Source organism: Arthrobacter pascens, assembly GCF_030816475.1.
Lineage (GTDB): Bacteria > Actinomycetota > Actinomycetes > Actinomycetales > Micrococcaceae > Arthrobacter > Arthrobacter pascens_B.
Map to the genome: position 1 here is coordinate 1 of NZ_JAUSXF010000001.1, position 114,325 is coordinate 114,325.

General features: G+C 65.1%; 101 protein-coding genes, 1 tRNA gene, 3 rRNA genes, 1 pseudogene and 2 riboswitches (1 of these 108 cut by a window edge). Of the genes and pseudogenes, 60 read left to right on the forward strand and 46 right to left on the reverse strand.

The window, feature by feature from the left end; translation table 11 throughout:
• A partial coding sequence (locus QFZ40_RS00005) for a hypothetical protein (protein ID WP_306902109.1) occupies positions 1-193 on the reverse strand: 193 nt, incomplete at its 3' end.
• 64 nt (positions 194-257) lie between these two features.
• On the opposite strand from QFZ40_RS00005, the gene QFZ40_RS00010 reads away from it, so the two are divergent.
• The 7 genes and pseudogenes from QFZ40_RS00010 (at position 258) to QFZ40_RS00040 (ending at position 11,876) form a co-directional block, all read left to right on the forward strand.
• Positions 258-1,781 (forward strand): 16S ribosomal RNA (locus tag QFZ40_RS00010).
• Positions 1,782-2,345: 564 nt separating this feature from the next.
• Positions 2,346-5,483 (forward strand): 23S ribosomal RNA (locus QFZ40_RS00015).
• A gap of 235 nt (positions 5,484-5,718) precedes the next feature.
• A 5S ribosomal RNA gene (gene rrf, locus QFZ40_RS00020) occupies positions 5,719-5,835 on the forward strand.
• Together the 16S, 23S and 5S rRNA genes form the textbook arrangement of a ribosomal RNA operon.
• Positions 5,836-6,270: 435 nt before the next feature.
• Entirely contained in the window at positions 6,271-6,558 is a 288-nt protein-coding gene (locus tag QFZ40_RS00025; RefSeq protein ID WP_306902110.1) for an HU family DNA-binding protein, read from the forward strand.
• Between the two features lie 99 nt (positions 6,559-6,657).
• Positions 6,658-8,812, forward strand: a pseudogene (locus QFZ40_RS00030) (cytochrome c oxidase assembly protein).
• The gene (locus QFZ40_RS00035; RefSeq protein WP_306902111.1) at positions 8,809-10,791 is read left to right on the forward strand and encodes an NHL domain-containing thioredoxin family protein; all 1,983 of its coding nucleotides are present in this window, start codon (positions 8,809-8,811) and stop codon (positions 10,789-10,791) included. The pseudogene QFZ40_RS00030 and the gene QFZ40_RS00035 overlap by 4 nt, the downstream one beginning before the upstream one ends.
• A 269-nt stretch (positions 10,792-11,060) precedes the next feature.
• The gene (locus QFZ40_RS00040) at positions 11,061-11,876 is read left to right on the forward strand and encodes an endonuclease domain-containing protein (protein WP_306902112.1); all 816 of its coding nucleotides are present in this window, start codon (positions 11,061-11,063) and stop codon (positions 11,874-11,876) included.
• A 126-nt stretch (positions 11,877-12,002) separates the two neighbouring features.
• Here the strand turns inward: QFZ40_RS00040 and QFZ40_RS00045 are convergent, their stop codons facing one another.
• The 4 genes from QFZ40_RS00045 to QFZ40_RS00060 form a co-directional block, all read right to left on the reverse strand.
• Complete coding sequence (locus QFZ40_RS00045) at positions 12,003-12,995, reverse strand: hypothetical protein (RefSeq protein WP_306902113.1); 993 nt, start codon at positions 12,993-12,995, stop codon at positions 12,003-12,005.
• 164 nt (positions 12,996-13,159) lie between these two features.
• Positions 13,160-14,905, reverse strand: coding sequence for a helicase HerA-like domain-containing protein (locus QFZ40_RS00050; RefSeq protein WP_306902114.1), 1,746 nt, complete (start codon positions 14,903-14,905; stop codon positions 13,160-13,162).
• 9 nt (positions 14,906-14,914) lie between these two features.
• Positions 14,915-15,448, reverse strand: a complete 534-nt coding sequence (locus QFZ40_RS00055) for a GNAT family N-acetyltransferase (protein ID WP_306902115.1) — start codon at positions 15,446-15,448, stop codon at positions 14,915-14,917.
• A 3-nt stretch (positions 15,449-15,451) separates the two neighbouring features.
• The gene (locus QFZ40_RS00060) at positions 15,452-17,392 is read right to left on the reverse strand and encodes an FAD/NAD(P)-binding protein (RefSeq protein ID WP_306902116.1); all 1,941 of its coding nucleotides are present in this window, start codon (positions 17,390-17,392) and stop codon (positions 15,452-15,454) included.
• Positions 17,393-17,685: 293 nt separating this feature from the next.
• On the opposite strand from QFZ40_RS00060, the gene QFZ40_RS00065 reads away from it, so the two are divergent.
• From QFZ40_RS00065 to QFZ40_RS00100, 8 genes are read left to right on the forward strand one after another with little or no spacing between them, the layout of a single operon-like run.
• Positions 17,686-18,741 carry an amino acid ABC transporter permease gene (locus tag QFZ40_RS00065; RefSeq protein WP_373427366.1) on the forward strand — a complete coding sequence of 352 codons (1,056 nt, stop codon included), beginning with the start codon at positions 17,686-17,688 and terminating at the stop codon, positions 18,739-18,741.
• A complete protein-coding gene (locus tag QFZ40_RS00070) occupies positions 18,741-19,544 on the forward strand; it encodes an amino acid ABC transporter ATP-binding protein (protein WP_306902117.1) in 804 nt (267 codons plus the stop codon). Before QFZ40_RS00065 ends, QFZ40_RS00070 begins: the two co-directional genes overlap by 1 nt.
• Before the next feature lie 11 nt (positions 19,545-19,555).
• The gene (locus QFZ40_RS00075; protein WP_306902118.1) at positions 19,556-20,602 is read left to right on the forward strand and encodes a transporter substrate-binding domain-containing protein; all 1,047 of its coding nucleotides are present in this window, start codon (positions 19,556-19,558) and stop codon (positions 20,600-20,602) included.
• Positions 20,599-21,723 carry an LLM class flavin-dependent oxidoreductase gene (locus QFZ40_RS00080; RefSeq protein ID WP_306902119.1) on the forward strand — a complete coding sequence of 375 codons (1,125 nt, stop codon included), beginning with the start codon at positions 20,599-20,601 and terminating at the stop codon, positions 21,721-21,723. The genes QFZ40_RS00075 and QFZ40_RS00080 overlap by 4 nt, the downstream gene beginning before the upstream one ends.
• A complete protein-coding gene (locus QFZ40_RS00085; protein WP_306902121.1) occupies positions 21,707-22,540 on the forward strand; it encodes a DUF1684 domain-containing protein in 834 nt (277 codons plus the stop codon). Before QFZ40_RS00080 ends, QFZ40_RS00085 begins: the two co-directional genes overlap by 17 nt.
• Positions 22,537-23,676: an LLM class flavin-dependent oxidoreductase gene (locus QFZ40_RS00090; RefSeq protein WP_306902122.1), complete on the forward strand. Its 1,140-nt coding sequence runs from the start codon at positions 22,537-22,539 to the stop codon at positions 23,674-23,676. Before QFZ40_RS00085 ends, QFZ40_RS00090 begins: the two co-directional genes overlap by 4 nt.
• A gap of 9 nt (positions 23,677-23,685) precedes the next feature.
• Entirely contained in the window at positions 23,686-25,047 is a 1,362-nt protein-coding gene (locus tag QFZ40_RS00095; protein WP_306902123.1) for an NtaA/DmoA family FMN-dependent monooxygenase, read from the forward strand.
• Positions 25,047-25,196, forward strand: coding sequence for a hypothetical protein (locus tag QFZ40_RS00100; RefSeq protein WP_306902124.1), 150 nt, complete (start codon positions 25,047-25,049; stop codon positions 25,194-25,196). Before QFZ40_RS00095 ends, QFZ40_RS00100 begins: the two co-directional genes overlap by 1 nt.
• 166 nt (positions 25,197-25,362) lie before the next feature.
• Here the strand turns inward: QFZ40_RS00100 and QFZ40_RS00105 are convergent, their stop codons facing one another.
• Positions 25,363-26,343, reverse strand: a complete 981-nt coding sequence (locus QFZ40_RS00105; protein ID WP_306902125.1) for an ABC transporter substrate-binding protein — start codon at positions 26,341-26,343, stop codon at positions 25,363-25,365.
• Positions 26,344-26,537: 194 nt separating this feature from the next.
• The gene (locus QFZ40_RS00110; protein ID WP_306906772.1) at positions 26,538-27,410 is read right to left on the reverse strand and encodes an aldo/keto reductase; all 873 of its coding nucleotides are present in this window, start codon (positions 27,408-27,410) and stop codon (positions 26,538-26,540) included.
• Between the two features lie 157 nt (positions 27,411-27,567).
• On the opposite strand from QFZ40_RS00110, the gene QFZ40_RS00115 reads away from it, so the two are divergent.
• The gene (locus QFZ40_RS00115; RefSeq protein WP_306902126.1) at positions 27,568-28,557 is read left to right on the forward strand and encodes an LLM class flavin-dependent oxidoreductase; all 990 of its coding nucleotides are present in this window, start codon (positions 27,568-27,570) and stop codon (positions 28,555-28,557) included.
• Positions 28,558-28,940: 383 nt separating this feature from the next.
• The gene (locus QFZ40_RS00120) at positions 28,941-31,586 is read left to right on the forward strand and encodes a trehalase-like domain-containing protein (RefSeq protein WP_306902127.1); all 2,646 of its coding nucleotides are present in this window, start codon (positions 28,941-28,943) and stop codon (positions 31,584-31,586) included.
• Here QFZ40_RS00120 and QFZ40_RS00125 read toward each other — a convergent pair.
• The 6 genes from QFZ40_RS00125 to QFZ40_RS00150 form a co-directional block, all read right to left on the reverse strand.
• Positions 31,567-32,556, reverse strand: a complete 990-nt coding sequence (locus QFZ40_RS00125; RefSeq protein WP_306902128.1) for an NAD-dependent epimerase/dehydratase family protein — start codon at positions 32,554-32,556, stop codon at positions 31,567-31,569. The genes QFZ40_RS00120 and QFZ40_RS00125 overlap by 20 nt on opposite strands.
• A 10-nt stretch (positions 32,557-32,566) precedes the next feature.
• Positions 32,567-33,358, reverse strand: coding sequence for a carbohydrate ABC transporter permease (locus QFZ40_RS00130; RefSeq protein WP_306906773.1), 792 nt, complete (start codon positions 33,356-33,358; stop codon positions 32,567-32,569).
• Between the two features lie 110 nt (positions 33,359-33,468).
• Positions 33,469-34,461, reverse strand: a complete 993-nt coding sequence (locus tag QFZ40_RS00135) for a carbohydrate ABC transporter permease (protein ID WP_306902129.1) — start codon at positions 34,459-34,461, stop codon at positions 33,469-33,471.
• The gene (gene ngcE, locus QFZ40_RS00140) at positions 34,458-35,867 is read right to left on the reverse strand and encodes an N-acetylglucosamine/diacetylchitobiose ABC transporter substrate-binding protein (protein ID WP_306902130.1); all 1,410 of its coding nucleotides are present in this window, start codon (positions 35,865-35,867) and stop codon (positions 34,458-34,460) included. The genes QFZ40_RS00135 and ngcE overlap by 4 nt, the downstream gene beginning before the upstream one ends.
• A gap of 76 nt (positions 35,868-35,943) precedes the next feature.
• On the reverse strand, positions 35,944-36,717 hold the full coding sequence (locus QFZ40_RS00145; RefSeq protein WP_306902131.1) for an SIS domain-containing protein: 774 nt from the start codon (positions 36,715-36,717) through the stop codon (positions 35,944-35,946).
• An 8-nt stretch (positions 36,718-36,725) separates the two neighbouring features.
• A complete protein-coding gene (locus QFZ40_RS00150) occupies positions 36,726-37,691 on the reverse strand; it encodes a MurR/RpiR family transcriptional regulator (protein ID WP_306902132.1) in 966 nt (321 codons plus the stop codon).
• A 79-nt stretch (positions 37,692-37,770) separates the two neighbouring features.
• Between QFZ40_RS00150 and QFZ40_RS00155 the strand changes: the two genes are divergently transcribed.
• From QFZ40_RS00155 to QFZ40_RS00195, 9 genes are all read left to right on the forward strand, one after another.
• Positions 37,771-38,814 (forward strand): N-acetylglucosamine kinase, encoded by a 1,044-nt coding sequence (locus QFZ40_RS00155; RefSeq protein WP_306902133.1) that lies wholly within the window; start codon positions 37,771-37,773, stop codon positions 38,812-38,814.
• A 16-nt stretch (positions 38,815-38,830) separates the two neighbouring features.
• Positions 38,831-39,607 (forward strand): glucosamine-6-phosphate deaminase, encoded by a 777-nt coding sequence (nagB, locus tag QFZ40_RS00160; RefSeq protein WP_306902134.1) that lies wholly within the window; start codon positions 38,831-38,833, stop codon positions 39,605-39,607.
• A complete protein-coding gene (locus tag QFZ40_RS00165) occupies positions 39,604-40,854 on the forward strand; it encodes an N-acetylglucosamine-6-phosphate deacetylase (protein WP_306902136.1) in 1,251 nt (416 codons plus the stop codon). The genes nagB and QFZ40_RS00165 overlap by 4 nt, the downstream gene beginning before the upstream one ends.
• A gap of 74 nt (positions 40,855-40,928) precedes the next feature.
• Positions 40,929-42,839 carry a DUF5107 domain-containing protein gene (locus tag QFZ40_RS00170; protein ID WP_306902138.1) on the forward strand — a complete coding sequence of 637 codons (1,911 nt, stop codon included), beginning with the start codon at positions 40,929-40,931 and terminating at the stop codon, positions 42,837-42,839.
• A gap of 26 nt (positions 42,840-42,865) precedes the next feature.
• The gene (locus QFZ40_RS00175) at positions 42,866-43,165 is read left to right on the forward strand and encodes a SemiSWEET family sugar transporter (RefSeq protein WP_306902139.1); all 300 of its coding nucleotides are present in this window, start codon (positions 42,866-42,868) and stop codon (positions 43,163-43,165) included.
• Positions 43,162-44,097 (forward strand): SIS domain-containing protein, encoded by a 936-nt coding sequence (locus tag QFZ40_RS00180; RefSeq protein ID WP_373427367.1) that lies wholly within the window; start codon positions 43,162-43,164, stop codon positions 44,095-44,097. The genes QFZ40_RS00175 and QFZ40_RS00180 overlap by 4 nt, the downstream gene beginning before the upstream one ends.
• Positions 44,098-44,118: 21 nt before the next feature.
• Positions 44,119-45,063, forward strand: a complete 945-nt coding sequence (locus tag QFZ40_RS00185; protein ID WP_306902140.1) for an ROK family protein — start codon at positions 44,119-44,121, stop codon at positions 45,061-45,063.
• Positions 45,060-46,019 (forward strand): 1-phosphofructokinase family hexose kinase, encoded by a 960-nt coding sequence (locus QFZ40_RS00190; RefSeq protein ID WP_306902142.1) that lies wholly within the window; start codon positions 45,060-45,062, stop codon positions 46,017-46,019. The genes QFZ40_RS00185 and QFZ40_RS00190 overlap by 4 nt, the downstream gene beginning before the upstream one ends.
• Positions 46,019-46,867, forward strand: coding sequence for a class II fructose-bisphosphate aldolase (locus tag QFZ40_RS00195; RefSeq protein ID WP_306902144.1), 849 nt, complete (start codon positions 46,019-46,021; stop codon positions 46,865-46,867). Before QFZ40_RS00190 ends, QFZ40_RS00195 begins: the two co-directional genes overlap by 1 nt.
• A gap of 51 nt (positions 46,868-46,918) precedes the next feature.
• Here the strand turns inward: QFZ40_RS00195 and QFZ40_RS00200 are convergent, their stop codons facing one another.
• Positions 46,919-47,956, reverse strand: coding sequence for a LacI family DNA-binding transcriptional regulator (locus QFZ40_RS00200; RefSeq protein ID WP_306902146.1), 1,038 nt, complete (start codon positions 47,954-47,956; stop codon positions 46,919-46,921).
• Between the two features lie 174 nt (positions 47,957-48,130).
• On the opposite strand from QFZ40_RS00200, the gene QFZ40_RS00205 reads away from it, so the two are divergent.
• From QFZ40_RS00205 to rhaS, 4 genes are read left to right on the forward strand one after another with little or no spacing between them, the layout of a single operon-like run.
• A complete protein-coding gene (locus QFZ40_RS00205; RefSeq protein WP_306902148.1) occupies positions 48,131-49,696 on the forward strand; it encodes a sugar ABC transporter ATP-binding protein in 1,566 nt (521 codons plus the stop codon).
• Positions 49,693-50,715, forward strand: coding sequence for an ABC transporter permease (locus QFZ40_RS00210; RefSeq protein WP_306902150.1), 1,023 nt, complete (start codon positions 49,693-49,695; stop codon positions 50,713-50,715). Before QFZ40_RS00205 ends, QFZ40_RS00210 begins: the two co-directional genes overlap by 4 nt.
• Complete coding sequence (locus QFZ40_RS00215; protein ID WP_306902152.1) at positions 50,705-51,718, forward strand: ABC transporter permease; 1,014 nt, start codon at positions 50,705-50,707, stop codon at positions 51,716-51,718. The genes QFZ40_RS00210 and QFZ40_RS00215 overlap by 11 nt, the downstream gene beginning before the upstream one ends.
• Before the next feature lie 52 nt (positions 51,719-51,770).
• Entirely contained in the window at positions 51,771-52,865 is a 1,095-nt protein-coding gene (rhaS, locus tag QFZ40_RS00220; protein ID WP_306902153.1) for a rhamnose ABC transporter substrate-binding protein, read from the forward strand.
• 110 nt (positions 52,866-52,975) lie between these two features.
• On the opposite strand, the gene QFZ40_RS00225 is transcribed toward rhaS, so the two are convergent.
• The 3 genes from QFZ40_RS00225 to QFZ40_RS00235 all read right to left on the reverse strand — a co-directional run bounded on the left by QFZ40_RS00225 (position 52,976) and on the right by QFZ40_RS00235 (position 55,456).
• Entirely contained in the window at positions 52,976-53,902 is a 927-nt protein-coding gene (locus tag QFZ40_RS00225; RefSeq protein WP_306902154.1) for an AEC family transporter, read from the reverse strand.
• A 52-nt stretch (positions 53,903-53,954) separates the two neighbouring features.
• On the reverse strand, positions 53,955-54,380 hold the full coding sequence (gene panD / locus QFZ40_RS00230) for an aspartate 1-decarboxylase (RefSeq protein WP_306902156.1): 426 nt from the start codon (positions 54,378-54,380) through the stop codon (positions 53,955-53,957).
• A gap of 158 nt (positions 54,381-54,538) precedes the next feature.
• Positions 54,539-55,456 carry a LysR family transcriptional regulator gene (locus QFZ40_RS00235; protein ID WP_306902158.1) on the reverse strand — a complete coding sequence of 306 codons (918 nt, stop codon included), beginning with the start codon at positions 55,454-55,456 and terminating at the stop codon, positions 54,539-54,541.
• Positions 55,457-55,612: 156 nt separating this feature from the next.
• Here QFZ40_RS00235 and QFZ40_RS00240 point away from each other — a divergent pair, with 156 nt between their 5' ends.
• Together QFZ40_RS00240 and QFZ40_RS00245 are read left to right on the forward strand one after the other, a co-directional pair.
• Entirely contained in the window at positions 55,613-57,076 is a 1,464-nt protein-coding gene (locus tag QFZ40_RS00240) for an amino acid permease (protein WP_306902159.1), read from the forward strand.
• Positions 57,077-57,547: 471 nt separating this feature from the next.
• The gene (locus QFZ40_RS00245) at positions 57,548-61,054 is read left to right on the forward strand and encodes a bifunctional proline dehydrogenase/L-glutamate gamma-semialdehyde dehydrogenase (protein WP_306902161.1); all 3,507 of its coding nucleotides are present in this window, start codon (positions 57,548-57,550) and stop codon (positions 61,052-61,054) included.
• 180 nt (positions 61,055-61,234) lie between these two features.
• Here QFZ40_RS00245 and QFZ40_RS00250 read toward each other — a convergent pair whose 3' ends face one another.
• A complete protein-coding gene (locus QFZ40_RS00250; RefSeq protein ID WP_306902162.1) occupies positions 61,235-61,549 on the reverse strand; it encodes a hypothetical protein in 315 nt (104 codons plus the stop codon).
• 169 nt (positions 61,550-61,718) lie between these two features.
• Positions 61,719-62,573: a LysR substrate-binding domain-containing protein gene (locus QFZ40_RS00255; protein ID WP_306902163.1), complete on the reverse strand. Its 855-nt coding sequence runs from the start codon at positions 62,571-62,573 to the stop codon at positions 61,719-61,721.
• Between the two features lie 176 nt (positions 62,574-62,749).
• Between QFZ40_RS00255 and QFZ40_RS00260 the strand changes: the two genes are divergently transcribed.
• Complete coding sequence (locus QFZ40_RS00260; protein ID WP_306902164.1) at positions 62,750-64,117, forward strand: MFS transporter; 1,368 nt, start codon at positions 62,750-62,752, stop codon at positions 64,115-64,117.
• 27 nt (positions 64,118-64,144) lie between these two features.
• Here QFZ40_RS00260 and QFZ40_RS00265 read toward each other — a convergent pair whose 3' ends face one another.
• The 4 genes from QFZ40_RS00265 to QFZ40_RS00280 form a co-directional block, all read right to left on the reverse strand.
• Positions 64,145-65,305: a N(5)-(carboxyethyl)ornithine synthase gene (locus QFZ40_RS00265; protein ID WP_306902165.1), complete on the reverse strand. Its 1,161-nt coding sequence runs from the start codon at positions 65,303-65,305 to the stop codon at positions 64,145-64,147.
• Positions 65,302-65,442 (reverse strand): hypothetical protein, encoded by a 141-nt coding sequence (locus QFZ40_RS00270; RefSeq protein WP_165478350.1) that lies wholly within the window; start codon positions 65,440-65,442, stop codon positions 65,302-65,304. Before QFZ40_RS00270 ends, QFZ40_RS00265 begins: the two co-directional genes overlap by 4 nt.
• 227 nt (positions 65,443-65,669) lie before the next feature.
• A tRNA-Gly gene (locus tag QFZ40_RS00275) sits at positions 65,670-65,743 on the reverse strand.
• Between the two features lie 32 nt (positions 65,744-65,775).
• Positions 65,776-65,940 carry a hypothetical protein gene (locus QFZ40_RS00280; RefSeq protein ID WP_306902167.1) on the reverse strand — a complete coding sequence of 55 codons (165 nt, stop codon included), beginning with the start codon at positions 65,938-65,940 and terminating at the stop codon, positions 65,776-65,778.
• 137 nt (positions 65,941-66,077) lie between these two features.
• Between QFZ40_RS00280 and QFZ40_RS00285 the strand changes: the two genes are divergently transcribed.
• Positions 66,078-66,521, forward strand: a complete 444-nt coding sequence (locus tag QFZ40_RS00285; protein WP_306902168.1) for an SRPBCC family protein — start codon at positions 66,078-66,080, stop codon at positions 66,519-66,521.
• A 26-nt stretch (positions 66,522-66,547) separates the two neighbouring features.
• Here the strand turns inward: QFZ40_RS00285 and QFZ40_RS00290 are convergent, their stop codons facing one another.
• Positions 66,548-68,299 (reverse strand): CAP domain-containing protein, encoded by a 1,752-nt coding sequence (locus QFZ40_RS00290; RefSeq protein WP_306902169.1) that lies wholly within the window; start codon positions 68,297-68,299, stop codon positions 66,548-66,550.
• A 119-nt stretch (positions 68,300-68,418) separates the two neighbouring features.
• Here QFZ40_RS00290 and dcd point away from each other — a divergent pair, with 119 nt between their 5' ends.
• Positions 68,419-68,994: a dCTP deaminase gene (gene dcd / locus QFZ40_RS00295; RefSeq protein ID WP_306902170.1), complete on the forward strand. Its 576-nt coding sequence runs from the start codon at positions 68,419-68,421 to the stop codon at positions 68,992-68,994.
• Positions 68,995-69,079: 85 nt separating this feature from the next.
• Here dcd and QFZ40_RS00300 read toward each other — a convergent pair whose 3' ends face one another.
• Genes QFZ40_RS00300 through QFZ40_RS00310 form a run of 3 tightly spaced genes read right to left on the reverse strand, consistent with a single transcriptional unit; the run spans position 69,080 to position 72,208 of the window.
• Positions 69,080-70,261 (reverse strand): cation:proton antiporter, encoded by a 1,182-nt coding sequence (locus QFZ40_RS00300; RefSeq protein ID WP_306902171.1) that lies wholly within the window; start codon positions 70,259-70,261, stop codon positions 69,080-69,082.
• Between the two features lie 5 nt (positions 70,262-70,266).
• The gene (locus QFZ40_RS00305; RefSeq protein ID WP_306902172.1) at positions 70,267-70,749 is read right to left on the reverse strand and encodes a cation:proton antiporter regulatory subunit; all 483 of its coding nucleotides are present in this window, start codon (positions 70,747-70,749) and stop codon (positions 70,267-70,269) included.
• 55 nt (positions 70,750-70,804) lie between these two features.
• Entirely contained in the window at positions 70,805-72,208 is a 1,404-nt protein-coding gene (locus QFZ40_RS00310) for an MFS transporter (protein ID WP_306902173.1), read from the reverse strand.
• 192 nt (positions 72,209-72,400) lie between these two features.
• Between QFZ40_RS00310 and QFZ40_RS00315 the strand changes: the two genes are divergently transcribed.
• Genes QFZ40_RS00315 through mnhG form a run of 6 tightly spaced genes read left to right on the forward strand, consistent with a single transcriptional unit; the run spans position 72,401 to position 78,820 of the window.
• Positions 72,401-75,409 (forward strand): Na+/H+ antiporter subunit A, encoded by a 3,009-nt coding sequence (locus QFZ40_RS00315; protein WP_306902175.1) that lies wholly within the window; start codon positions 72,401-72,403, stop codon positions 75,407-75,409.
• A complete protein-coding gene (locus QFZ40_RS00320) occupies positions 75,406-76,011 on the forward strand; it encodes a Na(+)/H(+) antiporter subunit C (protein WP_306902176.1) in 606 nt (201 codons plus the stop codon). The genes QFZ40_RS00315 and QFZ40_RS00320 overlap by 4 nt, the downstream gene beginning before the upstream one ends.
• Entirely contained in the window at positions 76,008-77,612 is a 1,605-nt protein-coding gene (locus tag QFZ40_RS00325; RefSeq protein ID WP_306902177.1) for a Na+/H+ antiporter subunit D, read from the forward strand. The genes QFZ40_RS00320 and QFZ40_RS00325 overlap by 4 nt, the downstream gene beginning before the upstream one ends.
• Positions 77,609-78,151, forward strand: coding sequence for a Na+/H+ antiporter subunit E (locus QFZ40_RS00330; RefSeq protein ID WP_306902179.1), 543 nt, complete (start codon positions 77,609-77,611; stop codon positions 78,149-78,151). Before QFZ40_RS00325 ends, QFZ40_RS00330 begins: the two co-directional genes overlap by 4 nt.
• Positions 78,148-78,426 (forward strand): monovalent cation/H+ antiporter complex subunit F, encoded by a 279-nt coding sequence (locus tag QFZ40_RS00335; RefSeq protein ID WP_306902180.1) that lies wholly within the window; start codon positions 78,148-78,150, stop codon positions 78,424-78,426. Before QFZ40_RS00330 ends, QFZ40_RS00335 begins: the two co-directional genes overlap by 4 nt.
• Positions 78,416-78,820 carry a monovalent cation/H(+) antiporter subunit G gene (mnhG, locus tag QFZ40_RS00340; protein ID WP_306902181.1) on the forward strand — a complete coding sequence of 135 codons (405 nt, stop codon included), beginning with the start codon at positions 78,416-78,418 and terminating at the stop codon, positions 78,818-78,820. Before QFZ40_RS00335 ends, mnhG begins: the two co-directional genes overlap by 11 nt.
• Positions 78,821-78,852: 32 nt before the next feature.
• Here mnhG and QFZ40_RS00345 read toward each other — a convergent pair whose 3' ends face one another.
• A complete protein-coding gene (locus tag QFZ40_RS00345) occupies positions 78,853-79,113 on the reverse strand; it encodes a DUF4235 domain-containing protein (protein ID WP_306902182.1) in 261 nt (86 codons plus the stop codon).
• A 240-nt stretch (positions 79,114-79,353) separates the two neighbouring features.
• Between QFZ40_RS00345 and QFZ40_RS00350 the strand changes: the two genes are divergently transcribed.
• Positions 79,354-81,987: an ATP-binding protein gene (locus tag QFZ40_RS00350; protein ID WP_306902183.1), complete on the forward strand. Its 2,634-nt coding sequence runs from the start codon at positions 79,354-79,356 to the stop codon at positions 81,985-81,987.
• 104 nt (positions 81,988-82,091) lie between these two features.
• Positions 82,092-82,529, forward strand: coding sequence for an ester cyclase (locus tag QFZ40_RS00355; RefSeq protein WP_306902185.1), 438 nt, complete (start codon positions 82,092-82,094; stop codon positions 82,527-82,529).
• Positions 82,530-82,553: 24 nt separating this feature from the next.
• Here QFZ40_RS00355 and QFZ40_RS00360 read toward each other — a convergent pair whose 3' ends face one another.
• Positions 82,554-83,096 carry a heme-degrading domain-containing protein gene (locus QFZ40_RS00360; protein ID WP_306902187.1) on the reverse strand — a complete coding sequence of 181 codons (543 nt, stop codon included), beginning with the start codon at positions 83,094-83,096 and terminating at the stop codon, positions 82,554-82,556.
• 57 nt (positions 83,097-83,153) lie between these two features.
• Positions 83,154-83,295, forward strand: a riboswitch (TPP riboswitch).
• Positions 83,296-83,362: 67 nt separating this feature from the next.
• Here QFZ40_RS00360 and QFZ40_RS00365 point away from each other — a divergent pair.
• From QFZ40_RS00365 to QFZ40_RS00375, 3 genes are read left to right on the forward strand one after another with little or no spacing between them, the layout of a single operon-like run.
• Positions 83,363-84,013 (forward strand): ECF transporter S component, encoded by a 651-nt coding sequence (locus QFZ40_RS00365; protein WP_306902188.1) that lies wholly within the window; start codon positions 83,363-83,365, stop codon positions 84,011-84,013.
• Positions 84,013-85,644 carry an ABC transporter ATP-binding protein gene (locus tag QFZ40_RS00370; RefSeq protein WP_306902189.1) on the forward strand — a complete coding sequence of 544 codons (1,632 nt, stop codon included), beginning with the start codon at positions 84,013-84,015 and terminating at the stop codon, positions 85,642-85,644. The genes QFZ40_RS00365 and QFZ40_RS00370 overlap by 1 nt, the downstream gene beginning before the upstream one ends.
• Positions 85,641-86,435 carry an energy-coupling factor transporter transmembrane component T family protein gene (locus QFZ40_RS00375; protein ID WP_306902190.1) on the forward strand — a complete coding sequence of 265 codons (795 nt, stop codon included), beginning with the start codon at positions 85,641-85,643 and terminating at the stop codon, positions 86,433-86,435. Before QFZ40_RS00370 ends, QFZ40_RS00375 begins: the two co-directional genes overlap by 4 nt.
• Before the next feature lie 37 nt (positions 86,436-86,472).
• Here QFZ40_RS00375 and QFZ40_RS00380 read toward each other — a convergent pair whose 3' ends face one another.
• On the reverse strand, positions 86,473-87,309 hold the full coding sequence (locus QFZ40_RS00380) for a hypothetical protein (protein ID WP_373427368.1): 837 nt from the start codon (positions 87,307-87,309) through the stop codon (positions 86,473-86,475).
• Between the two features lie 180 nt (positions 87,310-87,489).
• On the opposite strand from QFZ40_RS00380, the gene QFZ40_RS00385 reads away from it, so the two are divergent.
• Both QFZ40_RS00385 and QFZ40_RS00390 read left to right on the forward strand, forming a co-directional pair.
• Positions 87,490-89,013, forward strand: a complete 1,524-nt coding sequence (locus QFZ40_RS00385; RefSeq protein ID WP_306902192.1) for a UDP-N-acetylglucosamine 1-carboxyvinyltransferase — start codon at positions 87,490-87,492, stop codon at positions 89,011-89,013.
• 67 nt (positions 89,014-89,080) lie between these two features.
• Complete coding sequence (locus tag QFZ40_RS00390; RefSeq protein WP_306902193.1) at positions 89,081-90,319, forward strand: glutamate--cysteine ligase 2; 1,239 nt, start codon at positions 89,081-89,083, stop codon at positions 90,317-90,319.
• 68 nt (positions 90,320-90,387) lie between these two features.
• Here QFZ40_RS00390 and QFZ40_RS00395 read toward each other — a convergent pair whose 3' ends face one another.
• Together QFZ40_RS00395 and QFZ40_RS00400 are read right to left on the reverse strand one after the other, a co-directional pair.
• Positions 90,388-90,966, reverse strand: coding sequence for a hypothetical protein (locus QFZ40_RS00395; protein WP_306902194.1), 579 nt, complete (start codon positions 90,964-90,966; stop codon positions 90,388-90,390).
• Between the two features lie 101 nt (positions 90,967-91,067).
• A complete protein-coding gene (locus QFZ40_RS00400; RefSeq protein WP_306902195.1) occupies positions 91,068-91,691 on the reverse strand; it encodes a LysE/ArgO family amino acid transporter in 624 nt (207 codons plus the stop codon).
• Between the two features lie 69 nt (positions 91,692-91,760).
• Here QFZ40_RS00400 and QFZ40_RS00405 point away from each other — a divergent pair, with 69 nt between their 5' ends.
• Positions 91,761-92,663, forward strand: coding sequence for a LysR family transcriptional regulator ArgP (locus tag QFZ40_RS00405; RefSeq protein ID WP_306902196.1), 903 nt, complete (start codon positions 91,761-91,763; stop codon positions 92,661-92,663).
• Between the two features lie 3 nt (positions 92,664-92,666).
• Positions 92,667-92,765, forward strand: coding sequence for a hypothetical protein (locus tag QFZ40_RS21590; protein ID WP_373427457.1), 99 nt, complete (start codon positions 92,667-92,669; stop codon positions 92,763-92,765).
• Between the two features lie 28 nt (positions 92,766-92,793).
• On the opposite strand, the gene QFZ40_RS00410 is transcribed toward QFZ40_RS21590, so the two are convergent.
• From QFZ40_RS00410 to QFZ40_RS00435, 6 genes are all read right to left on the reverse strand, one after another.
• Positions 92,794-94,002: an O-succinylhomoserine sulfhydrylase gene (locus tag QFZ40_RS00410; protein WP_306902198.1), complete on the reverse strand. Its 1,209-nt coding sequence runs from the start codon at positions 94,000-94,002 to the stop codon at positions 92,794-92,796.
• A complete protein-coding gene (locus QFZ40_RS00415; protein WP_306902199.1) occupies positions 94,003-94,413 on the reverse strand; it encodes a rhodanese-like domain-containing protein in 411 nt (136 codons plus the stop codon).
• Positions 94,410-94,667, reverse strand: a complete 258-nt coding sequence (locus QFZ40_RS00420; protein ID WP_306902201.1) for a DUF1737 domain-containing protein — start codon at positions 94,665-94,667, stop codon at positions 94,410-94,412. Before QFZ40_RS00420 ends, QFZ40_RS00415 begins: the two co-directional genes overlap by 4 nt.
• Before the next feature lie 13 nt (positions 94,668-94,680).
• A riboswitch (SAM riboswitch) is annotated at positions 94,681-94,795 on the reverse strand.
• Positions 94,796-94,885: 90 nt separating this feature from the next.
• Positions 94,886-96,082, reverse strand: coding sequence for an acetyl-CoA C-acyltransferase (locus QFZ40_RS00425; RefSeq protein ID WP_306902202.1), 1,197 nt, complete (start codon positions 96,080-96,082; stop codon positions 94,886-94,888).
• Positions 96,079-96,735 carry a GNAT family N-acetyltransferase gene (locus tag QFZ40_RS00430; RefSeq protein ID WP_306902203.1) on the reverse strand — a complete coding sequence of 219 codons (657 nt, stop codon included), beginning with the start codon at positions 96,733-96,735 and terminating at the stop codon, positions 96,079-96,081. The genes QFZ40_RS00425 and QFZ40_RS00430 overlap by 4 nt, the downstream gene beginning before the upstream one ends.
• A 105-nt stretch (positions 96,736-96,840) precedes the next feature.
• Positions 96,841-97,095 (reverse strand): hypothetical protein, encoded by a 255-nt coding sequence (locus QFZ40_RS00435; RefSeq protein ID WP_306902205.1) that lies wholly within the window; start codon positions 97,093-97,095, stop codon positions 96,841-96,843.
• A gap of 289 nt (positions 97,096-97,384) precedes the next feature.
• Between QFZ40_RS00435 and QFZ40_RS00440 the strand changes: the two genes are divergently transcribed.
• Entirely contained in the window at positions 97,385-98,110 is a 726-nt protein-coding gene (locus QFZ40_RS00440; RefSeq protein WP_306902207.1) for a TetR/AcrR family transcriptional regulator C-terminal domain-containing protein, read from the forward strand.
• Between the two features lie 147 nt (positions 98,111-98,257).
• Positions 98,258-98,665 (forward strand): (R)-mandelonitrile lyase, encoded by a 408-nt coding sequence (locus QFZ40_RS00445; protein ID WP_306902208.1) that lies wholly within the window; start codon positions 98,258-98,260, stop codon positions 98,663-98,665.
• Here the strand turns inward: QFZ40_RS00445 and QFZ40_RS00450 are convergent, their stop codons facing one another.
• Positions 98,666-99,607, reverse strand: coding sequence for an aminodeoxychorismate lyase (locus tag QFZ40_RS00450; RefSeq protein WP_306902210.1), 942 nt, complete (start codon positions 99,605-99,607; stop codon positions 98,666-98,668).
• A 98-nt stretch (positions 99,608-99,705) separates the two neighbouring features.
• Between QFZ40_RS00450 and cls the strand changes: the two genes are divergently transcribed.
• Positions 99,706-101,178: a cardiolipin synthase gene (gene cls / locus QFZ40_RS00455; RefSeq protein ID WP_306906776.1), complete on the forward strand. Its 1,473-nt coding sequence runs from the start codon at positions 99,706-99,708 to the stop codon at positions 101,176-101,178.
• 3 nt (positions 101,179-101,181) lie between these two features.
• On the opposite strand, the gene QFZ40_RS00460 is transcribed toward cls, so the two are convergent.
• The 5 genes from QFZ40_RS00460 to QFZ40_RS00480 all read right to left on the reverse strand — a co-directional run bounded on the left by QFZ40_RS00460 (position 101,182) and on the right by QFZ40_RS00480 (position 106,597).
• Positions 101,182-103,329: a chorismate-binding protein gene (locus QFZ40_RS00460; RefSeq protein ID WP_306902211.1), complete on the reverse strand. Its 2,148-nt coding sequence runs from the start codon at positions 103,327-103,329 to the stop codon at positions 101,182-101,184.
• A 3-nt stretch (positions 103,330-103,332) separates the two neighbouring features.
• Complete coding sequence (locus tag QFZ40_RS00465) at positions 103,333-103,896, reverse strand: low molecular weight protein-tyrosine-phosphatase (RefSeq protein ID WP_306902212.1); 564 nt, start codon at positions 103,894-103,896, stop codon at positions 103,333-103,335.
• 114 nt (positions 103,897-104,010) lie between these two features.
• Positions 104,011-104,634: a LysE family transporter gene (locus QFZ40_RS00470; protein ID WP_306902214.1), complete on the reverse strand. Its 624-nt coding sequence runs from the start codon at positions 104,632-104,634 to the stop codon at positions 104,011-104,013.
• Positions 104,635-104,722: 88 nt separating this feature from the next.
• Entirely contained in the window at positions 104,723-105,541 is an 819-nt protein-coding gene (locus tag QFZ40_RS00475; protein ID WP_306902216.1) for a methyltransferase domain-containing protein, read from the reverse strand.
• Positions 105,542-105,643: 102 nt separating this feature from the next.
• A complete protein-coding gene (locus QFZ40_RS00480; RefSeq protein WP_306902218.1) occupies positions 105,644-106,597 on the reverse strand; it encodes an NAD-dependent epimerase/dehydratase family protein in 954 nt (317 codons plus the stop codon).
• Between the two features lie 131 nt (positions 106,598-106,728).
• Here QFZ40_RS00480 and QFZ40_RS00485 point away from each other — a divergent pair, with 131 nt between their 5' ends.
• From QFZ40_RS00485 to QFZ40_RS00515, 7 genes are all read left to right on the forward strand, one after another.
• On the forward strand, positions 106,729-107,463 hold the full coding sequence (locus QFZ40_RS00485) for a TetR/AcrR family transcriptional regulator (protein WP_306902219.1): 735 nt from the start codon (positions 106,729-106,731) through the stop codon (positions 107,461-107,463).
• Between the two features lie 246 nt (positions 107,464-107,709).
• Positions 107,710-107,952 (forward strand): hypothetical protein, encoded by a 243-nt coding sequence (locus QFZ40_RS00490; RefSeq protein ID WP_306902220.1) that lies wholly within the window; start codon positions 107,710-107,712, stop codon positions 107,950-107,952.
• Between the two features lie 222 nt (positions 107,953-108,174).
• On the forward strand, positions 108,175-110,049 hold the full coding sequence (dnaK, locus tag QFZ40_RS00495) for a molecular chaperone DnaK (RefSeq protein WP_306902221.1): 1,875 nt from the start codon (positions 108,175-108,177) through the stop codon (positions 110,047-110,049).
• A 2-nt stretch (positions 110,050-110,051) separates the two neighbouring features.
• Positions 110,052-110,795, forward strand: a complete 744-nt coding sequence (locus QFZ40_RS00500) for a nucleotide exchange factor GrpE (RefSeq protein ID WP_306902222.1) — start codon at positions 110,052-110,054, stop codon at positions 110,793-110,795.
• Positions 110,796-111,110: 315 nt separating this feature from the next.
• Positions 111,111-112,082 carry a DnaJ C-terminal domain-containing protein gene (locus QFZ40_RS00505; RefSeq protein ID WP_306902224.1) on the forward strand — a complete coding sequence of 324 codons (972 nt, stop codon included), beginning with the start codon at positions 111,111-111,113 and terminating at the stop codon, positions 112,080-112,082.
• 15 nt (positions 112,083-112,097) lie between these two features.
• Positions 112,098-112,523, forward strand: a complete 426-nt coding sequence (locus QFZ40_RS00510; protein ID WP_306902225.1) for a heat shock protein transcriptional repressor HspR — start codon at positions 112,098-112,100, stop codon at positions 112,521-112,523.
• A 272-nt stretch (positions 112,524-112,795) separates the two neighbouring features.
• Positions 112,796-113,194 carry a hypothetical protein gene (locus QFZ40_RS00515; protein WP_306902226.1) on the forward strand — a complete coding sequence of 133 codons (399 nt, stop codon included), beginning with the start codon at positions 112,796-112,798 and terminating at the stop codon, positions 113,192-113,194.
• 40 nt (positions 113,195-113,234) lie between these two features.
• Here QFZ40_RS00515 and QFZ40_RS00520 read toward each other — a convergent pair whose 3' ends face one another.
• Positions 113,235-114,053 (reverse strand): HpcH/HpaI aldolase/citrate lyase family protein, encoded by an 819-nt coding sequence (locus tag QFZ40_RS00520; protein ID WP_306902227.1) that lies wholly within the window; start codon positions 114,051-114,053, stop codon positions 113,235-113,237.
• Positions 114,038-114,325, reverse strand: the end of a protein-coding gene (hpaH, locus tag QFZ40_RS00525; RefSeq protein WP_306902228.1) for a 2-oxo-hept-4-ene-1,7-dioate hydratase. The gene runs 498 nt beyond the window's last position; the window shows 288 of its 786 coding nt (coding positions 499-786); the start codon falls outside the window, past its right edge — the gene reads right to left on this strand; it ends in the stop codon at positions 114,038-114,040. Before hpaH ends, QFZ40_RS00520 begins: the two co-directional genes overlap by 16 nt.

The window sequence follows — 114,325 nt, forward strand, 5'->3', positions numbered from 1 at the left end:
GAGATCGGGTAAGTTTGAAAAGTTGCTCCGGAGCGATCCATGGCTGGTTTTTGGTTGTGGTGGTGTCGGGTGTGTCTGTTGTTTGAGAACTCAATAGTGTGCCAAGTTTGTTGATACCAATTGTTTTTTGATTGGTTGTTTTGGCCGGGTCCGCCACCTCGTGGTTGGGTCTGGTTTTTACAGCTGGTTTCAAATTTTTGCAGTGTGGTTGCCGCGTTTTCCCGTGGTTTCCATGTTGTTTTCGTTTTTGTTTTACTTCAACGGAGAGTTTGATCCTGGCTCAGGATGAACGCTGGCGGCGTGCTTAACACATGCAAGTCGAACGATGAACCTCACTTGTGGGGGGATTAGTGGCGAACGGGTGAGTAACACGTGAGTAACCTGCCCTTAACTCTGGGATAAGCCTGGGAAACTGGGTCTAATACCGGATATGACTCCTCATCGCATGGTGGGGGGTGGAAAGCTTTTTGTGGTTTTGGATGGACTCGCGGCCTATCAGCTTGTTGGTGAGGTAATGGCTTACCAAGGCGACGACGGGTAGCCGGCCTGAGAGGGTGACCGGCCACACTGGGACTGAGACACGGCCCAGACTCCTACGGGAGGCAGCAGTGGGGAATATTGCACAATGGGCGCAAGCCTGATGCAGCGACGCCGCGTGAGGGATGACGGCCTTCGGGTTGTAAACCTCTTTCAGTAGGGAAGAAGCGAAAGTGACGGTACCTGCAGAAGAAGCGCCGGCTAACTACGTGCCAGCAGCCGCGGTAATACGTAGGGCGCAAGCGTTATCCGGAATTATTGGGCGTAAAGAGCTCGTAGGCGGTTTGTCGCGTCTGCCGTGAAAGTCCGGGGCTCAACTCCGGATCTGCGGTGGGTACGGGCAGACTAGAGTGATGTAGGGGAGACTGGAATTCCTGGTGTAGCGGTGAAATGCGCAGATATCAGGAGGAACACCGATGGCGAAGGCAGGTCTCTGGGCATTAACTGACGCTGAGGAGCGAAAGCATGGGGAGCGAACAGGATTAGATACCCTGGTAGTCCATGCCGTAAACGTTGGGCACTAGGTGTGGGGGACATTCCACGTTTTCCGCGCCGTAGCTAACGCATTAAGTGCCCCGCCTGGGGAGTACGGCCGCAAGGCTAAAACTCAAAGGAATTGACGGGGGCCCGCACAAGCGGCGGAGCATGCGGATTAATTCGATGCAACGCGAAGAACCTTACCAAGGCTTGACATGGACCAGACCGCTGCAGAGATGTGGTTTCCCCTTTGGGGCTGGTTCACAGGTGGTGCATGGTTGTCGTCAGCTCGTGTCGTGAGATGTTGGGTTAAGTCCCGCAACGAGCGCAACCCTCGTTCTATGTTGCCAGCGCGTTATGGCGGGGACTCATAGGAGACTGCCGGGGTCAACTCGGAGGAAGGTGGGGACGACGTCAAATCATCATGCCCCTTATGTCTTGGGCTTCACGCATGCTACAATGGCCGGTACAAAGGGTTGCGATACTGTGAGGTGGAGCTAATCCCAAAAAGCCGGTCTCAGTTCGGATTGGGGTCTGCAACTCGACCCCATGAAGTCGGAGTCGCTAGTAATCGCAGATCAGCAACGCTGCGGTGAATACGTTCCCGGGCCTTGTACACACCGCCCGTCAAGTCACGAAAGTTGGTAACACCCGAAGCCGGTGGCCTAACCCCTTGTGGGAGGGAGCTGTCGAAGGTGGGACTGGCGATTGGGACTAAGTCGTAACAAGGTAGCCGTACCGGAAGGTGCGGCTGGATCACCTCCTTTCTAAGGAGCACCTACGGATTGTTCATGCCATGTATGTGGTGTGGGGGTTTGTCAGGAGTATATGCCCGTTGCGCAGACGCAAGTTCTGCGGCGGGTGCTCAAGGGTGGAATATCAACGAATAGCGGCTGCCTGGTTTATGCCTTGTCTAGTACGGATGTTTTGTTCTTCCTTTGGGGAGTGCGGGTGTCCTGGAACGTCGGGGTGTGGTTTGGGTGGTTTAGTGTTTGGCACACTGTTGGGTCCTGAGGCAACAGGGCCGGTGGGATGCGTCATGGCTTACGGGTTGTGGTGTGTTTTTCCGGGTTTGTTTGTTTCTGGTTTCCTGGCTGCACTGATCGCACGGTTTGCTTGTCCTTTGGGGCGGGTGGTGTGTGGGGTGTGTGGTTTGGGGTTGTTGTTTGAGAACTACATAGTGGACGCGAGCATCTTTTATAAGAAGCAATTTCCAAGAATATGAACCTGGATCTGTCCGGGGTGCTGTTGCTGTGGCTCTTTTGGGTTGTGGTGGTGGTTCCCGGGTGGTTTTCGTGGTTCTCTCGTGAATTAGTTTTTTGATCTTTTGTGGTCAAGTTTTTAAGAGCACACGGTGGATGCCTTGGCATTAGGAGCCGAAGAAGGACGTAGGAATCTGCGATAAGCCTGGGGGAGTCGATAACCGGACTGTGATCCCAGGGTGTCCGAATGGGGAAACCCCGCCAGACGCGCGAGTGATCTGGTGACCCGCATCTGAACACATAGGGTGCGTGGAGGGAACGCGGGGAAGTGAAACATCTCAGTACCCGCAGGAAGAGAAAACAATAGTGATTCCGTTAGTAGTGGCGAGCGAACGCGGATCAGGCTAAACCGTTCCATGTGTGATAGCCGGCGGGCGTTGCATGGTCGGGGTTGTGGGACTTTCCATACTGGTTCTGCCGGACCGGTGGGGTGTGATGTGCAGGCATAGGTGAACGGTCTTGAAAGGCCGGCCAGAGAGGGTGTGAGCCCCGTAACCGAAATGTTGTGTACCGCCTGTGAGAGTATCCCAAGTAGCACGGGGCCCGAGAAATCCCGTGTGAATCTGTCAGGACCACCTGATAAGCCTAAATACTCCCTAATGACCGATAGCGGACCAGTACCGTGAGGGAAAGGTGAAAAGTACCCCGGGAGGGGAGTGAAACAGTACCTGAAACCGTGTGCTTACAATCCGTCGGAGCAGCCGTGAGTAATCACAAGTAGCTGTGACGGCGTGCCTTTTGAAGAATGAGCCTGCGAGTTAGTGTTACGTCGCGAGGTTAACCCGTGTGGGGAAGCCGTAGCGAAAGCGAGTCTGAATAGGGCGTTGCAGTGGCGTGATCTAGACCCGAAGCGAAGTGATCTACCCATGGCCAGGTTGAAGCGACGGTAAGACGTCGTGGAGGACCGAACCCACTTCAGTTGAAAATGGAGGGGATGAGCTGTGGGTAGGGGTGAAAGGCCAATCAAACTTCGTGATAGCTGGTTCTCCCCGAAATGCATTTAGGTGCAGCGTTGCGTGTTTCTTACCGGAGGTAGAGCTACTGGATGGCTAATGGGCCCTACAAGGTTACTGACGTCAGCCAAACTCCGAATGCCGGTAAGTGAGAGCGCAGCAGTGAGACTGTGGGGGATAAGCTTCATAGTCGAGAGGGAAACAGCCCAGACCACCAACTAAGGCCCCTAAGCGTGTGCTAAGTGGGAAAGGATGTGGAGTTGCGAAGACAACCAGGAGGTTGGCTTAGAAGCAGCCATCCTTAAAAGAGTGCGTAATAGCTCACTGGTCAAGTGATTCCGCGCCGACAATGTAGCGGGGCTCAAGTACACCGCCGAAGTTGTGGCATTCAGATTTTTGCTAAGCCCTTGTGGTTCAGGCGTCTGGATGGGTAGGGGAGCGTCGTGTGGGCGGTGAAGTCGCGGTGTAAACCAGCGGTGGAGCCTACACGAGTGAGAATGCAGGCATGAGTAGCGAAAGACGGGTGAGAAACCCGTCCGCCGAATGATCAAGGGTTCCAGGGTCAAGCTAATCTGCCCTGGGTAAGTCGGGACCTAAGGCGAGGCCGACAGGCGTAGTCGATGGACAACGGGTTGATATTCCCGTACCGGCGAAAAACCGTCCATGCTGAACAGGGGATACTAACTGCCCGAGACCTGCCCGATCACCCTTGTGGTGTGAGGGTTTTGGTGGAGCGCGGGACCTGATCCTGGGAGGTAAGCGTATTAACAGGTGTGACGCAGGAAGGTAGCCAAGCCGGGCGATGGTTGTCCCGGTCTAAGGATGTAGGGCGAACGGTAGGCAAATCCGCTGTTCATGATGCCTGAGATCTGATGGGACCCCCTCACGGGGGGATTTGGTGATCCTATGCTGCCGAGAAAAGCATCGACGCGAGGTTTTAGCCGCCCGTACCCCAAACCGACACAGGTGATCAGGTAGAGAATACTAAGGCGATCGAGAGAATTATGGTTAAGGAACTCGGCAAAATGCCCCCGTAACTTCGGGAGAAGGGGGGCCCCAACCTTGATGGACACACGCTGTCCGGAGGGGATCGGGGCCGCAGAGACCAGGGGGAAGCGACTGTTTACTAAAAACACAGGTCCGTGCGAAGTCGCAAGACGATGTATACGGACTGACTCCTGCCCGGTGCTGGAAGGTTAAGAGGACCGGTTAGCCGCAAGGCGAAGCTGAGAATTTAAGCCCCAGTAAACGGCGGTGGTAACTATAACCATCCTAAGGTAGCGAAATTCCTTGTCGGGTAAGTTCCGACCTGCACGAATGGAGTAACGACTTCCCCGCTGTCTCAACCATAAACTCGGCGAAATTGCAGTACGAGTAAAGATGCTCGTTACGCGCAGCAGGACGGAAAGACCCCGAGACCTTTACTATAGTTTGGTATTGGTGTTCGGAGTGGCTTGTGTAGGATAGGTGGGAGACGTTGAAGCCCGGACGCCAGTTCGGGTGGAGTCATCGTTGAAATACCACTCTGGTCACTTTGGACATCTAACTTCGGCCCGTAATCCGGGTCAGGGACAGTGCCTGATGGGTAGTTTAACTGGGGCGGTTGCCTCCTAAAAAGTAACGGAGGCGCCCAAAGGTTCCCTCAGCCTGGTTGGCAATCAGGTGTCGAGTGTAAGTGCACAAGGGAGCTTGACTGTGAGAGAGACATCTCGAGCAGGGACGAAAGTCGGGACTAGTGATCCGGCGGTACATTGTGGAATGGCCGTCGCTCAACGGATAAAAGGTACCTCGGGGATAACAGGCTGATCTTGCCCAAGAGTCCATATCGACGGCATGGTTTGGCACCTCGATGTCGGCTCGTCGCATCCTGGGGCTGGAGTAGGTCCCAAGGGTTGGGCTGTTCGCCCATTAAAGCGGTACGCGAGCTGGGTTTAGAACGTCGTGAGACAGTTCGGTCCCTATCCGCTGCGCGCGCAGGAAATTTGAGAAGGGCTGTCCTTAGTACGAGAGGACCGGGACGGACGAACCTCTGGTGTGTCAGTTGTACTGCCAAGTGCACCGCTGATTAGCTACGTTCGGATGGGATAACCGCTGAAAGCATCTAAGCGGGAAGCTCGCTTCAAGATGAGATTTCCATACACCTCGTGTGTGAGAGGCCCCCAGCCAGACCACTGGGTTGATAGGCCGGATGTGGAAGCGAGGACTAACGACTCGTGAAGCTGACCGGTACTAATAGGCCGATAACTTACACCACACACCACCCCGCAAACGAACTTCAAAAGCGTTTGCACCACGGGGCTGGTAAAAAGAAACAAGACTGCTTGCGTCCACTATGTGGTTCCCAAACAACAAACCAAACCGGTTAGTTGCAGGGAACAAAACCACAACTACATAACAACACCACAACTGCCCCTTAACACGGGCACGAATGTTGTAACCACAAGATTTCCCCACCCCGCGGCACAGCCAACGGGTCCGGGTACAAGGGTTACGGCGGTCATAGCGTGGGGGAAACGCCCGGTCCCATTCCGAACCCGGAAGCTAAGACCCACAGCGCCGATGGTACTGCACCCGGGAGGGTGTGGGAGAGTAGGTCACCGCCGGACAACCATTAGGTCGAGAGCCCCCCAACACACACGTGTTGGGGGGCTCTCCCACATTAACCACCACACACAACCCCCTCCCACCACCCGCAGCCCTTTTGCGCGACCCTCACTCATTACCTGCAGAAACCCGCGACCCCGGCACCCCGCCCAGGCACCGCCGTCGAACCCTACCAGCACAAACTGAGAGAGCACCCCCCCGGATTCCTGCAAGATGTGAGGAAGCGTCGCACCAAAGGCTGCGAGAGGTGAGGAAGCGTACGCTGTGGGCGCAATTCTCCGTAAAATCTCTGGAAAACGGGTGATTTAAGTCAAAAAAACGCGGAAACACGCGGAATTTGCGGACCTCAAGAGCCCAAGCTGGTAAGTTTTCGAACAGTGGCTTGTACGCATGCCGCGTTCAGGCTCCAACAATCATGACCGTCCAGGAGGACATAAATGGCTAAGAACCGTAGTGAACTTGTTTCAGAGGTAGCGGGCAAGGCTGGCACCAGCCAGGCAGCCGTCAACTCCGTCCTTGATGCGCTGTTCGAAGTTTTCGAAACGTCCGTCGCCTCGGGCGAGAAGATCACCATCCCGGGCTGGCTCGCCGTCGAGCGCACTGACCGTGCAGCACGCACCGGCCGCAACCCGCAGACCGGCGAGACCATCCAGATCGCGGCAGGCCACAGCGTCAAGCTGACCGCCGGCTCCAAGCTGAAGGCCGCTGTCGCCAACAAGAAGTAATCTTCTTCAACAGCATGAGTGGAGCGGCAACCTGACGGTTGCCGCTCCACTGCTTTAAGCCGATTCGCCGCCCGGCCGCAGGTAGCGGACAATGGATAGGTGCCTTCCGCAGCAAAATCCCGTCCCACAGCACCCCAGCCGGCCCCCGAACAGGGAGCGTCTGGCCGGGCAGCCGGCGTTCTGGGGATTTCACGACCGTGGCAGATTGCCGGGGCCGCGGCCCTGTTCGTGGGGCTCGCGGCGGCCCTGCTGTTTTCCGGGGCGGCCGCTGCCCATGAGGTCTCAGACCCGGGTGCGCTGGTCCGCTGGGGCCTCCCCATCAGCAAGGCCATCCATAACGTTTCCCTGGCGACGGTGATCGGCGGCCTGATCTTCGCCGTCGGCATCCTGCCCAGAACCGCAGGCCCGCGCTCCCGGGTCAACAACAGTGAGGCTCCCGAACACGCGGCCTTCTCCCGTGCACTTGCCGTTGCGGCGGCGGCCGGCGCAGCCTGGACCCTGTCCGCCATCGCAGTGCTGGTGTTCACTTATTCGAACGTCGCAGGCCAGGGCATATCCGGGGACGCCGAGTACACCCGGGCCCTGGTATACTTCATGACGGACATCGATGCCGGACGTGCCTGGCTCGCAGTAATCATCATCGCGGCTGTAGTCACCACCGCGCTCTTCGGCGTGAGGTCACTGGGCGGCCTTGCGCTCACGCTGGTCCTGGCACTCGTGGGGCTTGTGCCCACCGCGCTGATCGGCCATTCGTCCAGTTCCTCGGACCACGAAGGTGCCATCAACTCCCTAGGCTTGCATTTGTTGGGCGTCAGCGCCTGGGTGGGCGGAATCATCCTGCTGGCCCTGTTGTCCAATATTCTGACCGGCCCCAAACCCGGGGGCGGAGCGGACATCACCGAACCCACGCTGCGGCGCTTTTCCTCCCTCGCCGGCTTCGCCTTTGTCCTGGTCTTTGCGTCAGGCGTCATCAACGCGAGCATCCGCGTCACCAGCTGGAGCGACCTCTTCGGCTCCGCCTACGGCCAGCTGATCCTGGCCAAATCCGCGGCTGCCCTGGTACTAGGCGGGATCGGACTGATGCACCGGCAGTGGGTCATCCCGCAGCTGGGCGCAAAGGGGTCCGCGCTGTCGTCACGGCGTGTCCTCTGGCAGCTGGTCCTGGTTGAACTCCTGGTCATGGGGGCTACCTCCGGCATTGCGGTCGCGCTGAGCCAGTCGGCACCGCCGCAGCCCACATCTTTCGCGCCGGACGCATCTCCGGCCTTCATCCTTTCCGGCTACGAACTGCCGCCGGAGCTGACGCCCGTACGCTGGCTCACCGAATGGCGGCTCGACTGGCTCTGGATCGCCGTGGCGCTCTTCGGGCTGGTCTCCTACTTCCTGGGCGTCGCAAAGGTGCTGCGCCGGGGCGACAAATGGCAGTGGTTCCGGTCCGTTAACTGGGTCATTGGCCTGCTGGTGCTGACCTACATTACGTCGGGGCCGCCGTCGGTGTATGGCAGGGTTCTGTTCTCCGCGCACATGGTGGACCATATGGCGCTGACCATGGTGGCCCCGATTTTCCTGGTACTCGGCGCTCCCGTGACGCTTGCCCTGCGGGCATTGCCGGCACGCGGCGACGGCTCGCGGGGGGTGCGTGAATGGATACTCGTCTTGGTGCACAGCAAGTTTTCTCAGCTGGTCACCCACCCTATTTTCGCGGCCGGTAACTTCGCCGGCTCAATCGTGCTGTTCTACTACTCGGACGCGTTCAGTTACGCCATGCGAGACCATGTAGGCCACGAACTGATGAACCTGCATTTCGCCCTGACCGGCTACATCTTTGTGCTGAGCATGATTGGCACGGATCCGTTGCCCCGCCGGGCCCCGTACCCCATGCGCCTCCTCCTCCTCCTGGCCACCATGGGTTTCCACGCGTTCTTCGGTGTGTCCATCATGGCGCGGCACCGGGCTCTTGGCTGCGGACTACTTTGGAAACCTCGGACGGGCCTGGGGGCCGTCTGCCCTGCTGGACCAGCAGACCGGCGGCGCGGTGGCCTGGGGCATCGGTGAGGTTCCCACCCTGCTGGTGGCCATCGGCGTCGCGGTCATGTGGTCCAGGTCCGATGAACGGGAGACCCGGCGCACGGACCGCGCCGCGGACAGGAATAACGACGCCGATCTGACTGCTTACAACGATATGTTTGCCAAATTGGCTGAACGCGACGCCAAGCTGGCCGACCGCAAATCAAAGCTGGAAGGACGCTCATGAGCGAAACCGTACGCACCCACCTCCGGGTCCGCGCTTCCGAACTGGTGGGCCGCAACTGGCTGAACACCGGCGGCAAGGCGCTGGACCTGGAAGCCCTGCGCGGCAAGATCGTGCTGCTGGACTTCTGGACCTTCTGCTGCATCAACTGCCTGCATGTCCTTGATGAGCTGCGGCCGCTGGAGGAGCAGTATTCCGACGTCCTGGTAACGGTGGGTGTGCACTCGCCCAAGTTCGAGCATGAAGCTGACCCGGTGGCGCTGGCCGCTGCCGTGGAACGCTACGAGATCCACCATCCGGTCCTGGACGACCCCGAGCTGGATACCTGGAAGGCCTACACCGCCCGTGCCTGGCCAACCCTGGTGGTCATCGACCCCGAGGGCTACATCGTGGCGCATCTCTCGGGTGAGGGGCACGCAGACGGCCTGGCTGTACTCATTCCGGAACTGGTCGCCGAGCACGAGGCCAAAGGGACCCTGCACAGGGGTTCCGGCCCGTACGTTGCGCCGGAAGCCACGTCGGGAACGCTGCGGTTCCCCGGCAAGGCGCTGTACCTTCCGGACGGGCGCGGTTCGGCCGGCGCCGCCGATGCGGGCCGCCACGGCTCGTGGCTGGTGACTGACACAGGCCATCACCGCCTGGTGGAGCTGGCCACGGACTTCCGGACCGTACTGGCGACCTACGGGTCCGGCACAAAGGGATACGCGGACGGCCCCGCCGCCGGTGATGCGGCTACCGCCCGGTTCAACGAACCGCAAGGCCTGGTCCTCCTGCCGCAGGATGTGGCAGAAAGGGCGGGTTACGACGTCGTGATTGCAGACTCGGTCAACCACCGCCTCCGCGGACTGTCACTGGCCGACGGGTCGGCCACGACAGTGGCCGGCAACGGTGTCCAGCGGCTGCTGGAAACCGGGCCCGCCCGGGTGGATGAGGACGCCGCCGGCTTCACCGGCCGCCTCAGTGAGCATCCGCTTGAGGTGTCCCTCAGTTCGCCGTGGGACGTTGTCTGGTCGACCAAGCTCAACGCCGTCGTGATCGCGATGGCCGGCGTGCACCAGATCTTCAGCTTCGACCCCCTGACCGGCGCCGTGGCCATCGCGGCCGGCAACGGCCTGGAAGGCCTGCTGGACGGTCCGGCCCACGAAGCCTGGTTCGCCCAGCCGTCGGGTGTGGCCGAGGACGCCGACGGGAACATCTGGGTGGCAGACTCGGAAACGTCCGCGCTCCGCAAACTGGTGATCGATGACGACGGTGCTGTCACCGTGGAATCCGCGGTGGGCAAGGGCCTGTTCGATTTCGGCTTCCGCGACGGCGAGGGCTCCGAGGCCCGGCTTCAGCACCCGCTGGGCGTTACGGTCCTGCCCGACGGCTCAGTGGCGATCGCGGACACCTATAACGGTGCAGTGCGGCGCTACGACCCGGCTGCAGGAACAGTCTCCACGCTGGCCAGGGGCCTGTCCGAACCATCGGACGTGATTGTGGACCACACTGAGGCGGCCGGTTCGGAACCGCTGCTGGTGGTGGTCGAGGCGAACCAGCACCAGCTGGTGTACGTACCCATCCCCAAGGAAGCGCAGCAGGTGGACGAAGGCGCAGTCCAGACGCACCGGCCCAAGAGCCCCGTTGCCCCCGGGCTGCTGGAACTGGCTGTTCGCTTCACCGCGCCCACGGGGCAGAAGCTGGACGACCGATGGGGCGACCCCACGCAGCTGAAGATCTCCTCCACACCGCCCGAGCTGCTGGTGGCTGGCGGCGGGACGTCGGTGGGGCTGCTCCGGACGGTGGAACTGGCCTCTGACATCCCTGAAGGCATCCTCCACATCGCGGCCCGCGCCGCTGCCTGCGACGGGCCGGACACCGAGGACGGCGAGATTCCTGACCACGCCGCCTGCCACCTTTATCAGCAGGACTGGGGCATCCCGGTCCTCCTGACGCACGACGGCGACACAGAACTGGTCCTGGACCTGCGCGGAATGGACTGACCGCCGCAGACCTGGGTCCCTTCTTCGGGATGGCTCGCTGACCCTGGCTGGATTACTGACCCAGTGTCACGGGAGGCAGCCTTTTCCGGTCCCGAACCGGCGGGTCCCGCGGATTTCCGCGGTTGTTGGCCCGGGTTGCCGGCAAAAGACGGCTGTGCGTGACGCGATGGGGCCCCGGCCGCCCCAGATGCGGAGCCGGAGCCCTGGCTTGTCCACATACGCTGGCCGAAGGGTGACGGCGCATCCAGCTGTGGCGGCACGATGGCGACATGGATGTGTTGAGGGCGCTGGAGCTGTGTGGCGGGGCAGCGCGCCGTCCCGCCCTGGCGCGGCTTGGAATCGACGACGCTGCCCTCCGCCGGGCGGTGCGCGGCGGGATGCTGCAGCCGGCCCGTGGCCTCTATGCGCTTCCGACGGCGTCTGCCGGCCTCATAGGGCTGCTACTGAACCGCCAACTGCTGACCTGCGCCAGCGCCGCTCCCCATTACGGGCTTTGGTCGCTGAAGTCCCCCGACCTGCCGCATGTGTATCACCGCCGTGAGGAGGCAGTCCGGGACGCCGTCCATCACGCCGGCTTACTCCTTCCGCCGCATCACAACCGGCCTGTTGCCGCCCTGGTTGACGTACTCATTCACGCCCTGCGTTGCCTGCCGTTTGCGGAATCCCTGGTGATGGTGGAATGTGCCGTTTCCCGAGGGGAGATGACCCTGGATTTCCTCCGGGCGCGGCTGCCGGGCAGCCGGAACGGCAAAGCCCGCGAAGTGTTGCGCTGGGTGGACCGGGGGGCCGAATCGCTGCTTGAAACGCTGGCACGGACATACTTTCGGCAGGCAGGAATCAAGGTGGAAACCCAGGCGTATCTGGACCGCGTGGGCTACGTCGACCTACTCCTCGAGGGCTGGCTGGTGGTGGAGCTGGACGGCCGGCACCATGCAGACTGGACGCAGGTCAGGAAGGACCACCGGCGGAACAACGAATCCGCTGTCCAGGGGTATACGGCGCTCCGCTATTACTACCAGGACGTAGTGTACAACCCGGCGGACATGGTGGCGCAGGTCCTGGCGGTCCTGGCCCGGCCGCGGTAGCTGCAACCTGTCACCTAGAGCACGCTTTTGGGCATAATGCCGGAGCCAACCCCTGCAAACTCAGGGATGGCACGTCTACTGGAGTCAAGACCATGCCAGGCGTGACGCGGGCTGGACGCTGAAAGCCTAATAGGTCAGGAGCGGGGTGACCTTGATCGTGTCCCCGGCCACGTCCAGGCGTGTGGTGAAGCTGAATTCCACCTCTGCGTTCAGCGGAAACCAGGCGCCTGTGAAGGAGTCCTGCTGGAGCGCCTCCACCTTAGCCTTGCCGTCCAGTGGCGAGACCGCCCAGCGGCCGTCGAACGGTTCGATGGAAACCTGGGGGTACGCCGTGACGGTCCACTTGATGGTTCCGTCCTTCACCGCATTGTTGCTGGCGAAGTAGAACGGGCAGTCCGGCTGGAGCTTCTGCTGCTTCACCGCTTCGGCCGCGCAGCCGTCCAGGAAGTCCTTGACCTTCGCAGCGACGTCATCCTTCAGGTCCTGCGTTGCCTGCGTCAGCAGGTTCAGCGGAGCCACCGGGGCGTCGCGGGACGTAATGGTGGCACGGGTAGCGGGGGCCGCAAAATACTGGCCGTTAAGCGACGCTTCATACTCGCCCGGATAAAACACTGAAAAGGAGTTCCGGCCGTTGGGCATGTTCACGGCTGCCCCGTTGACAGTGGCCTCGCTGGAGTTCACCACAGTGATGTCCAGCGTGGGCAGCCGCGACGGGACGAAGGCCCAAGTGTTGAAGAAGAGCCACTCCGTGCCGGTCTTTTCCAGCAGGAACTCGGTCCGCAGCCTGCTGCCGTCAATGGTGTATTCCATCGGCACCATTACCTGGTTGCCAGAGCGCTCCTCGGCGTCACCGAGCTTCACATTCGCAATGCGCGAAGCCGCCGTTTTCAGTGCCGTACCGTCGAGCATGGCGGCATTTCCGGGCGGAACCGCGGCCCGCAGGATGCCCAGTGCCTTGCCCCCGTCGCCTTCGTGGAGCGCGTCCAGGTATTCGCGGATCGGCTGCTGAGGACTGGCGACTGTGTTGTTCACCAGGTTCACCGCGACGATGGCTGCAGCCACTGCGAGCATGAGGCCCAGCAGCCATCCGGCCGCAATCCTCACCAACGCTTGACTCATCTGCACGTCCCTTACGTTACCTGCAAGGGCACCGAATACTGATTTTACGGCCGGTGACCGGACCACCAGCAGGCGGATTTGGGAAGCCCCGACGCCGGCAGGTCAGGTTTCGCCGGGTGGCTGGTTTTGCCTAGCTGCGGCTTTTGACCAGCGGCGGCTATTGCCTAGCGGCGGCGCCGGGACGAGGTGCCGAAGACGCCGCGGAGCAGTTCCCGGCCGAGCTGCGTGCCCATGGAGCGGGCCATGCTTTTCAACCCGCCGCCCAATGCTCCGCCCAGCGCCCCCGCCAGATCGTCCATCATGCCGCCCGTCGGGGCAGGCTGCTTGGGGGTCCGTCGCCTGCCCTCTGTGCCAGTCGAAGCAGGGCCAGTCGAGGCATGGCTTGGTGCATCGGCGTCGAACATATCAGTGCCAGGCTCATAGGTGGGTGCCGGCCGGCTGCTGGGCCTGCCGAGGATCTCCTCCTCGATCCGGCGGGCCTCGGCATCGACGTCGTCCTGCCTGGCGCTGCCGGGGACCGGCGGTTCACCCGGTGCCGCCGGGCCCGTGGGGGCTGCCACGCTCCCCTTGAGCTGCTCATAGGCGGAGACATTGTCCACGGCCGTTCCATACTTGGGCAGCAGCGCGGATCCGGCCACGGTGCTTTTGACGAGATCGTCGGCGCTGGGTCCCATGAGGGATTCGGGCGCCCGAAGCCGGGTCAGGGCCACAGGAGTAGGGGCGCCGTTCTCGTTCATGACGGTGATGACTGCCTCGCCGATTCCGGCCGAGGTCAGGGTCTCCTCAAGGTCGTAGTCGCTGACCGGGAAGGTGGAGACGGTGGCTTTGAGGGCCTTGGCGTCCTGCGGAGTGAAGGCGCGGAGGGCGTGCTGGACCCGATTGGCGAGCTGGCCCAGGACGTCCGCCGGCACGTCCTTGGGCGTTTGGGTGACGAAGAAGATCCCCACGCCCTTGGAACGGATGAGCCGGACCGTGGTGGTGATGGCGTCGAGGAAGGCCTTGGAGGCGCCGTGGAACAGCAGGTGCGCCTCGTCGAGGAAGAAGACCAGTTTGGGCTTGTCCAGGTCGCCGGCTTCGGGCAGGTCCTCGAAAAGGTCTGCCAGCAGCCACATGAGGAACGTCGAAAAAAGCAGAGGCCTGGTCTGGAGGGTCGGAAGTTCCAGGCAGGTGATCACGCCGCGGCCATCGGGCGCGGTCCGGAGCAGCTCGGCAGTATCAAACTCCGGCTCGCCGAAGAACCGTTCCAGGCCCTGGGCCTCCAGGTTCACGAGTTCGCGCAGGATGACCCCGGCGGTTGCCTTGGACAATCCGCCCAGTTCCTCCAGCTCGTCCTTGCCCTCCTCCGAGGTGAGGAATTGAATGACGGCGCGGAGGTCCTTCAGGTCCACGAGCTCCAGGTTCTTCTTGTCCGCGAAATGGAAGACCAGCTGCAGGCTTGATTCCTGGGTGTCGTTGAGTTCCATGACCCGGGACAGCAGGATCGGGCCGAACGACGTGATGGTGGCACGGACGGGAATGCCGTTCCCGTCACCGCCGAGCGCAAGGAATTCCACGGGGAACGTTTTGGCCGCCCAGGCCTGGCCGATGCCCTCCGTGCGCGCGAGGAGTTTGGGGCCGCCCGGCGCCGCCGTGGCCAGTCCCGAGAGATCGCCCTTGATGTCAGCAAGGAACACCGGAACCCCTGCCGCCGACAGCTGCTCGGCCATCATGTGCAGCGTCACGGTCTTGCCTGTGCCGGTGGCTCCGGCCACCAGGCCGTGCCTGTTCATCATGGCCAGCGGCAGCCGGACCTGGGCTTCCTTGTGCAGTTCGCCGTCGATGATGGCGGCGCCGAGCCCGATGGCGGCACCCTCAATGGCGTACCCCTGCTGGATGGTGGCAAGCTTCTCTGCTGTGGTTTTGGAGGCCATGCCGCTAGCTTAGCGGGGGGCTTGGAGATCCTTCGTGAATGCCAGGGACCCGATGGTCTCCGGATCCTGGTGCAGATCGAATTGCGGCTCGTATCCGGTGCTGAGGTACAGGTGCCTGGCTTCAGGCTGGCGGGGTCCGGTGGTGAGATAAACCCGCTGGTACCCGCGTCGTGCGGCCAGCGCTTCCAGCTCTGCCAGCAGCAGCCGTGCGAGTCCGCGGCGGCGGTGCGCGGAATGTGTCCAGATCCGCTTGAACTCGGCGGTCCCGGCGTCGTACTGCCGGAAGGCACCGCCAGCAACGGATTCACCGTTCTCCTGGATCATCAGCAGCGCGCCGCCCGGCTCTGCGAATTCCTCCGCGGGGTACCGGTTGAGCTCCTCGGCAGCGGCGCCCCGGCCAAGCCGGTCGCCGTAGCGGGAGTCGTATTCCACCGCGAGCTCGTCCAAAAGGGGGCGCACCCGCGGATCGTGCATGGGAAGGTTCAGGACGGCCAGCGCCGCGGGATCGAGGGGCCGGCGTTTGAGATCGGGTTCTGCGGTCACTGTTCAGTTCTTTCCGACGGCGGCTGGTTCTGGCGACATTGTGGCGGGCGGTTTGGTGGCGAGTCCACGGGCAACGGTGAGGATGGCCCGGGCCAAGGCATCGTTTTCGCGGAATGGCGCTGCATTGGTGCCAGGCCGGGCAAACGCGCCGGCACCCCAGCCGGACGTGCCGGGACCGATACCGAAGAGGGTGGCCTGCGGCGTTCCGCCAGCATCCACCAGCTGGTGCCGGGAGGAGACCAGCAGCTTACCCGTGGAGTGGATGCCGTCCGCAGTGAGCAACTGCTGCTCCGTCCCCAGCCCGTTGCGGTGCAGGGACGCGAGCACCGGATTCAGCGACCGCGTTACCGACGTTGACGGAAGCCGGGCCTCAATGAATGCGCTCGCGGTGATTGTGGCGCCGGATTGGGGAGAACCGGCCCGGAACATGCCGGTGGCCTCATCGGCGGTGACCTCCAGGCCGGGACCCAGGAACTGCAGAAGCCCGGCTCGGTGCAGGGCCAGCATCTGGCGCAGGCGGTGGGGCGGCGGGCCGGAGTCCACGAAACTGAAGAACCCGTGCCACCAGCCGTGGACGGTTTGCTGGGACCCGGCATTGAGCCGTTCCGCCGGGACCACACGTCCCAGTTCCATGTACACGTGCAGCAGGGCCAGGAACAGTGCGAGTGTCTCGGGATGGTCCCGGCTATCACGCAGCGCAAGGTCCTCCTCGATGTACCCGGTGACAGCGGACTGCACTTCCTCGAGTCCCGCGAAGCGGCGCCCGTCAAGGGGCCGGTCCAGCCGCTCGAGATCCAAATGCAGGCTGGCATCCGGGACGGCTGCGGCCACGAGGTCCGCCCTCGCGGTGCTGTACCAGTCCAGGCCGGAGTAGCGGGAGGCGAACTCCTCCCAGCCCATGCCGGACCGCTCCGGACTGCCGGTCAGCAGTTCCCGGTAATAGCCGTACCCGGCTTCCTTAGCGATCAGCGGCCAGAGGCGGCTGCGGAAATCCAGCTCGTCATGGCGCTGCAGCAGGGCCTCCACGGCGCTGGCGGTAAAGAACTTCAAGGGGGCGGGTGCCTGGCCGCGGAGCGCCGACGAAATCTTCGAGTGGTACGGCACGCCGCGCCGGGACCCGGCCCAAAGCCTCGGTTCGCGGCCGCTTGGAAGGTAGCGGAGCCCGCCGTCGGAAGTTTCCTCGAACCGGCCGCCGCGCCCCTCCATCAGGAGGACCAGCAGGTCGACGAACGCCAGGCCCATGCCGGCCACGATCACATCCTGCCCGGGGGCAATGGCTGAGTAGTCGACGTCGGTGGTGTAGCTGGGTGCCGCGTGGAACCCGCCGTGGCGGGCAGCGAAGCGGGACCAGCCGGCGGAAGCGGCATCCGGTCTGGAATCGGTGTGGCCCAAGGCGGTGACCACGATGTCCGCACGCAGGATGTGGCCGTTGGCCAGCCTTACCTCATGCGGGCCATGTGGGAGCGTGGTGATGTCCACCGCCGTGGTCCGGTGGACCGTGACACTCCTGCCGAGCGACTTGGCAGTGCGGCGGAAAAACCATTCGAGGTACTGGCTCTGCAGTTGCCGGGTAGGGAACGTGGTACCCGTGAGGGACCCCAGCTGGTCCCACAGCTGCCGGGGAAAGTCCGGAACGCCGGTAATGGATCCGTCCACCACACCGGCGGCCCACTCGGCGAGCCCCGGCCCGGGGACTGCTGGACCATCGCAGGCGACGGAGGCGTCCGTGAACATGGTGATGTCGGCCGCCGTCGAGTTCAGCAGGAGGCCGGGGTGCTGGTCGTACCGCCAGATACGGCCGGAACCGGGGACATACGGCTCCACGACATGGATCTCCAGGGGCCCAGCGAAGACGTCCGGCCGGTTGGCGGCGATCCGTTCCAGGACGCCGGCCGCACGTGGTCCGCCGCCGATGAAGACAACGGCCGGAATGTTGGCTGGCAATGGGAGCTCCTGACAGCGGTGCGGGTGCGGACAACGGCGTGGTGCCAGGGGTGGTGCCGCCTGAGTGCCCATGCTAAGCAGCGGTGGCGACGGCGGTCGAGCAGCCGGTCACGCCCGTTAACTCCGCGTCACAGCACGTCAGGGGACGCAAAAAATCGACGCATGACGCTGTGCTAAGCCGCGTGAACATATGCAACCTGGCGCCTTGCTGGCCTCTTCCGCGCAGTCCTAGATTTGCAGCCAGCAACCGGGACAATCAGCTCCGGCCCAACCAGAGAGAAGCGAGGTGGCGCATGAGTTCAGCAGCAACGAAGGTGGCGAAGTCAACAAAGTCAACAAAGTCAGTACAGTCGGCTGCAGGTCCGGCGCAGGCCGCAGCTCCTGGTGGCGCAGGCGGGGTGCCCCCGGAAGAAGGGCAAGCCCGCATGGCGACGGACTATTCCGCCTACCGCGTAGTGGCAGCCAAGCATCCCTGGCGCTGGGTGGGGACCGCCGCCGTCGCGCTCGGCGTCCTCGCCGTGGCCTGGTCCCTGGCCACCAACCCGCGCTGGGAATGGGGCGTGGTGGCGCAATGGTTTACCGCCCAGTCGGTGGTCAACGGATTGCTGGAAACGCTGAAGCTGACGGCCATTTCGGGCCTGCTCGGGTTCGTCCTGGGCTTCATCCTGGCGCTGATGCGGCTCTCCGCCTCGCCGCTGCTGGTCTCGGTGTCCTGGACGTTCTCCTGGATCTTCCGGTCCACGCCGCTGCTGGTCCAGATGCTCCTTTGGTACAACCTGGGCTATCTCTATGAAAAGATCAGCCTGGGCATCCCCTTCACCGACGTGCGGTTCTTCGAGGTCCAAACCACCACACTGATCAGCCAGTTCGCGGCAGCAGTGCTGGGCCTGACCCTGAACCAGGCAGCGTACTCCGCCGAAATCATCCGTGGCGGAATCCTCTCCGTGGACCAGGGCCAACTGGAGGCGGCGGCAGCCCTGGGGATCCCGGCGTGGCGCCGGTCCACCCGAATCGTCCTGCCACAGGCCATGCGGGCCATCCTGCCCACCGCCTTCAACGAGATCATCGGCCTGGTCAAGGGCACATCGATCGTCTACGTCCTGGCCTACTCGGAGCTGTTCTACACCGTCCAGGTCATCTACAACCGCACGCAGCAGGTCCTTCCGCTGCTCCTCGTGGCAACCCTCTGGTACGTGGTCATCACCTCGGTCCTCAGCGTCTTCCAGTACTACATCGAACGGCACTACTCCAAGGGCGCGGTGCGGAACCTGCCGCTGACACCCCTGCAGAAGGCCCGCAGATTTTTCGCCACCCACGCCGTGGCCACTAACCGGACCAGGAGCTTCTGATGACCGTTTTAGCTGCTACCGCCACCCGCGGCCTGGTGGAGATCACCGGCGTCCGTAAGTCTTTCGGGGCCACCGAGGTCCTCAAAGGCGTAAGCCTCACCGTTGAACCGGGCGGCGTCGCCGTGATCGTCGGCCCCTCCGGTTCCGGCAAGTCCACCCTGCTGCGCACCATCAACCACCTGGAGAAGGTCGACGGCGGCTACATCTCGATCGACGCCAAGCTTGTGGGCTACGAAGTCCGCGGCGAGCGGCTGCACGAGCTGCGCGAGAAGGCCATCCTGAAGCAGCGGACCGAAATCGGCATGGTGTTCCAGAACTTCAACCTTTTCCCGCACCTCACGGCCCTGGAGAATGTTGCCGAAGCCCCCGTCGTTGCGCAGGGCCGCTCCAAGGAAGAGGCCAAGCGGCGTGGGCTGGAACTGCTGGACAGGGTGGGGCTCAAAGACCGTGCCGACGCCTACCCACGCCAGCTGTCCGGCGGCCAGCAGCAGCGCGTTGCCATCGCCCGGGCGCTCGCACTGGATCCGAAAATCCTGCTGTTCGACGAGCCAACCTCGGCGCTGGACCCGGAGCTGGTCAATGAAGTGCTGGACGTCATCCGGGAACTCGCCACGTCCGGCACCACCCTGATCATCGTCACCCACGAGATGGGCTTCGCACGCGATGTGGCGGACACAGTGGTGTTCATGGACCAGGGCCAGATCGTGGAGCAGGGCACGCCGCAGGAAATATTCACCAACCCCCGGGAACCGCGCACCAGGAGCTTTTTCTCCAAGGTGCTCGAACCGGCTTTCAACATCTAAAGGATTTCCCCATGGCACCTTTCACAGGCCTTTCCCGCCGCTCCGGCCGCCTTGGCTCACTGGCGGCGCTGCCCGCCGTCCTACTTATTGGAACTGCTGCGCTGGGCGGCTGCGCGGACCCCGGCGCAACAGCCGCGGGCTCCGTCCCGGGAGGGGCCCAGACGACAGCGGCACGCAACGGCGTGGTCTACAACACCGCGCCGGACCAGCAGCGCATCCGGGCGGACAAGAATGCCGCGCTCGCGGCCAAGGTTCCCGAACTCATCGGCAAGGATGGCAAGCTGACCGTCGCCACTACCGCCGGGTCCATCCCGCTGTCCTTCCATGCTTCGGACGACAAAACGCCGATCGGATCGGAGCTGGACATCGCCCAATTGGTGGCTGACAAGCTGGGCCTGGAGCTGGATGTCCAGGTGACCTCCTGGGAGAACTGGCCGCTGAAGACCCAGTCGGGCGATTTTGAGGCGGTTTTCTCGAACGTGGGCGTGAACAAGGATCGCGTGAAGCTGTTCGACTTTGCCAGCTATCGGGCAGCCTTCATGGGCTTCGAGGCGAAAAGGTCCGCCAGCTATGACATCAAGGGCGCGGATGACATCTCCGGCCTTAAGGTGTCGGTGGGCTCGGGAACCAACCAGGAAAAGATCCTCTTGGCCTGGAACAAGGAGCTTGAAGCCAAGGGGAAGGCGCCCGCCACCCTGCAGTACTACTCGTCCGACGCCGACACCATCCTGGCACTGTCCTCCGGGCGGACGGACCTGAATATCGCCCCGTACCCCTCCACGGTGTACCGGGAAAACACCCGGGAAGACCTGAAGGTGGTGGGCAAGGTCAACGCCGGCTGGCCGTCGGAAACCCTGGTGGCCGCCACCACCCTGCGGGGCAACGGGCTGGCCCCTGTTATCACCGAAGCCCTCAACTCCGCGATCGGCGACGGCTCCTACGCCAAGGTGCTGGAGCGCTGGGGCCTGTCCGAGGAGGCGCTGCCCGAGTCTAAGACCATCACCGAGGAGAGCTTCACCGCCCAGGCTGCCCCCGCCCAGACGGCGAAGACCTCATGAAGTTCCAGGTCCTGGACATCATCCCGCACCTGAAAAACCCGGTGACGGGGGAGATGGTGTCCACGGCGGACCGGCTCAACCAGGTGGTGGAGACCGCGCGCCGGGCCGAAGAACTGGGTTTCGACAGCTTCTCGGTGGGGGAGCGGCACGCCGGAGAGTTCATCTCCTCTTCCCCCACCACGGTGCTGGCAGCCATCGCCGCGGTCACGAACCGGATCCGGCTGCAAAGCGGCGTCACCGTGCTGTCAGTGCTGGATCCGGTACGCGTGGCGGAGGATTACGCCACCATCGACCAGCTCAGCCATGGCCGTCTGGAACTGGTGATCGGCAAGGGCAACGAGGTGCTGCAGTACCCACTGTTCGGTCTTGACCTGGTCGACCAGTGGGACCTACTGGCCGAGAAGTATGAGCTGCTGCGACGTTTGTGGCAGGAGGAAGGCGTCACATGGTCAGGCAGGTTCCGCCCGGAGCTCACCGAACCGACCACCACCACGCCCCGCCCCTTCAACGGTCCGCCGCGGATTTGGCACGGCTCGGCTACCACACTGACGTCGGCGGCCCTTGCCGGCAAGTGGGGTGATCCGCTTTTCACGGCGAACGCCATCCAGCCGCGGGAGAACTACCAGGTGCTGATCGAGCATTACCGGGCCGAGTACGAGCGACACGGCCACGATCAGCGGCATCGGTACCTGGGATCGGGCAGCGGCGCCGGGGGAGTATTCATCGCGGACACCACGCAGGAGGCGATCCGGCAGTTCGGCCCGGTATACGAGGCTCTGACCGCCAACCGGAATGTACCCGGCAACAACACGCCCTTCCGGGACATCGAGCATGCCGTGGCGGAAGGTCCCGCGCTGGTGGGCAGCCCGGAGCAGGTGATCGACAAGATCCTGGGCTACCACCAGCTGTACTGCCACGACCTGCAGTCCATCTCGCTGCCCACCACCCTGCCGTTCGAACAGCAGCTGGACATCCTGGAGCGGTTCGCCCTTGAGGTCATCCCAGCTGTCCGGGCCGCTGCGCCCACCACGCTGTGGGAGGCCGGCGACCCGTACGGCAACCGTCCAGAATCTGCCCGCCCGTCCACCACCAGCAGGAGCGAGAATGTCCTTGTCCACTGAAACCGCCCTCGAGTCCTTCGACGCCGACTGGCAGGAATGGCACGCCGCCCACGAACGGCAGCGCGCCCACCCTCACGGTTTCCTGGCCGTGACCCATCTGCACTGGCTGGGCAGCGAAGCCACCCGGCTGGAAGGTGCCCCGGGCATCTGGAGTGTGGAGGCCGACGTCGTCCGCGTCGTTCTGGAGCCGGGCGAAAGTCTGCAGCAGGACGGCGAGGAGCTGAACACGGAAGCCGGCACCACTGTCACTTTCGGCCCCATCGAGGAGCGCGGCGGCATCAACCTGGTGTCCGGCGACACCGTCATTGAGCTGGCCAAGCGCGGCGGCGAGTTCATTGTGCGGCCGCGGAACCCCGAGAACGCGTTGCTGCGCGAGTACCAGGGGACACCCGCCTACTCGCCGGATGCGGCGTACGCAGTCCGCGGAACGTACGTGCCGTTCGAGGCGCCGCGGCCCACCACGGTGGGCGCCGCCGTCGAAAGCATCCAGCACGTCTACGAGGCGCCGGGCGAGATCCGCTTCAAGCTGGCCGGCCAGGAGCTGGCGCTCACCGCGTTCAACGGCCACGCCCCCGGGTCCCTGCTGGTGCTGTTCACGGACCAGACCTCAGGCACAACCACCTATGCAGCCAACCGCTCGCTGTCCGTGGTGCCGGCCGCCGACGGCTCCGTGGAACTGGACTTCAACCGGGCCGTTAACCTGCCGTGCGCCTACACGGACCTGGCCACCTGCCCCCTGCCGCCGGCCGAAAACCGGCTGCCCGTGGCCATCGAGGCCGGAGAAAAGATCCCCTACGAACGTCAGGACCAGAAATGAGCGACAGCGAAACAGTGCGCCCCGGGTTCCTGGCCATTGAACTCGATGGCGCCGGCTGGGACGGCGCCGGTTTCAAAGGCACCGGTTTCAAAGGCGCCAGCCCTGAAGGCACCGGCTTCGCCAGCCTGGCCGAAGCCGTGCTCTCCGCCGAATCCGCGGGCTTCCACGTGGCCACCTTCACCGATACACCCGCTCCTGGCCGGGTCAATGCGCTGCAGCGCGCGGCCTACGCGGGTCCCATCACCCGCACCATCGCGGTGGTGCCCGAAGTGGACACGGTCTATACCGAGCCGTTCCACGTTGCCACCCAGCTCGCGAGCCTGGACTACGTCTCGGGCGGCCGTGCCGGGTGGATCGCTACGGCAGCGGAGTCACGCGAGGCCGCTGCCGCCGTCGGCCGCAGCTTTGTGGGCGGCGCCGCACTGGGGCAGGAAGCGGCGGCCTCCATCGAGGTGTCCCGGCGCCTGTGGGACTCCTGGGAGGACGACGCGGTAATCCGGGATGTTGCCACCGGCCGGTACATCGATGTGGACAAGCTCCACTATGTCGATTTTGATACGGCGGCGGACTTCGAAACGCCGGCTGACTTTGCCGGCCCGGCCTATTCGGTCAAAGGCCCCTCCATCATTCCGAGGCCGCTGCAGGGCCAGCTGCCGGTGCTCGTAGCGGCGTCGCTGCTGGGGGACGGCCTCGTTGATGCCAATGCTGTGGACGCCGTGCTGGTCTCGGCTCCCACGCCCGAGCTGCTCGCCGCAGAGGTCCGCGACGTCCGTGGCCGCTTGGGAGGGTCCGCGGCAGTGATCGCAGAGCTCGACGTCGTCCTTGACGCCCGCGGGCAGGCTGCGGCAGAGCGACTGGCTGGCACGGACAGTGGCCGCGCCACGTACGCCGGCTCGGCGGCCGGGCTCGTCGACCTGCTGGCGCCGCTGCTCGCCGAGGCCGACGGCGTCCGGCTCCGCCCGGCGTCACTCGCTGTGGACCTGGACGAACTGGCACGGCTGGTCCTGCCTGAACTGCGGCGGCGCGGCGCTCTCCGGGCGCCCGTCCAGGACGGCACCTTCCGGGACCTGCTGGGCATGGAACGCCCGGCCAACCGCTACGCAGGAACACCAACGGCCGCCGGCGCCGGAAGCTAAGGGGACACCATGACGCAGCACAGCAGTGCCACATCCGACGATTTCACGCCTACAGGAAAGCTGCAGTTCGGCATCTTCTTCCAGGGCGTGAATTCAGGCACCATCTGGAAGGCGGCGGAATCCGGCTCGCAGACCGACTTCGAATCATTCCGCCGGATCGCGCAAACCGCCGAGCGTGGGCTGTTCGCCGCGTTCTTCCTGGGCGAGGGACTGCGCCTGCGCGAACACCTGGGCAGGCCCCACGCGCTGGACGTGGTGGGCAGGCCGGATGCCCAGACCATGCTCGCTGCACTGGCGTCGGTGACCAAAAACATCGGGCTGGTGGCTACCCAGAACACCACGTACAACGATCCGGCAGACCTGGCGCACCGGCTCTCCTCGCTGGACCTGATCTCCGGTGGCCGGGCCGCATGGAACATCGTGACGACGGACAACGCCTGGACCGGCGCAAACTTCCGCCGCGGCGGCTATCTGGACCACGCCGACCGGTACAGGCACGCGGAAGCGTTCGTGGAGACGGCAAAGCGGATCTGGGACTCCTGGGAGACCCCGGACGGTCCCGCCCGCCGCGTGCTCCACGAGGGCCAGCACTACACGGTGCACGTCACACCGCGGCTGCCGCGCAGCGCGCAGTACCGGCCCGTGCTGTTCCAGGCCGGCGACTCCCCGGAAGGCCGCAACTTTGCCGCCCGGCAGGCGGACGTGATCTTCTCCGCCCACCCCAAGTTCGCCGACGCCGTCGAGTTCCGCAAGGATCTGGTGGCACGTTCCCTGGCCGCCGGCCGGGGGGCGAACGCCGTGCAGATCATGCCCGCCAGCGAATTCATCCTGGCTCCCACCGCAGAAGAGGCCGCGGAGAAGAAGGAATGGGTGCGCAGCCTGCAGATCGGTCCGCAACAGGCGGTGGCCTACCTGGAACAGTTCTGGGGCCGTGAGCTGTCCGAATACGACCCCGACGGCCCGCTCCCGGATATTGATCCGGTAGTGGAGGAAACCTCGGAAACCCGGGGCAGCGGCTTCCACGGTGCCAAGGCGCGCCAGCTCGCCGACCAGTGGCGCGCGGAAGCCAAGGACAAGGGCCTGTCCATCCGGCAATTCGTCACCTCCCGCACCGCTCGGGTGGACGCCACCTTCACGGGTTCATACTCTGCGGTGGCAGACCAACTGGCGGAGTACACCCGGGTGGGTGCGGTGGACGGCTTCAACATCTCGCCGTGGCTCATTCCCACCGGCCTGGACGACATCGTGAACCACCTCGTGCCTGAGCTGCAGGAACGCGGCGTTTACCCCACGGAGTATCGCGGCACTACCCTGCGGGAAAACCTGGGACTTCAGACGCCGGTTCCTTCCTCGGAGACGGTGCGGGCCTGATGGTGCTGCACCTCCCGCACTTCACGCGTCCCAAGGACCAGGGCCGTCCGGCCGGAAAGGCCGACGGCGGCGGGGTGAGTGACGCCGTCGTCGAGCCTGATGACTGGCGTGTCAGGTTGCAGCTGACTGTGTGGGAGCAGCGCCTTTAGGCAGAGCCACCCTCATTGGGAGGTGCCAAACGTCGTCGTGAACATTGTGCTGGAACTGCTTGCGGCAGTTGTGGCGGTGGCCCGGTCCGGTGCCTACAGCTTCTGACCCCGCGAAGAATCCCCGCCGGGCTGATGCCCGGCGGGGATTCATTCGTCGGCAGGACCTCTACTTCTTGGGCAGGCCTGCCGGGTTCAGTTCGGACTTCTGGATCGCCTCGGAAGACAGGCCCCAACGGTCCAGGATCTTGGCGTAGGTCCCGTTCTCGATCAGATCGTTCAGCGCGGCCTGGGCGGCGACGGCCAGGCCGTTGTCCTTCTTTGTGGTGAAGGCGATTTGCGCGGTCAGCGGCCAGCCGCCGTTGAGGGTGCCCACCTGCTTGCTCTTGCCGTCCAGCGCGGCCTTGTAGGCAGCCCCGGCATTGGGGCCGAACGTCAAATCCGCGCGGCCGGACTGCAGGGCCAGCGACGAGGCGGAATCGTCGTCGTAATACTGAAACTCAACTGGCTTCAGGCCGTTCTTCTTGTTCTCCTCGTCCCAGCGCACCAGGATGGCTTCCTGGTTGGTGCCTGAGCCAACAATGATGCGCTTGCCCGCGACATCCTTGGCCTCCTTGATCTCGCCGATACCGGAGTCGCTCTTCGCGTAGAAGCCGAGCAGGTCGTTCCGGTACGTGGCGAAGTCGAACTTCTCCTTCCGGGCTTCGGTGACAGTGACGTTGGACAGCACGGCTTCGTACTTCGAGGACTCAATGCCCAGCGGCCAGTCAGCCCAGGCCACGGGAAGGACCTCGACCTCCAGGCCCAGCGTCTCGCCCACCGCGTAAGCGATGTCCACCTCGCTGCCAATCAGGGTCTTGTTGTCCGTGGCAAAGGTGCTGAGCGGGGCCGTGCCGCCGGTGCTCACGACAGTCAGTTTGCCGTCGGCTTTGATGGCTTCGGGAACCAATGCGGCTGCTTCTGCGTCGGCGGTGACCTTGAAGCGGTCCTGCTCGGGTGACAGGTTGAACTGCTTGCCGGCCGCCGTGGTGGCGGATCCCGACGACGGTGCTGTCGCCGCCGTCGCGCCCGGATCCGCGCAGGCGGCAAGTCCCAGCAGCGCTGCTGCCAGTGCCGCGACTGCGGCCGGTTTCCTGGTGATGGTGGCCATGAATTCCCCCTGGGAAGTAGGTAGTTGCTGCAACGGAAGGGATGCGTTGCAGCAACTATCCGGCAGCGTCGCGAAGGGAATCAAAGGCCGCCGCAACCCGGAGATACGGGGCGTAACTGCGGTTAACCGGGCGACCGCGGCGGTCACATTGCCCGGCGTCGAGCAAGGTCTGGTGGGCTCCTGTCTCTGGTTCTTTACTTGCCGGCCGCTTCAAGCTCAGCGAAGGTGTCGTCATCGAGCGTGATGTTGGCGGCCGCCATATTCTCCTCCAGGTGCTGCACGGAGCCGGTGCCGGGAATAGGCATCATGACGGGGGAGCGGCGCAGCAGCCAGGCGAGGGCCACCTGCGAAGTGGTGGCGCCCAGCCGCTTGGCGGCCTCATCCAACGGACCGCCGGGCTGTGCGAGTTCGCCCGCGGAGATCGGAGCCCAGGGGATGAAGCCGATGCCGTTCTCCTCCGAATACCGCAGCACGTCCTCGGAGCTCCGGTCGGTGAGGTTGTAGCGGTTCTGGACCGTCGATACCGTGAAGTGCTTTCCGGCTGCTTCCAGTTCGGCCACGCTCACCTGCGAAAGCCCAAGCGCCCGAACCTTGCCCTCGTCCTGGAGTTCGCGCAGCACGCCGAACTGCTCTTCGCCTCCCACCTTGGGGTCGATCCGGTGCAGCTGCAGCAGGTCCAGGGTGTCCACCTTCAGCTTGCGGAGGCTCAGTTCCGTCTGCTGGCGCAGGTATTCCGGGCGGCCAACGGGAATCCACTGGTTGGGCCCGGTCCGGGTGAAGCCCACCTTGGTGGCGATCTTCAGCCCCTTTTTGTAGGGGTGCAGCGCCTCGGCGATGATTTCCTCGCTGATGTTTGGGCCATAGGAGTCGGCGGTGTCGATGAAGTCCACGCCGAGTTCGACGGCGCGGCGCACCACGGCCACGGCGGCCCCGCGGTCGGCGGGCTCACCCCAGACGCCGTTGCCTACGATGCGCATGGCACCGAAGCCGAGCCGGTGCACGGTTCCCACGTCTTTGAGGTCGATCGTTGCGGACAGTTCCAGCTGGTTCGTTGAATCGTGGCTCATAGGGGCGGCAACCTCATCAGTGTGCTGAGTATTCCTGACCACTGAGTAATCCTGACGACTGCGAAATAAGCCTGGACCCGCGGTCGTTATCCCTGACGTGCCTGCCGTGATCCGGCGGGCAAAAACCTACGCAACGCTCTGAAAGGCCGGCACTGACGTGACACTTCCCCTCTCCATTCTTGATCTGGCGACCATCGGCAAAGGCCAGACGGCGGCGGAGAGCTTCGCGGGAAGCGTGGCCATGGCACAGCGCGCGGAGGAACTCGGTTATCGGCGGATCTGGTACGCCGAACACCACAACATGTCCTCCATCGCGTCGTCTGCCACCAGCGTGCTGATCGCCCACGTGGCAGCCCATACCAGGAGCATCAGACTCGGCGCCGGCGGCGTGATGCTGCCCAACCATTCGCCGCTGACCATCGCCGAGCAGTTCGGCACCCTGGAGACCCTGCATCCGGGACGGATCGACCTTGGCCTGGGACGCGCTCCGGGCAGCGACCAGAACACCATGCGGGCCCTCCGCCGGGATCCGATGTCCGCGGACAGCTTCCCGCAGGACGTGCTGGAACTGCAGGGCTACCTCACCGGCCCCACCCGGGTCCAGGGCGTGGAGGCGACTCCCGGCAAGGGCACCAACGTGCCGCTCTACATCCTCGGGTCCTCCCTGTTCGGTGCGCACCTCGCCGCGCAGCTGGGCCTGCCCTACGCCTTCGCCTCGCACTTCGCACCGGGCGCCCTGCAGGAGGCCGTGGCGGTCTACCGCCGCGAATTCAGGCCCTCCGCCCAGCTGGATTCCCCGCACGTGATCGCCGGGGTAAACGTGATCGCAGCAGATTCCGCCTCCGAAGCCCAGGAAACCTTCCTCGCCACCAAGCGCGCCCGCGTCTCCCTGTTCTTCGGCGGGGGCCGGGAGTTCACCGACGATGAGGCGGACATGATCCTGGATTCCCCGCAGGGGCAGCACGTGTCCCAGATGATGACCTATTCCGCCGTCGGCACTCCTGAGGCGGTCATGGAGTACCTGGACGAGTTCGCTAAACACTCCGATGCCGACGAGCTCATCGTTGCGCACCAGAGCACCGGAACGGCGGCAAGGCTGCGGTCCGTGGAGTTGCTCGCGCAGGCTGCCGGGCTCGCCAGGGTTTAGGAACGGGCTCCAGGAACCAGGGTCTATCCCCGATCCAGGAACCCGCCCCGCTGAGCCTGCTTCGCGTCACTCCCGGCACGCTTTTGGAAGGCCCGACGGCGGTCTGCCGCGGATTGGCGCGGCCGGCACCTGTGGGATGGCTCAAAAGCGTGCTCCGCGTGACGAGCCACCCCGCCGGTGCCAACGCCCACCCCTGTTGCCCGCCGTCGGACTTTACACCGCTGCAATCACCGGGACATTCAGGTGAAACTGCCTGACCGGAAAATGAACAGTGCCCCCTCCGGAGTGCCGCCATGGAATCCGGGGCGGGGCACCACCCGGTAGCCCGCCTGGAAATCCGGCGGCTGCCTTCCCGGGCCGGTTCTGCCATAAGGGGTGCTGGGATGCCAACTCCATTGAACCAGAGCGTTGCGGATACCGCGCTGCTCACCAAGTCACTGCCGCTGGGCCTGCTCCGGGCGTTCGTCCAGTCGGACGCTGCCGACGACGGGCTCACCCCCGCGCTCCTCGCGGAACTGAAGGTCCTGGCGCGCGTCCCCGGGCTCCTGGTGGCCTGCAACTACGGTGGAACCCTGTGCGACGCCGAAGGAATTTCCACCGAAACCCTGCCGTTGGGCAGCGCAGCGATTGCCCTTCGCGCCCTGGCCGCCCTGCCCAACACCCATGCCGCTGTCATTTCCGGGCGGTCGCTGCGAGACCTTGCCGCGGTGTCACGCCTGCCGGCGGAAGTACACCTGATTGGATCGCACGGCTCGGAGCCGGACATGGGTTTTGCCCACGTGCAGTCCCTGGCCACCGAGGCGGCGCTGCAGAAGGCCGGGACGGCGCTGTCCGAGGCAGTGGGCTTCCAGAAGGGCATCTGGATTGAGCGAAAGCCCGTGGCCGTCTCCGTGCACACCCGGCCGGCGACCCCGGATGTGGTAGCGACCGTCACCGAGACGGCGCGGGAGATCGCCCGGGCCCATGGACTGTTCTTCATTGTGGACGGTTCCGTGCTGGACCTGTCCGTGCTGGAACCGTCCAAGGCCGAGGCGCTGGAGAGCCTCAGGTCCCGGCTCGGGGCCAGTGCGGCAATGTACGCAGGGGATGCCTACAGCGACGAGCTGGCCATCGGTACGCTGCGGGGTCCCGACATGGGCCTGAAGGTCGGCCCGGGGGAGACGGCAGCCGCGCACCGGCTCCGCGATCCGGAATCCTTCGCGCGCGTACTTGCCATCCTGTTCGAGCTGCGGCGTGCGTGGCTCTTCGGCGAGGACGCGGTGGGCCTGGAGCGGCACTCGATGATCGGCAACGGGTCCTCCACCGCCCTCGTCACACCGGACGCCAAGATCTGCTGGATGAGCCATCCGCTGCCCGATTCGGGCTCGCTGTTCGCCCACATTTTGGGAGGGGACGCGGCCGGGCATTTCTCGGTTGAACCGGTCAAGGCCTCCCAGGTCCTGGGCCAGCGCTACGTGGACAGCACCATGATCGTGGAAACCCGGTGGGCGGACGTGACTGTTACGGACTACCTTGAGCCGGCGCCGGACGGCATCACCAGCCTGGTCCGTGTGCTCTCCGGCAGCGGCGCGGCCAGGATCGTGTTCGCGCCCAGACCGGACTACGCCAACGCCCCCTTCAGCATGGAGGCCCGCGGGGACGAGCTGCATGTTGTGGGCACGTCCGATCCCGTCATCCTGCTGGCCCCCGGCGTCCGGTTTGCCATCGCCTCCGACGGCCGGCACGCCACGGCCACCGCCGTCGTGAACCTCCAGGACGGACCCGTGGTGCTGAACATGCGCTGCGGCGACACCGAACCCCAGGCAGCCGACCCCGGAGGGGAAACCGAACGGCGCGCAGCAGTGGCCCACCATTCGCGCCGGTGGATGCAGGACCTGGAGCTGCCCGGGGTCAAACCGTCCCTGGTGCGCCGGTCCGCGCTGGTGCTCCGCGCCCTGGTCCATGAACCAACCGGCGCCGTGCTCGCCGCCCCGACCACGTCCCTGCCCGAAGGGATCGGCGGGACGCGTAACTGGGACTACCGCTACTGCTGGCTGCGCGACGGATCCATGACGGTGAATGCCCTGGTGGATCTGGGCTCCACGCACGAGGCGGCAGGGTTCCTTGGCTGGCTGAGCCGGATCCTGGAGCACGCCCCCGGCCCGGAATGGCTGCACCCGCTGTACTCCGTCACCGGGGCGGCACTGTCCACCGAGGCCGTCATCGACAGCCTGCCGGGCTACGCCGGATCCCGTCCCGTCCGGATCGGAAACGCGGCGGACCACCAGGTCCAGCTGGACGTCTTCGGCCCCATCGCCGAGCTGATCCATTCGCTGAGCGAGCGTGAAGGCCGGCTCGCCGACGGCCACTGGGAGCTCATGGTCCAGATGGCTTCCGCGGTGCTGGCCCGCTGGCACGAGGCGGACCACGGCATCTGGGAGGCCCGGCGGGCGCCGCGCCACCATGTGTACACCAAGGTGATGTGCTGGGTGACGCTGGACCGGGCGCTGCGGACAGCAGCCAGGCATGGCCGGACGCCGGAACCTTCCTGGGAACCCACCGCCACCACAATCCGGGACGAGGTGCTGCGTGAGGGGTGGGACGAATCGGCGCGGTCCTACACAGTGGCGTATGACAGCCCGGACCTTGATGCCGCCGTCCTGCATATCGGCCTCTCCGGCCTGCTCGACGTCACGGACCAGCGCTTCCTGGACACCGTGACCGCCGTTGAACGGGAGCTCCGGGTGGGGCCCACAGTTTTCCGGTACAGGTACGACGACGGCCTGCCGGGCCTGGAGGGCGGCTTCCACATCTGCACCACCTGGCTCATCGAGGCGTACGTTGCGGTGGGCAGGATCGAGGAGGCCTGGGATCTTTTCGACCAGCTGGTGAACCTCTTCGGGCCAACCGGCCTGCTCCCGGAGGAATACGATCCGGGGACCGAAACGCACCTGGGCAACCATCCCCAGGCCTACTCGCACCTGGGTTTCATCCGCTGCGCCCGCATCCTGGACCGGCACCAGTCCCAGGTCAGGCCGCCGAGGTCCTGAGCTCCCGCCCGCCCGTGTCGAGCCGGCCGTCCGAGATGAGCCACCGCAGACCCTCCGCGATCGCTTCAAGAGAGGTGTGGCGCGGGGAATATCCCAGCTCCCGTTGTGCCTTCCCGATGCTCATCGAAGGGCTTCGGCTGATGTGGTCATAGGACGCTTCGGCGTTGCCGGGGGAGGTGCCGGACCGGAACTCCTCGAACGGCAGGAACCGGAGCTGCGCCTCCTGGCCGAACCAGGCCGCGGCCGCCGTCGCGATTCCCCGCAGCGTCAGGGCCCTGTCGGAGACCACGTGATAGCCGTTGCCCGCAGCCACCCGTGGGCGCTCGAGGGCCAGTTGGAAAGCCTGCGCAACGTCGTCGGCGTGCACGTGGTGCACTGTTTCCAGGCCGAAGTTGGGTATCTCTACGGGCTGGCCCATAGCCAGCCGGTGCCAGACGTCCAGGTCGAAGTTCCCGGCAGCGTTGACCATGGCCCAGCCCGGTCCCGTAATGTGCCCCGGATGCAGCACCGAGGATTGAAGGCCGCCTGGCGTCCGCGACTCGGCCAGCAGCAGTTCCTCGATCCGTGCCTTCCGGATCCCGTAGTCACCGAATGGATTCCGCGCATCCTCCTCGCGGGTGGGAACCTCCGTCCCGGCGCCGTGCACCCAGATGGTGCCGCAGCTGAGCAGCAGGTCCACCCGGCCCCGGAGCGCGGTGATCAGCTGTTCGGCCGAGTCCGGCGTGAAGCAGAGCATGTCAATGACCACGTCGGGCCGCAGGTCGGCGATTCTGCCGGCGAAGGTTCCCGCGGCGTCGCCTTCGTCCCGGTCGACCGCGACGCGGTGGACTTCTTTCCAGGCTGGGTGCTGCCTGTAGGGCTGCCTGAGTCCGCGGCTGACGGCTATGACTTCATGCCCCGCTTCGGTCAGCCGCGGCACGAGGTACCCGCCGACGTGCCCGGTCGCTCCGATCATGACTATGCGGGACATCCGGTTCCTTCTATTTCGAGGTGCCCTGGGAAACGGATCCCTGGAGTTGGCGTTGGAAAATCACGTAGATGACGAGCACCGGCACGACTGTGATGACGACCGCGGCGAACAGGGCGCCGAAGTCGACCGCATACCCTGCCTGCGAGGCGAAGGCCGCGAGCCCCTGGGACAGGACGTAGTTCCTGGTGTCCGTGTTCAGCGCCACGGGGATGAGGAACTGGTTCCAAAGTCCGAGGAAATTGAAAATGAGCACTGAGGCCAGCCCGGGTTTTGCCATGGGCAGCATCACCTGGAAGAAGGTCCGCCATTCCCCGGCACCGTCCAGCGCTGCGGCTTCGGCGATTTCATTCGGAAGTGCCTTGAAGAAGGAGAAGAGGAAGAAGACCGTGAACGGCAGCGCGAATGCCACGTAGGTAATGATGAGTCCGGGCAGGGTGTTGAGCAGCCCGACGTTCTTCAGGATGAAGAACAGGGGGACGATGGCAAGGAAGATCGGGAACGTCAGCCCGGCCAGCATGAGGTAGTAGATGGCCCTGCTGCCGGGGAAGGCGAAACGGGCCAGCACGTACGCGCACATCGCCCCAAGCATCATGACAATGATCAGGGCACAGCCGACGACGACGACCGAGTTGAGGAAGTAGTTTCCGATGCCTGCGGTGGTCCAGGCCTTGACGTAGTTGTCGAAGTTCCAGTGCTCCGGCAGCGCAAACGGCGACGCGAAGATTTCCGTCGTCGTCTTGAACGAGGTCATGATGGTCCAGAGCAGGGGCAGGATGACGATGAGCGACCAGATGGTCAGCATCGTGTGCGAGATCGCTCCGACCACCCGGTCATTGGCGGTCGCCTCCGGCCTACGCTGGACAACCGTTGCCTGCGCTGTTGCCCGCTGTCCCGCGGTTCTGATCGAGGTCATCACTGGGTGTCCTTGCTTCCGCCGGTGAGTTTATTGACGAGGAAGACCAGCGCGGCAAACGCCAGGGTGATGACGGCCAGGACAACTCCCATGGCACACGCAAGGCCGAACTGGCCCTTGTTGAATGCGGTGGAGAAAAGCTGCTGGGACATGACCAGTGTTGAGTTGTTGGGACCGCCGCCCGGGTTCAGCGCCACCATGTAGACGAAGGCGTCCAGCGCCAGGATCCCCATGTAGATATAAGCCGTCTGGATGTTGTCCCGGATCAGGGGGATCGTGATGCTGGTGGCAGTGCGGAATCTACCGGCGCCGTCGATCCGGGCCGCTTCGAACAGTTCTGCCGGGATGCCCTTGATCGCGGCGACAAAGAGCACCATGTAGAAGCCGACGAAGCCCCAGACGATGACAAACATCGAGGCTGCCATGGCTGTGCCTTCGTTGCCCAACCAGGCGAACGAGTCGAATTGTCCGAGCCCGGCAGTGGTCAGGATGCCGTTGAGCAGCCCGTTGCTGGGATCGTAGATCTGGCCCCACATGATGCCGATGATGATCGCGGGGATCACGTAGGGGAAGAAGGACACCACCCGGTAGAAACTGGAGTTCCGCAGACCCTTGACCTGTCCGCGGCTGCTGCCGCCCACCGTGACGAGCGACGCGAGGATGAGGCTCAGGACAATCGTCAGGGCCGGCAATGCCAGGGCGAGGAGGATGTTGTTCCCCATTGCCTTCATGAAGATGTCGTCCGTGAACAGCCTTCGGTAATTGTCCAGTCCGGTGAAGTTCATGTTCCGGGTGAATCCGGACCAGTCGGTCATGGAGTAGTAGAAGGCCTGCACGAACGGGGACACCACGAAGATCAGGTAGACGGCCAGCGGGAGTCCCAGGAAGACCGCGATGAAACTGACCCTGTCAAAGCTTAATTTCGATCGGCGCCGGGCCCCTTCGGCAGGCGCTGTGTCTGCCGAAGGGACACCGGTTCCCAAAAGGCTCATTTCACTTCGACCTTACTGACCGAGCTGTCGTTGCGGACCTTGTCCGTGATCTTCTGCATTTCCGAGGTCAGGGTAGCGACGTCGGACTTGCCGTCCAGGAACGTGTTCCAGACCACGAGCAGGTCCTTGTTCATGCCGTAGACGTCCACGAAGCCCCAGGTGAAGATATCGTCCCCGGCGGCATCGAGCATCTTGGTCTGCGACACCAGGGCCGTCGACCCGAAGCCGTCCGCCGGAATGGTGCCCTTGACGATCGTCGAGGCCAGCTGCTTCTGGGCGAAATTGGTGGCAGCGTCCTTGGACAGCATGACGCGCAGCATTTCCTTGCCGCCGGCAACGTTCTTCGCCTGGGAGGGAACAATGAACGCCTCGGCAGCGGCGCTGTGCAGGGCGGTGTAAGGGAACTTTGATCCGCTGCTAACCGTCGGGACCGGCGCTCCGGTGAGTTTGAAGTCAGGCAGCGTCTGGTCCTTCATTTCATTTTCGATCCAGGAACCGGAGGGGTAGAGAATGGCGGCCTCGTCGTGGATCCATTGGGCCTGCGCCGCGGTGAACGCGGTGCCCGATCCGCCTGGCTTCACGTAACCGGCCTTGACGATCTTTTCCATGGCCGTGAGGACGCTTTGCACCGCCGGATGCGACCAGCAGTTCTCCTTGAGGTTGTCCAGGGCGAGGCGGACGTCGTCGCCCCCTTCCTTGATCGCGGAGGCGATGGCCAGTTCAAGGTAGTAGGTCGCCGCTTCTTTGCCCCAGCAGAAGAGGTACTTGCCCTGGCCTTTTGCCTTCTCCCCGAGGGCGAGCATTTCATCCCACGTCTTCGGCACTGTCCAGCCGTTCTTTTCGAAGAGGGACGCCGAGTACCACATGGCGAAGACGGTCAGGACGTAGTTGATTGCGCCGAGCTTGTCCCCGAAGGTCCCCGGAGCGAGGACGCCGGGGTAGAGGGTGTCCTTGATGACCTTGCCCTCGAGGTTCTTCGCGTTCACGACTGAGTTGAGGTCTTCGAGCTGCGAAAGGATGGTGTTGATACCGATCAGGTTGGCGCCGGAGTTGTCGATAAGGTCCGGCGGGTTGCCGCCGACGAATCGCGGTTGCAGTTCCTGGGCGATATTCGTTGACGCGGCGACCTTGGCCGTTGTTCCCGGGTGGGTCTTTTGGACCAGTTCCCCGGCGTAGGTGGCGTAGTCAATGCCATAGCCGCCCTTGAAGATCACGGCGTCAATTGTGGAATTATCGGCCATGCCAAAGGGGTTCGTGTCCGACACCGCTCCACTTGGTCCGGATGTTGTGCCGCCACCTCCCCCGGCGCAGGAGGCCAATGAGCCTCCCATGGGTACCAGGACCGCGGCGGCGAGGACGCCGCCGAGGAAGCGCCGGCGTTCCAAGGGCTTATTTTGGTTGTTCATGTTGATCTGCTGCCTTTCTTGTTACCGTTGCCCGCACCGCGGTATACGGATGGATTCTCTTGTTGTCGGTTCCGGCTCAGGCGTCGCGCCGGATCCGGTCCTTATAGAGGTCTTCGAGGGCTTGGTTGTGGTCATCGCCGCCGGGGATGTTGGCTGAGATGTAGACAGGAGGCTTCCTGCCTTCTTCGGCAATCCGGTTCGCGGTGCCGATAGTGAGCAGCTGGGCAATGAAAGCGGCGGTGATGGATGAGACCGCGCCGACGTTTATGCCGTCCGGCATTTCAAGCACGGCGTCACCAAACGGTGCAGTGTTGTCGATGACGACGTCGGCGACGTCGCACAGGCGCTTGCCGCTGGGATGTTTCGGTTCGACCTTCAGTGTGTGCGCCATGCTGGTGACGGCGATCACCTTGTGTCCTTTCGCCTTTGCCAGGAGGGCGAGGCCCACGATGGAGCCGTTTACCCCCGAATTTGAGGCAATAACGAACACGTCCTCGGGCCCGACCGGGGAAAGGGCGAACAGTTCGTTGACCACTGACGGGTCGCGCTCGAGCGAAGATCCGGTGAGGACCCCGACGTCGTACGTCCCGCGCAGGACCACATCACGCAGGGCGATCCTGTTGGTGGGGATCAGGCCGCCCGCACGGCCGGCGATCTCCATGGCGAAGGCTTCGGAATGCCCGGTGCCGAAGGCCTGGATGACACCTCCCTTGTCGAGGGCTGAGGTGAGAAGCTCGATGGCATCATCAAGGCTTCCTGACGCTGCCTGGCCGGAAAGCTCCTCCAGGCGTGAGGTGACTTCCCGGGTGTAGGCCTGGACCAGGTCGGAAGTGCGGACTGAAACAGACAAGGGGGCTCCTAGCTTTGGTCGTGGGGGCCGGACAATGCCGGTTCCGGCGTTCGGTTCCTGGCCGGTCCCCGATGCGGCCGGCGATGTGCGGCCACGGCTTGCGCGGACGCGGCGAGATTGGCTGTGGACCGTTGGAAATCGTGCTGGGCGACCAGCAGGTACAGCAGGTCCAGGACCAGCAACTGGACGTGTTTGGCCGACAGATCGTCAGGCTGCAGGAAATGTTCGTGGACGGATGTGATGATCCGGAGGTCAGCGGCCTCTGCAAGCGGGGATGACGGGTTGTTGCTCAAAGCCACGGTCAGGGCCCCCGAAAGCCGGGCCTGGCGGAGCATCTGGATGGTTTCCTCGGTGCGTCCGGTGTTGGATATGCCGATCGCGACGCAATTCTCGTCCTGGATGGCCGCACTCGTCAGGCCGACGTGCACTTCTGACCAGTGATGGCTGTTGATGCCGATCCGGTACAGGCGTGCGTGCATTTCCTCGGCCAGCATGGCGCTTCCGCCGACTCCGTAGATATCCACATGGCTGCTGGTCGCGATCTTTTCGGCAATCCGTTTCAGTAACTCCAGATCCATCATGGCCGCGGTCTCCTGCAGCGAGCGCGTGTGGGCGTTCATGAGCGTGCTGAGGACTTCGGCCGGCGAGTCATCGGGGCCAAAAGCGCGCCCGATATCGATCTTCCATGAATCACGGGCCGAGACCCGCCCGACCTCGGTGGCGATACTGACCCGGAACGGGGCGTAGCCCTGGTAGCCGATCTGGCGGCAAAAGCGGGTGATCGTGGCCGGCGAGGTCCCAGTCTGCTTCGCCAGGTCCCCGATCGAGGCGTCGAGCGGTGCGTGCGGGTGCTCCAGCAGGAACTCGGCAATCTTCACCATGGCGCCTGACATTTCCGGCAGGCGGGTGCGGATGCGGTTCACGACGCCCACAGCCCGGCCCGCGGACGATGGTGCTGGAGGGGTGGGCGTCACGATAATCCTTTTCTTGTTCGCCGACGTTTTACAAAAAGTATTCTCATCCTCTAACCTGTGTGTCAAGTCACAATTAAGCATGGGTGAGCGGGTAAGGGTGCAGAGGATTCTGGCGATAGACGCGGGCGGCACGTCTACCCGGGCAGCAGTCGTGGATGCGTCCGGACTGTGCCTCGGGTATGGAATCGCGGGCGGCGGAAACCCTGTGTCCGACGGGTACGACCAGGCCGTTACCGCCGTCGCCGACGCCGCGGAAAAGGCTGTCGCCGAGTCGCGCGCGGCGCGCCACACGATTTCCCCAACCCTGGTCGCGATGGCCGGCGCCGGTCCCCGCATGCAGCAGACTCCCATTGCCGAGAGGCTCGTGGCGCTAGGTCTTGACGGGGACGTGGACATCGAGGCGGACCTTCTGGCCATGTTCCATTCGGGCACGCACCAGTCGTCCGGATCCGTCCTCGTGGCGGGTACAGGCTCGGTCGCGGCGCGAATCACAGCGGGCCGCCTCGACCTGGTATCCGACGGAGCCGGCTGGCTCCTGGGTGACACCGGCTCCGGCTACTGGATTGGCCACCGGGTGGCACGTGCCGTTGTCGCGTCCCTCGATGGCCGCGGGCCCGGGACCGCCCTCACCGCTTTGCTGCTCAGTGAACTGCACCTGGAGGAGACGCCGGAGCGGATGCACGGGCGTCCCCGCGCCATGCTTGACCTGATAGACGCTCTCTACAAGCTCCGACCGGTCGGGCTCTCGCGCTTCGCGCCGCTCGCTTTCAAGGCGTGCGGGCAGGACCCGGTGGCCTCGCAGATCGTGACGGACGCAGCCTCAGCCCTGGCCGGCACCCTCAACGCCGTGCGCGACCACCGGCTGCAAGGGCCCGTGGTGATCGGCGGAAGTGTTGCACGCGCAGCGCTGGCAGCCCCTCCGGCCGTTGCCGCCCCGCTCCGCGCAGCCTTGGGAAGTGAGGAGGTCATCCAGGTGGAAGACGGCCTCATCGGCGCGGCAGTGCTTGGCCTGAGGCGGGCCGGAATACAAGTGGACCAGGAGGTATTCCGGCGGCTGCAACAGACCGTAGGCCCTCTCCGGGAAGCGGCTGGCCCTGGAACGAAGACACAGCCGACAACATGAAAGAGGAACGGTCCCGTTGGAAATAGTGATTGTCAAAGACCGTGCCATGGTCGGCCGGCACGCAGCCGGCCTCATCGAACAAACGGTGAAGAGCAGACCGGCCGCGGTTCTGGGCCTTGCTACCGGGTCATCACCCCTACCGGTCTATGAGGCGCTCGAAGGCAAGAACCTGGACTGGACGGACGTGTCCGGTTTCGCGCTCGATGAATATGTGGACATCCCTGCCCGGCACCCCCAGAGCTACGCGTCCGTCATCCGACGCGAAGTCGTGGACCGTCTTGGACTCGACGGACGCCGGGTCCATGTTCCGGACGGGCGCGCCAGCGATCTCGATGCGGCGGCGCGGCAGTTCGACGGGGCGATCCGGGAAACAGGGGGAGTGGACCTGCAGCTTCTTGGAATCGGAACCAACGGCCATGTGGGATTCAATGAGCCCGGCTCCTCGTTCGCCTCCCGCACCAGGGTTGCGGCCCTGACGGCAAACACGCGTGAGGCCAACTCCCGCTTCTTTGACTCCGTGCACCAAGTGCCCACACACTGCATCACCCAGGGGCTGGGCACCATCCTGGAAGCTCGACGGCTGGTCCTCGTAGCCGACGGGACGCACAAGGCCGAAGCCGTGGCACGGGCCGTGGAAGGACCTGTCACCAGCATGTGCCCGGCGTCCGCGATCCAGCTGCACCCCTGGGCGACCGTGGTGATCGACGAGGCAGCGGCAGCCAAGCTGACAATGCAGGACTACTACCGCCAGCCGGCCAGTCCTGTCCGGACCGAAACCGGTGCTCTGCGATGACGGCGCCCCGGACACTGATCGCTGGCCGGATCCTGACCGGCAGCATGGGGCTGGACCAGGGCCTGCTGGTGATCGACGGAGGCCGCATCACCTACGCCGGCCCGGAAAACGAATACGCCCGGCAGATGCCGGCTGACATCCACCGCCTGGCTCCGGACACCATGGTGCTGCCCGGGCTGGTCGACCTGCACTGCCACGGCGGCTTCGGAACGGACTTCCCTTCCGCCGGGCAGGAAGCGGCGAGGAACGCCATCGGCTGCCTCCACCGCAGCGGCACCACCACCCTGCTCGCAAGCCTCGTCACGGCGTCCAGGGAGGACCTGCTGCGCGCCGTCTCATCGTTCAGCGCACTGGCGGCCGAGGGCTTGATCGCCGGCATCCATCTCGAGGGTCCGTTCCTCTCCCGGGACAGGTGCGGAGCCCAGAACCCGGAATGGATCCGCGACCCGGATCTTGACCTGGCGGATGAGCTCATTTCGGCCGCGCGCGGCACGGTAAGGACCATGACCTACGCACCCGAGCTGCCCCGCGCCGCCGAGCTGGTCGATCTGCTGATATCGCGCGGAGTGGTCCCGTCCATTGGACATACCGACGCCGACGCCGTCACCACGCGCCATTTCCTGCTCCGCGCCCACCGGCAGATGTCCAACGCCGACGCCGGCGCCGACAGCAGCGCCGGCACCGGCGCCGGAGGGGTGAGGACCGGGACTGTCACCCACCTCTTTAACGGGATGCCTCCCATCCATCACCGCTCGCCGGGACCCGTGCCCGCCTGCCTCCAGGCGGCAGCGGCCGGAAAAGCCGTCATCGAACTCATCGCCGATGATACCCACCTCGATCCCGGGATCGTCTCCGCGGTCTTCGACCTCGTCGGCGCCGGGAACATTGCCCTGGTCACGGATTCGATGGCCGCCGCGGGCCTGGCGGACGGCACCTACGCACTCGGGCCGTCAACAGTCCAGGTCCACGACGGTGTGGCCCGGCTGAGCACTAATGGCGCCATTGCCGGTGGCACTGCCACCATGCTCGACGTCCTGCAACGAACTGTCGCAGCTGGCGTGGCGGCGCAGGACGCCGTGCGCGCTGCATCCGCCACGCCAGCCCGCATCCTCGGGCTCTCCGGCGAAGTAGGTGAGCTGCGGCCAGGACTCCGTGCAGACCTGATCACAGTCACCACCGGTTTCCAGCTCCAGGCCGTCATGCGGTCCGGAGCGTGGCTCGAGCCGCTTCATCCCCGGACACCCTGATACCGGACCTTCTGGATCCACGCGCAAGCTGCTTCGAAGAAAGCGAGCACAGGATGAATGAAAACTCCCGGACCATGACAACCGTGAGCATCGGGCAACGGACCATCATGATGTCCGATCAAGGACCGCTGAATCCACTCCCGATGCTCGGTGCTCCGCCGGAGAGCCCCTACAAGATCACCGGTGAGCTCCCCCGGGAGATTCTCGAAGGCTCCGCCTACGGATATCCCCGCAACCTTTACCCCTACCAGTTGCAGGACGGTTACGGCCGGACCAGGTCAGCACGCAGCCTCCAGACTGTAGTGCTCGAGAACGGGAGGCTCCGGGCAGTGTTCCTCCCCGGGCTCGGCGGCAGGCTGTGGGAATTAACTGATAAAGGTACCGGCAAGAACCTGCTCTACACCCCGACCAGCATCCAGTTCGCCAACCTGGCTTTACGTAACGCGTGGTTTGCCGGCGGAATCGAATGGAATATCGGCACCCGCGGACATTCGCCCACCACCTGCAGTCCGCTGCACGCAAGCATCCTCACCAACGCCCAAGGCCAGGATGTGCTGCGGATGTGGGAGTTCGAAAGGCTTCGCGAGGTCGTTTTCCAGATCGACGCGTGGCTGCCGCCCGACTCGCCAGTACTGTATGTAGCCATCCGGGTGAGAAACCCGAACGATACGGAAGTGCCAATGTACTGGTGGACGAACGCTGCAGTTCCGGAAAATCCCGCCAGCCGCGTGATAGCACCCGCCGGTTCGGCCTTCGCCACCAGTTACACCGGCGACGTGTCCCGGGTGGACCCCACGAACGACGGCGGCGCTGACTGCACGTGGCCGGTGAACAACGCCCGTGCCCGCGACTTCTTCTTTGACATCTCCACGGAAAAGCAGCCATGGATCCTGCAGGCGGACGGTGACGGCGACGGCCTGGCGATGCTGTCCAGCCAAGCCCTGCGGGGACGCAAGCTCTTTGTCTGGGGCCAGGGGCGGGGCGGGCGGCGCTGGCAGGAATGGCTTAGCCCGGAGGGGGGAGCGTACGCCGAAATTCAGGCGGGACTGGCCCAGACCCAGTTCCAGCATCTCGTCATGCCCGGAGGGGCCGAATGGACCTGGGTGGAAGCCTACGGAAACGCCCGGGTTGACCCGCGCATCGCGCATGCCGCCGACTGGTCCGCAGCTGTGGACCATTGCGGCCGCCGGGTGCAGGCATTGCAGGATGGCGGCTCCGTGGAGGCCGCACACCAAGCGGCATCCGGCTGGGCCGACCACGAACCCCAGCGAAGGGTCGGGACGGGAAGCGGCTGGGGCGCCGTCGAATCCATCCGGCGGCGCCGGGGCCGGATCCCCTGGCCGGAACAATCAGGAACGCCGTTCGAAACGGAGACGATTTCCGAGGACGAGCGTCCGTGGCTTGACCTTCTGGAAGGAAAGGGGTTCGGCGGAGCGGACACTTTCGTGAACGGGACAGACTGGGAAGTGCTGCTGGAGCAGTGCCCGCACGATGCTCCGGCCCTGCTGCACCGTGCCTTCATCAAGCATGCGCGCGGCGAGCTTGATGACGCCCGCGTCCTTTATCTCGCATCGCTTGAACTGGCGGAAACTGCCCAGGCACACCGTGGCGTCGCGCTGGCAGACCTCAGCCAGGGACGGACTGGCGAGGGCCTGGCGCAGTACGCCACCGCCTGTTCCCTGGAACCGGAGAGCAGCGCGCTGCTGGCCGAAGGACTCACCGCTTTCCTGGGGGCAGACGACGCACAGGGCGCCCTTGGCCTGCTCAGGCAGACCGGCCACCCGGCCACCCGGCAAGGGCGCATCGGCTTCCTTGAAGCAGCCGCCCTGGCGGGGGTCGGCAAGACTGAAGAGGCTGCTGCCCTGCTGAAGGCCGGACTGGAGGTGGCAGACCTGCGCGAGGGAGAGAACCCGATCCTGGATTTATGGCAGCAGGTCTGTCCCAATGAAGAGGTCCCTGCCCGCTACCAGTTCAGCATGGCCTGACGGTTCACGGTAATGGCCGGATTCCCATGATCACCCTTCTTGGCCTGCTCGCCGGGCTGCTGACTACAGGCTGCTGGTTTCCCCAGCTCCTGCGTTCCTGGCGCACGCGCTCAACCGGTGACATCTCCTGGACGTACCTCGCTGCCCTGACCGCCGGCGTCGGCCTCTGGCTCCTGTACGGATGCCTGACTGCTGACCTGGCCATCATCTGCTCCAATGCGGTCACGCTGGGAGCCCTAATCACCCTCGCAGTCTTCAAGGCCGTGTTCGACCGCGACGCCGGCCGGCTGGTCCCGCAAAAAACAGAAGGAGCGGATCCCACATGACACAGTCATCCCCCAACCAGCAGCCCGTCCCCGGCGGGTACATGTCCGGTGCACACATGGAGTCCGAATTATCCTCCCAGCCGGACGTCTGGCAGCGTGCTGTCCGGCAGGCTGAAGCGGAAGCAGGGCCGCTGCTGCCGGCCACCGGGCAAAAGGTCGCCGTGATCGGATGCGGCACCTCCTGGTTCATGGCACAGTCCTACGCCGTGCTCCGCGAGGGCTCTGGCCAGGGCATCACCGATGCCTTCGCGGCGTCGGAAGCATTCGTGGACCGCGGCTACGACGCCGTCGTGGCGATCACCCGGTCCGGCACCACCACCGAAGTGCTTCAGGCACTGGACAAACTGAGGGGGAAGGTCCGCACCACAGCCATTATCGGGGATACGACGGCGGCGGCGTCAGGCTTTGCTGACAAGGTGGTTGAGCTGCCCTACGCCGATGAACAGTCCGTCGTGCAGACCCGGTTCGCGACCACTGCGCTCGCCTACCTGCGGGCTTCCCTGGGCCTATGGAACAGCGGCGCGCTCGAGGACGCCAGGGCAGCCATCGTCGAGGACGTTCCCCAAGCACTTATCGATGCCGAACAATTCAGCTTCCTGGGCCGGGGGTGGACTATCGGACTGGCCCACGAGGCCGCGTTGAAAATGCGTGAAGCCTCGCAGTCCTGGACCGAGTCATACCCTGCCATGGAGTACAGGCACGGCCCCATTTCGATCGCAGCCCCGAACAGGGTGACATGGCTTTTCGGAGAAGAGCCTCCCGGCCTGGGCGACGACGTGTCCCGAACGGGCGCGCTTTACGTCCACCGCGGCACCGACCCCCTGGCCGAGCTCGTGCGTGCCCAGAAAGTTGCCCTGGAGCGAGCCCGCGCCCGCGGACTGGATCCCGACCGGCCGCGGAACCTCAGCCGCTCCGTCATCCTGGATTCCTGAGCAATGCCGATGGACACGGCGGTGACGGACACGGCTTCACCGGGCCCTGGCCCTGTGCTCGCCTTTGACGTTGGCGGAACCGATATCAAGTCCGGGATCGTTCTTGCCGGCGGCAGGATCGTGGGCCTGAGAAGGAGCCCCACCCCGCGCGACGCCTCGGATCCAGGCGGGGCGGTGCTCGCGGTGCTCGCCCGCCTGGCGGCCGGCTACCGGGCCTCCTACCCGCAGCTGCCCTTCGACGCCGTCGGCTTCGTGGTCCCGGGGCTGGTCGACGAGGATGCAGGGATCGGAATCCTCTCCTCCAACCTCGGCTGGCGGGACTATCCTTTTGCCGCCCGGGCGCGGGCGCTGCTGAATGCGCCGGTTGCCTTCGGCCATGACGTCGGCGCGGCAGGTGAGGCGGAATTCCGCAGCGGAGCCGCCCGGGACAGCGAGGACGCCATCGTCATGGTCAACGGCACGGGGATCGCCGCGGCCATATTCTGTGACGGCCGGCGCATCAAGGGCGGAGGGTACGCCGGCGAGCTCGGCCACGCGCGCGTCCCCGATCCGGACGATCCCCGGCGAACAGTGTTGCTCGAATCCGTGGGCTCCGCCGGCTCGATCGCCGCCCGCTACAGCAGCGCCGCCGGGCGCGCAGTTACCGGCTCCCGCGAAGTGCTGGACCTGGCCAGCTCCGGCGACAAGGCGGCCCAGCGCGTTTGGGCCCAGGCGATCGACGCGCTGGCGTTCAGCATCGCCCAGTGCGTCTGTATCCTCGGTACCGAAACCGTGGTCATCGGCGGCGGAATTTCCGGGGCCGGCGAATCGCTCCTGGCTCCGCTGCGCCAGGCAGTTGACGACCGGTTGACCTTGCCAATGCGTCCCCGAATCGTCCCGACGCTCCTGGGAGAAAACGCCGGGCTGCTCGGTGCCGCCTTGAAGGCCCGTCAACTGCTGGACCAGGACCCGGGCGGCCTGCCATGAACCACGCCCCTGCTCCGCGGACAGGCCGGATCATCACAGTGACCCCCAACCCTGCACTCGATGTCACTTACCACGTGGACGGCATCCGGTGGGGTGAAACGCATCGGGTTCCGGCGGGTACGGAACGGGCTGGCGGGAAGGGCCTCAACGTTGCCCGGGTTGCCCACCAGCAAGGCTATCCGGTGCTAGCCATCGCACCCGTCGGCTGCCCCAACGGGCATCAGTTCGCAAGGGAACTGGCCTCTTCCGGAGTACCCCACCGGCTGGTCCCCGTCTCTGCCGGGACCAGGCGCACCATCACTATCGTGGACACCCGAAGCGGCCAAACGAGTATTTTCAACGAATTCGGAGCTGCCCTGGCTGACACCGAATGGGACGCGCTCGAAGCCGGAATAGAACGGGAAATTCCCGGCGCCGGAGTGCTGGTGGCCTCCGGGAGCCTGCCTGCCGAAGCTGACCCGGAGTTCTTTGCGGCGCTTGTCCGGCTGGCTCACTCCCGGGGGATTCCTGCCGTGATAGACACCTCCGGTCCCGGCATCCGGGAGGCCGCGGGGGCAGGGGCGGACCTTTTGAAGCCGAACAGGGAGGAACTCCGGGATGCGACAGGCATCGAGGACCCGGTTGCTGCTTCGCGGGAGCTCCTGCGCCTCGGCGCGCAGCGGATCCTGGTGAGTGCCGGCGAGGACGGGATGCTCGCCTTCGATGCCGGAGCGCCCGCCGTTTTCTGGTCCGCCCGCCTCCCACGCCCGCTGCAGGGCAACCCGACAGGGGCAGGAGATGCCGCGGTCGCCGCGGCCGCGGCCAGGTTCGCCTCCGGAGAATGGAGCATCCGCTCGATGCTTCCGAGTGCCACGGCGTGGTCTGCCGCTGCGGTGCTGATGCCGCTGGCCGGCCAGGTCTCGCCTCGCTACCGGGAGCTCGAACAAGAAGTCATCATCACGGAAAGGGCAGTCTGATGCCGCTGATCCCCACGCGCAAACTGATGGAGGCCGCGGCCGGGCGAGGCGCCGGTCTCGGCGCTTTCAATGTCGTCCACCTTGAGACGGCGGAGGCCCTGGTCGCCGGTGCAGAACAGGCCGGACTTCCCGTCATCCTGCAAATCTCGGAAAACTGTGCCAAGTATCATGGCGGCCTGGAACCCATCGCACTCGGCACCATGGCCATCGCCCGGCAGGCCCGGGTCCCCGTCGCCCTGCACTTTGACCATGCGGAAGATGAGGAACTCGCCCTTGCCGCCGTCGACCTCGGGTTCGGATCCGTGATGTACGACGGCGCCCGGCACGACTACTCCCGCAATGTTGCGGCGACCGCCCGGGTGGGCCGGTATGCCCATGCCCGCGGCGTCTACGTGGAGGCTGAACTCGGCAGCGTCGGCGGCAAGGGGGGCGCCCACACGCCCGGCGTCCGCACGGACCCGGAGGAGGCGGCGACCTTCGTGAAGGAAACCGGCGTCGATGCCCTGGCCGTCGCCGTCGGCTCCACCCATGCCATGACGGAACGGAACGCCTCCCTTGACCTTGGGCTCATTGCCCGGTTGCACCACGCGCTGGACGTCCCGCTCGTCCTGCACGGATCCTCGGGAGTGCCCGATGATCTCCTCGTCGCCGCGATCGCCGCGGGAATGACGAAAATCAACGTGTCTACCCACCTCAGCGGATTCTTCACCCGCGCGGTCCGGGCTTACCTGCAGGACCACCCGGCCGACGTCGACTCCCGCAGATACGTCTCCGCCGGCCGGGAAGCGCTGGTCCCCGAGGCGGCGCGACTCCTGGCGCTTTTCCAGTCGGTTGGGCGCAAAGAATAGAAGCAGCTCGCAGCGAGACCGACCACCACACCTTGCCCTGGGGCGGGGCCGTTATTGCATCAGTTTCCATGTTTTGGCCGTCATCCCATGGCTGCTCTCCCGAACTACGAGCTGTGGAGTAAACACGATCTGTTGGTGCTCATGATGCTCGGGGTTCTCAATTTCTTCGAAGAGCAACTCCGCCGCCCGCTCGCCGATGAGGCGCCGTGGTTGCTGGACGGATGACAGCGGAATGCTCGATTGAGAGGCGAAATCAATATCGTCAAAGCCGATGATGGCCACGTCTTCCGGTACCCGGATTCCATTGGCCGTGAAGGACTGCAGAAGGCCGAGTGCGAGCTGGTCGTTTGCCGCGAAGACGGCATCCGGTCGCCGCGACTCCCGAAGATCACCAATCAGACCCCCCAGCTGGCGTCCCCGGTCAAACTTCAGATTCGGAGTTTCAAATTCCTGCAGCTGGATCCCGGCGTCCTGGGCCGCTTCAAGAGCCCCGGCGTAGCGGTCTGAGACCTGCTTGAGGCTGAACGGGCCGCCCACGAATGCCGGCCGCTCGGCCCCGCCTGCAATGAGGTGTTCCATGGCTGCCCGACCACCGGCAAGGTCGTCAACGGAGACTGAGCAAAATTTCTCAGAGTCTGCCAGCCTGTCCACGAGAACGGACGGTATGCCCCGGGAATGCAGGGCTTCCAGCCGCGGGAGAACATTCCCCAAGGGCGTGATGAGGATGCCCTGGACGCGCTGTTCCTCGAACAAATCCAGATAAGTCTGCTCACGCCGCTCATCCTCGCTGCTGTTCGCCAGAATGAATGAGTGCTTATGCGTCTCGGCAACGTCCTCAGCGCCAAATGCAACATCAGTGAAGAACGGATTCCGCACATCCAGGACGAGCATGCCCAGGCTGCGACTGGACCCCGAGCGAAGCGACCTTGCCGACTCGTTCCGGACGAAACCCAGCTGGCTGATTGCGGCCTGTACTCGTTCTCTATTTTCGGACGTGACCTGCTCGGGCCTGTTCAGTACGTTGGACACAGTGCCCACCGAGACCCTCGCCAGCGCCGCGACGTCTTTGATGCTGGGCCCCACCGACATTACAACCCCCTGAATCGAATCATCACCAATTTCATCATGTTACCTCCTTCACACAAGGGCCTATTCGGAGCCCCGACCACCGAGATTCTGCTGATCTTGACATGCTGCAGAAGCATGCCCTAACGTGTGAGGAGATTCACAGATGAATCGATTCATTCCAAAGGAGCAACCGCTATGGACGACACCTTCGACGTCGGCCTCCGGAGCAGCCCGAAGGCTGCCGACCCCAGGGTTCCCGTGCTTGAGCTGCAGGATATCCATAAGTCTTTCGGTGCGGTTAAGGCGTTACAAGGAGCGAACCTGAGCCTCCACCGGGGCCAGGTCACCGCTCTTGTAGGTGAGAACGGTGCCGGCAAGTCGACGATGGTCAAAACCCTCGCCGGCCTGCACCAGCCGGACCGCGGCCACGTCCTGCTGGATGGCGAAATGGTGTCCTTCCGCGACCCGCTTCATTCCCGCGAGGCCGGAATCGCAGTCATCTACCAGGAACCCACCATGTTTCCCGACCTCACGGTGGCCGAGAACATCTTTATGGGCCGTCAGCCACTCCGGTCCCTGCGGCGCATTGACCGGAAGAGCATGCGCCGGCAGGCCCTTGAACTCTTCCGTCAGCTCGGCGTGAGAATCGACCCGGACCGCGCTGCCCAGGGCCTGTCCATCGCCGATCAGCAGGTCGTCGAGATCGCGAAGGCCATCAGCCTCAACGCCAGGGTGCTGATCATGGATGAGCCGACAGCCGCCCTCAGCGGAGTGGAAGTTGAACGGCTTTTTGCAGTTACACGCACTCTGCAGGACCGAGGGGCCGCCGTTCTGTTCATTTCCCACCGTTTCGAGGAGGTCTTCGCACTGGCGGACTGGATCACGGTCATGCGTGACGGAGCCCATGTGGAAACATCGCGCGCAACTGACGTGACAGTCGACAACGTCATTCGGCAGATGGTTGGACGCGATGTGGCGTCACTTTTCCCCAAGCAGGAAGCCGCAATCGGCGAGGTGGCCCTGGAGGTCAAGGGCCTCAGCCGGAAAGGCGTGTTCTCGGATATTTCCTTCAACGTCAGGTCTGGTGAAATCGTCGGGCTGAGCGGCCTCGTCGGGGCCGGACGTTCCGAGGTTGCCCGGGCCATCTTCGGCATCGACAGGTACGATTCGGGCGAGATCCTTGTACGCAATAAGCCGCTGAAGCCGCTGTCCCCACGGGAATCCATGGCAGCTGGCCTGGGGTTCGTGCCGGAAGACCGGCGGAAGCAAGGCCTGGTCATGGAACTGAACGTCAGCCGTAACCTGACGCTCACCCTGCGCAAGAAGCTCAGCCGCTTCGGCCTCCTGACCAACAAGGCCGAGGCAGAGTCGACCACGGAGTGGGCCAGGAAACTCCAGATCAAGGCAGGAGCCCCCACGTCCCCCATCTCCACATTGTCCGGCGGCAACCAGCAGAAGGTTGTCCTGGGTAAATGGCTGGCAACGGGGCCAAAGGTCCTCATCATCGACGAGCCAACCAGGGGCATCGACGTCGGCACCAAGTCCGAAGTGCACAGACTCATCTCCGAACTCGCCGGAAAAGGATTAGCAGTCCTGATGATCTCCTCCGAACTGCCCGAAATCCTGGGCATGTCCGACCGGGTGCTGGTTATGCACGAAGGCCAGGTCACTGCCGAGCTAAGCCGCCGTGAAGCCACGGAGGAAACGGTGATGACGGCAGCCACGGGAGCCGATTCATCCACAAAGGAGACACCAGCGTGACAACATTAGCCCTCCAACGCCAGCCCTCGTTGGCATGGCTGGGAACGCTGACCCGCTCTCGGGAGTTCAGCGTCTTCCTCGCCCTGGCAATCCTCGTGGCCGCAACGGTGGCCGTCAACCCACGGTTCATCGGTGCGCAAAGTACCAAGGACCTGCTCCTTAACTCCTCGATCCTGGTTATCCTGGGCGTCGGCCAGGCCATCGTCATCGTGACCAAGAACGTCGATCTTTCGGTCGGTTCGGTTCTGGGCTTGACTGCCTTCGCGACAGGCAAGATCTTCATCGCGATGCCGGACCTGCCGGTCATCGCCATGCTGGCCATCGGCGTCGGCATCGGTACCCTGCTGGGGGCCGTGAATGGTGCACTCATCGCGGTGGCCAAAGTACCCTCCCTGGTCGTCACGCTGGGAACCCTGTACATCTTCCGTGGAGTGGACTTCGCCTGGGCGCAGGGCCAGCAGATCAGTCCTTCCAACCTGCCGGAGACTTTCCTGGCCCTCGGCAGCGGAGCGCTAATGGGTCTTCCCTATCTGGCCCTTATCGCCCTGGCCGTTGTCATCGCCTTCGGCCTCTACCTTCGGAACTTCCGCTCAGGGCGCGAGTTCTACGCCGTCGGATCTGATGTGCTGGCCGCACGCCTGTACGGAATCGGGGTAGGCCGGAAGATCTTCACGGCCTTCGCGATCTCCGGCGCCCTGGCCGGACTGGCCGGAGTCATCTACGCAGCCAAGTACGGCAACCTCGATGCCACAGCCGGCCAGGGCCTGGAACTGAACGTCGTAGCAGCCGCCGTCGTCGGAGGCGTAGCCATCGCTGGCGGCGTCGGCACCGTCTACGGAGCCGCCATCGGCGCCATCCTCCTGACGACCATCACCTCGGCCCTGCCAGTGTTGGGAGTCTCACCGTTCTGGCAGCGGGCCATGATCGGCGCGCTGATCCTGGCGTCAATTGCCCTCGACCGATACCTAGCTCTGCGCACCGAGCGCCGCCTGAGAGGACACGACAAACATGCTGGTTGATACAGCCCGGCCGACGGTCGAACGCGAAGCAGTGCCTCGCTTTGGCTTCCTCCGGAACTGGGACACAGCGATCATCGTCGCTGTAGTCATCAGCATTCTGGTGGCATCGACGGCGGTGACAGGTTTCGCTTCGCCCCGGAACGCGGGATTCCTCCTCATAGACATGATCCCCATCCTCCTGCTCGCCCTACCGATGACCCTGATCATCCTCACCGGAGAAATCGATCTTTCGGTGGCAAGCATTGCCGGGTTCATCAGCTGTACGTTCGGAGCGCTGTGGAATGCCGGCCTGCCGCTTGAGGCCATCATTCCCGTCTGCATCCTCCTGGGAGCCATTTCAGGGGCAGTCAACGGAATCCTGGTCTCAGTCGTCGGGCTGCCATCGCTCGCCGTGACCATCGGAACCCTCGCCCTCTACCGTGGACTAGCCTTTGTTGTCCTCGGTGATCAGGCGGTAACAAGCTTTCCCCGCGCCATCACCACTGCCCTGCAGGCGAAGATCGGTTCCACGGGGATCCCTGTCTGGATCATCCCCGTGGTCATCCTCGCGATTGTCTTCGGGATAGTCCTGCACTTCACCGGATTCGGCCGGTCCCTCTTCGCCATTGGATACAGCGAAGAAGCGGCCCGCTTTGCCGGCATCACAGTCGCCCGGACAAAATTCTGGCTATTCATCGTCTCAGGAGCAGTGGCCGCATTGGTCGGCATCTGGTGGACACTGCGCTACGGCAGCGCGCGGGGGGACAACGCAACCGGGCTGGAGCTTTCCGTCATAGCGGCAGTCCTGCTCGGCGGAGTATCCATCTTCGGGGGCAAGGGCAACCTGCCCGGTGTCATCGCCGGGGTGGTGCTCCTGGCCATCCTTCGGAATGCTCTCCAGCTCGCCAGCGTCCCGGAAGACACGTTGTCCATGCTGACCGGCGGCCTCCTGATCGCTGCCGTCGTAGCACCCAATGCCATCACCTGGAGCCGTTCGCTCTCCCGAAAACCGCCATCCCCGTAAGTCCCTCCGTTTCATCCACAGCAACAACGAAGTTCAGTTGAAAGGCAACATCATGAAATTCAGCCCCAAGTCGGGAGCCCGCAGGGCCGCTCCGGTCTTCATCGCACTCCTTACGGGAGCCTCATTGGCGCTCACAGCCTGCGGCGGGACGACTGTCAACTCAGGATCCGGCGGCGGTGGCGGGAGCAGCGCGTCTGCTTCGGCGAACCCGGACGCCCCGCTGAAAGAAGGTCTCAAGGTTGCCTTCCTTCCCAAGCAGCTGAACAACTCGTACTTCACGGTCACTGACCGTGGCGGCAAGAACGCCGTCGGAGAGTACAAGGGAACGTTCTCTGAGGTCGGCCCGTCCGAGGCAAGTGCCTCAAGCCAGGTCAGCTACATCAACACCCTCACCCAGCAGGCAGTGGACGTTATTGCGACCTCGGCCAACGATCCGAAGGCCATCTGCTCAGCCCTGGACGAAGCGCGCAAGGGAGGTGCGAAGGTCGTCACGTTTGACTCTGACACTGACCCGGAATGCCGCGATCTCTACATCAACCAGGCGACGGCGGAGGGGATTGCCTCAACCCAGGTCAAGCTCATCGCCGAAGCGATCGGAGCCGAAGGCGGCGATATCGCTGTCCTGTCTGCCACGGCGAACGCCACCAACCAGAATGCATGGATCGAGCTGATGAAGAAAGAACTTCAGAAGCCCGAATACTCCAAGCTGAAGCTGGTCGCCACTGTGTACGGCGATGACAATGCCCAGAAATCCCAGCAGGAAGTCCAGGCGCTGCTGCAGCAGCACCCGACGCTGAAGGGCATCATCTCGCCCACAACAGTGGGTGTCGCCGCTGCCGCGCAGTACCTGTCCGGCTCCGAATACAAGGGCAAGGTCCAGCTGACCGGACTCGGCTTCCCGAGCCAGCTCAAGGAGTTCGTCAAGAACGGCACCATGAAGGGGTTTGCCCTGTGGGACGTCGAAAAGCTTGGCTACCTTGCCGCCTATGCCGGTGCAGCTCTCGCCTCCGGCCAGATCACCGGTGCTGAAGGCGAAAAGTTCAAGGCCGGCACATTAGGTGAATTCAAAGTGGGAGCCGGTGGCACAGTATTGCTTGGAGACCCCACCGTCTTTACCGCCCAGAATGTTGATAAGTTCAACTTCTAGTTGATCCGCCGGTCCGGTGCTGATGCTGAGTCATCACCGGACCGGCTCATGAACAGCTTCAACGCCAACCGGGAGTTTCCTCAAGGTGGTGCCCCATAGCGGGCCGCCGGTCACGTCAGCAGCAGGGCAACACCGATCATGGCCGGCACGGCAACGACGGTGGTGATCAGCACGGTGTCCTTGGCCACCGTCAGGCCGGTCTGGTAGCGGCTGGCGGCAACAAACACATTCTGCGCCGTGGGAAGCCCTGACGTGACCACCACCGCGAACAGTGCATGGCCGTCCAGGCCCAGCGCAAAACGTGCAAAGGTGTAGGCGGCTGCGGGCTGGATCACCAGCTTGAAACCGCTGGCCAACAGGGCATCCAGGCGCCGGCCCGCTGCCGCCTGCAGCGGCCTGGTCCCGTTCAGGCTCATCCCGAAAGCGATCAGCATCGCCGGAATTGCCGCCCCGCCAATGAGATGGATGGGCTCCATGACCAGCGCAGGCACGGTCCAGCCGGTTCCCGCCACCACCAGGCCCAGCGCACTGCCCACAATCATGGGATTCCTCAGGATCATCAGCACAAAACGGAGCGGGGTGGTCCGGTGCGAGCTGGTGCTGGAGTCCAGGATCATGAGGAACATCGGCGTAAAGAAGGCCAGCTGGAAAATCAGCAGCGGCGCCACATAGCTGGCGTCGCCCAGGACATAGACCGCGATGGGGATGCCCAGGTTGGCCGAGTTGGCCAGGGAGGCCGCCATGGAGGACATCAGCGCATCCGGCAGGGCCCGCTTCAGCCAGAATTTCGCAATGGAAAAGAAGACGATCGCGCTGCTGATCGCCGCCACCGCCGTCACCAGCAGCGGCTCGGCAAAGATCTCCTGGAGCCGGGCCTTGCTGAGGGTCTCGAACAGGAGCGCCGGGCTGGCAACAAAGAATGTGAGGGAGCTGAGGACCTGCCGGGCGTTCTCACCCAGGACTTTGCTCCTGCCCACAAACCAGCCCACCAGGATGATGCACCACACCACAAAAAAGCCGGCGAGCACGCCTAACAAGGACCTGCTCCTCTAGTGCAGCGGCAGCGGGGGCCCGGACTCACGCTCCGGACTACAGGGAGGCGTTATTCAGCGCGAAAGGGGGGCGCATCAGTCCAGGGGTGAGGCCTTCGGCGGGATCGCTGCCCAGCTGGACGATCCGGTTGTTCTGGTCCACATGGACCACCCGCGGCTGGTAGGCCCGGGCCTCCTCGGTGGTCATCTGGGCATAGGTGATGAGGATAACGACGTCGTTCTCATGGACCAGGTGGGCCGCCGGCCCGTTAATGCCGATGACACCGGATCCGCGCTCGCCTGCGATGGTGTAGGTTTCCAGGCGCGCGCCGTTGGTCACGTCCACGATGGCCACGAGCTCGCCGGGAAGGATGTCGGCAGCGTCCAGCAGGTCCAGGTCAACGGTGACCGAACCTACATAGTGCAGGTCAGCGTGGGTGACGGTGGCCCGGTGGATCTTGGACTTGAATATTGTGCGATTCATAACGACCCCAGTCTAGCGGCGGGGTCCGGATCGCGCAGTGACGCAGGAAACACTGACGCAGGAACATTGACGACCTGCCCTTCGGGACTCCCGGCCCCTCCGGCCCGCCTTCCGGACCCTCCTGGCCGTGCCTGCCTGAACAGGCGGACGCTCGGTTCCTACCCGCCGTCCTCCGCGTTTGCCACCGATTCGGCCGTGATAGCCAGAGTCTCCCGGGCCGCCAGGATGGCTGGCCGTTGTGCGCTGGAGCGGCGTACCGACGTGAAAATCGTGCGGTGCGGATCGCCCGGCAACTGCAGCAGCTGGGCGGAGGTGCCGCGCCCGGTCCAGACCAGGTCAGGCATCAGCGCGACGGCGTTCCCGGACTCGATCAGCCGGATCTGGGCCTGCAGGTCGGCAGTTTCAAAGCGCACGTCCGGTTCGAAGCCAGCGCTGCGGCACGCCTGCTCTGCCCAGTGCCGGGAAGCGGCGCCGCGCGGCTCCATGACCCAGGCCAGTTCAGCAGTGTCCTCCAGCGATGTGATGGGCTGCTGGCCGGCCGCCTCCGGGGGAACAGCCAGCCTGATGGCATCGGTGGTCAGCCTGATGCGGTCAAGCTCGGGGTACCGCGGTGCGGCGTGGCCGGGATACTGCTCAGCAATCACCAGGTCGAAGTCCCGGGCCCAGGTTTCATGCAGCGCCGTTTCCGGCTCCCGCTGGGTCATCTCGATCCGCACCTCGGGATAGACCGTCGCCATCCGAGAGAGCGTGTCAGGCATGAGGGCCAGGGCCGCTGACTGGAAAACGGCAATCCGGACCGTGCCAGTGACGGTGGTCAGCGACGCCGCGAGATCAGCCTCCGCCTGCTCCATCGTCTCCAGGAGCTGGGCCGTGTGCGCCACCAGGACTTCCGCCTGGGGAGTCAGCTGAACCCTTCGCCCGGTCTTCCGGAGCAGTTCCACGCCTACCTCTTTTTCCAGCAACGCCAGCTGCTGGGACACCGACGACGGGCTGTACTGGAGTGCCTCAGCCACTTCCGCAAGCGTGCCCCGGATCTTCAATTCACGGAGCAGCCTCAGCCGGCGGACATCGAGCATGGGCTCATTCCTTGTTGATTCTAATGAATAATGGTTAGAAGTAGTCACTTTATCTAACGCAATCGGCCTTGCATACTGTTGGGGACAAGTTACCCACGTCACAGGCCGTTCCCGGGCGCGCCCGAGATGGCGCCGCACCCCAAGCAGGAGTTGCTGATGAGCACAAAAGATCTGTCCCAGTCGATCATGAGGCGCAAGCCCGTCGACGACATCGAGGAAGAAAGCAAACACAGCGGGCTGTTCAAGTCCCTGGGCCTGTGGCAGCTCACCGCCATCGGCGTGGGCGGCATCATCGGCGTCGGGATCTTTTCCCTCGCCGGACTGGTGGCCGCTGGCAGCGGAGACCATCCGGGGGTGGGTCCTGCGGTGCTGATCTCGTTCCTCATCGCCGGACTGGCCTCGGCGGCGGCAGCCCTGTCCTACGCAGAGTTCGCCGGCATGATCCCCCGCGCCGGCTCCGCATACACCTACGGCTATGTCGCCCTTGGCGAGGTGATCGGGTGGTTCATCGGCTGGGACCTGCTGCTCGAGTACATCGCCATTGTGGCTGTTGTTGCGATCGGTATCTCGGGCTACTTTGACGCCTTCCTGTCCGGAATCGGCATCCACATGCCAGCCTGGATGACCTCCACTGTCGATGAGGGCAAGGGGGGCGTCATCAACCTTCCCGCCATCCTGGTGTGCCTCCTGGTCACGTGGATCCTCTCCCGCGGCACCAAGGCGTTCGGCCGGTTCGAACTGGTGGCGGTGGCCATCAAGGTGGTCCTGATCCTCTTCATCATCGGCCTCGGCATCTTCTACATCGACACAAACAACTACAACCCGTTCATGCCCAGCGGCTTCGGACCGGTAGTGGCCGGCTCCGCCACCGTATTCTTCGCCGTCTTCGGCTATGACGCCATGAGCACCGCCGCAGAGGAAGCCAAGGACGGCAAGAAGCACATGCCGAAGGCCATCGTGCTCTCCCTCATCGTGGCGATGCTCCTCTACGTGGCCGCCACCCTGGTCCTGACCGGAATGCAGAACTACAAGGACATCGACCCCAAGGCCGGCTTCGCCTCCGCGTTCAGCAGCGTGGGCCTGCCAGTGATCGCCACGATCATTTCGGTCTTCGCAGTGCTGTCCATCCTCACCGTGATGCTGACCTTCCTGCTCGGAGTCACCCGGGTCTGGTTCTCCATGAGCCGCGACGGGCTCCTGCCCGGCTGGTTCGCCAAGACGGACCGGCACGGCACGCCGCAGCGCGTTACCTGGATTGCCGGCATCACGTCAGCTTTCCTGGCTGGAGTGTTCCCCATCAAGGAAGTGGCTGACCTGACCAACATCGGCATCCTCGCGGCGTTCGTCGTCGTCTGCCTTTCCGTGATCATCTTCCGCTACAAGAGGCCCGACACCCCCCGTACCTTCCGGCTTCCGCTGATGCCCCTGGTGCCGGCCTTCGGCATCCTGTCCTCGGGCTTCCTGATGACACAGCTTCCGTTTGCCACCTGGATGCGTTTCGTAGCCTGGCTCGTCATCGGCCTGGCCATCTATTTCTTCTACGGCCGTAAGCACTCGCTCATGAATCCCAATAGCCCGCGCCATGAAAAAGCTGTAGTGATGCAGAGCCCCGTCAGCTGACCCCCCAACCCTCCCGCAGATCCTGCAGGTCTTTTTGAGACGCTCCCGCAGATCCCGCATCAATCCAGCGAACCCTTCCGCGCATCATGTGCGGGAGGGTTCGCTTTTTGGGTGCGAAACGTGAGGAAGCGTCAGGGGAAAGGTGCGAAACGTGAGGAAGCGTCAGGGGAAAGGTGCGAAACGTGAGGAAGCGTCGGGGGGAAAGGTGCGAAACGTGAGGAAGCGTCGGGGGGAAAGGTGCGAAACGTGAGGGAGGGTTTGGGAGAAAGGTGCGAAACGTGAGGAAGCGTCGGGGGGAGAGGTGCGAAACGTGAGAGAGCGTTGGGGGAATTTATGAACGTTCGGACGGGAAAATAATACGTTGGGTTTTCTAACCTGTACTACTTAGAAAACATCGCTTTATCTTATGTGATGCCGGGCTCATACTGGTGAATAAGACCAGTACGCACAAGGGAAGAACGAGTACAAGCCATGACCAAAACTGCAATGGAGACCGGTGTTAACACGGGACCGGCTACCTCCACCGAACACTCAGATGTTCCCCAGGCGCAGGCCCTTGCGCAGGACACCATCAAGCTGGTGCGCCACTGGCTGACCGAGGCTTCGAAGGTGCCGGTCGATGCTTCGGCGGAACAGCTGGCGGGCGTCCTCAAGGACCCGAACGGCCTCGACTTCACCGTGGGGTTCGTGGACGGCGTCGTCCGCCCCGAAGACCTTCACGTCGCGGCCCGCAACCTTGCGGCCCTGGCCCCTAAAGTTCCGGCATTCCTCCCGTGGTACATGCGCAGCGCCGTCCGCGCCGGCGGCACCATGGCCCCCGTCCTTCCGCAGGTGGTCATCCCCGTCGCCCGCCGCATCCTCCGCGAAATGGTGGGCCACCTGATCGTGGACGCTACCGATGCCAAGCTCGGCCCGGCCATCGCGAAGATCCGCAAGGACGGCATCAAGCTCAACGTGAACCTCCTCGGCGAGGCAGTGCTGGGTGAGCATGAGGCAAACCGACGGCTCGAAGGCACCCACACCCTGCTCGGCCGCCCCGACGTGGACTACGTCTCCATCAAGGTGTCCTCCACCGTGGCCCCGCACTCTGCCTGGGGATTCGATGAAGCCGTGGAGCACGTCGTCGAAAAGCTCACCCCGCTCTTCGCCAAGGCCGCCTCCTTCCCCAAGGCCAAGTTCATCAACCTGGACATGGAGGAGTACAAGGACCTGGACATGACCATTGCGGTCTTCACCAGGATCCTGGACAAGCCCGAATTCAAGAACCTCGAGGCTGGCATCGTGCTGCAGGCCTACCTCCCGGATGCGCTCTCGGCCATGATCCGCCTCCAGGACTGGGCAGCAGCCCGACGTGCCGAAGGCGGCGCAGCCATCAAGGTGCGCGTGGTCAAGGGCGCCAACCTGCCCATGGAGCACGTGGAGGCTTCCCTTCACGGCTGGCCGCTGGCCACCTGGGACACCAAGCAGGATTCTGACACCAACTACAAGCGGGTCATCAACTACGCCCTGCACCCGGAACGCATCCGCAACATCAGGATCGGCGTGGCCGGCCACAACCTCTTCGACATCGCCTTCGCCTGGTTGCTGGCCAAACAGCGCGGCATCGCGGATACCGCACCTCAGAGTATCGAGTTCGAAATGCTCCTGGGGATGGCACAGGGCCAGGCCGAAGCCGTGAAGAAGGACGTCGGCTCGCTGCTGCTGTACACGCCGGTAGTGCACCCGGCCGAGTTCGACGTCGCCATTGCCTACCTGATCCGCCGCCTGGAAGAGGGCGCCAGCCAGGAAAACTTCATGTCCGCCGTCTTCGAGCTCAGCGAGAACGAAGCCCTTTTCGAGCGTGAGAAGCAGCGCTTCCTGGCCTCACTGGAACAGCTCGACGACGCCGTCCCCCCGGCGAACCGCCGGCAGAACCGTGCGCTTCCGGCAGCCCCGATGCCGCACGACCACTTTGAGAACACTCCGGATACCGATCCGTCCGTGCCCGCCAACCGGGACTGGGGCCGGGCCATGCTGGACCGCGTCCCGGCCTCCACCCTGGGTAACGCCTCCGTTGAGGCCGCCACCATCACCGACGCTGACACCCTCGACAGGGTGATCGGCACCGCCGTCGAAAAAGGCAAGGCCTGGGGCGCCATGTCCGGCGACGAACGCGCCGAGATCCTGCACCGTGCCGGCGAGGTGCTGGAAGCCCGCCGCGCCGACCTCCTTGAAGTGATGGCCAGTGAAACCGGCAAGACCATCGACCAGGGAGACCCCGAGGTCAGCGAGGCAGTGGACTTTGCGCATTACTACGCCGAGTCCGCCCGGAAGCTGGAAAAGGTCGACGGCGCCACGTTCGTCCCGGCGAGCCTCACCGTGGTCACCCCGCCGTGGAACTTCCCGGTCGCCATCCCCGCCGGGTCCACCCTCGCGGCACTCGCCGCCGGCTCCGCCGTCGTGATCAAACCTGCCAAGCAGGCCGCCCGCAGCGGCGCCGTCATGATCGAAGCCCTGTGGGAAGCCGGCGTGCCCCGCGACGTGCTGACCATGGTGCAGCTGGGCGAACGCGAACTCGGCCGGCAGCTGATCTCCCACCCGGCCGTGGACCGCGTGATCCTCACCGGCGGCTACGAGACCGCCGAACTGTTCCGCTCCTTCCGCAAAGACCTGCCGCTCCTGGCCGAGACAAGCGGCAAGAACGCCATCATCGTCACGCCCAGCGCCGACCTCGACCTGGCAGCGAAAGACGTGGCCTACTCCGCGTTCGGCCACGCCGGCCAGAAGTGCTCTGCCGCCTCGCTAGTGATCCTGGTCGGCTCGGTAGCCACATCCAGGCGGTTCCACAACCAGCTGATCGACGCCGTGACCTCGCTGAAGGTGGGCTACCCCGAGGATCCCACCAGCCAGATGGGCCCGATCATCGAGCCGGCCAACGGCAAGCTGCTGAACGCCCTCACCACCCTCGGCGAAGGCGAGAGCTGGGCGGTTGAGCCCAGGAAACTGGACGAAACCGGACGCCTCTGGAGCCCGGGCGTGCGCCACGGCGTCAGGCGCGGATCCTACTTCCACCTCACCGAGTTCTTCGGGCCGGTCCTTGGCGTCATGACCGCAAAGACCCTGGAGGAGGCCATCGCCATCCAGAACCAGATCGAGTACGGCCTCACGGCAGGACTTCACTCGCTGAGCCCGGACGAGCTCGGCGTCTGGCTGGACTCGATCCAGGCCGGCAACCTGTACGTCAACCGCGGCATTACCGGTGCCATCGTTCAGCGCCAGCCCTTCGGCGGCTGGAAGAAGTCGGCCGTCGGCGCCGGAACCAAGGCAGGAGGGCCCAACTACCTGGTCGGCCTGGGTGACTGGGTCAGCAGCACCAGCTCGGCCGGAACCCGGGTCACCAACCCCGGTGTCCGCCGGATCGTGAACGCGGCTGCCGACGCCCTGGAACCCGCCGAGCTGGAGCAGCTGCAGCGTTCGCTTGCCTCGGACGCCCAGGCCTGGTCTGACGAGTTCGGCACAGCCAAGGATGTCTCGGGACTCAGCGCGGAACGCAATGTCTTCCGCTACCGTCCGCTGCCTGTGACGGTCCGGCTCTCCGAAGGCGCCCCGCTGGCCTCCCTGGCGCGGACTGTGGCCGCAGGTATGGTGGCGGGCTCCGCCCTCACCGTCTCCACCGCCGTCGAACTTCCCGCCCAGCTGCGGGCCGTGTTCACCGGCCTGGATATCGACGTCACGGTGGAGTCCGACGCCGGGTGGCTGGCTTCGGCTGCACGGCTCGCCGCCAGCGGCAAGCTGTCCGGAGCCCGGATCCGGCTCATCGGAGGGGACGCCCGGGCGCTGGCGGAAGCAACGGACGGGCGTCCGGATCTGGCGGTCTACGCCCACCCGGTCACCGAGGCCGGGCGGGTGGAGCTGCTGCCGTTCCTTCACGAGCAGGCCATCAGCATCACAGCGCACCGCTTCGGCACGCCGAACCACCTCTCCGACGCACTCATCTAAGTCGCCCGCCTAAGTCGGGCCCGCCTACGACCCCCGGGCCTAAGCCAACGGGGGATAAAGAGCGGGGATACAGGAAGGCCTGGCGGCCACCCCAAGGGTGGCCGCCAGGCCTCTGTTGTGTTCTTGGTTTGTGGTTCAGTTGGCCGTGCTGGCTGCGCGGCGGTTAGAGACCTTCGGAAGTCAGCCCAGGTACCAGCCCGGGGGCGCCCAGGACATCGGAACGCTGTGGGCGGAAAAATCTTCGCAGCGGGTGCAGGTGTACGCGACCTCGCCAAGAGTCTTCACGCCTCCGTCACGCCGGAAGACTGGCGGGACATAGGACTCAAGGTAGATGAATTCGTCAGTGCCGCACTTTTCGCAGGTGGGCTTCCCGACGTACTCGGACTCGACGGTCGCGATGCCGGATCCGAGGCTGGAATGGCGGGTCAGCGGGCGCGCCGTATTCAGGGGGCGTGCATGTGCTGAGTGGATTTGGGTGTTCCTGGCTGTCGTCATTGGCTGCCTATCCCGAACACGCCGGCCCATGGGCTTGCAGGGCGCGCTCGTATGGTTGAACTGGCCCTCTGCTTGACCCATGGGAAATCAGCATAGTTTATGCGAGCTTCTTCTTCAATGGCTTTGCCGGCCCTCCGCTGCTGGCCCGGGCCGCGGCTTCCGGCGGCCGTCAATCTGACCGCTTCAGCGTCCTGCCCACAATTGCCTGGGTCAGGGCGTCGATCACCTCAGAGTTCGCCAGCGGATTGCGGATCAGGGTGAAATCGACGTCCCCTACCGGCGGAAGGTCGAACCGTCGGGTGATGATCCTGAGGTCCTCCGGCACCAGCGACGACGGCATCACGGCCACGCCGATCCCGGCCCGGACCGCCGCGAGGGCCCCGCTGATCTGCCGGGTAGTGCACGTGATCCGCCAGGTCCGGCCGTGTGACTCCAAGGCGTCAATGGCCAGCTTCCGGCTGAGACTGGGCGAAGGGTAGGCGATCAGCGGCACCGGATGGCCGGGTTCCAGCGACGTCTGCTCCTGGCCCACCCACGAGAAGGAATCGTGCTGCACCACTGTGCCGTCCTTGGCTCCGGCCACCCACTTCACAAACACCAGGTCCAGCTGGCCGGCATTGAGCTTCCTGTACAGCTGATCGCTCTGGCCGACCGTGAGCTCAAGGTTGATCTGGGGGTAAATCTGCCGGAACTCGCGCAGGATCCGGGGCAGGCCTGTGATGGCGAGGTCATCGGCCGTGCCGAAGCGCAGCCGGCCGCGCATGGCCGAACCGGAGAAATAGCGCGAGGCGGCATCGTGTGCGGAGAGGATAGTACGGGCGAACCCGGCCATGGCATCGCCGTTGTCCGTCAGCCGGACGTCCCGGGTGTCCCGGCTTATCAGGACACGCTTGGCCGCTGCCTCCAGTTTGCGGATGTGCTGGCTGATGGTTGGCTGCGCCAGCCCCAGCCGCTCGGCCGCTTTGGTGAAGCTCAGCGTTTCGGCTACCGCTAAGAAGGACCGGAGCTGGGTAGGTTCAAACACGGGGGACTCCATCTGCTGCCGGGCTTGTTGGTTCAGCTACGGCTGGTAGGCAGGCCGTGGCGGGCATCATTACGGATTGCAATGCTAGTTATAGGCACAATAGGCCTACATAATCGTGCGGCACCAGCTTAGCGTTAAGGGCATCCCGACCCGCCCGATAACTTGAGGACACCCCTGTGGCACCCCCACCGCCGTCGTCGGCCACCGTCAGCCAGCCCGTCATCGACTCCGCCTCCTCCCAGACCCAGCCCCTCGCCGTCGTGAGTGAACGTCTTCCCTGGAAGCACACGTTCATCTCCCTGAGGGTTCCCAACTTCCGCATCTTCGCCATCGGGCACTTTGTCGCCGTGATCGCCGTCTGGATGCAGCGCATCGCCCAGGACTGGATGGTCCTGGAGCTGTCCGGCTCGGTCACCGCCGTGGGCATCACCGTAGCGCTGCAGTTCATGCCGTCCCTCTTCCTGGGGCCATGGGCCGGAATGATGGCGGACAGGTTCGCCAAGCGGAAGATCCTGATCCTGTGCCAGTCCGTGGCCGGGGTCCTCGCGGCAGCACTCGCCACCCTGTCGCTGAGCGGCGTGGTTGAGGTCTGGCACGTGTACGCCATCGCCTTGGTGCTGGGCCTCGTCACGGTGCTGGACCAGCCAGCCAGGCAGGTGTTCGTTAACGAGCTCGTGGGACCGAAATACCTGCGCAACGCGATCAGCGTCAACTCCACCACGTTCCAGCTGGGCGGCCTGATCGGCCCGGCGCTGGCGGGGCTGCTCCTGACCGCCGTCGGAGCCGGCTGGGCCTTCGCCGCGAACGCCGTCGCCTGCTGCTCCACTGTCACCATGCTGCTCATCCTGCGCAGGGACCAGTTGTTCGTCAGCGCCCCGGCGCCCAAGCGGAAGGGCATGCTGCGGGAGGGGCTGCGGTACGCGCTGAGCAAACCCACGATTTACTGGCCATGGCTGATGGCAGGGTTCATCGCCGTGTTTTCCATGAGCCTCCCGGTCCTGCTGGCAGCCTATGCGGACCACGTGTTCGACGTCGGCGCCGGCGGGTACGGCCTGCTCAATGCCCTGGTTGCCCTCGGAGCCCTCACCGGCGCGGTCGCCTCCACGCGCCGGCGGCAGCTGCGGCTCCGGTCAGTGGTTTTTTGCGCCGGGATGTACGGGATCATGCTGTGCCTGGCGGCCCTGGCGCCGTCCATGGTGTGGTTCGGCGCTGTGATGGTCCTGTCCGGATTCTGGTGCCTGATGTTCCTTACGGGCTCCAACCAGCTGGTCCAGATCAGCTCCAACCTGGGGATACGCGGCCGGGTCATGAGCCTGTACATCATGGTGCTGATCGGCGGGCAGGCCATCGGCGGTCCCATGCTCGGCTGGATCGCCGAACACGCGGACCCGCACGTGGCACTGCTGGTGTCCGGCGGGGTGCCGGCGCTCGCTGCGCTGACGGTCGCCGTCGTACTTGCCCGGAAGTCCTCGTTGCTGCTCAAGGTGGACCTCAAGGACCGCCGGCATCCGGTGCGGATCGTCAGCCGGACTGCGGCAGCCTAGGGACCGCTCCTGAGCCGGTCCGAGAGCCTAGGCCGGCAGCGCGGCGTGCGGGTACGTGGCTTCGCGCTTCTGGAACTCCAGCACGTCCTTATTGAGGACCACGCCGTCGCGGATCTCAATGGCCCGCGAGATAGTCTCGTTCCCATCCCATGCCTCCGGACCGGAGACCACCACGTCCAGGAAGGGCAGCAGCGCCTGGCTGATCTCCCAGCTGGAGGAGTTCCAGAGATAGGACGGGCTGTGGTCCACCGCGTAGTGGCTGATGTGGTCGCCCACAGTAAACATGGGCTCGGCGAACGTGGTGGCGCGGGCCCAGCTGAAGCCCATGCCCTCGTCGCAGGAAACGTCAACGATCAGGCTGCCGGGGCTGAAGGCAGCGAGGTCTTCGGTCCGCAGGTACGTCAGCGGGTTATTGGGGTCCTGCAAGGTGCAGTTGACCACAATGTCGCTTTCGGCCAGGAACGGCGCCAGCGGAACCCGGCCCCGCTCGGTGATGACCTGGCTCAGGAAGGGGGCTTCGTCGTCGTGGTCAAACTGGACGATGTTGACCGAGTGAATCGGGGCGCCGACGGCGGCGACTCCCCGGTTGGTCAGCACCTGGACATCGTGGACGCCATGGGCATTGAGTGCGGTGACCGCGCCGCGGGCAGTGGCCCCGAACCCGATGACCACAGCGCTGAGGCGGCGACCGTAGTCGCCCGTGGAGCCGGTCAGCGCGAGGGCGTGAAGGACCGAGCAGTAGCCGGCCAGCTCGTTGTTCTTGTGGAAGACATGCAGCCCGAAGCCGCCGTCGCTGGCCCAGTGGTTCATGGCCTCGAAGGCAATCAGCGTGAGTTTCTTGTCGATGGCCAGCTGCGTGATGGCTCGATCCTGCACGCAGTGCGGCCAGCCCCAAAGGACCTGGCCGTCCCGCAGCTCAGCAAGGTCGGCCGTCTGCGGCTTGGGCAGAAGTACGACGTCGGCCTCCGCCACGAGGGTTTCCCTGCTCGCCAACCTGCCCACCAGCGTGGAGAGGTGGTCATCCGAGACGCCGAAGCGCTCACCGTAGCCGTGCTCCAGAATGATCCGCTGGCGCAGTTCCGGGGGAATGCGCTCAAAATGCAGGGGATGGATGGGGACGCGGCGTTCGTCCTGCTTCCGCGTGGACGCGAGGACGCCAAGGGTCAGCTGGTTCTGTTGGCCACTCACTTCTTTTTGGCGGCCTTGCTGGACGTGATGTCCAGGGAGCTCGCCGGGGCGGCAGCGGCCCTCTTGTCTGCACGCTTTTCCTTGATGGACTTGCCGGCTTTTTTGGATGCTGCTTGACGGGGGGACTTGTCAGCCATGATTGCTCCTGTAGCGGAACCGAATAGGTTCCTGACTTCCGACGATACACGGCGGCACCTAACCCGCCCTGGGCCGCGGCCGGTCCGTGGCAGCCGGTCGGCGGCAACGGGCGGGGGCGGAGTGGAGCGGGCGGCCAGGCAGGGACGGAATGCCGAGGAGCGTTTGAGGAACGACCGGGGACTGGCTGGGCTGGCGCGGCGGAGGGGACTTTTGCTGTCCGGCGGAGTGGAGCGGCTGACGGGAATCGAACCCGCGTCATCTGCTTGGGAAGCAGACGCACTACCATTGTGCTACAGCCGCGTGGCCCCCATTTGCCCGGGGCAGGATTTAGCTTAGCGCACATGCGCCCCTGCGCAGGCAACGACGCCCGGAGTGCGCACCGTGTCCACCGGCAGCCAACCACTGGACACCGGCCGCGCCACCACGGCAACTGCCGCGTCGCCTTCGGCAACAGATAATCCCGGCGACGCCGCAATCCCGCCAGGGGCCCGCGTCATCCAGTAACTCTTCAATAACGTCCCTGCCCGTGGCTAGGTCCGGGCGAGGAGCACTGGCTACTCTGAACCGGATAGCTGCGGTGTCAGGGGGAGGGGCGGGCTACAACGGCAGGCCCGACGTCAAGCAAAGGATTCCCATGGCATTCGCAGAGCACGAGGTCCTGATCCGCCGTGACGCCATGGCGGTGTACAGCTTCCTCATCGACGGCATGAACCTGCCGCAGTGGCGCGAAGGAATCCGCAGCATCCGCCTGGCCACCGGGGCGGCCGGCAGCAAGGGTGCCGTCTACCGGCAGACCCTGGCGGGCCGCTCGGGCAGGCCCATCCCGGCTGACTTCGAAATCACCCAGGCCCGGCCCGGCGCCGAGATCCAGTTCCAGGTCATCGCCGGTCCTGCAAAGCCTTCCGGCGGGTACTACCTCAGCACTGAGGAGTCGGGGACGCGGGTGCGCTTCGCCCTTGACTACCAGCCCAAGGGCCTGCTGGGGCTGATGAACGCCATGATCCAGCGGACCATGAAGGCCGAGGTGGCGCAGCTGGAGAGGCTCAGGGACATCCTGGAGCTCCAGCCGGCCTCGTAGGCTGCCGGGCCGGCTCGCCCGGCGCGCTACTGGGCCAGCCGCTGCCCGGACCAGCTCCCGGTGATATTCGACGGCGCCGCAAGGCTTCCGGCGGTCAGGTCCCAGTACTGCACCACGTCGTTGGCCCGTCGAAGGGCCACCCCGGTCGAGTTCAGGCCTGTGACATCCTTCAGTGGCCTGATGCCGGTGACATCCTGCCAGCCCGTGGCTACGGTGGGCCGGGCTTCGGCCCGCAGCGCAGTGGTGCCCCAGCCCCGATACAGCTGCACGGTGCCGTCGGCCTTCAGCGCCAGGACGTCCTGGAAGCCGTCGGCGTCGTAGTCAACCATCGCCAGCCTGCTGGCCGTAATTCCGGAAGCTATGGCGGTCCGCCGGGACATGTCGCCCAGCCCGGTGTTCGGATACAGGAAGAGGTTCCCCGACGAATCCAGCGCCAACACCTGGGGCAACCTGTTGTTGGCGCACCAGCCACCGACGGCCAGGGTCAGTGACGCCCAACCGGACTGGCCAAGCGTTACCGGTGCCTGGAAACCTCCGCCGGCAATGCCTGGATAGAGCGTCAACCGGCCGTCGGCCCACTGGGTCAGCAGGTCATAGGTTCCGTCGCGCTCCCAGTCGGTGATGAATACTTCCTTGGCCGTGCCAAACCCCGAGCCGATGACCTTGGCCGCGCCGTAGGTCCTGTTGCCTGTGGCGGGGCGGTTGATGAGCTGGCCTGAGGCGTTGATGGTCAGGAGGTCCGCGGCACTGTTGATGGCCGCATTGGCAAGGTCCAAAGTGGGCGGCATGTGCTTGACCGCGGGATCACAGAGGGTTGGCGGAGGCGGGGGCAGGGCGCCACCGCCGGCGGGGCTCCCACCGGGTGAGTTGACGGTCCCTGCCGGGAGGGTGGTGTAGCCGAAGAAGTCCACCACGCCCCAGATGCTGTAGAGGCTGTTGGTGTAGGAGATCCCGATGCCCATGACGTTGAAGCGAGGATCGAGCAGCATCGCGTTGTGCCCGGGAGAACCCTTCCACCATTCGACCAGCTGCGCCGCGTCGCGGTCCGTCCGGATGGCGATGACTTCACCCGCGCCATTGTTGGGGTTCAGGGCGCGCGGATCCGTCCAGAAACTAGCCCGGTGTTCGATCACTTCCCGGGAGGCAATGTTGTCGGACCACTCCTGGGCCAGGCTGGCCACCGTGGGGTGGTACTTGACCGGTGCCAGGCCCTTGGATGCACGGTATTCGTTGATTTTGGTGAATACCGTGAGGATCGCGGCCGAGTTGTTGTCCGGCACCAGGGCTTCCGTACCAGGAGCTAGGGTGGCGGGGGCTATTGTGGCGGGGGATTCCGTTGCAGGGTTCGTCGGGGCGGAACCGGCCGGGTTGTTCTTGGCCAGCTCGGAGTCGGGCGCCCACAGCGGCGGCACGGAAGGCGGCTCCGGTGCGGCAACTTCAGCTGGGTCCGGTGCGGGCGCTGCCGTAGCCGGCGCTGCTGCCGCTGGGGTTGCGGTGGGTTGCCCCGGGGAGGGTGAGGCGGGCGTGATTCCCGGCTCCACGGCCGGGCCAAGCGGTGATCCGGCGCCGCTGTCGGCACCTGCTGTGCTGCCGCCGTCGCCCGTTGTGGATGCCGGGCCCAAGGCCACGCTGCGGGGACCTGTCAGGTTTGCGGCCGGGCTGAGATCCTGGCCGGCAGGAAAGCCGGCTGTCGGGACCGCATGAAGGCCGGCGGCGGGGGAGGCGAGGGCAAGGACGCAAAGCACGACAACGACGGCGGGCGGCGCAAATTTTCTCACAGCAATCCCCAGCTCCCCAGCTAGTTGGGCCGACCGGGAGACCATCCGGCGGCTGTCATTCTGAGGCAACAGTAGCCCCGCTGAGCGGCGGCAACAATGCATGCGGTATTTTGGGAGGCGTGCTGATCTCTGATCGCGATATTCGCGCCGAAATAGATTCCCTACGGATCGTCCTCGAACCATACGATTCCGTGATGGTCCAGCCGTCGTCGGTGGATGTGCGGATCGACCGGTTCTTCCGGCTTTTTGACAACCACAAATACGCGCACATCGACCCCGCGGAGGAGCAGCCTGAACTGACGCGCCTGGTGGAGGTCGAGGCCGGCGAGCCTTTTATCCTGCACCCTGGCGAGTTTGTGCTCGGCTCCACCTATGAGACCGTCACGCTGCCGGATGACATCGCGGCACGCCTTGAAGGCAAGTCGTCGCTGGGCCGGCTCGGGCTGCTCACGCACTCCACGGCGGGTTTCATCGACCCCGGTTTCTCCGGCCACGTGACGCTGGAGCTCTCCAACATGGCCACCCTGCCCATCAAGTTGTGGCCGGGAATGAAAATCGGCCAGCTGTGCTTCTTCCGGCTGACTTCCGCCGCGGAACACCCTTATGGCTCGGGCCAATACGGCAACCGCTACCAGGGCCAGCGCGGACCGACAGCCAGCCGCAGCCACCTGAACTTCCACCGCACCGAGGTTTAGTCAGGTCCTCCTCGGCGCCGGGTGGGAATCCGGCACCGGACACAAAAAAGCTTGAGGCCGCGCCCCTCGACGACGCGGGCGGGACTTACGCCTGTGCGGGCACAGGGGCCGTCCGCGTGACCGACTGGAGCAGCGGCTCCACGTAGCGGGCAGCCACCGGTCCCAGGAAAGCCATGACCAGAACGTAGGCGGTGGCGAGGGCCGCCAACTCGGCGGGGACGACGCCCGACGCCACGGCCAGGCCGGCAATGACGATGGAAAACTCGCCGCGGGCAATGAGCGAAGCGCCGGCACGGAAACGGCCCCGGCGGGCGATTCCCGCACGCTTGGCGGCCCAGATGCCGGTAACCATTTTGGTGGCGGCCGTAATGACGGCCAGGACCAGAGCCCAGCCGAGGACCGGCGGGATGGTGGACGGATCGGTGTTGAGACCAAACGCCACAAAGAAGATGGCCGCAAAAAGGTCCCTCAGCGGCTCCAGGATCCTGGTGGCGTTATGGGCCGTGGCCCCGGAAATGGCGATGCCGAGCATGAAGGCCCCCACCGCGGCTGAGACCTGCATGGCCGAGGCTACCCCGGCGACCAGCAAGGCGGCTCCCAGCAGGTTGAGGAGGAAGACCTCCGAATTTTCGCTGTGCACGGCCTGGGATACCCGGTGGCCGTGCCGGAGCGCCACCATCAGGACCAGGGTGACCACCGCCAAGGAAATCCCCACCGTGGTCAGCCCGCCCAGGAAACCAACCCCGGCGAGCGTTGCAGTGAGGATGGGCAGGTAAAGTGCCATGGCCAGGTCTTCAAACACCAGGATGGACAGCACCACCGGAGTCTCGCGGTTGCCGATCCGGCCCAGATCCGTGATGACTTTGGCAGCGATGCCCGAGGAGGAAATGTAGGTGACGCCGCCCATCACCATGGCGCCGACTACACCCCAGCCCAGCAGGACAGCGAGGCCCGCCCCGGGGAGGAAGTTCAGGACCAGGTCAAGAACGCCCGCCTGCCACGATCGCCGCAGGCCGGTGACAAGTTCCGCCGCCGTATATTCCAAGCCGAGCATAAGCAGGAGCAGTATCACGCCGATTTCACCGGAGAGATGTGCGAACTCCTGCATACCTTCAAGCTTGACCATTCCGCCCGCGCCGAAGGCGAGGCCGCCTACGAGGTACAGGGGAATGGGGGACATCCCGATCCGTCCGGCAAGCCTGGCCAGGAGGCCGAGGCAGAACACAACGGCCCCCAGTTCAATGAGGGTCAGGGCCAGCCGGTCCATGCCGGTCAGCCGTTGCGCAGGATATCGGCGGCTGCGTCGAGCCCTTCTTGTGTTCCAACGGCGACGAGCAAGTCACCCGTGTGAAGGACGGCGTCGGGTCCCGGCGACGGGAGCACCTCGCCTTCACGCATGATCGCTACGATCGAGACACCGCAACGGGTGCGGATGCAGGCCTTACCCATCGGCTGGTTCTGGAACGGAGACTCCGGTGCGATGGAAAACTGCCGCGTCACGATGCCCGGGATCTCCTTGTGGGCTTCCGTCAGCGTCATCGCCAGGTGCTGCCCGCCCAGGAGGTTGCCCAGGGTGGCCGCCTCATCCCCGGTGAGGGGAATGGAGGCCTGGCATGTATCAGGGTCGTCCCACGTAGAGACGAAAAGTTCGGTCTGGCCTTCACGCAGCTCCACTACGCCGATGCGGCGGCCCGAAGCCGTCATGAAATCCTTCCGGCGGCCCAGGCCGGGGAGGTCCGTCTCGTCCACGTTCATACATCCAGCGTAGTCCGCCAAGGCCTTGACCGGGGGCTTTAGCGCCCGGTTCGCACTAAACGGCGGGGACCACCGCGATGGCGGTCTTATCCGGCGACTTCACCGGCAGCAGGACCAGGAGCCCGGCAAGGAGCACCACCATGATGCCCAGGATTCCCCACCGCTGGGCCTCGCCCGGGGCAACCAGGGGAGTGGCCAGGGCGATGCAGAGGGTGAACAGTGCCGGAGCCAGGAAGCTCACGGCACGTCCCGTGGTGGCGTACAGGCCAAAGAGCTCGCCGGACTCGCCGTGCGGCGCGAGCCGTGCCAGGTAAGCCCGCGACGACGACTGGGCCGGGCCCACGAAGAGGCACAGGAACAGGCCGAATACCCAGAATGTGGTGCTGCCCGGCCAAGCCGTCCCGAAGAAGACATAGTCGCCATTCCCGAGTACCAGGATCACGGTGCCTGCAACGAGCAGACCGCTCAGCGAACCGATGATCACGGCCTTGGGGCCGACGCGGTCATCCAGGAACCCGCCGATCATGGCGCCGACGGCTGCCACTACATTGCCGAAGATCGCGAAGAAAATGACCTGGGACAGCTGAAACCCAAAAGTCCCGGCGGCGATGATCCCGCCGAAGGTGAACACGGCCGCGAGACCGTCGCGGAAGACGGCGCTGGCCAGCAGGAAGTAGATAGTGTGCGGACTGGTGGCGTAAATGGCCTTAATCCTGCGCATCAGCAGGCCGTAGGAGGCAAGGAAACCCAGCTGTCCGGCCTGCCTGGGCCGCGGAAGCTCGGGAACCGCGAACAGGACGGGCAGGGCGAAGATGAAGAACCAGAGGGCTGAGAAGACAGCAACCAGCCGGATGTTGAGGCTGTCCTGCGTTGAGGCACCGAACCAGTGGAAGCTGGGCTGGACGAAGAGCTGCAGCACGATGAGCAGCGCCACGATGCCGCCCAGGTAGCCCATGCCCCAGCCGAACCCGCTGACCTTGCCGATGTTCTTCGGGGTGGAGACCTGGGCAAGCATGGCGTTGTAGTTGACGCCGGCAAACTCGAAGAACACATTGGCCAGGGCAATCAGCGAGACGCCGAGCAGCAGGAACTCCGGCCGCGGGAACACAAAGAAACACAGGGCGGTCAGAACCGCGACGGCGGCCGTGTTGACTCCCAGCCACAGTTTCCGGCGTCCCCCGTTGTCCGAACGCTGTCCTGTGACCGGGGCCAGCAGGGCAATCGCGACTCCTGCGACGGCGAGGGCGCCTCCCAGCACGGCTGATGCCTGGTCCTCCCCGCCGAAGGCCTTTGAGGTCAGGTACACCGTGAACACGAAAGTGGTCATGACCGCGTTGAAGGCTGCCGATCCCCAGTCCCAGGCGGCCCAGGCGAGCACGCGGCCTTTGCTGGTGGCCCGGTTCCCGGCCTCGAGTTCAGATGACGGCTGCATTGCCTCAGGAGCGCTCGCAGTGTTCATAGGCTGAATCGTATCCGCCCTTGGCGAACATCAGATGAAAGGGCTGCCGGACACCCGGGAATCTTGACCGCCGGCAGGTCCCGTCCGGCGGAAGTGTCGGAGGTGCCTTGGTAAACTGTGGCACTGAATCCAACCCATGACCGCCTGCTCTCACTCTTGACAATCGAATCCCTGACGTTGCGGAGATAACCAGTGATCACAGTCCTTGCCGTGCACTTCACGGTGGCTGCTGTGGCGCCTCTCCTGTTCAGGATTTGGGGGCGGAATGCGTTCTACGCGCTGGCGGCGGTGCCTGGGGTGTCTTTCCTGTGGCTGCTGCTCCAGTACGGCGCCGTGTACTCTGACGCCGGCGCCATCACTGACGTGATCCCGTGGATCTCCACGCTCAGGATTGAATTCGCCTTCCGGCTGGACGCCCTGGCCTGGATAATGTCCCTGCTGGTCCTGGGCGTGGGCTGCCTGGTGCTGGTCTACTGCGCGAGGTATTTCAAGAAAGAGGACCCGGACCTGGGCGGCTTCGGAGCCCAGCTGCTGGCTTTCGCCGGCGCCATGTTCGGCCTGGTGGTCGCCGACGACCTCCTCCTGATGTTCATTTTCTGGGAGCTCACCACCGTCTTGTCCTACCTGCTGATCGGCTTCGCCCGGACCAGGCTGGCAGCACGGCGCTCGGCTCTGCAGGCGCTGATGGTCACCACCGCCGGCGGCCTGGCCATGCTGGTGGGGCTCCTCATGCTCGGCTTCAGCGCAGGCACCTACCGGATTTCCGCAATCCTGGAGCAGGGCCCCGCTCTGGTGTCAGGACCTTCCGCCGCCATGGTGGGCGCCGCCGTCGTGCTCATCCTGGTGGGTGCCATCAGCAAGTCCGCGCTGATCCCTTTCCATTTCTGGCTCCCGGGAGCCATGGCCGCCCCGACGCCGGTCAGCGCCTACCTTCACGCCGCGGCGATGGTGAAGGCGGGCATCTACCTTGTGGCCAGGCTTGCGCCGGGGTTCGCGGAGACTTCCTCCTGGCCGCCCATCGTGCTCGGGCTGGGCCTGGCCACCATGCTGGTGGGCGGATACCGGGCACTGCGCCAGACCGACATCAAGCTCATCCTTGCCTACGGGACCGTCAGCCAACTGGGCTTCCTCATCATGGTGGTGGGGCTCGGGACCCCGGACGCCGCACTCGCCGCGCTCGCCATGCTCCTGGCCCACGGTCTGTTCAAGGCCACCCTGTTCCTGGTGGTCGGCATCATCGACCACCAGTCGGGCACGCGTGATGTGCGCAAGCTCTCCGGCGTGTTCAGCTCCTCCCGCGCCCTGGGCATCGTGGCCGGAATCGGGGCCGCTTCCATGGCGGGCGTCCCGCTGATGGCCGGGTTTGTGGCCAAGGAATCGGTGCTGGAGGCCTTCGTCCACCACGCGTCCGACGGCGGGCCGTGGAGCGTTGCGCTGCTGGTGGGGATCGTGCTGGGCTCGGTCCTGACCTTCGCCTACAGCGCCCGTTTCATGTGGGGCGCCTTTGCCGTGAAGCCGGGCGTGGACAGGACCCCGTTCAAAGCCATCAGGCCCTCCTTCCTCGCGGCCCCGGCCGTTCTCAGCCTCCTGAGCATCGCCTACGGCGTCTGGCCGGCTCCCGTCGACGTCTGGATCCAGCCGTACGCCGCCCTGTTCGCCGAAACCACCCCCGACGCCGGGACGGCCGCCGCGCAGGCCGGTCACCTGGCGCTGTGGCACGGCTTCACCCCTGCCTTGACCCTGACGGCTGCCACCTTCGGGCTGGGCCTGGCAATGCACTACGGGCGCAACCTTGTGGCACGGGCCCAGGACCGGGTGCCGGGCTGGATTGACGGTGACCGCGCCTACCAGTACACCATCGGAGCCCTGGACGACACTGCGGTCTGGGTTACCGGCCGCACCCAGCGCGGTTCGCTCTACTATTACCTGGCGGTCATCCTCACCGTCGCGTTCGTGCTCCCCCTGGCAGCCCTGATCGCCGCCAACAAGCCCCTGCCTGCGGGCCTGTACTTCATCGACCCCAACTCGCCGCTCCAACTGGTGGCAGGTGCCGGGATTGTCATCGGCGCCCTCGCGGCGGTGAAGGCCAACAAGCGCTTCCTCGCGGTGCTCATGGTCTCCGTGACGGGCTACGGGGTGGCCCTGATGTTCGCGCTCCAGGGCGCACCGGACCTGGCCCTCACCCAGATGCTGGTGGAAACCATCATCCTGGTTGCCTTTGTCCTGGCCATGCGCAGCCTGCCGGCCGAGCTCCGCGACCGCACCGGCGGCAAGTACCGTGTGGTGCGCGTCATCATCGGACTGGCCTTCGGTACCACCATGGTCTTCGCGGCCATCCAGGCCATGGGTTCGCGCGTGGCGGCGCCCGTGTCCCTGGATTTTCCGCACCTTGCCTACGAGGGCGGCGGCGGGCTCAATATCGTCAACGTGACCCTCGTGGACATCCGGGCCTGGGATACCTTCGGCGAGATCTCCGTCCTGGCCCTGGCCGCTACGGGAGTCGCCAGCCTGATCTTCATCCGCGGCCGCGGAGACCGTATCCGGGCATCCTCCACCATTGCGGAGGGAACAGTAGGCCGGCACACCGGCGTGGACCCGGGCTCACGGGACGCTGCCGCGCTGGCCATCAGCCGCAAGTTTGCCTCGTCCACCCGCGACGCCTGGATTGTGGCGGGACGTACCCTGGCACCTGAACGGCGCTCGATCATTTTTGAAGTCGTGACGCGGCTGATCTTCCACTCCCTGATCGTTTTCTCCCTCTACCTCCTGCTGGCAGGCCACAACTTTCCCGGCGGCGGGTTCGCCGGCGGCCTGACCGCCGGGCTGGCCCTCGCTACCAGGTACCTGGCCGGCGGCCGCTTCGAGTTGCGGGAGGCCACGCCCATCAGCGCAGGGACACTGCTGGGGATCGGACTCGCGACGGCGGCGGCATCGGGCGTGGTGCCCCTCCTGCTGGGCGGGCAGGTGTTCCAGTCCGCCATCATCGAGCTGTGGCTGCCGGTATTCGGCAACATCAAATTCGTCACCTCAACCATCTTCGACATCGGGGTGTACATCGTGGTTGTGGGCCTGGTGCTGGACGTGCTCCGGAGCCTGGGTGCTGAGATCGACGAACACTTCGAAGAACAGGCAACCGCTCCTCCCGAGGAGCAGGAGCCGCAGGGCGTTCCAGCCGAGACCACCGCAAAGGGCAAAGCATGAGCGTCAACCTGACCCTCCTCACGGTCATGGGTGCCCTGTACGCCTGCGGCATCTACCTGATCCTTGAACGCAGCCTGACCCGGGTGCTCCTGGGCCTGATGCTCCTGGCCAACGCCACAAACCTGCTGATCCTGGCCACGGGCGGGTATGCCGGGCTGGCGCCCTTCTACGCCAACGACACCCCTGCGCAGGACTACAACGATCCCCTTCCCCAGGCGCTGATCCTGACGTCGATCGTTATCTCCTTCGCGGTGACTGCTTTCATGCTCGGCATCATCTATCGCACCTGGGTCCTTGCCCGGCAGGACGAGATCCAGGACGACATGGAAGACCGCCGCGTCGCCGAAACCCCCAGCTTCGACGCGGAGGACGACGCCGAGATTCCCGTGGAGACATCCGAGTTTCCGCTGACCATGATCGGTACCGACGGTGGTGCGGTATCTGATCGGTCCCCATCTGATCACGCTGCAGCGGGCAAGCAGGAAGCCGGCGAACCAACCATCACCGCCGGCGCCAGGAGGATCCCTGCCGCGGAGGCAGCAGCGGAAGAGCAGCCCGGATCGCAGAACGTCGCTCTTGGCCCGGAAGGAGGTCCGCGGTGAGCATTGCAAGCCTCGCCCCCCTCGCCGTCGTACTTCCCATCCTGGGCGCCGCGCTGACCTTCCTGCTGATCCGGCACTCGCGGGCCCAGCGGGCAGTCAGTATCGCGTTGCTCTCCCTCACCCTTCTGCTCGAGTGCCTGCTGCTGTCTTCCGTCTGGGAAGGCGGGACCGCCGCGGTGAACATCGCCGGCTGGCTGCCGCCCTGGGGCATCGTGTTGGTAGTGGATCAGTTCTCCTCCCTCATGCTGGTGGTGTCATCCGCCGTCAGCCTCGCCGTGCTGATCTACGCCACAGGCCAGGGTATGGCCGACGGCGACCAGGACGCCCCGGTCTCGATCTTCCACCCCACCTACCTGATCCTGGTCGCGGGCGTGTCTAACGCCTTCCTGTCAGGGGATCTCTTCAACCTCTACGTGGGCTTCGAAATCCTGCTGACGGCAAGTTATGTCCTGATGACACTGGGCGGTACCGGGCCACGTATCCGGGCCGGCGTCACCTACGTGGTGGTATCCGTCGTGTCTTCGGTGCTCTTCCTGATTTCCATCGCCATGATCTACGGTGCCACCGGAACGGTGAACATGGCCGACCTCGCCATCAAGCTCGGCGACCTGGACCCGGGGACCAGGACTCTCCTGCACGTCATGCTCCTGGTGGCCTTCGGCATCAAGGCGGCCGTGTTCCCGCTGTCCTTCTGGCTCCCCGACTCCTATCCCACGGCACCGGCACCGGTCACGGCAGTGTTCGCCGGCCTGCTCACCAAGGTGGGCGTGTATGCGATGGTGCGCACCGAGACCCTGCTCTTCCCCGAGGACACCCTGAACACGCCCCTGATGGTCGCGGCGCTGCTCACCATGCTGGTGGGAATCCTCGGTGCCCTGGCCCAAAGCGACATTAAACGTCTGCTCTCGTTCACGCTGGTCAGCCACATCGGCTACATGGTGTTCGGCCTGGCCATGTCGTCCGCCGCGGGGCTCGGCGCCGCCGTGTTCTACGTGGCCCACCACATCACCATCCAGACCAGCCTGTTCCTGGTCACCGGCCTCATCGAACGCCGCGGCGGCAGCTCTTCGGTGGACCGGCTGGCCGGGCTCGCCAGGCTGTCACCCCTGCTGGCGCTGCTGTTCTTCGTGCCGGCCATGAACCTTGCCGGCATCCCGCCCTTCTCCGGGTTCCTTGGAAAGGTGGGCCTGATGCAGGCCGGTATCGAACTGGGCACACCCCTGGCTTACATGCTGGTCGTCGGAGGGGTGGTCACGAGCCTCCTGACGCTCCTGGCCGTCGCCAGGGTATGGAACCGCGCGTTCTGGCGGAAAACCACCGACGCCGACCACCCCGATCCTGTGCTGCTGGCGGCGGCCGCCGATGCACATACAGGCCGCCTCGACGGCCGGAACACCGTGACCCTGTTGCCGCGCAGCATGGTGGGCTCCACTATGGGGCTCGTGGTGCTTGGGGTGGCGCTGACAGTCTTCGCGGGCCCGCTGTTCACGGTCGCGGACCAGGCGGCAACAGACATGCTGGACAGGTCATCCTACATTCAGGCCGTACTCGGCGAGGGTGCCCCTGTGCCCCACGTCCTTACCTTCGGAGGGGCACCATGAGCCGGCGGATTTCCCTGCGCCAGGAACTGCCGCTCCTGGTGTGGCTGGTATTCGTCTGGGGCGCGCTGTGGCAGGACTTCAGCCCCGGTAATCTGCTGTTCGGCGCACTGCTGGCGGTGATCGTGGCGCGGATGTTCTACCTTCCCCCGGTGGAACTCAGCGGACGGTTCAACGTCCTCCACGCCGTCCCGTTCGCCGTGGGTTTCCTCGGCAGGGTGGCCGTCGCCAGCTTCCAGGTCATGCTCCTCGCGGTGGTCCGGGGGCCCGACGTGAGCAACGCCGTGGTCGCCGTCCCGCTGCGGAGCCACCAGGATCTGCTGGTCACAGCCACAGGGCACGTGGCGTCCCTGATCCCGGGCTCCCTGGTGGTGGAGGTTGACCGGTCCACGTCCACGCTTTACCTGCACGGGCTGAACGTGAAGAATGCCGAGGATGCGGCGAGACTGCGCAACGATGTCCGGGCCATTGAAGCCGGCCTGATCTGGATCATGGGCACCCGGGAGGAACTCGAACTTATCAGGCTGGAGGCCGCACCATGATGCAGACCGTCCTGGCTGTCACTGCAGTCATCCTTTCGCTGGCAGCCGCCGGCGCCATCCTCAGGATCGCGCGTGGTCCGTCGCTGCTGGACCGGGTGCTGGCCGCCGATGTCCTGCTGGCCATCCTGGGAGCCGCACTGTGCATCGATATGGCCGTCAACCGGCACCTGAACAACCTGATGCTGCTCGTTGCGCTGTCCGTGATCGGCTTTATCGGCTCCGTAACCGTTGCCCGGTTCGTCGCCGACCGGCGGGAGCAGCCCCATGATTCCTGATGCTGGCACCGTGAATGCCATCATCGACGGCCTGTCCGCGGTGTTTATGGTGGCAGGCGCCCTGATGTCGCTGGCCGCGGCCGTGGGATTGCTCCGGTTCCCGGACCTGCTGAGCAGGATGCATGCCGCCACGAAACCCCAGGTACTGGGACTGTTCCTGCTGCTGGCAGCCATGGGCCTGCAGCTGCGGACCTGGTGGGTGTGGCCGGTGCTGCTGGTGGCCTGGATCTTCCAGCTGCTGACGGTGCCGGTGTCCGCCCATATGGTGGGACGTGCCGGGTACCGCACCAAGCACCTGCACAGGGAGTTGCTCAGCACGGACGAGCTGGAAGCCGTAGTGCAGAACGCCGCCGCCAAAGCCGCCCGTGAGGACGGTTCCGGCGACGGCGCATAGGGGCTTCGGCGCTTAAAGGCCTTGCCGGACTGTCAGACGATGTCCTGGCTCTTGGCGAAGCGGGTGATGGCCCGCTGCGTGCCGCGGTTGGCCAGTACCTGGATGACGGTGCTGACGGTGGCCGAGATGAGCGCGAACGTCAGCGCGGAGCGGAGGCTGGTGGGGGTGTCTTCTTTGCCCGTGGGCGGCTTCCTGCCCGTGGACTTTTCCCACACAGCGTTGACTACCTTGGTGCCGACCAGCCCGGCGCCGATGCTTACTCCGGCGCCAAGCAACTTGATGAAGAGGTTCATTCCGGGGACTCCTTGTGGGCGGAAACGGGACTGACCTTAGCCTAACGGCATCGGGTCGGCCGGCGGCGGGCTTACACACCGGTTCGCTCACAGCGTCCCGAAGGCGGCGACTGCCGGCGGACCATGGCCGGACAAAATGGACCCGCCTGGAGGACAATGAGCGTATTGGCCGGCCGGTTACTTACCCCAGGGATCATGGGCCGTCCGCCTGCATTCGTTTTCCCCCGAAGGCTGCAGAAAGTGCCCGGACACCAAGCCCAGAATGCCGAGAGAACAGTACCGACGCCGCTGACCGCACGGGAGGCAGACGTGGCGGCCCTTCTCGCGGAAGGGCTGGGCAGCGCCGGGATAGCTGACCGGCTGAGCATCGCCCCGAGTTCCGCCAGATGGTACCTGCGGCAGGTTTTCCACAAACTCGGGGTGCACAGCCGCGAGGAGGCCGCATCCCGCGCGCGTGAGTTGGGCCTGGGGGCCGCTGAAAGCCCAACAGACGAAGACGCCGGGGGCGCCCGCACCGTGCCCCGGCCCCTGACAAGCTTTGTGGGCAGGAAGCAGGAACTGGCAGAGCTATTGGGCTGGCTGGCTTCCGGCCCTGACCGGTTGCTCACCATTACGGGCGCTGCAGGTTCCGGTAAGACCCGGCTGGCCCTTGCCCTGGCAGCTGAAGCCGAACCGAAGGTGAACCAGCGGGTGTATTGGAGCGATTTCTCCGGCATGCCAAACCCGCAGCTCGTGGCGTCGACCATTGCATCCGCCGTGGGCGCCTACATCAAACCCGCCCAAACCGAGCTCGCGGCCGTCGCCGAACACCTGGGAAGCACCCCGGCATTGCTGGTGCTGGACAACTGCGAGCATATTGCCCGGGAATGCGCCAGGATCAGCGTGGATCTGGTGGCAACCTGTCCGGAGTTGCGCATCCTGGTGACGAGCCGGGTGTCGTTGCCGACAAAGGCGGCGAGGACACGGCTCCTGGACCCGCTGCCGGTCCCGGCCGAAGCGCGCCTTCCGTGGAAAGACATCGCGGCGTGTGAATCCGTGAAGCTTTTTAGCCAACGTGCGTCGATGGTGGTTCCCGGGTTCGTAGTGACGCCGCAAAACGCGGCCGCGCTGGCACGCGTCTGCCGGAGGCTGGATGGCCTGCCGCTCGCCCTCGAGCTGGCGGCCAGCCGGACAAAAATACTGACGACTGAGCAGCTTGATGAACGCCTGGAGCAGGCCCTGAGTCTCCTCAGCCGAAACGGACAGTTTGCTGCCCAGAGGCACGCCACACTGCGTGCGGCATTGGACTGGAGTTACGCGCTCCTCTCACCGCCTGAGCAGACACTGCTCCGGCGGTTGTCTGTCTTCGCCGGCGGCTGGGGCCTGGAAGATGCCGAATCAGTTTGCGCGGGCGGCGCCCTTGAAACGGCGGACATCCTCACCGTCCTCTCAGATCTTGTGGACCAATCGCTGGTGGTAGTGGAACGCCCGATAGGCGGCGGACGGAGATTCAGGCTGCTCGAAGTGATCCGTCAGTACGCGGATGAACAGTTGCGTGCCTCGGGAGAAAGATCCCTGCTGCGCAGCTCCCACGCGGGGCGTTTTGCAGCGGTGGCCATGCAGGCGCGGGGGGAACTGAACGGACCCCGGCAGCCGGCGTGGACGGCGCGGCTGGAGCAGGACAGGGAAAATTTCAGGGCCGTGTTGGGCTGGAGCCTCGACGCTCCTGAGGGGTTGGAGAGCGGGGCCGAAGTGGTGTGCAGCCTGTCCCAGGTGTGGCAACTGCGCGGTGAATTCGCTGAAGGGCTCATGTGGCACAGGAAGTACCTGGGCAACAGCCATGCGCTCTCACTACGGGCACAGGCTGAACTTCATGAATCCACAGGCTTTCTCGCGGTCCATGCACGGCTGGTGGACGAGGCGCGCGAGCATTGGGAACGGGCCGCCGCCATTTTTGCTGACATTGGCGATTCCGCTGCGGTCGGGCGTCAATTGCATTTCCTGGCGCACGCAACCATGAACAGGGACGCGCGGAAAGGCGCTGACCTTGCTGCGGAGGGACTCGCCTTGGAACGGGAGGCCGGGGACGAGTGGTGGACCTCCGCATGCCTTTTTGCCTTGGGAGATGCGTCATTCCTGCAGGAAGACTTTGCCAAGGCCGCTGAATGCTATCGGGAAAGCCAACAGCTGGCCCGCAGGCTGGGGCATCCCTTCGCCATTGCACGGCGTTGCGTCAGGCTGGGGCAGTTGGCCGGCAGCCGGGGAGACTTCGACGAAGCGCGGCTGCACCTCATCGAGTCGATGCAAACGGCACGCAACGGCAACGATGACTGGGGCATCACCATGGCGCTCGCAGCGTGGGCTGCGGTGGCGGCAGCAACCGGGATGCCAAAGACTTCGGCCATGCTGCTTGGGGCCACACAAGCCCGGCTCGACCGGTATGGCGCCGTGCTGTGGGCGCTCGACCGGTCTCACTTCGCCCGGACGGCCAGCAAAACCAGCGCCCTCGTCGGTGCGGACGCTTTCCAGGCATATCTGGAAGAGGGCCGTTCATTGACGGAGCAGGAGACTGAATCCCTGCTGAAGGAGTTGCAGGAGCCGCAGCAGGCGGCAGCGTCGGCGGGCATGCCGGGCCTGCCCGCCGTTGCACTGACGCCGCGCGAGGCCCAGGTGCTTCACCTCATAGCCGAAGGGGAGAGCAACCAGCGAATAGCTGCCCGCTGGGGGCTCAGCGTACGTACTGTCGAGCGGCATATCGCCAACCTGTATATGAAGATTGGAGTGGAGGGCCCCGCTGCCCGTGCGGCTGCCGCCAACTACGCGTTCCGCCACGGTTTGGGGCCGGAAGAGGACGCCATCTCAATCCACCGCCAAAACCCTCACCCCGCCCGCTGATTCCCCCTGCCACGTGGGTATGTGCACGGAGCCGGTGGGCATGGCCCCGGTCCTAGTCTGGGCATGTCCGGACCATCCCGGACGCGAAAGAAAGGGACATTCCAATGACTACTGACCAGAACAAAGCCGTAGTGCGCAGTTTCTTCAAGGCCTTCGAGGACTCGGACGAGGCCGCACTGACCAACGTCCTCTCGCCTGACCTGCGGGCATATGTGCACGGAAATCCCGAACCAGTGGGCCGGGACACCCTGCTGGAGATGATCAAAGGCTGGAACACCATGTTCAGCGGCACGCAGTTCATACTCGAGGACATGGTGGCCGAAGGAGAGCTCGTTGCCTGCCGGGTGACGATGCACGCAGTGCACAGTGGCGGGGAGTTCCAGGGAATCGCCCCCGCCGGGGTGCCCGTCACCAGCGAGAGCCTGACACTGGAGCGCGTAGTGGACGGGCTGATTGTGGAACGCCGAGTGGCAACCGACTGGGAGGACATCAAACAGCAGTTGGTCCCGGTACCAGCGCAGGCGCATGCGGCAAATAGCTGAAACTGATCAGCGGCTCCCGTCCGGCTACCCGGCCCGCATGGATTGCAGGATTTCCCGCAACGCTTCCACCACCAGGTCGTGGTCCTGCTGCTGGGGCAAACCGGACACGGTCACGGTGGCCACGGCGCCTGCCCCGGCCACATAGACCGGAAAGGAGCCGCCGTGCGGAGCGTACCGGGACTGGTCGAACCATCCCTGGTCCTCTATCCGCCCGCCGTGAAGCCGGCCGCGGAGACCCACCAGAAGCGACGGAACCTCATACCGGGCCGCGGTGCGCTGCTTCGCCCGGATCCAGTGCTCGTTGTCCGGTGTGGCGCCGTCGAGGGCCACGTGGAACAGAACCTGCTCGCCCTTGGTGATGTCGATCGCGATGGGCAGGCGGCGGCTCTTGCCCAGCTCCACCAGAAGCAGCCCCAGGTTGAGGGAGTCGTCCTTGGTGAAATGGGGGAACTGCAGCTCTCCGATCTCGGCTTCAACCCGCCCGATCAGGGCCTTGAGCAGCCCTTCGGGCTGGCTTGCGCGGGAATCGGGATCGAACACTGTCACGGGGGAGGATTCGGCAGTCATGGCCCACAATCTACCGCTCCCGCGGTGTAAACTAGACCACGCCCACAAGGGCAGATTTATTTACGACAGGGGAGCGCCGCCGTCGGGCATTACCTGGCATTGCCAGGAACCGCAGGTGGGCGCTGAGAGTGCGGACAGCCGCAGACCCTCGAACCTGATCCGGCTAGTACCGGCGCAAGGGAGTCGAGTTCTCGAAGTGTCCGGCAAAGGCGGCGAACGCCGACGGCCGGGGTGCACTTTCCCCTCCTGATCCTCAGGAGGACCACATGACAACAGCAGCAATCAAAAAGACCGGCAATACCTGGCGCGTCGTGGACATCGTGGTGGCGGCGCTCATCGCCATCGCCGGGGGCGTGATCTTCTGGGCCTGGTCCCAGGGCGCCGGGATCGTCTCAGCGCCCATGAACGCCGTTTACCCGCCACTGACCGGCCTGATCGCCGGCGGCTGGATGATCCCCGCGGTGCTCGGGATGCTCATCGTCCGCAAGCCGGGTGCGGCGCTCTTCTGCGAAACCGTGGCCGCCACCGGCGAGCTCATCATGGGCTCGCAGTACGGCGCCACCGTGCTCATCTCCGGAGTCCTGCAGGGCCTTGGCGCGGAGCTGGTGTTCTTCCTGCTGGTCTACGGCAACTTCAAGTTCAAGTCCTTCCTGTACCAGAAGTACAACCTGACGGCTGCGCTGCTGGCCGGCGCCGGCGCCGGACTCTTCTGCGGAATCAACGATTCCTTCCTGCCCTGGGGCTGGAACATCGCCTATGAAGCAGGCGACAAGCTCACCTACATCATCTTCTGCACAATCTCCGGCGCCATCATTGCCGGTGCCCTGCCCTGGATCGCCACCCGCGGCCTGGCCAGGACCGGAGTACTGAGCTCCTTCGCCTCCCGCAAGGCAGCATCAGAGCCCGTCTTCAACTGATGTCAGCTGCCCACGCAGGCGCTTCAAGGGCGGCGCGACCGGCCGCGGTTTCCGCCCGGGGCTGGGGCTGGCGGCACGCCGGCCGGTCCACGCCCGCCCTCCGGGGACTCGACCTCGAGATCGGCCCCGGTGAGCGCGTACTGCTTCTGGGTCCCTCCGGCGCGGGAAAGTCCACCCTGCTGCACGCCCTGGCGGGGGTGCTGGGGGACGAAGGGGACGACGCCGACGAGTCGGGTTCGCTGCTGATCGACGGCCTGGCTCCGCGCGAACAGCGCGGACGGGCCGGCCTCATGCAGCAGGACCCCGAAACGCAGGTGGTGCTCTCACGGCTCGGTGACGATGTCGCGTTTGGTGCCGAAAACCTGGCGGTGCCCCGGGATGAGATCTGGAGGCGTGTCCGCGAGGCGCTCGACGACGTCGGGTTGCGCCGCGCTGTCGGGCAAAGTCCCGTCGGGCAAAGTCCGGGCGGGCAAGGCAACCCCGGGGAGGGTTCCGGCGTTCAAACTGCCGGCGGGTTCGCTCTGGACCATCCGACGTCGGCCCTTTCAGGCGGGCAGAAGCAGCGCCTCGCGCTTGCCGGCATCCTGGCGATGCGTCCCGGGCTGATCCTGCTCGATGAGCCCACCGCCAACCTGGACCCGGCCGGCGTCCTGGAAGTCCGGGATGCCGTGGGCCGCTGTCTGGACAAGACGGGTGCCACGCTGGTGGTGGTTGAGCACCGGGTGTCTGTCTGGAAAGACCTCGTGGACCGGATCGTAGTTCTTCAGCCTGGCTCCGCCGCGGAACCCGCAGTGCTTCTGGACGGCCCCCCGGACCAGGTGCTGGCCGACGCCCGGGCCCTGCTGATTGCGGCCGGGGTCTGGGTACCCGGCTATGTCCCGGCCACCAGGGCACGGCGCACTGCGGGCTCCGGGGAGCTTCTGCTCGCCGCAGAGCAGCTCGCCGTGTCCCGTGAACGGCCGCGCCGGCGGGCCTTCAAAACGTTCCCGCCGGTGCCTGTCCAGCAGGGCATTTCAGCGCAGGTCCGTGCGGGCCAGGCACTGACGGTGGCGGGGCCGAACGGTGCAGGAAAATCCACCTTCGCGCTGACCCTTGCCGGTCTGCTGGCGCCCGTTGACGGCAAGGTCTCAGCCACCGTGGAACTAAGCCGTGGCGCCGGGATCGATCCGTTCAGGTGGAAAGCCGATCAACTGATTTCCCGGATCGGAACCGTGTTCCAGGAACCGGAGCACCAGTTCGTGACGGGCCGCGTGCTGGACGAGCTGATGTTCGGTCCGCGCCACCTGGGCCACGGCGAGGAGCGGGTTGACGAGCTGCTGGAACGGTTGCGCCTGGCGCATCTGGTGGACGCCAACCCGTTCACCCTCTCCGGCGGCGAAAAGCGCCGGCTCTCGGTGGCGACGGTGCTCGCGGCCCATCCCGACGTCCTGGTCCTCGACGAGCCCACGTTCGGCCAAGACGCCAATACCTGGGCGGAGCTCGCCTCCTTCCTCTCCGAACTGCTGGACGCCGGGACGGCCGTGGTGTCGGTGACCCACGACCAGGAGTTCACCGCGGTCCTGGGCGGCACGGAACTTCGCCTTGACCCTGCTTCCCGGGCCGGGGCGCCGCTGGAAGCCGGTGCAGCATGAGGGCGGCGCTGAACCTGCACGGCAACCATGCGCTTCTGACCCGCGCCAATCCGCTGGCCAAGTTCGCCGCCGTTTTCCTCATCACTTTGGCGCTGGCACTCTCCATCGACTGGGTGTCCGCCACCACCGCCTTGGTCACGGAACTGGCACTCTTCCCGCTGGCCGGGCTCGCGCTGCCCCTCCTGTGGCAGCGCGCGTGGCCGCTGATCCTTGCGGCTGCCCTGGGCGGATGGAGCACAGCGATTGTCGCGGCGGACAGCGGCGCTGTATTGCTCGACGTCGGGATCTGGTCCATCAGTGAAGGCTCGCTGCAGCTGGGGGTGGGTTTCATGCTGCGCGGACTGGCGATAGCCCTGCCGGCCATCCTCCTCATGACCTGCACCGACCCCACCGACCTCGCGGATGCCTTGGCGCAGAAGGCCCGGCTGCCGCACCGCTTTGTGCTGGGCACCCTTGCCGCGATGCGGCTCGTGGGTCTCATGGCGGAGGAATGGCAGACCATCGGCATGGCCCGGCGCGCCCGCGGCGTTGGCTCGCAGGGAAGCCCGCTGCAAAGGTTGCGCGCCATGCTCGGCCAGAGCTTCGGGCTTCTGGTCCAGGCCATCCGCCGGGCGTCCCGGCTGGCGGTCACCATGGAGGCGCGCGGCTTCGGGGGTGCGCAGAGGACATGGGCCCGTGAATCCACCTACTCGCTGCTGGACGCCTGGGTTCTGCTGGGCGGCCTGCTTATTGCGGTCGCGGCGGTCCTCGCGGCAGTAGGCTTCGGCACGTGGAGCTTCGTTTGGCATTAGCCGGGATGCAGGGAGGCGCCGCTGCCGTCCTGGCTGGTCAGACGCAGGAGTAGTCGTAATCGAAACCCCGGGACACAAACTGCGTCAGCGTGACCCTGCCCCCGCCCGTGAGAGGAGCGTTTGCGCAGTTGGCCTTGGCTCCTGATGCTGTGCGGGCACCGGCGAGCCAACTGGGCAGGGAGTACAGATTGCTCGAATTGCTGACAGGGCCCACAATCTGACCCCACTGGGAACCGGTGGAATAGATTCCCACATCCGCCTGGATGCTGTGGAAGAAGTCGGTCATGCCTTCCAGGACCGCCCGGTTGGCATTGCGGTTGGACGACCAGCTGTTGCCGGTCTCGACGTCGAGCCACCACAAGTACGCCGAGGGGGTACCGATGCCGCGGCTGTACGCGTCGTCGTACGCCTTGGCATAGCCGTACATGTAGGCGCAGGCCTCGCCGACGTCGGGGGCCTTGCAGGTGCCGTAGGGGTTGTGTACCACTGTGCCGGCCGGATACTCGTTGCTCACGGGCCACCAGGTGCCGGCGGTACCTGGATTGGCGGTGTTGACATAGAGTGCCACCCTCGGCTGGCCCGCTATTCCCTTGGACGTGGCCGCCCATTCGAGCTGCTGCGCCAGGCAGGGGTTGGTGGTGTTGGCAAGGCCGTTGTTCACGCCTACGATGGCGAAGGCCTGGCCGCTGGGAAGGGTCTTATTGCACTGCGGCCAGGAAACATCATTACCCAGCAGCGACTGGGTGCCCCCGCCAGGTGACGCGGCGGCGCTCGCCGGCGGGGCGAGCACCAGACCAAGCACGACGACGATTAGGCACATCAGTCGGGTCAGGCGGGCGGAAACATGCGCTGTTCCGGTCAGTCTTCGGTGCATGGTGACCTCCCTGGTTCGCCCCGGCGCGCCGGTATTTCAGTCTCCTACTCGCTCGTGGCATGGTCAAGGACATACCGAAACGTCGTGGAACTATCGCATCAGTCGGGTACGTTGCCTTGGATTGTTGCGGCTGGACCTGATATCTGGCGCGAAATAACTCATTTATGATATTTTTGCTGCATGACACAGGAAACTGCCGAATACATCGCCGCCACCCTCCGCGACGCCCGTAGCGAGAAAGGCTGGACGCAGGGCCAGCTGGCAGCGGAGCTTGGAACCAGCCAAAGCGCCATCGCGCGAATGGAGCAGGGCAAGCAGAACCTGAGCCTGAAAATGATCCAGCGGCTGGAGACCATCTTCGGCCGCAGCATCGTCAACGTGGGCAAACCCCTCATGACGCACCTGCGGGTTGAAGGCGGCCGCACCCTCTCCGGAGCGGTGGACGTCAACAGCAGCAAGAACGCCGGTGTGGCACTGCTGTGCGCCAGCCTCCTCAATCGCGGCACCACAGTCCTGCGGCGCCTCGCCAGGATCGAGGAGGTCAACAGGATCGTCGAGGTGCTCACCAGCATCGGGGTCGAATGCACCTGGCTTAACGACAGCGACCTCCGGCTCCGCCGCCCCGCCGTCCTGGAACTTGATTCCATGGATGTCGAGGCCGCCCGCCGCACGCGGAGCGTGATCATGCTCCTCGGCCCGCTCCTGGACGAGTCAGCCGCATACCGCCTTCCCTATGCAGGCGGCTGCGATCTTGGCACCAGGACCGTGGAACCCCATATGCAGGCGCTGCGCCAGTTCGGGCTCTCCGTGGAGGCGACGGCCGGTTTCTACACGGTGCAGGCGCCGGCCGAAGATGAGCAGGACCGCTCCTTCGTGCTCACAGAGCGCGGGGATACTGTCACTGAGAACGCCATCATGGCCGCGGCGCACCGGCGCGGCACCACCGTCATCCGCAACGCGAGCCCCAATTACATGGTCCAGGACCTGTGCTTCTACCTGCAGATGCTGGGCGTGAGCATCGACGGCGTGGGGACCACGACGCTGAAGATCACCGGGCGGCCGCTGATCGACGTCGACATCGAATATTTCCCCTCCGAGGACCCCATCGAGGCCATGAGCCTCATCACCGCCGGAATCGTCACCAACTCCGAAGTGACCATCCGCCGGGTCCCCATCGAATTCATGGAGATCGAGCTGGCCACGCTGGAGCAGATGGGCCAGCAGCTGGAGATTTCCGGCGAGTACATGGCGCGCAACGGCCGCACCCGGCTGGTGGATGTGACCACCAAGCCTTCCGAGCTGCGCGCTCCGGAGGACAAGATCCATCCCATGCCCTTCCCTGGCCTGAACATCGACAACCTGCCGTTCTTCGCCGTGATCGCCGCCAACGCGGAGGGACAGACCATGATCCACGACTGGGTTTATGAGAACCGGGCCATCTACCTGACCGAACTGAACAGGCTCGGCGCCCAGGTGCAGTTGCTGGATCCGCACCGCATCTACGTGAACGGCCCCACCAAATGGCGCGCCGCCGAGGTGGGATGCCCTCCGGCCCTGCGCCCCGCCGCCTGCCTCCTGCTGGCCATGCTTGCGGCAAGGGGCGTGTCCGAGCTGCGCAATATCTACGTGATTGAGAGAGGCTACGAGGACCTGGCCGAACGGCTCAACACGATCGGCGCGAAAATAGAGTACTTCCAGGACTGAGCTTCCCGCTTCGTCACGATGCCTGTGTCCCCGGTCCATCTCCGGCCGCTTGAAGCAGAATATAGACATGCGTACATTCGGCGTGGAAGAAGAGCTCCTGATCGTTGATCCGGAGACGGGGGAACCCCTTGCGCTGGCGGACGCCCTGCTTTCCGGCCGGAAGCTCGCGGCCGATGACGCCCCGCAGGATCTGCATGCGCTGCCCACCAAGGACAAAACCGATCACGACGACATGGGCCTGAGCGCCGAGCTGAAGCTCGAACAGATTGAGACGCAGACCCGGCCCTGCCTGGAGTATGCGGAGTTGCTGCAGCAGATCCGCGCCGGACGCCTGCTCGCCGACCAGGCCGCCCGCAAGAACGGAGCCAGGGTGGCAGCCCTTGCCACATCCCCGCTCGCCTCCACCACTCACACCACACCGGACCCGCGGTACGCGCGGATGCTTGAGCGGTTCGGCCTGACAGCCCAGGAGCAACTGACCTGTGGCTTCCACGTCCACACCTTCATCGAGTCGCCCGAGGAAGGCGTGGCCGTGCTGGACAGGATCCGCGACAAGCTGGCCGTTCTTACGGCGCTGAGTGCCAACTCGCCCTTCTGGAACGGCGTGCCGACGGGGTTCGAAGGCTACCGCACCCAAGCGTGGAACCGGTGGCCGACCTCCGGCCCGTCCGGCATCTTCGGAACCTATTCGGCGTACCGGCGGCTTGTGGCCCGTCTGCTCGACAGCGGCGTGATGCTTGATGAAGGCATGATCTACTTCGACGCGCGGCTGTCCAGGAACCATCCCACGGTGGAGGTCCGGGTTGCTGATGTCTGCCTTCGGGCGGAGGATGCCGCACTGATTGCCGTGCTGGTGCGGGCACTCGTGGAGTCGGCCAGCCGGGAGTGGCAGGCGGGCGTGGAACCAGCGCCCGTCCCCACTGTGCTGCTGCGTATGGCCGCCTGGCAGGCAAGCAGCAGTGGTCTTCGCGGCGAACTGCTGGATTTTGGCACCTTCCGGCCTGCCCCCGCCCATGACGTGGTCCGTTCACTGGTGGATTACCTTGCTCCGGTGCTGTCGGAACAGGGCGAGTTGGGGATTGCCCGCCAGGGCGTGGAGGATGTCATCTCTCGCGGTACCGGAGCAGCGGAACAGCGGAGGGTGCGTGACGCCGTGATGGAAAAGGCAGCGACCGGCGAAACAGCAGTCGACGACGGCGGTATGGCCGCCGTCGTCGCCAAGGCCGTGGCCATCAGCATGCGCGGAGCGTCCGGGTTCCCGGAGGAGGACGACGCGCCTGAGCTGCTGCGGGTCCGGCTGTCGTAACGCTGTTCACGCCGGAAGCGGTGCATCGTGCCCGCCACTATCGAGGGCCACGGGTTCTTGGTAGCGCATCAGCTGGGCCCCACCGCGGTCTCAACCAGGTAGAAGACAAACGGCGGAATGTCCTTTGTCCCGGCCAGGATGGCGCCGAAAACAGGAGCGCTCGTGGCTGCAGTGATACCCGACCACGGTTTCAGAGGCGAAAGCAGCAGCCCGGCCCCCAAAGCTCCCAGTGCGCCGATGTGCAGCCAGGAGTAGGTCAGAAACGGCCAGCTCGCGCCGCGCCGGTAAGCGAACTTCTCCAGGTCCGAGGCACGGTCCGCGAGGGCGGCAACGAACAGGGGTGCGCCCGCGAGAAGGGCGGCTGCTGCGCCCGCGGCCAGGTTCTTGGCCGGGCCGGGCTTGGCGGCCTGCGCGAACCGGGCGAAGCCGACAGGCAGGGCGGCGGTGCCGGCCGCCGCCAGGAACTGCCCGGTAATCCAGGGTCCGCGGCTGCCCTGCAGCATCGCCAGCCTGGCTGCCGGGTCCTTGGTGGCATGCACCATTCCCACAAACGAAATCCCTACTCCCCAGCAGCAGCCTGCCGCCACGATGACCGCTCCGGCCTGTCGATAAGGCCGGTTGCCCTTCGTTGCCCGCTTCGCGGTCATGGCTCACTCCCGTTCCTGAGGATGCGTTGGCCCAGCGACATCGCGGTTGTGACCATGAAGCTACGCCGACGTACCGCTGAGGTCAACAGGGGAACCACCGGTCAGGCACCCGCGGCCAGGCGCACCCCCAACACCAGCATCACGACGGCGATGAGGCCGTCAAGTATGCGCCAGGACGACGCCCGTGCGAAGAACGGACGCAGGCTTCGTGCCCCGAATCCCAGCGCACTAAACCAGGCGGCGCTGGCGACGATGGCCCCGGCCCCGAACCACCATCGCAAGTCCTGCGCCTGCTGATTGGCAACTGACCCGAGCAGCAGCACGGTGTCCAGGTAGACGTGCGGATTGAGCCACGTCAGGGCCAGCACTGTAGTGAGCGCTGCACCGGCGCTGAGGGCATTCGGTCCGCCGGATGCCGTGAGGGACCCGGGGCGAATCGCCCGCCTGGCAGCCATGACGCCGTAACCCACCAGGAACGCGGCTCCGGCATACCGTGCCACCTCCACCACCACAGGACTGGCTTTGATGAGGGTCCCGATTCCGGCAATGCCCGCGATGATGAGCAGGGCGTCGGAGACGCTGCAGACCAGGACGACGGCGACCACATGCTCGCCCCTGATGCCCTGCCGGAGGACAAACGCGTTCTGGCTGCCGATAGCGACGATGAGGGCCAGCCCGGTGCCGAACCCGAGGAGTGCAGGCGCGAGAAGTTGAGTCAGATCCATATCCTCCAACGTAAAGCGGCTCGTATAGTTAAGCTAGCTAAACATTTTTACGATACCTAAGGAAAGCTAATGCCAGCACTCCAGTTTGAGCAGCTCCGGACCTTCGCCGCCGTCATGGAGGAAGGGACGTTGGAAGCTGCGGCTCGCAAATTGGTCGTCACTCCGTCGGCCATTTCCCAGCGGCTGAAGGCGATGGAGGATGCGGCGGGACAGATCCTGCTGCAGCGCACCAATCCCGTCCGGCCCACGCCTGCCGGCGAGGCGGTCCTGCGGTTCGCCCGGCAGGTCCGGCAATTGGAGTGGGATGCCATGCGGGAACTCGGGGACAGCGGATCCGGGCCGGCAGCCCCGATTCCCCTGGTGGTGAACGCGGATTCGCTCTCCACCTGGTTCCTGCCGGCACTGGCCAGCCTTCCGCCCGAGCTTGGCGCGTGCTTCGAGCTCCACAGAGAGGACGAGCAGCATTCCACGCAGCTCCTGCGCACCGGGACGGTGATGGCTGCGGTAACGGCAACTCCCGAACCGGTCCAGGGGTGCAGCGTGGAACCACTCGGCGTCCTGAGGTACCGGGCCGTGGCCAGCCCCGGCTACATGCGCCGCTGGTGGCCGGACGGGCCGGACCTCAGGGAAGGCAGCTTGGCCCCCGTCATCGACTTTGACCGCAAGGACGACCTGCAGGAGGGGTTTTTCCGCAAGCTGACCGGGGCGGGAATTTCCGCGCCGCGGAACTTTGTGCCGTCGTCGGCCGAGTTTGCGCAGGCGATCCGGCTGGCACTGGGGTGGGGATTGTTGCCCGAACAGGAGTGCCGGGCCGGCATCCTAAACGCGGAGCTCGTGGAGCTGGCCCCTGCCGATCCGGTGGATGTGGCGTTGTATTGGCAGCGGTGGAAGATCGACTCACCACTGCTTAACCAGCTTTCCGCCGCGGTCCGGGGGACGGCGTCACGGGAGCTCCGCCAGCCTGGCGCCTGACCTCTGCCTGTCAGGAAAGCAGTCAGGAGCGCCGCAGGCATCAGTGCCGGGGACGAAGTGGCCGTACAGCTCGAATTTCAGGCGGGGGAAGGTACCAACTGACAGGCGTACCGCCACCGAGGTGGGCTGCTCAGACCTGCTTCAGCGCCTGTTCCAGATCCCTGATCAGGTCGTCCGCGTCTTCAAGGCCCACGGACAGGCGCACCACGCCGTCAGTCAGGCCAATGGCAGCGCGGCCTTCGGGTCCCATGGCGCGGTGCGTGGTGGTAGCCGGGTGGGTGATGAGGGATTTCGCATCGCCAAGGTTGTTGGAGATGTCGATGATCCGCAGCGCATCCAGCAGCGCGAAGGCGGCGTCCTTGCCGGAGCGGGCGCCCGTCGTCGCAAGTTCCAGGGTGAGCACAGTGCCGCCGGCCTTCATCTGCTTGGCCGCGAGCTCGTACTGCGGGTGCGATTTCAGCAGGGGGTACCTGACCCAGCTCACGGCGGGCTGCTGTTCCAGCCACTCGGCCAGCCGCAGCGCCGTGGCGGAGGAGTGGTTGACGCGCAGCGCCATCGTCTCCAGTCCCTTGGTGAGGACCCACGCGTTGAAGGCGGACAGGGACGGTCCGGTGTGCCGCATGAGCTGCTTGACCGGGCCCTCGATGAATTCCTTGGTGCCCAGGATGGCCCCGCCCATGACGCGGCCCTGCCCGTCGATGTGCTTCGTGCCGGAATAGACAACGACGTCGGCGCCCAGCTGGCCGCAGCGCTGCAGCAGCGGGGTGGCAAAAACGTTGTCGACGACGACGGTCGCACCGGCGGCGTGCGCCAGTTCACTGACCGCGGCGATATCCACGATTTCCTGCATGGGGTTGGACGGGGATTCGAAGAAGACTGCAGTGGTGGGCTCCGACAGGGCTGCACGCCACTGGTCCAGGTCCGGCCCGTCAACGAAGACGGTCTCCACGCCCCAGCGCGGCAGGATGTCGTTCAGGATCACGAAACAGGAACCGAACAGCGAGCGGGCCGCAACTACCCTGTCTCCCGCAGCCAGCAGGGCACCCAGGGCGGTAAAGACGGCGGACATTCCGGACGCCGTCGCAAAGCACGCTTCGGTGCCTTCCAGGAGCCGGAGCCGTTCCTGGAACGTGGCCACTGAGGGGTTGCCGTAGCGGGAGTAGACAAACCGCTCGTCCTCGCCGGTGAAGGCGCGCTCGGCGGCGGCAGCGGATTCGTAGACGAACCCCGAGTTCAGGAAGACCGGCTCGGTGGTTTCCTGGAAGTTGGTGCGGTCAAGGCCGCCACGGACTGCCTGGGTGTCAGGGCTCCAGCTGGAGGCATCTTCGTTGAAGGTCACTTAGTTCTTTCCCAGGTTGGTCGGCAGGCCGCGGTTCTTCCAGCCGTTGATGGTGCGCTCGCCGTAGCGGTCGGGATCGCCTTCGAAGCCCTCCAGGACGTTATAGGACGTGAAGCCGGCCTGGGTGGCTGCAATGGCGGCGGCCACGGATCGGGCGCCGGAGCGGCACAGGAAGACCAGTTCGGTGGTGGTGTCCTCCGGCGCCTGCTGGGTGAGCTCCCTGATGAATTCCGGGTTGGGTATCCCGCCCGGGAAAGTCCATTGGATGAAGAGGGGATCGTTGTCCGTTGCCCTGGTGTCAGGGATGCCGATGTGCGCCCATTCGCCTTCCGTGCGGACGTCGACGAGGATTGCACCTTCCTGCAGCTTGGCCCAGGCTTCGTGCGGCGTGAGGTCTCCTGCATAGCTCATGCGTGGCCCTCGCCCTCGAACTCGAGGTCTTCTACGGCGGTGGCGACGGCGGCATCCGCACTGGCGATGGCCGCCGGGAGGATCAGGGCCTGTGCAACGATAACGCTGCTGCCGTTGAAGGTTGCGGCCGGGCTGCCGTGCAGCACGTAGCCTTCGCCCAGGGCGCTGGAGATCCGTTCGCAGAAGGCACGGTCGTCCGGCCCGGTGATCAGTCGGTAGGACAGCTTTTCTTCAGGGGCAGGTGCCTCAGACACGAGGGATCTCCTTCTTTCACGCTTGCAGCTCGAATGGTCGATATGCCGAGTATTCACCTGAGGCACCCCGCCGCGAAAGGGAGGGTTGCCGACCGGCCAGTCAGGGCTTGGCGCCGGTTCTCATTACTGCTCAAAAACGTAACACTTGGCACGCCGCCCCGCACCGCCGTCGTCGTCATGTTCCGTAACCAACCGTCACGGGTGCAACGAGGGCCGGGTCAGGCCTTGAGGATGAGGGCTTCCCCCTGACCGCCGCCGCCACAGAGGGCTACCACTCCGGTGCCGCCGCCGCGGCGCTTGAGTGCCAGCGCCTGATGGAGCACCAGCCGGGCCCCGGAGGCGCCGACGGGATGGCCCAGGGCGATCGCGCCGCCCTCGGCGTTGATCCGGCCCGTCGGAATTCCCAGGTCTTTCGCTGACTGGATGATGACCGACGCAAACGCCTCGTTGATCTCGATGAGATCCAGGTCCGTCACCTCGAGCCCTTCAAGCTTGAGTGCCTGTTCGATGGCCCGTGATGGCTGGGAGTGCAGCGAAGCGTCAGGGCCGGCGGTCTGGCCGTGGCTGCCGATCTCGGCAATCCAGCTGAGTCCGGCCCGCTGGGCTGCCGCCTTACTGGCAACCACGACGGCGGCGGCGCCGTCGGAGAGCGGAGAGGCAGAACCTGCGGTGATGGTGGCCGACTCAGCCGTGGAGAACGCAGGTTTGAGCGCTGCCAGCGCTTCCGGCGTCGTTCCGGGCCTGATGCCCTCATCGGAATCCACAACCAGCGCCGGACCCCGCCGCTGCGGAATCCCCACGGGTGCTATCTCCTCAGCCAGGAACCCGGCGGACCGTGCGGCCTCGGAGCGCTGGTGGGACCGCGCGGCAACCTCGTCCTGCCCCGCCCGGCTGATCCCCCGCTCGGCGTTGCCCGCATCGGTCGCCGCGCCCTGCAGCACACCGGAAACGGGATCCTGCAGGGCGTCCCCGTTCAGCGAATCCACCAGCGGGGCATCGCCTATGGCCACCCCGGTGCGCAGCCCGCGGAGCAGGTGCGGGGCGTTGCTCATGGACTCCTGGCCTGCTGCGACGATGAAATCAGCTTCGCCCGCCCGGATCATCCGGGCAGCATCAATCACGGCCGTGAGCCCGGAGAGGCAGAGCTTATTGATGGTGACCGTGGGAACATCCCAGCCGATGCCGGCGGCGAGGCTTGACTGGCGTGCCGGACCCTGGCCCGCACCAGCCTGGATGACCTGGCCAACGATCACGGCCTGGACCTGTCCAGCGGCCACGCCGGTCCGCTCCAGCGCATGGCGGATGGCATGTGCGCCCAGCTCGGTGGACGCCAGCGGGGCGAGGCTGCCGCGGAAGCGCCCGAACGGAGTACGGGCGCCGCCGAGGATGACGGCAGTACGGGCGTCGTTGTTCATGACGGAGTGCCTTTCGGTGCGCCGCTGGCAGTGGCCTGGGCTTCGTGGAGGATGACCTGGTGGAGAAGGTGGTCCTGCCAGCTGCCGGCGATTTTCAGGTAGTTCGGTGCCACACCGATTTCCTGGAAGCCGTTGTGCTGAAGTATTTTCCGTGATGCCCGGTTGTGAATCAGGGTGGCGGCCTGCACCCGGTGAAGGCCCAGGTCCTCTCGGGCATAATCCACGGCGAACTTCACCGCTGCGGATCCGATTCCCTGGCCAGTGACGTCCTGGTCCACCCAGTACCCGAGGTTGGCGCTGAGGAACGGCCCGCGGACAATGCCTGTCAGCGTGATGGCGCCGATGATGCGTTCGCCGGCCAGAAGGATCCACGGCATCTCCTGCCCGGCGGCATGCTGGGCGAGTTTGCTGTGGATGATGGTCAGTTGGTGCCAGGGGGTGAAGAATTCCTCGTCCCGGGCAGGCTCCCAAGGAGCCAGATGTTCCCGGTTCCGGACATAGGCCTCGCTCAAGCGGGCTGCATCGTCCCGCTCGAGCAGCCGCACGTGGATGCCGTGAGCCAGCTGAGAGGACGGTCTGCCGGGCGTCATCCTGGACGCATTCGCTCTGGTACCCGTGCTGGAAGATGGTATCCGGCCGGCGGATTGAGTCATGGTTCCACCCTATCGGGACGACGGAGGGCGGGCACCAGCCCGCCCTCTGTCGTGTGCCAGCCCGCTGTCGTGGCGTTTGCGTCGGGCAGTGGATGTTCCGCTCCGCTAGACCAGGCCGGGATAGCTGGCGAGGATGTAGTCGGCAGCAGCCGGCCCCTTCATGCGCAACCCGTTCGTGCCGGGATCGATGCGCTTTTGCATTGCGGCCCAGAATGCCGATTCCGTGCGGGGGGCCCGCTGGTTGAGCAGGCACCAGCTGGTGTAGAGGCCGTACAGGGGGTCGCGGTCCAATGTGGAATCAGACTCGCGGTCACACTGGGTTGCTTCTTGGAGGAACTTGTCGAACTGCGAATGCGCCATGGGAGGCTCACTTTCGCCGGGTGCGTTGTGTGCCGCCGTTCGGCTACAGCAGCTGAGCCTGGACGCCATGCACGGGGCATCCAAGGATGTTACACGGGGCCGTTCAGTACCTGTGGCCCCACCGGGATGGTGGTCCGGCTGGTGAATCCCTGGCCGGTAACTCGGTCCCTCTTCTGAAACCCGTGTCAACACCTTCTCTACGTTGTAGACTTTACTCGTAGACTACGAAATAGACAAGGGTCCTCCTTTGTTCTGACGTGCAGAGGCGCCTTCAACAGGACGGATTGACATGCCCTCGCCAAAGAATTCCGATGCCGGGTCAGCTCCTCAGAAGACTCGGCTCAGCAGGCATGTGGTGCTGACTGCGGCATTGGAGCTGGTGGACGCCGAAGGCCTTGACGCCCTGACAATGCGGCGTCTGGGGCAGCGGCTGAACCGGGACCCCATGAGCCTGTACCGCTACGCGGCCAACCGTGCCGGCCTGCTGGACGGAGTGTCGGAACTGGTCTTCGACGAACTGTCCATCCATCCCAGGGACCCGGACTGGCAGGCCCAGCTTCGCCACATTGCCCACGACCTGCGCCTGCTGGCCCTGCGGCACCCCAACGTGGTGCCTTTGCTGGTGACCAGACCGCTTTCCACGCCGCTGGGGCTGCGCCCTTTGGGTACGCTGCGGCCCCTTGAACGGATCCTCTCGCTGCTGATCGACGCCGGGTTTGCACCCGCCGATGCACTCCACGTGTACCGGGCCTACTACGGTTTCCTCTACGGGCACATCCTCAACGAGCTCCAGGAATTCATCGTGGATCCGGACGAAAACGAAGCACTTCTCCGCCTCGGCCTGCACCGTCTCCCGCCGAAGGACTTTCCACAGCTCCGTGCGCTGGGACCCGTCCTTGCAAACTACGACGGCGCAGCCGAACTGGACCAGGGGATCGATATCCTGCTCTCAGGCCTGGCGGCCCGGCTCCCGCCGCGGCCGGAACCGGCCGTGAGCAGGCCAAAGGCGGAGTGAACCGGCCGCCTTTGCTGCCCTGCAGTCTGCTCCGTCCAAGACGGACAGTGCAGGGCAGCTCAGGTACTGGCAGGGCCTCCCTCAGGAGCCTCACAGGTCCTAGCCTTGATGCGGCTACCTGATCCGCACCATCCTAAGGAAGTAACCTTGGAAATCCTGCCTAAGCCGGCCAGCAACAAGGGACCGGCCCACATGTTTGCCGGCGAAGTCTGGTTCGATGTCATCGCCAGAGGCGAGGAACCCTCGCAGCTGCGCGTGAATATGGTCCGGTTCGCCCCGGGAGCCCACACGGCGTGGCACTCCCATGCGAATGGCCAGACCCTGCATGTGACGGACGGCCGCGGCCTGGTGCAGGCACGCGGCGGCGAAATCATTGAACTGCGCCCCGGCGACACCATCTATACGCCTCCGGGCGAGGAGCACTGGCACGGTGCAGCGCCGGACCATTTCATGAGCCACCTGGCCATGTGGGAAGCACTGGGCGACGGTCAGGAAGGACCGGAAACTGCGTGGGGTGACCACGTCACCGAGGCTGAATACCCGAAGGGGCAGTAGCTACTGGATCCCTGCGAACAGTTCGTTCAGTTCCGCGGTCAGCTGCTTTTGGATGGCTGGCGTGCCGATTTCCTTGCCGTCGATGTGGTTGACCGGCGCCAGCAGGCGGATGCTGGAAATCAGCCACACGGCGTCGGCCTCCAGCAGGTCCTGCGGTTCCAGCGGACCGTAGCCGAGTTCCCAGCCGGCGGCCCTTGCAGCATTGAACAAAGCCCCCTGGGACGTTCCGGGGAGGATACCGCTGTCCAGCCGGGGCGTGACCAGCCGCCGCGTCGTGCGGTTGCCGCCGGCGCCGTCGTCGGACGTTTCCAGGTGGGCGAGCAGGACTGTCGAGGTAGGACCTTCCAGGACCCTGCCGTCGGATGAGGTGAAGATGACATCGTCAGCGCCCTGCTTGTGCGCGTACCGCAAGGCGGCCATGTTCACGGCATAGGAAAGGGTCTTGGCGCCCATCAGCAGCCAGGGGGCCCGCTCAGCCACCCCACTGTCATGACCACGGTCCAGGAGGATAACGTCGATGCCCGTCTCGCGCTGCCGGCGTCCTGCAGCACCGACCGGGGAAACCTGGACCCAGCAGGTGGGGGAGCCGGCTCCTTCCACTCCACGGGTTACCACCAGCTTCACCACCAGCTCATCATCGGCAGGGGAAGGGGCGGGGTGCTGCATCCGGTGCTCCGCGACACCGGTTTCGATGGCCTTGCGCCAACGGTCCTGCCCCGGATTCTCCAGGTCGAGGGCCAGCGCCGAGCTGTCCAGGCGGTCAAGGTGTGCCTGGAGCTTACGCACGGACCCGCCCACCGCGAGCATCGATTCGAAGACGCCGTCACCCCTGATGGCCCCCTGGTCCGTGGCCATCAGCTGCGGCTTGGAGGCATCCGCCAGCCGGCCGTTCGGGAACGCGGGATCAAGGAAAACGAGCACGACAGGGGCAGGAGAAGTCATGGATCCAGCTTAGTCCGGCCCGCCGCCGATAAGCTGTGGTCACTGCCCTGGCTGGAAACCGTCCGCAGGGCACGCTCAATCCGGGGGTTGTTCGAGTGTTGTGGCCATTTTCGCTTGCGGGCACGTCACCGGCGTGGCTTGTGGTGCTGCTCAGTGTCGCGGACCTCGTGATCAGGGTCCTGGCGGTAGGCATCATTCCCGGCAACAGGCGCCCCACCACCGCAATGGCGTGGCTGCTGGGCATCTTCTTCGTGCCGTTCCTCGGCCTGGCCCTTTTCCTGCTGTTCGGCAACTTCAAGCTCTCCAGCCGCCGCCGCCAGCAGCAGGAGCAGGTCAATGAAAGGGTGCGGGCCGGCATCTCCTCACTCTCTGACGCCGAAAGCGGATACCCGGGACCGGAGTGGGTGACGTCCGCCGCGGAACTGAACCGCAGGCTGGGGTCCCTTCCGATGGTGGACGGCAACTCCGTGGAACTCATCCCCGGCTATCCCGACTCGATCCTGGCCATGACCGAGGCCGTGCGCAAGGCCAGGACATTCGTCAACGCCGAGTTCTACATCATGAGCACGGACCACATCACGGACGATCTGCTGACCGCCATGGAGGAGGCGGCGGAACGCGGTGTGGAGGTGCGTGTCCTGTTCGACCACATCGGCACGCTCCGGATCAAGGGCTACCGGAAGCTGCTCAAGCGCCTGCGGGCGGGCAAGATCCAGTGGAAGCGGATGCTCCCGCTGCTGCCGATCCACGGCCAGTGGCGGCGCCCGGACCTGCGCAACCACCGAAAGATCATGGTGATCGACGGCGAACTGGCCTTCACCGGTTCCCAGAACCTGATCGAGCCGTCCTACAACAGTCCCAAGCACCGCAAGGCGGGCAGGGAATGGGTGGAGCTCATGGCGTGCCTGCAGGGGCCGATCGTCACCACACTGAACGTGGTCTTCGCGACCGACTGGCTCAGTGAGACGGATGAATCCCTTGAGCATCAGCTGCAGCTGCCCTCTAACCCGGAACCAGGCAAGGTGACGGCCCAGGTGGTGCCCAGCGGGCCCGGGTTCATCACCGAAAACAACCTGCGGCTCTTTAATACCCTGATCTACTCCGCCCAGCACCGGATCTCCATCTGCAGCCCGTATTTCGTGCCCGACGACTCCCTGCTTTACGCCATCACCACCGCCGCCCAGCGCGGAGTGGATGTGGAGCTGTTCGTTTCCGAGAAGGGCGACCAGTTCCTGGTCCACCACGCCCAGCGCTCGTACTATGAGGCGCTGCTGGAAGCGGGAGTGCGGATCTATCTGTACAAGGCACCGTTCGTGCTGCACGCAAAGCACTTCACCATTGACGACGAAGTGGCGGTGCTGGGCTCGAGCAACATGGACATGCGTTCCTTCTCGCTGAACATGGAAGTCTCCGTGATGCTGCTCGGCGAGGACATCGTGAACAGCATGCGGGCCGTGGAAAACACGTATCGGGACATCTCGCACGAGCTCAAACTCAACGAGTGGCTCAGGCGGCCGCTCGCCGCCAGGTACGTAGACAACGTGGCCCGGCTGACGGCAACAGTCCAATAGGCCTTAGAGCTCGGGGAACTCCGCACCCAATGTGGAGAGGACGCCGAACGCCTTGACCCGGATCTCCTCGTATTCCTCGTCCGGCACGGAGTCAGCGGTGATGGCGCCGCCGACGCCGAGAGTCAGTTCCGCCGTCGTCGCCCCTCGGGTGCCGTCCCCGCCGCTGCCGTTCCCCGCTGTGCCGTCCCCCGCTTCGCTCCTGTTGTCGCCCGCCGTGATCACCAGCGTCCGGATGGCCACGGCCAGGTCCGTTGCGCCGTTCAGCGAGAAGTAGCCGATCGCCCCGGAATAGATACCGCGGGGCCCTTCTTCGAGCCGGTCCAGGATGGCCATGGTGCTGATCTTTGGCGCGCCGGTCATCGATCCGGCCGGAAAGCACGCCGCCACTGCCTCCGCACGCGGCGCCCCCGGCAGCAGCCGCGCATCGATGGTGCTGACCAGCTGGTGCACCGTGGCGTAGCTTTCGATCTCGCAGAGCCGGCTCACGGTGACCGAACCCGGCTCCGCGAAGTGGCTGAGGTCGTTCCGCAGCAGGTCCACGATCATGATGTTTTCGGCACGGTCCTTGAGGGACGTCGCCAGGTCGTGCCGCAGCTGCACGTCGCGGACCGGATCCGAGGCCCGGCGGCGGGTGCCCTTGATCGGTTCGGCGCGCATGCCGCCGTCGGACGCTATTTTGAGGAACCGCTCAGGCGACGTACTGGCGACGGTGAGCCCGCCGAACCGCAGGTAGCTGGCGAACGGTGCGGGGTTCTTCCGCCTCAGGGCCAGGTAGGTGTGCCAGGGCGGCACTGCATCAGCGGGCAGCCGGGCCGAAAGGGTGGTGGTGAGGCAGATTTCGTAGGAGTTCCCCTCCCCGATTTCGTGCTGGGCGGCGGCGATCTTCGCCTTGTAGGACTGCTGGGTGTCGCGGCTGCTGAACGGCACCTTGTCCGGAAGGACGACGGCGGTGCTGCCGCCGGCCTGCGCTGCGGGGTCGCCGGGTGCAGCAGGGCCTTCGGCTGCCGCGGCTGCTGCCACTGCTTCGCGGGACGCCGCCAGCCAGTTTTCCGCGTCCGGGGACTCCAGGGCCAGGAGCCACGCGGTTCCCTCGGCATGGTCCAGGACCACCGCCCGGCCGGCGAAGATCAGTGCGGCATCAGGAGTGGACGCGGAAACGTCGGAGCCCCCGGTTTCCCGCTTGAGCTCGTAGCCCAGGCAGCCAAGCCATCCCAGGGTGAAATCGCCGGGATAGCCCTCGGGCGTGCGCACTGCCTCGCGGCCCCAGGCGGTGTCCAGCCAGCGGAAGAACGGGCCCGTCACCCTGGCACTGGCGGAACCTGCCGCGATAAGGCTCTCGCCGGAACGGTGGGTGACGGACTGGCCGAACGCGCCGCCGTCGTCCGCGAGGATGCTGAAGCGGCTGCGCTCGGTGGCGGGCGACTGCCCGGCAGGAGGCGAGGCGGGGGCGTTAGAGGAGTCCAGCCAGACGGCATTGGCCGAGTTGCCGTAAAGCGTGTCGAACAGGGCGGCGGCATCAGGCCGGGACTCCAGCCGCTCCGCCCGGAGCCTGAGGCCGCGGCGGGCATAAAGTTCCGGAGTCAGCGCCGGCGCCAGTGCGGGCAAACAGGGGAGGAGCTGCAGGACGTCTGCCGGGGCCGACCCGTCCGCCCCGTTAAGCACCCGGATGTCGGCGTGCCGGGGAACGTCATCTCCGGCGAGCCAGGCGTCCTCCTGCTCCGCCCAGTGGTCCCAGTACGGCTCATAGGTGCCGCCGTCCCGGTTGAGCGCCCGGGTCCGCCGCAGGTCCGCCAGCGAGTCCGCCCAGACAACGGCGCTCAGGAGCGGCCGGGCCTCCGCCGCGGCCGCCCCCACGCCTTCGACAATCACGATCTCCGCGGGCATCGTGACCCGCGTGTCGCCGTCGTAGTGCCTTTCCCAGTCCCAGCTGGTCCACACGGCGCGCTCGCCGCTACTCAGGGGCTTGAGCACCGTGGAAACGTAACGTTCGATGCCTGCCGTGAGCCCGTTCCAGCCCGGGTAGATGTCCTCAAGGTGGAAGAGCGAGACCTTGTGATGGCTCCGCAGCAGGGCGGCCAGCTCGATGGCCAGGGTGGTTTTTCCTGCGCCGGACCGCCCGTCGATGGCGATGATCACAGGAGCGGGGGTCATGAATTAGAGCGTACCTGCTGCCGGTTCGGCTACCGTCCGCCGCTGGATCGGTACCGCCTGCGTGAGGGCGGACCGGACGTGCCGAATGATCCCCGGCAGCGCGCCGTGGATCTGCTGCCAGACGGCGTCAAAATCGGCCTGGCCCCCGTACCACGGGTCTTCGATGCCCTGGTCCAGCGGGTCCCGGCCGGACACCTTCGGATCAAAGCTCCGCAGCATGCGCACCTTATCCATGGATTCCTGGTCCGGGGCAGCTTCACGCAGCCAGGCGAAATGGTCCACGTCCAGTGCAAGGATGAGATCGCGCTCGCGGAACCACTCGTCCTGCCATTCCCTGGCGACGTGCCGATCCGAAACGATCTGGGTGGCACCGAGCCGGCGTGCAGCCCGTGGATCGATCGGCCTTCCCGCTTCATAACCGGTGGTGCCAGCGGAGTCCACAGTGACTCTTCCGTCTAAACCTTCCGCCTCAAGCGCCGAGGCCAACATCAACGCTGCCATGGGGGATCGGCAGATGTTTCCGGTGCATACGGCGATGATCCGGTATGGGCTCGACGATGAGTTCATGTCCCAAGCATGCGCGGCTGCGGACCGTCTTGGCTAGCTCGGATTCATGAACATTTAGTGTTTCGTAAAATGACTTGCAGAATCGGTCATATGTCGTCTTTTTGGGCTGCGGTCTTAGTGGATCAGGGCCAGCAGGATGCCGACGGCGACGAACAGCAGGCCGAAAATCCGGCTGAGGACCGTTTGCCCGCGGGCATTGCGGGTGAAACGCTGGAAGGACCTGGCGGCGAGGGCAAAGAAGAACCACATGACCAGGATGTCGATGACCACCACCGTGGCCGTCAGCACCACGTACTGGGGCAGGAGCGGCTGCTCCGGGTGGATGAACTGCGGCATGAACGCCAGGAAAAACACAATCGCCTTGGGGTTAAGCAGGTTCACCCAGAAGCCGCGCTTGAACATGGCTCCAGCGGGCTCATTCGCGAGGGCGGCGTCATCGTCCTGGTTTTCGACAGGTTTACTCAGGAACTGCCTGATACCCAGGTACACCAGATACGCGGCACCCGTGTAGCGGATCACGTTGAAGGCCAGCGGGGAACTAGCTACCAGCACGCCCACGCCCAGGGCAACGATTACGACATGGATGACCAGCGCCGCCTGCTGCCCCAGGATCCCCCAGATGGTGCGGCGGAAACCGGAGGTCAGCGAGTTGTTCATGGTGTTGATGGCGCCGGCACCGGGTGTGAAGCTGACCAGGACGCCGGCGCCGGCCAAAGCCAGCCAAAGGGATAATTGCACTCCCCAAGTTTAGGGTGGCTTCATCCGGAGTTCGGCCCCGGGCTCACAACCGTGAAGGTGCTCACCGGGCTGTCACGGCCACGGCTACTCACGCACGGGCGATGATTTCCCCGTTGGGGATCAGGAACCAGCCGTCGTCGGTGGATCCCCAGCGGTGCCAGCCGGCCGAGATGCGGGCGAGGTCCGCGGGATTGGCGAAGCCATACTCCAGGGCCTGCTCCGCGAAGGCTGAATGCAGCACCCGCTCGCCCCAGACCCGGGCCTGCCAGCGCCGCTGCTGGCCTGTGGCATAGAGCCAGTTGCTGCTGCTGGGGGCCACGTCGGTGAACCCCGCTGACTGGGCCCAGGACACCAGGCGGCGGCCGGCGTCGGGTTCGCCACCGTTGCGCCTGGCAATCCGTTGGTACAGGTCCATCCACTCATCCAGCTCCGGAATCGCCGGGTACCAGCTCATGCCATGGAAATCGGCGTCGCGTACGGCAACGATCCCGCCGGGCTTGGCCACGCGGCGCATTTCCCGCAACGCCTCCACCGGGTCGGTGAGATGCTGGAGCACCTGGTGCGCGTGAACGACGTCGAAGGTCTCATCCTCAAAATCAAGGTCGTAGATGTTTCCGGCCACGAATTCCACGTTGTCCACGCCGCGCTCGGCGGCGAGGGCAGTGGCCTGCGCGATGATATCCGGCGAGCGGTCCAGGCCCGTGACCTTGCCGGGCGCCACGAGCCCCGCAAAGTCGCACGTGATACTCCCAGGCCCGCAGCCGACGTCGAGCACGTCCGCCCCGGGCGTCAGGTGAGGGATGACAAAGGCGGCCGAATTCTCCGCCGTCCGGGAGGCATGGGCGCGGACCACGGACTCGTGGTGGCCGTGCGTGTAAACATCGTCTCCGGGCTGCTGCAGACTCATAACCAAACGCTACCGTAAGCCCGCGTAGCCGGCGGTGAACGTCGCCACGGTTCCCTCATGGCGGCATGAACCGCGACCTGGATTGCTGGCGGAGGGCCCAGGTCATGACTGCGCACGCCACCAGGCCACTGTGGCGGCCGCGGCCACTGGCAAGGGCGTCGGCTGCAGGCCAAGCGCAGCCTCACTGGCCGCGGAATCCATGATGAACGGCTTCTCGAACTGGTAGAGCATCTCGGCCAGTTCGCGGGCGTCCCCGGAGAACGCGCCTGCCGTCCGGAGTAGCCAGCCCGGCAGGACTCCCACGGACGGCGCCTTCACCCCGGCGGCATCCGCAAAGGCGGCGGCCAGGTCCCGCTGCGTCACCGCGGGCCCGGTGGGAGCGTGCCATACCTTGTTCCACGCCGACGGATTCCCGGCGGCGCGGATCATCGCCGCCGCCAGGTCCGGGACATAGGTGAAGGAGTGCGGCTGCTTCGTGCTGCCGATGACACTGAGCTTCCTTCCGGCAAGGACGGCCGGCACCATACGCTCACCGGCATGGGCGGTCCGCACCCGGGGCCCGAAGAAATCTGCGGCCACCACGCTGACCGTGTCCGTTTCCGACTCGGCCCTGGCACTCAGCAGTTCGGTCCGAATGCCACGCTTGCCTCCCCGTGCTGCCCGTGGCGCGTCCTCCGTCATGACACTGTCCGGCTCGCTATAGGAGTAGAGGCTTTCGGGAAAGACGACGACGGCGCCCGCCTCGCCTGCCGCTGCCAGCACCGCCTGCTCCGCGCCGGGCAGTTCCGCCTGCCACGCGGAGGCCCGGTAGGCGGAGCCGTGGATGCAGTGGTAGACGGCGGTAGCGCCGGACATAACGTGCCCCAATTTGGCGGAGTTCCCGGCATCTGCGGCCACGCGTTCGACCAGCGCGTGCTCCGGCCCGCTGCCGGACCTGGTCAGGACGCGGACCCGGTGCCCCCGTTCGGCCAGTTGTTCCGCGACTGTCCATCCGACGGGTCCTGCTCCGGTTACTACATGCAGTTCTAACACGGTTTCCTCCGGGTTGTGGTTCATGGGTTTGCGATTGAGGGGATTGCGGTTCACGAGAGCGGTGCTCTCGCTTCAGTGTGGACTGCAGATCCCGCCAAGTCAAGAGCAGTGCTCTCATTTGCTGACACTGCTCTGATTTGTGCGATGCTGAAGCTATGACGGATGCCACCAAAGACACTCGTGCCGCCCCCAGGACGCCCAGGGAGCGGGCGAGGGCGCAGACGGTCGCTGACATCATCCGGCTGGGCCGTGAGCATCTCGCCACACATGGCGCCGCTGCCCTCTCGCTGCGTGCCGTGGCCCGGGATCTGGGGGTCGTGTCCTCGGCTGTGTACCGGTATGTGGCCAACCGGGATGAACTGCTCACGCTCCTGCTGGTGGATGCCTACAACGACCTCGGTGACGCCGTGGATGCGGCCGTCTCCGAAAGGCCCGCCGCTGACCACGCGGGCCGGTTTTGCGCCCTGGGGAGGGCGGTCCGGGACTGGGCGTTGCGTGAACCTGCCCGTTATGGCCTGTTGTTCGGCAGTCCGGTGCCTGGCTACCAGGCGCCTGCGGGACAAACAATGGCGCCTGGTACGCGCGTCATCTTCGCGCTGATCGCCATATATGACTCTGCGTACCGGGCCGGTGAGCTGGCGCCTGCCCAGCCATCCGCCGTCGTGCATCCCGGTTTGTCCGCCGATCTGGAAGCCGTCCGGTCCGAACTCGGCGTGGGGCTGCCCGACGCCCTCCTGGCTCGGGGCGCGCTGGTCTGGACGTCGCTGTTCGGTACGGTGAGCTTCGAGGTGTTCGGGCAGTACGGCGCGGACACCTTTAGCGCGCGCGACGAACTGTTTGAGCACCACCTCGCCTTGCTGGCGCAGCTTGCGGGCTTTCGCAGCGGGTAGGTGCGGGCCGCCGCGTCACCCCACGCATGCTTTTGGGTCCGGGGCCGGGGCTCGGCCGCGGATTTGCAGGGACGGGCTCCCCGGCAGGGGATAAAAGCCTGCCCTGCGTGACGCGCCAGGGGTTACCCCGATCAGCGGCGGCTGGAAGGGGTTGACCAATCGCCCGGGAACTCTGTCTCGTCCGCTCCGCGGTGAGTAAACTGCCAGTGCGCCCTGAAAGACGCGGAACCTCAAGGAGACGGCGCCATGAGCGAAAACATCGAAAATACCGAATCCGCAGCCGGGAACGAACGCCGCAAGGCCGGCACCGCGCCCGGCCTCGAGGGCGAAGGCGGGCAGTACGTTGAAGGCGACCATGGCGATGCCGGCGTCCTGCGCCCCGAGGGTGAGGAACTCGGCGAGGGCAAATATCCGACAGGCGATTACGACGATGCCGGCACAGTCGGGACTGCACGTGAAGCCGAGACCGATGAGGACAGGAACTCCTAGCCTGCGTTCACGCAGGGCGAACTAAACGATCCAGTGCCCTCATGGCGGGGCCCGGACCCGTCATTCCGGGGTTTAACGGTGATCCTTTGCGGCCAAAAATCCAAACTTGAGCGAGGTTGACTCAACTTTGGATTGACATCCCGTCCGCCCGGAGTAAAGTTGAGTGGAGAACGCTCAATGAGTGGGCGCCAGTAAGTTTCCAAGGAAAGAAGGAAGCAACACATGTCACGTGCAGTAGGTATCGACCTCGGAACCACCAACTCCGTCGTCTCCGTTCTCGAAGGTGGCGAGCCCACCGTTATTGCCAACGCTGAGGGCGGCCGCACCACGCCGTCGGTCGTTGCGTTTTCCAAGTCCGGTGAGGTCCTGGTCGGCGAGATTGCCAAGCGTCAGGCAGTCAACAACATTGACCGCACCATCGCTTCAGTCAAGCGCCACATGGGCACCGACTGGACCGTCGCCATTGACGACAAGAAGTACACCGCGCAGGAAATCTCCGCCCGCATCCTGATGAAGCTTAAGAACGACGCCGAGTCGTACCTGGGCGAAAAGGTCACCGACGCCGTGGTCACGGTGCCGGCATACTTCAATGACGCCCAGCGTCAGGCCACCAAGGAGGCCGGCGAAATTGCCGGCCTGAACGTCCTGCGCATTGTCAACGAGCCCACCGCAGCTGCCCTGGCATACGGCCTGGACAAGGGCAAGGAAGACGAACTCATCCTCGTGTTCGACCTCGGTGGTGGAACCTTCGACGTTTCCCTGCTGGAAGTCGGCAAGGACGAGGACGAGTTCTCCACCATCCAGGTGCGCTCCACTGCCGGTGACAACCACCTCGGCGGCGACGACTGGGACCAGCGCGTTGTTGAGTACCTGCTGAAGCAGCTCAAGATCAAGGGCATCGACCTGTCCAAGGACAAGATCGCCCTGCAGCGTCTGCGTGAGGCATCGGAGCAGGCCAAGAAGGAACTCTCCTCCTCCACCAGCACCAACATCTCCCTCCAGTACCTGTCCGTCACGCCTGACGGCCCGGTCCACCTGGACGAGCAGCTGACCCGCGCCAAGTTCCAGGACCTCACCAAGGACCTGCTGGACCGCACCAAGAAGCCGTTCCAGGACGTCATCAAGGAAGCAGGCATCAAGCTCTCCCAGATTGACCACATCGTGCTCGTGGGTGGTTCCACCCGTATGCCTGCCGTCTACGAACTGGTCAAGGAAATGGCCGGCGGCAAGGAGCCGAACAAGGGCGTTAACCCGGATGAGGTCGTGGCCGTCGGCGCCGCACTGCAGGCAGGTGTCCTGAAGGGCGAGCGCAAGGACGTGCTGCTCATCGACGTCACACCGTTGTCCCTGGGCATCGAGACCAAGGGCGGCGTCATGACGCACCTGATCGAGCGCAACACGGCCATCCCCACCAAGCGGTCCGAGACCTTCACCACGGCTGATGACAACCAGCCGTCCGTGGCTATCCAGGTCTTCCAGGGCGAGCGCGAGTTCACCCGCGACAACAAGCCGCTGGGCACGTTCGAGCTGACCGGCATCGCGCCGGCCCCGCGCGGCGTCCCGCAGGTCGAGGTCACCTTCGACATCGACGCCAACGGCATCGTGCACGTGTCCGCCAAGGACAAGGGCACCGGCAAGGAACAGTCGATGACCATCACCGGCGGCACCGCGCTCTCCAAGGAAGACATTGACCGAATGGTCCGTGACGCCGAGGAGCACGCCGCCGAAGACAAGGCCCGCCGCGAGGCTACGGACACCCGCAACACTGCCGAGCAGCTCGCCTACTCCGTGGACAAGCTCATCGCGGACAACGCCGACAAGCTGCCGGAAGAGGTCAAGACCGAGGTCCAGGCCGACGTCGACGAGCTCAAGAAGGCGCTTGAAGGCACCGATGACGCCGCCGTGAAGACTGCTTTCGAGAAGCTGCAGGCTTCCCAGAGCAAGCTCGGCGAGGCCATCTACGCCCACGCCGGTTCCCCTGACGGCGCCGGTGCTGCTGGTGCAGAAGGCGCCCCGGGTGCCGCCGGCGGCACGGGTTCGACTGACGAGGACATCGTCGACGCCGAGATCATCGACGAAGACGAAGCGAAGAAGTAGACATGCCTCATCACGGTAACGAGGAAGAGCACACGGCTTCCCCGGGCAACGAACGCCAGGCGAGCCAGGAGAGCCAGGAACGCCAGCAGGAACAGCAGGGCAACTCCCAGGAGCCCGTGATCCGGGACAACCGCAAGGTTGACCCGGTGACCGGGGCGGCGCGGCACCCCCAGGGTGAACAGCAGGCCGGAACGGCAGCCGGGGCAGGGGCTGCGTCATCGGAAGCTGCATCGGCTGCGGATTCCGACGGCGACGCCCTGGCCCAGGCCGAGGAGATCCTCAACGGCATCGAAGTGCCTGCCGAGGAATCCGTGGCCCAGGGTGCAGGGACCGCTGAGGCAGCCGAGCTGAAGAATGACCTTCTCCGCCTCCAGGCCGAGTACGTCAACTACCGCAAGCGCGTTGAGCGCGACCGTGCCGTGGCAGGGGAGATGGCCGTCATCGGCGTCCTGAACTCGCTGCTCCCGGTGCTGGACGACGTCGATGCTGCCCGCCAGCACGGCGACCTGGCCGACGGCCCGTTCGCTGCCATCGCCGCCAAGCTGGAGAATGCGCTGAAGACGTACGGCCTGGTTCGCATTGATGAGACCGGAGTGGAGTTCGATCCCACGATCCACGAGGCCCTCATCCAGCAGCCCGGCGAGGACATCGACGTTGACACGGTCAGCCAGGTGCTCCGCTCAGGCTACAAGTCAGGCGACCGCGTCCTCCGCGCAGCCCAGGTGATCGTCGCGGTTCCGGCGTAGTTCCCAAGTCCACGCCTCCGCGGATGAGGGGGCCCCGCCCCTACGCGTGGAGGCAAAGTCCTGAAGGACTTTGCCTCCACGCTCCGGCAGGCCCGATGCCACTCCCGGGCCCCCTCATCCGCTCCGGCGTTTGGCGTTCGTGTCACCTAAGGTGAGATGACCACAAGCTCGGAGCGCTACATGGGCCCAGGGAGTGGCATCGGGCCTATCGGAGCCGGGCGGCGTGGGATCGCAGATCCCAAGCCGCCCGGCGTAGGGGCGGGGGCCCATGCAGCGTGTAGAGCTTTAGCAAGTACAGATTGAAAGGAAACGCCATTGGCTAGCCAGGATTGGGTGGACAAGGACTTTTACGCGATCCTTGGTATCGCCAAGGACGCTTCCGACGCCGACATCAAGAAGGCCTACCGGAAGCTCGCACGCCAGCATCACCCGGATACCAACTCGGGGAACTCGGCGTCCGAGAAGAAGTTCAAGGACATCTCCGAGGCGTATTCGGTGCTGTCGGATCCGGACGAGCGCCAGCAGTACGACGCCATCCGTGCCATGGGCGGCGGCGCCCGGTTCGCGCCCGGCGGTGGCGGCGCAGCCAACGGCGGTTTCGAGGACATGTTCGGCGGCCTGTTCACTGGAAGCACCGGACGCCACGCTGGCGGCTTCAGCACTTCCGGCGGCATCCCGCCCGAGTTCGCCGACCTGTTCGGCGGCGGGTTCGGAGCCCAGCCAGGCTTCCAGCGCGCACCGCAGAAAGGCTCCGACCGGACCGCCTCCACCACGATTTCGTTCGCCGGTTCCATCCGCGGCACCACCATAGGCCTGCGTGAACCCAACGGCGAAGTTATTGACGTCCGCGTGCCTGCCGGGATCAAGGACGGCCAGAAGGTCCGTGTCCGCGGCAAGGGTCAACCCGGCCCCGCTGGCAGCGGTGACCTGGTGGTGACCGTCTCGGTCAAACCCCACGATTTCTACACGCGCGACGGCGACAACCTCCGCGTTCATGTGCCTGTCACCTTCCCGGAGGCTGCTTTGGGCGCCGACATCGAGGTCCCCACCATCGACGGCGAGAAGGTCCGGGTGCGTGTCCCGGCGGGCACCCCGTCCGGGCGTACGCTCAGGGTCAAGGGCCACGGCGTGAAGACGGCCAAAGGTGCGGGCGACCTGCTGGTGACTATCGACGTCGCGGTTCCGAAGAACCTGAACAAGGAAGCAGAAGAGGCGGTCAAGGCCTTCGCCGCTGCAACAGCCGACGCGGACGTCCGGGCAGGCCTGGCCGTCAAGGCCCGGCTCTAGCAGCGGAGCAGACCCGTGGACATCAGCGCCGACCAGCCGATCTTCGTCATTTCCGTCGCGGCGGAGCTTGCTGACATGCACCCGCAGACACTGCGGCAGTACGACAGGCTGGGCATCGTTTCGCCCAGCCGGGCCCCCGGCAAGTCCCGCCGCTACTCACAGCGGGACGTCAACATGCTGCGGGAGGTGCAACGGCTGTCGCACGAGGGTGTCTCACTCGAAGGCATCAAACGGATCCTCGACCTGGAGAACCAGGTGGCTGCACTCCAGCGCAGGGTGGGCGAACTGACCGAGGAACTGAGCCGCCGTCGTAATCCCCTCGACTCGCGGATCTTTGCCGCCGGTGCTGCGGGCGATGTCGTGAGCCTGGCCCGCGGCCAGCGCCCGCGTGCACGCTCGCAGGCCGTGGTGGTCTGGCGTCCGAGGGCACTCGGGGAATAGGCGCACGGGAATAGGCGCTGGCCCGTTTAGGCGCTGGGGAATGGCGCGCCAATCAGGCGCCGTGCGGGTAGGAACGAGTATCCAGAGCGCCCGGAGACGCCCGGAATAGAGTACCGGCTACTCGTGACCCGGGCCCGGCCGATGTCTTGAATGGAGCTACAGCTGGTTCTTACAAGCAAGGTTCTTAGGTCTCTCTGGGGGTGTTTTTGCGTGTTTGGTTCAAGTCATAAGCCGGTGTCCCTTTCCTGCACAGCTGAACGGGGGTGCGTCCGATGAGCGACGGAATGGCGGGAGTTACCATGTTCGCCGGCTCAATGCCCGGACTGGTCCTGCTGGCCTTGGGACAGACCCTGGTGGTGGTTTGCATGTGCTTCGACATGGTCCGTGCCCTGTCCGTGCCGCGATCGCACAGGCGTTACCTGGCCAGCACGGTGTTCAGGACGCTTGCCATCCCGTCAGTGGTCGCGATGGGTGTCAGTGTGCTGGTGGACGCGGCCTTCCGGTCATGGCTGGACGTTGCCATGGGCGTCTTCGTGATGGTGGCCATCGTCTTTCGGCTGCATCACGACAAGGACGAGGACAACTTCTGGAAGGGCAAGGGCAAGAAGCTGGCCCGCTGGGCGCGCCGCCAGTTCAGCTCGTCGACCTCTGTAGCACCGGCCATGGGTTAGTGCAGCCGTGGGTTAGGGCCGCCCTGGTTAGCGCCGCGATTTAGTAGCTGGCCGGGGTGCCGTCGTTGGAGCTGTCGCCGTTATCCGGCTTGATATATTCGGCGGCGAGCGCCTCGGAGCCACGGGCCAGCAGGGCGACGTCGGCCCCCACGAGCACAAACGATGCGCCGGCGTCCAGGTAATGATGAGCGATGACGGGGTTGAAGGCGTTCACGCCGGCGGGTTTGCCGGCGGCTTTTGCGGCATGAAGGCAGTGTTCGACGGCGGCACGCACGTCCGGATGTTCCTGCTGTCCCAGCAGGCCCAGGGAGGCTGCAAGGTCCGAAGGTCCCAGGAAGATGGCGTCGACGCCGTCCACCTTGAGGATGTCCGCCACGGAGTCCACTGCCGCCGTCGATTCGACCTGGACTGTGACGCTGATGGTTTCGCCGGCGCGGGCCAGGTAGTCCGGCACGCGGTTCCAACGGGCCGCCCGGGCCAGGGCAGAACCAACCCCGCGCACACCTTGCGGCGGGTAGCGGGTAGCCGCAACCGCCGCCTCGGCTTCGGCCACCGAGTTGACCATGGGGATCAGCAGGTTCTGCACCCCCAGGTCCAGGTACTGCTTGATCAGCACGGTGTCATTGAAGGGCGGACGGACCACGGCGTGCACCGCGTAGCCGTTGACCGCCTGCAGTTGGGCGAGGATGGATTCGAGGCCGTTGGGGCTGTGCTCGGCGTCGATGAGGAGCCAGTCCAGGCCGGACCCGGCACAGAGTTCGGCGATGAGCGGGCTGCCGGAACACACCCACATGCCGGCCAGCGGGCGGTCTGCCTTGGCCAGGGCATCGCGGAAGGTGCCTTCTACTCGAAGCGGCATGTGATGCTCCCCAGCGGTCCGTAGTCTGCGTGCACAGTGTCTCCCTTGTAGACCCACAACGGGCGGGTGAACGACCCGGCCAGGATGATGTCCCCGGCCTTCATGCTGTCCCCATGGGCCGCGATCTTGTTGGCCAGCCAGTGCACCCCGTTTGCCGGATGGTCCAGGACTCCCGCTGCCACGCCGGTTTCCTCAACTGTCTGGTTCTTGTAGAGGATGGCAGAGACCCAGCGCAGGTCGACGGCGTCCGGCTTCACCGGGCGGCCGCCCAC

Bases quoted from the DNA above. Each gene is read 5' to 3' on its own strand.
- QFZ40_RS00065 (WP_373427366.1), top strand. From the start codon at position 17,686: ATGAGTTCAGCAGCAACGAAGGTGGCGAAGTCAACAAAGTCAACAAAG.
- QFZ40_RS00335 (WP_306902180.1), top strand. From the start codon at position 78,148: ATGATGCAGACCGTCCTGGCTGTCACTGCAGTCATCCTTTCGCTGGCA.
- QFZ40_RS00200 (WP_306902146.1), bottom strand. From the start codon at position 47,956: ATGTCGGTGGGGCCCAGCATCAAAGACGTCGCGGCGCTGGCGAGGGTC.
- QFZ40_RS00520 (WP_306902227.1), bottom strand. From the start codon at position 114,053: ATGCCGCTTCGAGTAGAAGGCACCTTCCGCGATGCCCTGGCCAAGGCA.
- QFZ40_RS00075 (WP_306902118.1), top strand. From the start codon at position 19,556: ATGGCACCTTTCACAGGCCTTTCCCGCCGCTCCGGCCGCCTTGGCTCA.
- ngcE (WP_306902130.1), bottom strand. From the start codon at position 35,867: ATGAACAACCAAAATAAGCCCTTGGAACGCCGGCGCTTCCTCGGCGGC.
- QFZ40_RS00345 (WP_306902182.1), bottom strand. From the start codon at position 79,113: ATGAACCTCTTCATCAAGTTGCTTGGCGCCGGAGTAAGCATCGGCGCC.
- QFZ40_RS00205 (WP_306902148.1), top strand. From the start codon at position 48,131: ATGGACGACACCTTCGACGTCGGCCTCCGGAGCAGCCCGAAGGCTGCC.
- QFZ40_RS00475 (WP_306902216.1), bottom strand. From the start codon at position 105,541: ATGAGTCTGCAGCAGCCCGGAGACGATGTTTACACGCACGGCCACCAC.
- QFZ40_RS00425 (WP_306902202.1), bottom strand. From the start codon at position 96,082: ATGAACAACGACGCCCGTACTGCCGTCATCCTCGGCGGCGCCCGTACT.
- QFZ40_RS00070 (WP_306902117.1), top strand. From the start codon at position 18,741: ATGACCGTTTTAGCTGCTACCGCCACCCGCGGCCTGGTGGAGATCACC.
- QFZ40_RS00370 (WP_306902189.1), top strand. From the start codon at position 84,013: ATGTCAGCTGCCCACGCAGGCGCTTCAAGGGCGGCGCGACCGGCCGCG.
- QFZ40_RS00375 (WP_306902190.1), top strand. From the start codon at position 85,641: ATGAGGGCGGCGCTGAACCTGCACGGCAACCATGCGCTTCTGACCCGC.
- QFZ40_RS00110 (WP_306906772.1), bottom strand. From the start codon at position 27,410: ATGAGCCACGATTCAACGAACCAGCTGGAACTGTCCGCAACGATCGAC.
- QFZ40_RS00270 (WP_165478350.1), bottom strand. From the start codon at position 65,442: ATGGCTGACAAGTCCCCCCGTCAAGCAGCATCCAAAAAAGCCGGCAAG.
- QFZ40_RS00305 (WP_306902172.1), bottom strand. From the start codon at position 70,749: ATGAACGTGGACGAGACGGACCTCCCCGGCCTGGGCCGCCGGAAGGAT.
- QFZ40_RS00360 (WP_306902187.1), bottom strand. From the start codon at position 83,096: ATGACTGCCGAATCCTCCCCCGTGACAGTGTTCGATCCCGATTCCCGC.
- QFZ40_RS00100 (WP_306902124.1), top strand. From the start codon at position 25,047: ATGGTGCTGCACCTCCCGCACTTCACGCGTCCCAAGGACCAGGGCCGT.
- QFZ40_RS00435 (WP_306902205.1), bottom strand. From the start codon at position 97,095: ATGGCGCATTCGCAGTTCGACAAGTTCCTCCAAGAAGCAACCCAGTGT.
- QFZ40_RS00430 (WP_306902203.1), bottom strand. From the start codon at position 96,735: ATGACTCAATCCGCCGGCCGGATACCATCTTCCAGCACGGGTACCAGA.
- QFZ40_RS00105 (WP_306902125.1), bottom strand. From the start codon at position 26,343: ATGGCCACCATCACCAGGAAACCGGCCGCAGTCGCGGCACTGGCAGCA.
- QFZ40_RS00380 (WP_373427368.1), bottom strand. From the start codon at position 87,309: ATGCACCGAAGACTGACCGGAACAGCGCATGTTTCCGCCCGCCTGACC.
- QFZ40_RS00125 (WP_306902128.1), bottom strand. From the start codon at position 32,556: ATGTCCCGCATAGTCATGATCGGAGCGACCGGGCACGTCGGCGGGTAC.
- QFZ40_RS00085 (WP_306902121.1), top strand. From the start codon at position 21,707: ATGTCCTTGTCCACTGAAACCGCCCTCGAGTCCTTCGACGCCGACTGG.
- dnaK (WP_306902221.1), top strand. From the start codon at position 108,175: ATGTCACGTGCAGTAGGTATCGACCTCGGAACCACCAACTCCGTCGTC.
- QFZ40_RS00025 (WP_306902110.1), top strand. From the start codon at position 6,271: ATGGCTAAGAACCGTAGTGAACTTGTTTCAGAGGTAGCGGGCAAGGCT.
- QFZ40_RS00450 (WP_306902210.1), bottom strand. From the start codon at position 99,607: ATGACTTCTCCTGCCCCTGTCGTGCTCGTTTTCCTTGATCCCGCGTTC.
- QFZ40_RS00515 (WP_306902226.1), top strand. From the start codon at position 112,796: ATGAGCGACGGAATGGCGGGAGTTACCATGTTCGCCGGCTCAATGCCC.
- QFZ40_RS00500 (WP_306902222.1), top strand. From the start codon at position 110,052: ATGCCTCATCACGGTAACGAGGAAGAGCACACGGCTTCCCCGGGCAAC.
- QFZ40_RS00310 (WP_306902173.1), bottom strand. From the start codon at position 72,208: ATGAACACTGCGAGCGCTCCTGAGGCAATGCAGCCGTCATCTGAACTC.
- panD (WP_306902156.1), bottom strand. From the start codon at position 54,380: ATGAATCGCACAATATTCAAGTCCAAGATCCACCGGGCCACCGTCACC.
- QFZ40_RS00175 (WP_306902139.1), top strand. From the start codon at position 42,866: ATGATCACCCTTCTTGGCCTGCTCGCCGGGCTGCTGACTACAGGCTGC.
- QFZ40_RS00330 (WP_306902179.1), top strand. From the start codon at position 77,609: ATGAGCCGGCGGATTTCCCTGCGCCAGGAACTGCCGCTCCTGGTGTGG.
- QFZ40_RS00485 (WP_306902219.1), top strand. From the start codon at position 106,729: ATGACGGATGCCACCAAAGACACTCGTGCCGCCCCCAGGACGCCCAGG.
- QFZ40_RS00135 (WP_306902129.1), bottom strand. From the start codon at position 34,461: ATGAGCCTTTTGGGAACCGGTGTCCCTTCGGCAGACACAGCGCCTGCC.
- QFZ40_RS00365 (WP_306902188.1), top strand. From the start codon at position 83,363: ATGACAACAGCAGCAATCAAAAAGACCGGCAATACCTGGCGCGTCGTG.
- QFZ40_RS00155 (WP_306902133.1), top strand. From the start codon at position 37,771: ATGGGTGAGCGGGTAAGGGTGCAGAGGATTCTGGCGATAGACGCGGGC.
- QFZ40_RS00120 (WP_306902127.1), top strand. From the start codon at position 28,941: ATGCCAACTCCATTGAACCAGAGCGTTGCGGATACCGCGCTGCTCACC.
- QFZ40_RS00040 (WP_306902112.1), top strand. From the start codon at position 11,061: ATGGATGTGTTGAGGGCGCTGGAGCTGTGTGGCGGGGCAGCGCGCCGT.
- QFZ40_RS00050 (WP_306902114.1), bottom strand. From the start codon at position 14,905: ATGGCCTCCAAAACCACAGCAGAGAAGCTTGCCACCATCCAGCAGGGG.
- QFZ40_RS00320 (WP_306902176.1), top strand. From the start codon at position 75,406: ATGAGCGTCAACCTGACCCTCCTCACGGTCATGGGTGCCCTGTACGCC.
- QFZ40_RS00440 (WP_306902207.1), top strand. From the start codon at position 97,385: ATGCCCTCGCCAAAGAATTCCGATGCCGGGTCAGCTCCTCAGAAGACT.
- QFZ40_RS00190 (WP_306902142.1), top strand. From the start codon at position 45,060: ATGAACCACGCCCCTGCTCCGCGGACAGGCCGGATCATCACAGTGACC.
- QFZ40_RS00240 (WP_306902159.1), top strand. From the start codon at position 55,613: ATGAGCACAAAAGATCTGTCCCAGTCGATCATGAGGCGCAAGCCCGTC.
- rhaS (WP_306902153.1), top strand. From the start codon at position 51,771: ATGAAATTCAGCCCCAAGTCGGGAGCCCGCAGGGCCGCTCCGGTCTTC.
- QFZ40_RS00245 (WP_306902161.1), top strand. From the start codon at position 57,548: ATGACCAAAACTGCAATGGAGACCGGTGTTAACACGGGACCGGCTACC.
- QFZ40_RS00250 (WP_306902162.1), bottom strand. From the start codon at position 61,549: ATGACGACAGCCAGGAACACCCAAATCCACTCAGCACATGCACGCCCC.
- mnhG (WP_306902181.1), top strand. From the start codon at position 78,416: ATGATTCCTGATGCTGGCACCGTGAATGCCATCATCGACGGCCTGTCC.
- QFZ40_RS00385 (WP_306902192.1), top strand. From the start codon at position 87,490: ATGACACAGGAAACTGCCGAATACATCGCCGCCACCCTCCGCGACGCC.
- QFZ40_RS00480 (WP_306902218.1), bottom strand. From the start codon at position 106,597: ATGAACCACAACCCGGAGGAAACCGTGTTAGAACTGCATGTAGTAACC.
- QFZ40_RS00395 (WP_306902194.1), bottom strand. From the start codon at position 90,966: ATGACCGCGAAGCGGGCAACGAAGGGCAACCGGCCTTATCGACAGGCC.
- QFZ40_RS00215 (WP_306902152.1), top strand. From the start codon at position 50,705: ATGCTGGTTGATACAGCCCGGCCGACGGTCGAACGCGAAGCAGTGCCT.
- QFZ40_RS00180 (WP_373427367.1), top strand. From the start codon at position 43,162: ATGACACAGTCATCCCCCAACCAGCAGCCCGTCCCCGGCGGGTACATG.
- QFZ40_RS00170 (WP_306902138.1), top strand. From the start codon at position 40,929: ATGACAACCGTGAGCATCGGGCAACGGACCATCATGATGTCCGATCAA.
- QFZ40_RS00405 (WP_306902196.1), top strand. From the start codon at position 91,761: ATGCCAGCACTCCAGTTTGAGCAGCTCCGGACCTTCGCCGCCGTCATG.
- QFZ40_RS00195 (WP_306902144.1), top strand. From the start codon at position 46,019: ATGCCGCTGATCCCCACGCGCAAACTGATGGAGGCCGCGGCCGGGCGA.
- QFZ40_RS00355 (WP_306902185.1), top strand. From the start codon at position 82,092: ATGACTACTGACCAGAACAAAGCCGTAGTGCGCAGTTTCTTCAAGGCC.
- QFZ40_RS00400 (WP_306902195.1), bottom strand. From the start codon at position 91,691: ATGGATCTGACTCAACTTCTCGCGCCTGCACTCCTCGGGTTCGGCACC.
- QFZ40_RS00080 (WP_306902119.1), top strand. From the start codon at position 20,599: ATGAAGTTCCAGGTCCTGGACATCATCCCGCACCTGAAAAACCCGGTG.
- QFZ40_RS00235 (WP_306902158.1), bottom strand. From the start codon at position 55,456: ATGCTCGATGTCCGCCGGCTGAGGCTGCTCCGTGAATTGAAGATCCGG.
- QFZ40_RS00415 (WP_306902199.1), bottom strand. From the start codon at position 94,413: ATGAGCTATGCAGGAGACCTCACGCCGCACGAAGCCTGGGCCAAGCTG.
- QFZ40_RS00465 (WP_306902212.1), bottom strand. From the start codon at position 103,896: ATGAACTCATCGTCGAGCCCATACCGGATCATCGCCGTATGCACCGGA.
- QFZ40_RS00090 (WP_306902122.1), top strand. From the start codon at position 22,537: ATGAGCGACAGCGAAACAGTGCGCCCCGGGTTCCTGGCCATTGAACTC.
- QFZ40_RS00165 (WP_306902136.1), top strand. From the start codon at position 39,604: ATGACGGCGCCCCGGACACTGATCGCTGGCCGGATCCTGACCGGCAGC.
- QFZ40_RS00130 (WP_306906773.1), bottom strand. From the start codon at position 33,358: ATGCTGACCATCTGGTCGCTCATCGTCATCCTGCCCCTGCTCTGGACC.
- QFZ40_RS00095 (WP_306902123.1), top strand. From the start codon at position 23,686: ATGACGCAGCACAGCAGTGCCACATCCGACGATTTCACGCCTACAGGA.
- QFZ40_RS00460 (WP_306902211.1), bottom strand. From the start codon at position 103,329: ATGACCCCCGCTCCTGTGATCATCGCCATCGACGGGCGGTCCGGCGCA.
- QFZ40_RS00390 (WP_306902193.1), top strand. From the start codon at position 89,081: ATGCGTACATTCGGCGTGGAAGAAGAGCTCCTGATCGTTGATCCGGAG.
- QFZ40_RS00045 (WP_306902113.1), bottom strand. From the start codon at position 12,995: ATGAGTCAAGCGTTGGTGAGGATTGCGGCCGGATGGCTGCTGGGCCTC.
- QFZ40_RS00300 (WP_306902171.1), bottom strand. From the start codon at position 70,261: ATGGACCGGCTGGCCCTGACCCTCATTGAACTGGGGGCCGTTGTGTTC.
- QFZ40_RS00490 (WP_306902220.1), top strand. From the start codon at position 107,710: ATGAGCGAAAACATCGAAAATACCGAATCCGCAGCCGGGAACGAACGC.
- QFZ40_RS00280 (WP_306902167.1), bottom strand. From the start codon at position 65,940: ATGACGCGGGCCCCTGGCGGGATTGCGGCGTCGCCGGGATTATCTGTT.
- QFZ40_RS00285 (WP_306902168.1), top strand. From the start codon at position 66,078: ATGGCATTCGCAGAGCACGAGGTCCTGATCCGCCGTGACGCCATGGCG.
- QFZ40_RS00035 (WP_306902111.1), top strand. From the start codon at position 8,809: ATGAGCGAAACCGTACGCACCCACCTCCGGGTCCGCGCTTCCGAACTG.